The sequence below is a fragment of the Pedobacter sp. NJ-S-72 genome, from assembly GCF_053890575.1.
Map to the genome: position 1 here is coordinate 3,540,081 of NZ_CM132681.1, position 111,175 is coordinate 3,651,255.

The 111,175-nt window shown below is 38.2% G+C and carries 137 protein-coding genes, 2 tRNA genes and 13 pseudogenes (2 of these 152 only partly in view); 84 read left to right on the forward strand and 68 right to left on the reverse strand.

The annotated features are described in order from the left end of the window. From ACWYN3_RS23485 to ACWYN3_RS23570, 18 genes and pseudogenes are all read left to right on the forward strand, one after another. A pseudogene (locus tag ACWYN3_RS23485) lies at positions 1-119 on the forward strand (Gfo/Idh/MocA family protein); it begins 1,344 nt to the left of the window's first position. A 58-nt stretch (positions 120-177) separates the two neighbouring features. After that, positions 178-654, forward strand: a pseudogene (locus ACWYN3_RS23490) (3-keto-disaccharide hydrolase); the annotation flags it as partial. An 83-nt stretch (positions 655-737) separates the two neighbouring features. Then, complete coding sequence (locus tag ACWYN3_RS23495) at positions 738-833, forward strand: family 16 glycoside hydrolase (protein ID WP_456216575.1); 96 nt, start codon at positions 738-740, stop codon at positions 831-833. 80 nt (positions 834-913) lie between these two features. Beyond that, positions 914-2,164, forward strand: coding sequence for a nucleoside permease (locus ACWYN3_RS23500; protein ID WP_456223128.1), 1,251 nt, complete (start codon positions 914-916; stop codon positions 2,162-2,164). 109 nt (positions 2,165-2,273) lie between these two features. Then, the gene (locus ACWYN3_RS23505; protein WP_456216576.1) at positions 2,274-2,912 is read left to right on the forward strand and encodes a TIM barrel protein; all 639 of its coding nucleotides are present in this window, start codon (positions 2,274-2,276) and stop codon (positions 2,910-2,912) included. Beyond that, positions 2,813-3,058, forward strand: coding sequence for a hypothetical protein (locus ACWYN3_RS23510; RefSeq protein WP_456216577.1), 246 nt, complete (start codon positions 2,813-2,815; stop codon positions 3,056-3,058). Before ACWYN3_RS23505 ends, ACWYN3_RS23510 begins: the two co-directional genes overlap by 100 nt. 10 nt (positions 3,059-3,068) lie before the next feature. After that, complete coding sequence (locus ACWYN3_RS23515; RefSeq protein WP_456216578.1) at positions 3,069-3,767, forward strand: sugar phosphate isomerase/epimerase family protein; 699 nt, start codon at positions 3,069-3,071, stop codon at positions 3,765-3,767. Next, complete coding sequence (locus ACWYN3_RS23520; protein WP_456216579.1) at positions 3,755-3,940, forward strand: hypothetical protein; 186 nt, start codon at positions 3,755-3,757, stop codon at positions 3,938-3,940. Before ACWYN3_RS23515 ends, ACWYN3_RS23520 begins: the two co-directional genes overlap by 13 nt. A 262-nt stretch (positions 3,941-4,202) precedes the next feature. Further along, a pseudogene (locus tag ACWYN3_RS23525) lies at positions 4,203-5,200 on the forward strand (aspartate-semialdehyde dehydrogenase). Positions 5,201-5,349: 149 nt separating this feature from the next. Next, positions 5,350-6,330 (forward strand): D-alanyl-D-alanine carboxypeptidase/D-alanyl-D-alanine-endopeptidase, encoded by a 981-nt coding sequence (locus tag ACWYN3_RS23530; RefSeq protein ID WP_456216580.1) that lies wholly within the window; start codon positions 5,350-5,352, stop codon positions 6,328-6,330. Then, entirely contained in the window at positions 6,323-6,757 is a 435-nt protein-coding gene (locus ACWYN3_RS23535) for a D-alanyl-D-alanine carboxypeptidase (RefSeq protein ID WP_456216581.1), read from the forward strand. The genes ACWYN3_RS23530 and ACWYN3_RS23535 overlap by 8 nt, the downstream gene beginning before the upstream one ends. A 160-nt stretch (positions 6,758-6,917) precedes the next feature. Next, on the forward strand, positions 6,918-7,343 hold the full coding sequence (locus ACWYN3_RS23540; RefSeq protein WP_456216582.1) for a glycoside hydrolase family 20 zincin-like fold domain-containing protein: 426 nt from the start codon (positions 6,918-6,920) through the stop codon (positions 7,341-7,343). Continuing rightward, positions 7,336-7,839 carry a family 20 glycosylhydrolase gene (locus ACWYN3_RS23545; RefSeq protein WP_456216583.1) on the forward strand — a complete coding sequence of 168 codons (504 nt, stop codon included), beginning with the start codon at positions 7,336-7,338 and terminating at the stop codon, positions 7,837-7,839. The genes ACWYN3_RS23540 and ACWYN3_RS23545 overlap by 8 nt, the downstream gene beginning before the upstream one ends. Next, a complete protein-coding gene (locus tag ACWYN3_RS23550; RefSeq protein WP_456216584.1) occupies positions 7,826-8,314 on the forward strand; it encodes a family 20 glycosylhydrolase in 489 nt (162 codons plus the stop codon). Before ACWYN3_RS23545 ends, ACWYN3_RS23550 begins: the two co-directional genes overlap by 14 nt. Continuing rightward, on the forward strand, positions 8,265-8,492 hold the full coding sequence (locus ACWYN3_RS23555; RefSeq protein ID WP_456216585.1) for a family 20 glycosylhydrolase: 228 nt from the start codon (positions 8,265-8,267) through the stop codon (positions 8,490-8,492). The genes ACWYN3_RS23550 and ACWYN3_RS23555 overlap by 50 nt, the downstream gene beginning before the upstream one ends. Before the next feature lie 13 nt (positions 8,493-8,505). Beyond that, a complete protein-coding gene (locus ACWYN3_RS23560) occupies positions 8,506-8,778 on the forward strand; it encodes an FN3 associated domain-containing protein (protein WP_456216586.1) in 273 nt (90 codons plus the stop codon). A gap of 48 nt (positions 8,779-8,826) precedes the next feature. Next, positions 8,827-9,636, forward strand: coding sequence for a tRNA pseudouridine synthase A (locus ACWYN3_RS23565; RefSeq protein WP_456216587.1), 810 nt, complete (start codon positions 8,827-8,829; stop codon positions 9,634-9,636). A 185-nt stretch (positions 9,637-9,821) separates the two neighbouring features. Further along, the gene (locus tag ACWYN3_RS23570; protein ID WP_456223129.1) at positions 9,822-10,100 is read left to right on the forward strand and encodes a hotdog domain-containing protein; all 279 of its coding nucleotides are present in this window, start codon (positions 9,822-9,824) and stop codon (positions 10,098-10,100) included. Here ACWYN3_RS23570 and ACWYN3_RS23575 read toward each other — a convergent pair. From ACWYN3_RS23575 to ACWYN3_RS23595, 5 genes are read right to left on the reverse strand one after another with little or no spacing between them, the layout of a single operon-like run. After that, a complete protein-coding gene (locus tag ACWYN3_RS23575; RefSeq protein WP_456216588.1) occupies positions 10,097-10,264 on the reverse strand; it encodes a hypothetical protein in 168 nt (55 codons plus the stop codon). The two genes, ACWYN3_RS23570 and ACWYN3_RS23575, sit on opposite strands and share 4 nt — an antisense overlap. Then, entirely contained in the window at positions 10,239-10,604 is a 366-nt protein-coding gene (locus ACWYN3_RS23580; RefSeq protein ID WP_456216589.1) for a shikimate kinase, read from the reverse strand. Before ACWYN3_RS23580 ends, ACWYN3_RS23575 begins: the two co-directional genes overlap by 26 nt. Further along, complete coding sequence (locus ACWYN3_RS23585; RefSeq protein WP_456216590.1) at positions 10,604-11,662, reverse strand: ABC transporter permease; 1,059 nt, start codon at positions 11,660-11,662, stop codon at positions 10,604-10,606. The genes ACWYN3_RS23580 and ACWYN3_RS23585 overlap by 1 nt, the downstream gene beginning before the upstream one ends. Positions 11,663-11,664: 2 nt before the next feature. Continuing rightward, on the reverse strand, positions 11,665-12,819 hold the full coding sequence (locus tag ACWYN3_RS23590) for a BT_3928 family protein (RefSeq protein WP_456216591.1): 1,155 nt from the start codon (positions 12,817-12,819) through the stop codon (positions 11,665-11,667). A 26-nt stretch (positions 12,820-12,845) separates the two neighbouring features. After that, positions 12,846-13,388 (reverse strand): DUF1599 domain-containing protein, encoded by a 543-nt coding sequence (locus ACWYN3_RS23595; RefSeq protein ID WP_456216592.1) that lies wholly within the window; start codon positions 13,386-13,388, stop codon positions 12,846-12,848. A 122-nt stretch (positions 13,389-13,510) separates the two neighbouring features. Here ACWYN3_RS23595 and ACWYN3_RS23600 point away from each other — a divergent pair, with 122 nt between their 5' ends. The 3 genes from ACWYN3_RS23600 (at position 13,511) to cdaA (ending at position 15,222) form a co-directional block, all read left to right on the forward strand. Then, entirely contained in the window at positions 13,511-13,792 is a 282-nt protein-coding gene (locus ACWYN3_RS23600) for a dihydropteroate synthase (protein ID WP_456216593.1), read from the forward strand. Between the two features lie 38 nt (positions 13,793-13,830). Continuing rightward, on the forward strand, positions 13,831-14,313 hold the full coding sequence (gene folP / locus ACWYN3_RS23605; protein WP_456223130.1) for a dihydropteroate synthase: 483 nt from the start codon (positions 13,831-13,833) through the stop codon (positions 14,311-14,313). 111 nt (positions 14,314-14,424) lie between these two features. Next, complete coding sequence (gene cdaA, locus ACWYN3_RS23610; RefSeq protein WP_456216594.1) at positions 14,425-15,222, forward strand: diadenylate cyclase CdaA; 798 nt, start codon at positions 14,425-14,427, stop codon at positions 15,220-15,222. A gap of 95 nt (positions 15,223-15,317) precedes the next feature. Here the strand turns inward: cdaA and ACWYN3_RS23615 are convergent, their stop codons facing one another. Then, complete coding sequence (locus ACWYN3_RS23615) at positions 15,318-15,728, reverse strand: BrxA/BrxB family bacilliredoxin (RefSeq protein WP_456216595.1); 411 nt, start codon at positions 15,726-15,728, stop codon at positions 15,318-15,320. A 235-nt stretch (positions 15,729-15,963) separates the two neighbouring features. Here ACWYN3_RS23615 and ACWYN3_RS23620 point away from each other — a divergent pair, with 235 nt between their 5' ends. Further along, positions 15,964-16,293: a hypothetical protein gene (locus ACWYN3_RS23620; RefSeq protein WP_456216596.1), complete on the forward strand. Its 330-nt coding sequence runs from the start codon at positions 15,964-15,966 to the stop codon at positions 16,291-16,293. Positions 16,294-16,451: 158 nt separating this feature from the next. Here the strand turns inward: ACWYN3_RS23620 and ACWYN3_RS23625 are convergent, their stop codons facing one another. After that, positions 16,452-16,808: a transcriptional regulator gene (locus ACWYN3_RS23625; RefSeq protein WP_456216597.1), complete on the reverse strand. Its 357-nt coding sequence runs from the start codon at positions 16,806-16,808 to the stop codon at positions 16,452-16,454. A 682-nt stretch (positions 16,809-17,490) separates the two neighbouring features. Here ACWYN3_RS23625 and ahcY point away from each other — a divergent pair. Further along, on the forward strand, positions 17,491-18,807 hold the full coding sequence (gene ahcY / locus ACWYN3_RS23630; protein ID WP_068405975.1) for an adenosylhomocysteinase: 1,317 nt from the start codon (positions 17,491-17,493) through the stop codon (positions 18,805-18,807). Positions 18,808-18,880: 73 nt separating this feature from the next. Here ahcY and ACWYN3_RS23635 read toward each other — a convergent pair whose 3' ends face one another. Continuing rightward, positions 18,881-19,765 (reverse strand): polysaccharide deacetylase family protein, encoded by an 885-nt coding sequence (locus tag ACWYN3_RS23635; protein WP_456216598.1) that lies wholly within the window; start codon positions 19,763-19,765, stop codon positions 18,881-18,883. Between the two features lie 147 nt (positions 19,766-19,912). Between ACWYN3_RS23635 and ACWYN3_RS23640 the strand changes: the two are divergent. The 3 genes and pseudogenes from ACWYN3_RS23640 to ACWYN3_RS23650 all read left to right on the forward strand — a co-directional run bounded on the left by ACWYN3_RS23640 (position 19,913) and on the right by ACWYN3_RS23650 (position 24,173). Beyond that, positions 19,913-20,627, forward strand: a pseudogene (locus ACWYN3_RS23640) (pyridoxine 5'-phosphate synthase). A gap of 78 nt (positions 20,628-20,705) precedes the next feature. Then, positions 20,706-23,606 (forward strand): annotated as a pseudogene (gene gcvP, locus ACWYN3_RS23645) (aminomethyl-transferring glycine dehydrogenase). A gap of 150 nt (positions 23,607-23,756) precedes the next feature. Then, positions 23,757-24,173 carry a response regulator gene (locus ACWYN3_RS23650; RefSeq protein WP_456216599.1) on the forward strand — a complete coding sequence of 139 codons (417 nt, stop codon included), beginning with the start codon at positions 23,757-23,759 and terminating at the stop codon, positions 24,171-24,173. On the opposite strand, the gene ACWYN3_RS23655 is transcribed toward ACWYN3_RS23650, so the two are convergent. From ACWYN3_RS23655 to ACWYN3_RS23665, 3 genes are read right to left on the reverse strand one after another with little or no spacing between them, the layout of a single operon-like run. Further along, positions 24,160-24,288 (reverse strand): hypothetical protein, encoded by a 129-nt coding sequence (locus ACWYN3_RS23655; RefSeq protein ID WP_456216600.1) that lies wholly within the window; start codon positions 24,286-24,288, stop codon positions 24,160-24,162. The two genes, ACWYN3_RS23650 and ACWYN3_RS23655, sit on opposite strands and share 14 nt — an antisense overlap. A gap of 19 nt (positions 24,289-24,307) precedes the next feature. Then, complete coding sequence (locus tag ACWYN3_RS23660; protein WP_456216601.1) at positions 24,308-24,568, reverse strand: hypothetical protein; 261 nt, start codon at positions 24,566-24,568, stop codon at positions 24,308-24,310. Next, a complete protein-coding gene (locus ACWYN3_RS23665; protein ID WP_456223131.1) occupies positions 24,478-24,834 on the reverse strand; it encodes an MBL fold metallo-hydrolase in 357 nt (118 codons plus the stop codon). Before ACWYN3_RS23665 ends, ACWYN3_RS23660 begins: the two co-directional genes overlap by 91 nt. A 252-nt stretch (positions 24,835-25,086) precedes the next feature. On the opposite strand from ACWYN3_RS23665, the gene ACWYN3_RS23670 reads away from it, so the two are divergent. From ACWYN3_RS23670 to ACWYN3_RS23685, 4 genes and pseudogenes are all read left to right on the forward strand, one after another. Beyond that, on the forward strand, positions 25,087-25,872 hold the full coding sequence (locus tag ACWYN3_RS23670) for a single-stranded-DNA-specific exonuclease RecJ (protein WP_456216602.1): 786 nt from the start codon (positions 25,087-25,089) through the stop codon (positions 25,870-25,872). A gap of 8 nt (positions 25,873-25,880) precedes the next feature. Continuing rightward, positions 25,881-26,807 (forward strand): single-stranded-DNA-specific exonuclease RecJ, encoded by a 927-nt coding sequence (locus tag ACWYN3_RS23675; RefSeq protein WP_456216603.1) that lies wholly within the window; start codon positions 25,881-25,883, stop codon positions 26,805-26,807. Further along, positions 26,804-27,541 carry an LPS export ABC transporter ATP-binding protein gene (gene lptB / locus ACWYN3_RS23680; RefSeq protein WP_456216604.1) on the forward strand — a complete coding sequence of 246 codons (738 nt, stop codon included), beginning with the start codon at positions 26,804-26,806 and terminating at the stop codon, positions 27,539-27,541. The genes ACWYN3_RS23675 and lptB overlap by 4 nt, the downstream gene beginning before the upstream one ends. A 9-nt stretch (positions 27,542-27,550) precedes the next feature. Continuing rightward, positions 27,551-29,063, forward strand: a pseudogene (locus ACWYN3_RS23685) (GH3 auxin-responsive promoter family protein). Here the strand turns inward: ACWYN3_RS23685 and ACWYN3_RS23690 are convergent. The 3 genes from ACWYN3_RS23690 to ACWYN3_RS23700 form a co-directional block, all read right to left on the reverse strand. After that, entirely contained in the window at positions 29,060-29,320 is a 261-nt protein-coding gene (locus tag ACWYN3_RS23690) for a glycoside hydrolase family 19 protein (RefSeq protein WP_456216605.1), read from the reverse strand. The pseudogene ACWYN3_RS23685 and the gene ACWYN3_RS23690 sit on opposite strands and share 4 nt — an antisense overlap. Then, positions 29,317-29,685, reverse strand: coding sequence for a chitinase (locus tag ACWYN3_RS23695; protein WP_456216606.1), 369 nt, complete (start codon positions 29,683-29,685; stop codon positions 29,317-29,319). Before ACWYN3_RS23695 ends, ACWYN3_RS23690 begins: the two co-directional genes overlap by 4 nt. A 143-nt stretch (positions 29,686-29,828) precedes the next feature. Next, on the reverse strand, positions 29,829-30,044 hold the full coding sequence (locus ACWYN3_RS23700) for a hypothetical protein (protein ID WP_456216607.1): 216 nt from the start codon (positions 30,042-30,044) through the stop codon (positions 29,829-29,831). A 405-nt stretch (positions 30,045-30,449) separates the two neighbouring features. Between ACWYN3_RS23700 and ACWYN3_RS23705 the strand changes: the two genes are divergently transcribed. Together ACWYN3_RS23705 and ACWYN3_RS23710 are read left to right on the forward strand one after the other, a co-directional pair. Further along, positions 30,450-30,914, forward strand: coding sequence for a GAF domain-containing protein (locus ACWYN3_RS23705; protein ID WP_456216608.1), 465 nt, complete (start codon positions 30,450-30,452; stop codon positions 30,912-30,914). Continuing rightward, on the forward strand, positions 30,856-31,608 hold the full coding sequence (locus ACWYN3_RS23710; RefSeq protein ID WP_456216609.1) for a sensor histidine kinase: 753 nt from the start codon (positions 30,856-30,858) through the stop codon (positions 31,606-31,608). Before ACWYN3_RS23705 ends, ACWYN3_RS23710 begins: the two co-directional genes overlap by 59 nt. Before the next feature lie 4 nt (positions 31,609-31,612). Here ACWYN3_RS23710 and ACWYN3_RS23715 read toward each other — a convergent pair whose 3' ends face one another. From ACWYN3_RS23715 to ACWYN3_RS23730, 4 genes are all read right to left on the reverse strand, one after another. Further along, entirely contained in the window at positions 31,613-31,834 is a 222-nt protein-coding gene (locus ACWYN3_RS23715; RefSeq protein WP_456216610.1) for a phospholipase domain-containing protein, read from the reverse strand. Beyond that, a complete protein-coding gene (locus ACWYN3_RS23720; protein ID WP_456216611.1) occupies positions 31,827-32,876 on the reverse strand; it encodes an alkaline phosphatase family protein in 1,050 nt (349 codons plus the stop codon). Before ACWYN3_RS23720 ends, ACWYN3_RS23715 begins: the two co-directional genes overlap by 8 nt. Next, positions 32,854-34,017, reverse strand: coding sequence for a phospholipase C (locus ACWYN3_RS23725; protein WP_456216612.1), 1,164 nt, complete (start codon positions 34,015-34,017; stop codon positions 32,854-32,856). The genes ACWYN3_RS23720 and ACWYN3_RS23725 overlap by 23 nt, the downstream gene beginning before the upstream one ends. A gap of 152 nt (positions 34,018-34,169) precedes the next feature. Continuing rightward, positions 34,170-34,514, reverse strand: coding sequence for a winged helix-turn-helix transcriptional regulator (locus ACWYN3_RS23730; protein WP_456216613.1), 345 nt, complete (start codon positions 34,512-34,514; stop codon positions 34,170-34,172). 160 nt (positions 34,515-34,674) lie between these two features. Between ACWYN3_RS23730 and ACWYN3_RS23735 the strand changes: the two genes are divergently transcribed. Together ACWYN3_RS23735 and ACWYN3_RS23740 are read left to right on the forward strand one after the other, a co-directional pair. Then, the gene (locus ACWYN3_RS23735) at positions 34,675-34,875 is read left to right on the forward strand and encodes an SDR family NAD(P)-dependent oxidoreductase (protein ID WP_456216614.1); all 201 of its coding nucleotides are present in this window, start codon (positions 34,675-34,677) and stop codon (positions 34,873-34,875) included. Next, on the forward strand, positions 34,863-35,408 hold the full coding sequence (locus ACWYN3_RS23740; RefSeq protein WP_456216615.1) for an SDR family oxidoreductase: 546 nt from the start codon (positions 34,863-34,865) through the stop codon (positions 35,406-35,408). Before ACWYN3_RS23735 ends, ACWYN3_RS23740 begins: the two co-directional genes overlap by 13 nt. 131 nt (positions 35,409-35,539) lie before the next feature. Here ACWYN3_RS23740 and ACWYN3_RS23745 read toward each other — a convergent pair whose 3' ends face one another. Genes ACWYN3_RS23745 through ACWYN3_RS23755 form a run of 3 tightly spaced genes read right to left on the reverse strand, consistent with a single transcriptional unit; the run spans position 35,540 to position 38,642 of the window. Then, positions 35,540-37,201: an FAD-dependent oxidoreductase gene (locus ACWYN3_RS23745; protein WP_456216616.1), complete on the reverse strand. Its 1,662-nt coding sequence runs from the start codon at positions 37,199-37,201 to the stop codon at positions 35,540-35,542. Between the two features lie 44 nt (positions 37,202-37,245). Further along, positions 37,246-38,340, reverse strand: a complete 1,095-nt coding sequence (locus tag ACWYN3_RS23750) for a sensor histidine kinase (RefSeq protein WP_456216617.1) — start codon at positions 38,338-38,340, stop codon at positions 37,246-37,248. Further along, complete coding sequence (locus tag ACWYN3_RS23755) at positions 38,328-38,642, reverse strand: hypothetical protein (protein ID WP_456216618.1); 315 nt, start codon at positions 38,640-38,642, stop codon at positions 38,328-38,330. The genes ACWYN3_RS23750 and ACWYN3_RS23755 overlap by 13 nt, the downstream gene beginning before the upstream one ends. Before the next feature lie 275 nt (positions 38,643-38,917). On the opposite strand from ACWYN3_RS23755, the gene ACWYN3_RS23760 reads away from it, so the two are divergent. The 4 genes from ACWYN3_RS23760 (at position 38,918) to ACWYN3_RS23775 (ending at position 41,936) form a co-directional block, all read left to right on the forward strand. Further along, on the forward strand, positions 38,918-39,472 hold the full coding sequence (locus ACWYN3_RS23760; protein WP_456216619.1) for an HAD-IA family hydrolase: 555 nt from the start codon (positions 38,918-38,920) through the stop codon (positions 39,470-39,472). 1 nt (position 39,473) lies between these two features. Continuing rightward, entirely contained in the window at positions 39,474-40,817 is a 1,344-nt protein-coding gene (locus ACWYN3_RS23765; protein WP_456216620.1) for a DUF5690 family protein, read from the forward strand. After that, on the forward strand, positions 40,814-41,374 hold the full coding sequence (locus ACWYN3_RS23770) for an FAD-dependent oxidoreductase (protein WP_456216621.1): 561 nt from the start codon (positions 40,814-40,816) through the stop codon (positions 41,372-41,374). The genes ACWYN3_RS23765 and ACWYN3_RS23770 overlap by 4 nt, the downstream gene beginning before the upstream one ends. Positions 41,375-41,462: 88 nt before the next feature. Next, complete coding sequence (locus tag ACWYN3_RS23775; RefSeq protein WP_456216622.1) at positions 41,463-41,936, forward strand: FAD-dependent oxidoreductase; 474 nt, start codon at positions 41,463-41,465, stop codon at positions 41,934-41,936. 71 nt (positions 41,937-42,007) lie between these two features. On the opposite strand, the gene ACWYN3_RS23780 is transcribed toward ACWYN3_RS23775, so the two are convergent. The 5 genes from ACWYN3_RS23780 to ACWYN3_RS23800 form a co-directional block, all read right to left on the reverse strand. Beyond that, the gene (locus ACWYN3_RS23780) at positions 42,008-42,457 is read right to left on the reverse strand and encodes a hypothetical protein (RefSeq protein WP_456216623.1); all 450 of its coding nucleotides are present in this window, start codon (positions 42,455-42,457) and stop codon (positions 42,008-42,010) included. Between the two features lie 32 nt (positions 42,458-42,489). Next, positions 42,490-42,813 carry a hypothetical protein gene (locus tag ACWYN3_RS23785; protein WP_456216624.1) on the reverse strand — a complete coding sequence of 108 codons (324 nt, stop codon included), beginning with the start codon at positions 42,811-42,813 and terminating at the stop codon, positions 42,490-42,492. 53 nt (positions 42,814-42,866) lie between these two features. Next, positions 42,867-43,403, reverse strand: a complete 537-nt coding sequence (locus ACWYN3_RS23790) for a GNAT family N-acetyltransferase (RefSeq protein ID WP_456216625.1) — start codon at positions 43,401-43,403, stop codon at positions 42,867-42,869. A gap of 101 nt (positions 43,404-43,504) precedes the next feature. After that, positions 43,505-44,743 carry an MFS transporter gene (locus ACWYN3_RS23795; RefSeq protein WP_456216626.1) on the reverse strand — a complete coding sequence of 413 codons (1,239 nt, stop codon included), beginning with the start codon at positions 44,741-44,743 and terminating at the stop codon, positions 43,505-43,507. A 33-nt stretch (positions 44,744-44,776) separates the two neighbouring features. After that, positions 44,777-45,451 carry a FadR/GntR family transcriptional regulator gene (locus ACWYN3_RS23800; protein WP_456216627.1) on the reverse strand — a complete coding sequence of 225 codons (675 nt, stop codon included), beginning with the start codon at positions 45,449-45,451 and terminating at the stop codon, positions 44,777-44,779. A gap of 204 nt (positions 45,452-45,655) precedes the next feature. Here ACWYN3_RS23800 and ACWYN3_RS23805 point away from each other — a divergent pair, with 204 nt between their 5' ends. Next, positions 45,656-46,372 carry a universal stress protein gene (locus tag ACWYN3_RS23805; protein ID WP_456216628.1) on the forward strand — a complete coding sequence of 239 codons (717 nt, stop codon included), beginning with the start codon at positions 45,656-45,658 and terminating at the stop codon, positions 46,370-46,372. A gap of 600 nt (positions 46,373-46,972) precedes the next feature. Here the strand turns inward: ACWYN3_RS23805 and ACWYN3_RS23810 are convergent. Together ACWYN3_RS23810 and ACWYN3_RS23815 are read right to left on the reverse strand one after the other, a co-directional pair. Next, positions 46,973-47,371 carry a nuclease A inhibitor family protein gene (locus ACWYN3_RS23810; protein WP_456216629.1) on the reverse strand — a complete coding sequence of 133 codons (399 nt, stop codon included), beginning with the start codon at positions 47,369-47,371 and terminating at the stop codon, positions 46,973-46,975. Between the two features lie 160 nt (positions 47,372-47,531). Continuing rightward, positions 47,532-48,426 (reverse strand): annotated as a pseudogene (locus ACWYN3_RS23815) (M57 family metalloprotease). Between the two features lie 362 nt (positions 48,427-48,788). On the opposite strand from ACWYN3_RS23815, the gene ACWYN3_RS23820 reads away from it, so the two are divergent. From ACWYN3_RS23820 to ACWYN3_RS23835, 4 genes are all read left to right on the forward strand, one after another. Continuing rightward, complete coding sequence (locus ACWYN3_RS23820; RefSeq protein WP_456216630.1) at positions 48,789-49,367, forward strand: CAP domain-containing protein; 579 nt, start codon at positions 48,789-48,791, stop codon at positions 49,365-49,367. Between the two features lie 61 nt (positions 49,368-49,428). After that, the gene (locus tag ACWYN3_RS23825; RefSeq protein ID WP_456216631.1) at positions 49,429-49,977 is read left to right on the forward strand and encodes a DUF5996 family protein; all 549 of its coding nucleotides are present in this window, start codon (positions 49,429-49,431) and stop codon (positions 49,975-49,977) included. Continuing rightward, complete coding sequence (locus ACWYN3_RS23830; RefSeq protein WP_456223132.1) at positions 49,902-50,174, forward strand: DUF5996 family protein; 273 nt, start codon at positions 49,902-49,904, stop codon at positions 50,172-50,174. The genes ACWYN3_RS23825 and ACWYN3_RS23830 overlap by 76 nt, the downstream gene beginning before the upstream one ends. Next, entirely contained in the window at positions 50,062-50,361 is a 300-nt protein-coding gene (locus ACWYN3_RS23835; RefSeq protein WP_456216632.1) for a DUF5996 family protein, read from the forward strand. Before ACWYN3_RS23830 ends, ACWYN3_RS23835 begins: the two co-directional genes overlap by 113 nt. Positions 50,362-50,381: 20 nt before the next feature. Here ACWYN3_RS23835 and ACWYN3_RS23840 read toward each other — a convergent pair whose 3' ends face one another. From ACWYN3_RS23840 to ACWYN3_RS23880, 9 genes are all read right to left on the reverse strand, one after another. Then, positions 50,382-51,200 carry a PAS domain S-box protein gene (locus ACWYN3_RS23840; RefSeq protein WP_456216633.1) on the reverse strand — a complete coding sequence of 273 codons (819 nt, stop codon included), beginning with the start codon at positions 51,198-51,200 and terminating at the stop codon, positions 50,382-50,384. Continuing rightward, entirely contained in the window at positions 51,161-51,370 is a 210-nt protein-coding gene (locus ACWYN3_RS23845) for a hypothetical protein (RefSeq protein WP_456216634.1), read from the reverse strand. Before ACWYN3_RS23845 ends, ACWYN3_RS23840 begins: the two co-directional genes overlap by 40 nt. Further along, the gene (locus tag ACWYN3_RS23850; RefSeq protein ID WP_456216635.1) at positions 51,367-51,990 is read right to left on the reverse strand and encodes a PAS domain-containing protein; all 624 of its coding nucleotides are present in this window, start codon (positions 51,988-51,990) and stop codon (positions 51,367-51,369) included. The genes ACWYN3_RS23845 and ACWYN3_RS23850 overlap by 4 nt, the downstream gene beginning before the upstream one ends. Before the next feature lie 21 nt (positions 51,991-52,011). Continuing rightward, a complete protein-coding gene (locus ACWYN3_RS23855; protein ID WP_456223133.1) occupies positions 52,012-52,380 on the reverse strand; it encodes an alpha-2-macroglobulin family protein in 369 nt (122 codons plus the stop codon). Continuing rightward, positions 52,329-53,393, reverse strand: coding sequence for a hypothetical protein (locus tag ACWYN3_RS23860; RefSeq protein ID WP_456216636.1), 1,065 nt, complete (start codon positions 53,391-53,393; stop codon positions 52,329-52,331). The genes ACWYN3_RS23855 and ACWYN3_RS23860 overlap by 52 nt, the downstream gene beginning before the upstream one ends. After that, entirely contained in the window at positions 53,383-55,437 is a 2,055-nt protein-coding gene (locus ACWYN3_RS23865; RefSeq protein WP_456216637.1) for an alpha-2-macroglobulin family protein, read from the reverse strand. The genes ACWYN3_RS23860 and ACWYN3_RS23865 overlap by 11 nt, the downstream gene beginning before the upstream one ends. Next, positions 55,364-56,281: a hypothetical protein gene (locus tag ACWYN3_RS23870; RefSeq protein WP_456216638.1), complete on the reverse strand. Its 918-nt coding sequence runs from the start codon at positions 56,279-56,281 to the stop codon at positions 55,364-55,366. The genes ACWYN3_RS23865 and ACWYN3_RS23870 overlap by 74 nt, the downstream gene beginning before the upstream one ends. 46 nt (positions 56,282-56,327) lie before the next feature. Beyond that, positions 56,328-56,762: an MG2 domain-containing protein gene (locus ACWYN3_RS23875; protein ID WP_456216639.1), complete on the reverse strand. Its 435-nt coding sequence runs from the start codon at positions 56,760-56,762 to the stop codon at positions 56,328-56,330. Positions 56,763-56,872: 110 nt separating this feature from the next. Then, the gene (locus ACWYN3_RS23880) at positions 56,873-58,369 is read right to left on the reverse strand and encodes a hypothetical protein (protein ID WP_456216640.1); all 1,497 of its coding nucleotides are present in this window, start codon (positions 58,367-58,369) and stop codon (positions 56,873-56,875) included. Between the two features lie 337 nt (positions 58,370-58,706). Here ACWYN3_RS23880 and ACWYN3_RS23885 point away from each other — a divergent pair, with 337 nt between their 5' ends. The 10 genes from ACWYN3_RS23885 (at position 58,707) to ACWYN3_RS23930 (ending at position 66,271) form a co-directional block, all read left to right on the forward strand. Further along, positions 58,707-59,282 (forward strand): RNA polymerase sigma factor, encoded by a 576-nt coding sequence (locus ACWYN3_RS23885; RefSeq protein WP_456216641.1) that lies wholly within the window; start codon positions 58,707-58,709, stop codon positions 59,280-59,282. Positions 59,283-59,329: 47 nt separating this feature from the next. Then, complete coding sequence (locus ACWYN3_RS23890) at positions 59,330-59,926, forward strand: FecR family protein (protein WP_456216642.1); 597 nt, start codon at positions 59,330-59,332, stop codon at positions 59,924-59,926. A 61-nt stretch (positions 59,927-59,987) separates the two neighbouring features. Further along, on the forward strand, positions 59,988-60,341 hold the full coding sequence (locus ACWYN3_RS23895) for a DUF4974 domain-containing protein (RefSeq protein ID WP_456216643.1): 354 nt from the start codon (positions 59,988-59,990) through the stop codon (positions 60,339-60,341). 110 nt (positions 60,342-60,451) lie between these two features. Next, complete coding sequence (locus ACWYN3_RS23900; protein ID WP_456216644.1) at positions 60,452-60,892, forward strand: hypothetical protein; 441 nt, start codon at positions 60,452-60,454, stop codon at positions 60,890-60,892. A gap of 74 nt (positions 60,893-60,966) precedes the next feature. Next, positions 60,967-61,482, forward strand: a complete 516-nt coding sequence (locus tag ACWYN3_RS23905) for a TonB-dependent receptor plug domain-containing protein (RefSeq protein WP_456223134.1) — start codon at positions 60,967-60,969, stop codon at positions 61,480-61,482. Further along, positions 61,418-63,103, forward strand: a complete 1,686-nt coding sequence (locus ACWYN3_RS23910) for a TonB-dependent receptor plug domain-containing protein (protein WP_456216645.1) — start codon at positions 61,418-61,420, stop codon at positions 63,101-63,103. The genes ACWYN3_RS23905 and ACWYN3_RS23910 overlap by 65 nt, the downstream gene beginning before the upstream one ends. 5 nt (positions 63,104-63,108) lie before the next feature. Beyond that, positions 63,109-63,897: a DUF4249 domain-containing protein gene (locus ACWYN3_RS23915; RefSeq protein ID WP_456216646.1), complete on the forward strand. Its 789-nt coding sequence runs from the start codon at positions 63,109-63,111 to the stop codon at positions 63,895-63,897. A gap of 125 nt (positions 63,898-64,022) precedes the next feature. Beyond that, positions 64,023-64,622 (forward strand): hypothetical protein, encoded by a 600-nt coding sequence (locus ACWYN3_RS23920; protein ID WP_456216647.1) that lies wholly within the window; start codon positions 64,023-64,025, stop codon positions 64,620-64,622. Between the two features lie 141 nt (positions 64,623-64,763). Then, positions 64,764-64,967, forward strand: a complete 204-nt coding sequence (locus ACWYN3_RS23925) for a hypothetical protein (RefSeq protein WP_456216648.1) — start codon at positions 64,764-64,766, stop codon at positions 64,965-64,967. Between the two features lie 17 nt (positions 64,968-64,984). Beyond that, positions 64,985-66,271 carry an acyl-CoA dehydrogenase family protein gene (locus ACWYN3_RS23930; RefSeq protein WP_456216649.1) on the forward strand — a complete coding sequence of 429 codons (1,287 nt, stop codon included), beginning with the start codon at positions 64,985-64,987 and terminating at the stop codon, positions 66,269-66,271. A 143-nt stretch (positions 66,272-66,414) separates the two neighbouring features. On the opposite strand, the gene ACWYN3_RS23935 is transcribed toward ACWYN3_RS23930, so the two are convergent. The 3 genes from ACWYN3_RS23935 to ACWYN3_RS23945 all read right to left on the reverse strand — a co-directional run bounded on the left by ACWYN3_RS23935 (position 66,415) and on the right by ACWYN3_RS23945 (position 69,549). Next, positions 66,415-68,418 (reverse strand): DUF5686 family protein, encoded by a 2,004-nt coding sequence (locus ACWYN3_RS23935; protein WP_456216650.1) that lies wholly within the window; start codon positions 68,416-68,418, stop codon positions 66,415-66,417. Positions 68,419-68,432: 14 nt separating this feature from the next. Then, a complete protein-coding gene (locus tag ACWYN3_RS23940; RefSeq protein ID WP_456216651.1) occupies positions 68,433-68,891 on the reverse strand; it encodes a carboxypeptidase-like regulatory domain-containing protein in 459 nt (152 codons plus the stop codon). Positions 68,892-68,985: 94 nt separating this feature from the next. Further along, positions 68,986-69,549, reverse strand: coding sequence for a porin family protein (locus tag ACWYN3_RS23945; protein ID WP_456216652.1), 564 nt, complete (start codon positions 69,547-69,549; stop codon positions 68,986-68,988). A gap of 499 nt (positions 69,550-70,048) precedes the next feature. Between ACWYN3_RS23945 and ACWYN3_RS23950 the strand changes: the two genes are divergently transcribed. From ACWYN3_RS23950 to ACWYN3_RS23960, 3 genes are read left to right on the forward strand one after another with little or no spacing between them, the layout of a single operon-like run. Then, the gene (locus ACWYN3_RS23950) at positions 70,049-70,444 is read left to right on the forward strand and encodes a hypothetical protein (protein ID WP_456216653.1); all 396 of its coding nucleotides are present in this window, start codon (positions 70,049-70,051) and stop codon (positions 70,442-70,444) included. Positions 70,445-70,481: 37 nt separating this feature from the next. Further along, a complete protein-coding gene (locus ACWYN3_RS23955) occupies positions 70,482-70,745 on the forward strand; it encodes a hypothetical protein (RefSeq protein ID WP_456216654.1) in 264 nt (87 codons plus the stop codon). Next, entirely contained in the window at positions 70,694-71,305 is a 612-nt protein-coding gene (locus ACWYN3_RS23960) for a hypothetical protein (RefSeq protein ID WP_456216655.1), read from the forward strand. Before ACWYN3_RS23955 ends, ACWYN3_RS23960 begins: the two co-directional genes overlap by 52 nt. A 73-nt stretch (positions 71,306-71,378) precedes the next feature. Here ACWYN3_RS23960 and ACWYN3_RS23965 read toward each other — a convergent pair whose 3' ends face one another. Further along, entirely contained in the window at positions 71,379-71,849 is a 471-nt protein-coding gene (locus tag ACWYN3_RS23965) for a hypothetical protein (protein WP_456216656.1), read from the reverse strand. Between the two features lie 459 nt (positions 71,850-72,308). On the opposite strand from ACWYN3_RS23965, the gene ACWYN3_RS23970 reads away from it, so the two are divergent. The 7 genes from ACWYN3_RS23970 to ACWYN3_RS24000 all read left to right on the forward strand — a co-directional run bounded on the left by ACWYN3_RS23970 (position 72,309) and on the right by ACWYN3_RS24000 (position 75,984). Next, positions 72,309-72,887 carry a Crp/Fnr family transcriptional regulator gene (locus tag ACWYN3_RS23970; protein ID WP_456216657.1) on the forward strand — a complete coding sequence of 193 codons (579 nt, stop codon included), beginning with the start codon at positions 72,309-72,311 and terminating at the stop codon, positions 72,885-72,887. 93 nt (positions 72,888-72,980) lie between these two features. Next, positions 72,981-73,493 (forward strand): YceI family protein, encoded by a 513-nt coding sequence (locus ACWYN3_RS23975; protein WP_456216658.1) that lies wholly within the window; start codon positions 72,981-72,983, stop codon positions 73,491-73,493. Positions 73,494-73,528: 35 nt separating this feature from the next. Next, a complete protein-coding gene (locus ACWYN3_RS23980; RefSeq protein WP_456216659.1) occupies positions 73,529-73,744 on the forward strand; it encodes a tautomerase family protein in 216 nt (71 codons plus the stop codon). A gap of 29 nt (positions 73,745-73,773) precedes the next feature. Further along, entirely contained in the window at positions 73,774-74,073 is a 300-nt protein-coding gene (locus ACWYN3_RS23985) for an SDR family NAD(P)-dependent oxidoreductase (RefSeq protein WP_456216660.1), read from the forward strand. Continuing rightward, complete coding sequence (locus ACWYN3_RS23990) at positions 74,063-74,524, forward strand: SDR family NAD(P)-dependent oxidoreductase (protein WP_456216661.1); 462 nt, start codon at positions 74,063-74,065, stop codon at positions 74,522-74,524. Before ACWYN3_RS23985 ends, ACWYN3_RS23990 begins: the two co-directional genes overlap by 11 nt. Before the next feature lie 8 nt (positions 74,525-74,532). Next, the gene (locus ACWYN3_RS23995) at positions 74,533-74,913 is read left to right on the forward strand and encodes a nuclear transport factor 2 family protein (RefSeq protein ID WP_456216662.1); all 381 of its coding nucleotides are present in this window, start codon (positions 74,533-74,535) and stop codon (positions 74,911-74,913) included. Then, on the forward strand, positions 74,914-75,984 hold the full coding sequence (locus ACWYN3_RS24000; RefSeq protein WP_456216663.1) for an NAD(P)H-dependent flavin oxidoreductase: 1,071 nt from the start codon (positions 74,914-74,916) through the stop codon (positions 75,982-75,984). It abuts the gene before it with no gap. On the opposite strand, the gene ACWYN3_RS24005 is transcribed toward ACWYN3_RS24000, so the two are convergent. The 3 genes from ACWYN3_RS24005 to ACWYN3_RS24015 form a co-directional block, all read right to left on the reverse strand. Continuing rightward, positions 75,981-76,355 (reverse strand): hypothetical protein, encoded by a 375-nt coding sequence (locus ACWYN3_RS24005; protein ID WP_456216664.1) that lies wholly within the window; start codon positions 76,353-76,355, stop codon positions 75,981-75,983. The genes ACWYN3_RS24000 and ACWYN3_RS24005 overlap by 4 nt on opposite strands. Positions 76,356-76,497: 142 nt before the next feature. Beyond that, positions 76,498-76,571: transfer RNA gene (locus ACWYN3_RS24010), tRNA-Asn, on the reverse strand. 124 nt (positions 76,572-76,695) lie between these two features. Next, positions 76,696-76,769 (reverse strand) — tRNA-Asn (locus tag ACWYN3_RS24015). 188 nt (positions 76,770-76,957) lie between these two features. On the opposite strand from ACWYN3_RS24015, the pseudogene ACWYN3_RS24020 reads away from it, so the two are divergent. Beyond that, positions 76,958-77,844: pseudogene (locus ACWYN3_RS24020) on the forward strand (PfkB family carbohydrate kinase). A gap of 66 nt (positions 77,845-77,910) precedes the next feature. On the opposite strand, the gene ACWYN3_RS24025 reads toward ACWYN3_RS24020, so the two are convergent. From ACWYN3_RS24025 to ACWYN3_RS24055, 7 genes are all read right to left on the reverse strand, one after another. Further along, entirely contained in the window at positions 77,911-78,147 is a 237-nt protein-coding gene (locus ACWYN3_RS24025; protein ID WP_456216665.1) for a cytochrome b5 domain-containing protein, read from the reverse strand. Next, positions 78,147-78,380 (reverse strand): lycopene cyclase domain-containing protein, encoded by a 234-nt coding sequence (locus tag ACWYN3_RS24030; RefSeq protein ID WP_456216666.1) that lies wholly within the window; start codon positions 78,378-78,380, stop codon positions 78,147-78,149. The genes ACWYN3_RS24025 and ACWYN3_RS24030 overlap by 1 nt, the downstream gene beginning before the upstream one ends. Next, positions 78,373-78,828 carry a lycopene cyclase domain-containing protein gene (locus ACWYN3_RS24035; protein WP_456216667.1) on the reverse strand — a complete coding sequence of 152 codons (456 nt, stop codon included), beginning with the start codon at positions 78,826-78,828 and terminating at the stop codon, positions 78,373-78,375. Before ACWYN3_RS24035 ends, ACWYN3_RS24030 begins: the two co-directional genes overlap by 8 nt. A gap of 144 nt (positions 78,829-78,972) precedes the next feature. Continuing rightward, complete coding sequence (locus ACWYN3_RS24040; RefSeq protein WP_456216668.1) at positions 78,973-79,539, reverse strand: RNA polymerase sigma factor; 567 nt, start codon at positions 79,537-79,539, stop codon at positions 78,973-78,975. 157 nt (positions 79,540-79,696) lie between these two features. After that, a complete protein-coding gene (locus ACWYN3_RS24045; RefSeq protein WP_456216669.1) occupies positions 79,697-79,963 on the reverse strand; it encodes a hypothetical protein in 267 nt (88 codons plus the stop codon). Further along, entirely contained in the window at positions 79,960-80,439 is a 480-nt protein-coding gene (locus ACWYN3_RS24050; RefSeq protein WP_456223135.1) for an FAD-binding protein, read from the reverse strand. The genes ACWYN3_RS24045 and ACWYN3_RS24050 overlap by 4 nt, the downstream gene beginning before the upstream one ends. Positions 80,440-80,447: 8 nt before the next feature. Beyond that, positions 80,448-80,711, reverse strand: coding sequence for a hypothetical protein (locus ACWYN3_RS24055; RefSeq protein ID WP_456216670.1), 264 nt, complete (start codon positions 80,709-80,711; stop codon positions 80,448-80,450). Positions 80,712-80,867: 156 nt separating this feature from the next. On the opposite strand from ACWYN3_RS24055, the gene ACWYN3_RS24060 reads away from it, so the two are divergent. The 9 genes and pseudogenes from ACWYN3_RS24060 to ACWYN3_RS24100 all read left to right on the forward strand — a co-directional run bounded on the left by ACWYN3_RS24060 (position 80,868) and on the right by ACWYN3_RS24100 (position 88,866). After that, a complete protein-coding gene (locus ACWYN3_RS24060; protein WP_456216671.1) occupies positions 80,868-81,476 on the forward strand; it encodes a TetR/AcrR family transcriptional regulator in 609 nt (202 codons plus the stop codon). A 203-nt stretch (positions 81,477-81,679) separates the two neighbouring features. Next, positions 81,680-81,991 carry a TetR/AcrR family transcriptional regulator gene (locus ACWYN3_RS24065; protein ID WP_456216672.1) on the forward strand — a complete coding sequence of 104 codons (312 nt, stop codon included), beginning with the start codon at positions 81,680-81,682 and terminating at the stop codon, positions 81,989-81,991. Next, positions 81,975-82,292, forward strand: coding sequence for a hypothetical protein (locus ACWYN3_RS24070; RefSeq protein WP_456216673.1), 318 nt, complete (start codon positions 81,975-81,977; stop codon positions 82,290-82,292). Before ACWYN3_RS24065 ends, ACWYN3_RS24070 begins: the two co-directional genes overlap by 17 nt. Positions 82,293-82,322: 30 nt before the next feature. Continuing rightward, the gene (locus ACWYN3_RS24075) at positions 82,323-82,490 is read left to right on the forward strand and encodes a hypothetical protein (RefSeq protein WP_456216674.1); all 168 of its coding nucleotides are present in this window, start codon (positions 82,323-82,325) and stop codon (positions 82,488-82,490) included. 52 nt (positions 82,491-82,542) lie between these two features. After that, complete coding sequence (locus ACWYN3_RS24080) at positions 82,543-83,646, forward strand: TolC family protein (protein ID WP_456223136.1); 1,104 nt, start codon at positions 82,543-82,545, stop codon at positions 83,644-83,646. Further along, on the forward strand, positions 83,643-84,002 hold the full coding sequence (locus tag ACWYN3_RS24085; protein ID WP_456216675.1) for a biotin/lipoyl-binding protein: 360 nt from the start codon (positions 83,643-83,645) through the stop codon (positions 84,000-84,002). Before ACWYN3_RS24080 ends, ACWYN3_RS24085 begins: the two co-directional genes overlap by 4 nt. Next, positions 83,947-84,711, forward strand: a complete 765-nt coding sequence (locus ACWYN3_RS24090) for an efflux RND transporter periplasmic adaptor subunit (RefSeq protein ID WP_456216676.1) — start codon at positions 83,947-83,949, stop codon at positions 84,709-84,711. Before ACWYN3_RS24085 ends, ACWYN3_RS24090 begins: the two co-directional genes overlap by 56 nt. Before the next feature lie 30 nt (positions 84,712-84,741). Then, positions 84,742-87,939: pseudogene (locus tag ACWYN3_RS24095) on the forward strand (efflux RND transporter permease subunit). Positions 87,940-88,020: 81 nt separating this feature from the next. Beyond that, entirely contained in the window at positions 88,021-88,866 is an 846-nt protein-coding gene (locus tag ACWYN3_RS24100) for a hypothetical protein (RefSeq protein ID WP_456216677.1), read from the forward strand. A 16-nt stretch (positions 88,867-88,882) separates the two neighbouring features. Here ACWYN3_RS24100 and lpdA read toward each other — a convergent pair. The 4 genes and pseudogenes from lpdA to ACWYN3_RS24120 all read right to left on the reverse strand — a co-directional run bounded on the left by lpdA (position 88,883) and on the right by ACWYN3_RS24120 (position 92,399). Beyond that, positions 88,883-90,289: pseudogene (gene lpdA / locus ACWYN3_RS24105) on the reverse strand (dihydrolipoyl dehydrogenase). A gap of 183 nt (positions 90,290-90,472) precedes the next feature. After that, entirely contained in the window at positions 90,473-90,946 is a 474-nt protein-coding gene (locus tag ACWYN3_RS24110) for a hypothetical protein (protein WP_456216678.1), read from the reverse strand. Positions 90,947-90,960: 14 nt separating this feature from the next. Beyond that, positions 90,961-92,037, reverse strand: coding sequence for an ArnT family glycosyltransferase (locus ACWYN3_RS24115; RefSeq protein ID WP_456216679.1), 1,077 nt, complete (start codon positions 92,035-92,037; stop codon positions 90,961-90,963). A gap of 14 nt (positions 92,038-92,051) precedes the next feature. Further along, positions 92,052-92,399, reverse strand: coding sequence for a GtrA family protein (locus ACWYN3_RS24120; RefSeq protein ID WP_456216680.1), 348 nt, complete (start codon positions 92,397-92,399; stop codon positions 92,052-92,054). Positions 92,400-92,652: 253 nt separating this feature from the next. Here ACWYN3_RS24120 and ACWYN3_RS24125 point away from each other — a divergent pair. From ACWYN3_RS24125 to ACWYN3_RS24150, 6 genes and pseudogenes are all read left to right on the forward strand, one after another. Next, positions 92,653-94,524: pseudogene (locus tag ACWYN3_RS24125) on the forward strand (CocE/NonD family hydrolase). 31 nt (positions 94,525-94,555) lie between these two features. Next, the gene (locus ACWYN3_RS24130) at positions 94,556-95,545 is read left to right on the forward strand and encodes a hypothetical protein (RefSeq protein WP_456216681.1); all 990 of its coding nucleotides are present in this window, start codon (positions 94,556-94,558) and stop codon (positions 95,543-95,545) included. Then, positions 95,500-95,712, forward strand: a complete 213-nt coding sequence (locus tag ACWYN3_RS24135; RefSeq protein WP_456216682.1) for a M1 family aminopeptidase — start codon at positions 95,500-95,502, stop codon at positions 95,710-95,712. The genes ACWYN3_RS24130 and ACWYN3_RS24135 overlap by 46 nt, the downstream gene beginning before the upstream one ends. A 77-nt stretch (positions 95,713-95,789) precedes the next feature. Further along, entirely contained in the window at positions 95,790-96,212 is a 423-nt protein-coding gene (locus tag ACWYN3_RS24140) for a hypothetical protein (RefSeq protein WP_456216683.1), read from the forward strand. 58 nt (positions 96,213-96,270) lie between these two features. Next, the gene (locus tag ACWYN3_RS24145) at positions 96,271-96,423 is read left to right on the forward strand and encodes a hypothetical protein (RefSeq protein ID WP_456216684.1); all 153 of its coding nucleotides are present in this window, start codon (positions 96,271-96,273) and stop codon (positions 96,421-96,423) included. 14 nt (positions 96,424-96,437) lie between these two features. Beyond that, on the forward strand, positions 96,438-96,998 hold the full coding sequence (locus ACWYN3_RS24150) for a head GIN domain-containing protein (RefSeq protein WP_456216685.1): 561 nt from the start codon (positions 96,438-96,440) through the stop codon (positions 96,996-96,998). Between the two features lie 101 nt (positions 96,999-97,099). On the opposite strand, the gene ACWYN3_RS24155 is transcribed toward ACWYN3_RS24150, so the two are convergent. Together ACWYN3_RS24155 and ACWYN3_RS24160 are read right to left on the reverse strand one after the other, a co-directional pair. Next, the gene (locus ACWYN3_RS24155) at positions 97,100-97,483 is read right to left on the reverse strand and encodes a hypothetical protein (protein ID WP_456216686.1); all 384 of its coding nucleotides are present in this window, start codon (positions 97,481-97,483) and stop codon (positions 97,100-97,102) included. After that, positions 97,473-97,943: an esterase-like activity of phytase family protein gene (locus ACWYN3_RS24160; RefSeq protein WP_456216687.1), complete on the reverse strand. Its 471-nt coding sequence runs from the start codon at positions 97,941-97,943 to the stop codon at positions 97,473-97,475. The genes ACWYN3_RS24155 and ACWYN3_RS24160 overlap by 11 nt, the downstream gene beginning before the upstream one ends. 48 nt (positions 97,944-97,991) lie before the next feature. Between ACWYN3_RS24160 and ACWYN3_RS24165 the strand changes: the two genes are divergently transcribed. Continuing rightward, positions 97,992-98,165, forward strand: coding sequence for a hypothetical protein (locus ACWYN3_RS24165; RefSeq protein ID WP_456216688.1), 174 nt, complete (start codon positions 97,992-97,994; stop codon positions 98,163-98,165). A 130-nt stretch (positions 98,166-98,295) separates the two neighbouring features. On the opposite strand, the gene ACWYN3_RS24170 is transcribed toward ACWYN3_RS24165, so the two are convergent. The 7 genes and pseudogenes from ACWYN3_RS24170 to ACWYN3_RS24200 all read right to left on the reverse strand — a co-directional run bounded on the left by ACWYN3_RS24170 (position 98,296) and on the right by ACWYN3_RS24200 (position 105,686). Next, on the reverse strand, positions 98,296-98,457 hold the full coding sequence (locus ACWYN3_RS24170) for a hypothetical protein (protein WP_456216689.1): 162 nt from the start codon (positions 98,455-98,457) through the stop codon (positions 98,296-98,298). A 29-nt stretch (positions 98,458-98,486) separates the two neighbouring features. Continuing rightward, positions 98,487-99,191: a hypothetical protein gene (locus ACWYN3_RS24175; protein ID WP_456216690.1), complete on the reverse strand. Its 705-nt coding sequence runs from the start codon at positions 99,189-99,191 to the stop codon at positions 98,487-98,489. Positions 99,192-99,320: 129 nt separating this feature from the next. Then, positions 99,321-100,555: pseudogene (gene odhB, locus ACWYN3_RS24180) on the reverse strand (2-oxoglutarate dehydrogenase complex dihydrolipoyllysine-residue succinyltransferase). A 20-nt stretch (positions 100,556-100,575) separates the two neighbouring features. Beyond that, positions 100,576-103,379, reverse strand: a pseudogene (locus tag ACWYN3_RS24185) (2-oxoglutarate dehydrogenase E1 component). A 54-nt stretch (positions 103,380-103,433) separates the two neighbouring features. After that, positions 103,434-104,321 (reverse strand): MerR family transcriptional regulator, encoded by an 888-nt coding sequence (locus ACWYN3_RS24190; protein ID WP_456216691.1) that lies wholly within the window; start codon positions 104,319-104,321, stop codon positions 103,434-103,436. Positions 104,322-104,476: 155 nt separating this feature from the next. Further along, on the reverse strand, positions 104,477-104,830 hold the full coding sequence (locus tag ACWYN3_RS24195) for an FAD-binding domain-containing protein (RefSeq protein WP_456216692.1): 354 nt from the start codon (positions 104,828-104,830) through the stop codon (positions 104,477-104,479). A 202-nt stretch (positions 104,831-105,032) separates the two neighbouring features. Continuing rightward, the gene (locus ACWYN3_RS24200) at positions 105,033-105,686 is read right to left on the reverse strand and encodes a deoxyribodipyrimidine photo-lyase (RefSeq protein WP_456216693.1); all 654 of its coding nucleotides are present in this window, start codon (positions 105,684-105,686) and stop codon (positions 105,033-105,035) included. 164 nt (positions 105,687-105,850) lie between these two features. Here ACWYN3_RS24200 and ACWYN3_RS24205 point away from each other — a divergent pair, with 164 nt between their 5' ends. The 4 genes from ACWYN3_RS24205 to ACWYN3_RS24220 all read left to right on the forward strand — a co-directional run bounded on the left by ACWYN3_RS24205 (position 105,851) and on the right by ACWYN3_RS24220 (position 108,064). Continuing rightward, entirely contained in the window at positions 105,851-106,558 is a 708-nt protein-coding gene (locus tag ACWYN3_RS24205) for a TIGR01777 family oxidoreductase (protein WP_456216694.1), read from the forward strand. Positions 106,559-106,656: 98 nt separating this feature from the next. Continuing rightward, positions 106,657-106,758: a DUF1731 domain-containing protein gene (locus ACWYN3_RS24210; protein ID WP_456223137.1), complete on the forward strand. Its 102-nt coding sequence runs from the start codon at positions 106,657-106,659 to the stop codon at positions 106,756-106,758. Further along, complete coding sequence (locus ACWYN3_RS24215) at positions 106,755-107,564, forward strand: deoxyribodipyrimidine photo-lyase (protein ID WP_456216695.1); 810 nt, start codon at positions 106,755-106,757, stop codon at positions 107,562-107,564. The genes ACWYN3_RS24210 and ACWYN3_RS24215 overlap by 4 nt, the downstream gene beginning before the upstream one ends. Beyond that, positions 107,525-108,064 (forward strand): FAD-binding domain-containing protein, encoded by a 540-nt coding sequence (locus tag ACWYN3_RS24220; protein WP_456216696.1) that lies wholly within the window; start codon positions 107,525-107,527, stop codon positions 108,062-108,064. Before ACWYN3_RS24215 ends, ACWYN3_RS24220 begins: the two co-directional genes overlap by 40 nt. Here the strand turns inward: ACWYN3_RS24220 and ACWYN3_RS24225 are convergent. From ACWYN3_RS24225 to ACWYN3_RS24240, 4 genes are all read right to left on the reverse strand, one after another. Then, positions 108,061-108,543, reverse strand: coding sequence for an FKBP-type peptidyl-prolyl cis-trans isomerase (locus ACWYN3_RS24225; RefSeq protein ID WP_456216697.1), 483 nt, complete (start codon positions 108,541-108,543; stop codon positions 108,061-108,063). The genes ACWYN3_RS24220 and ACWYN3_RS24225 overlap by 4 nt on opposite strands. Next, positions 108,540-108,959 carry a hypothetical protein gene (locus tag ACWYN3_RS24230; RefSeq protein ID WP_456216698.1) on the reverse strand — a complete coding sequence of 140 codons (420 nt, stop codon included), beginning with the start codon at positions 108,957-108,959 and terminating at the stop codon, positions 108,540-108,542. Before ACWYN3_RS24230 ends, ACWYN3_RS24225 begins: the two co-directional genes overlap by 4 nt. Positions 108,960-108,962: 3 nt before the next feature. Continuing rightward, positions 108,963-109,529 carry an FKBP-type peptidyl-prolyl cis-trans isomerase gene (locus ACWYN3_RS24235; protein WP_456216699.1) on the reverse strand — a complete coding sequence of 189 codons (567 nt, stop codon included), beginning with the start codon at positions 109,527-109,529 and terminating at the stop codon, positions 108,963-108,965. A gap of 156 nt (positions 109,530-109,685) precedes the next feature. Continuing rightward, positions 109,686-111,175, reverse strand: partial view of an acyl-CoA dehydrogenase family protein gene (locus ACWYN3_RS24240; RefSeq protein WP_456216700.1) — the 3' portion only. Its footprint extends 301 nt past the window's final position; the window shows 1,490 of its 1,791 coding nt (coding positions 302-1,791); its start codon lies beyond the right edge, outside the window — the gene reads right to left on this strand; its stop codon occupies positions 109,686-109,688.

Below are 111,175 nucleotides of genomic sequence, written 5' to 3' on the forward strand. Positions count from 1 at the left end.
ATCCTGGCAGAAACATAAAACTGCTGTGGGATAATGACAATATGAAAGTAACCAATTTTGATGATGTGAACCAGTATGTCAAACGCGAATACCGTAAAGGCTGGACACTTGGTGCCTAATTTTATTAAAAAAACAATTATGAAGACTTACGCTATTTCTGCGATACTGGTATTTACAATGATTGGCTTCAATTCAAAAGCTCAGAATCAAAAAAAAGGATTTACTTCTTTATTTGATGGAAAAACGACTAAAGGATGGCATAGCTATGGAAAGACTTCTGTAGGAAAAGGCTGGAAAATTGAAAATGGTACAATACACCTTGATCCTAAGTCAAAACAAAAAGATGATGGTGACCTGGTTACTGATAAAGAATATGCAAATTTCCATTTGAAAATTGACTGGAAAGTAGCCCCTAAATCTAACAGTGGTATTTTATTCCATATCAATGAGAATCCTGAGAAATATCATCAGACTTATAGTACCGGCCCTGAAATGCAGGTAATTGATAATGATGGACATCCCGATGGAAAGATTATCAAACACCGTGCAGGTGATTTATATGATTTAGTAAAAAGCAGTTCAGAGCCTGTAAAACCGGTTGGTCAATGGAATACCGCCGAAATTATCAGTAATAAAGGTAAATTAGAATTTATATTAAATGGTGTAAAAACAGTTTCTACAACGCAGTTTGATGAGAACTGGAAAGCATTGATTGCAGGCAGCAAATTTGCTGCTAAATGGGATGGTTTGGAACTTTTACATCAGGCAAAATTGCATTGCAGGATCACGGTGATGAAGTCTGGTTCCGTAATATTATGATCAAAGAACTTTAGAAGCCACAATATCTGTTTAATTTAAATTCATAAAATATAAACAGATTCTTATAAATTTAAAAAAACCTTTAAACTATATGATGAATATAAATACCCGTATTAAATTATCAGCAATGATGTTCCTTGAGTTCTTTATCTGGGGTTCATGGTTTGTTACGCTGGGTACTTTCTTAGAAAAAAACCTGCATGCTACAGGTGCGGATTCAGCTGCTGTGTTTTCTACACAGTCATGGGGAGCTATTATTGCTCCTTTTATTATTGGATTGATTGCTGACAGATTCTTTAATGCGGAGAAAATTCTCGGCGTACTGCATATTATCGGAGCAGTACTCATGTATCAAATGTATACGGCTACGGATGTAAATGTATTCTATCCTTATGTATTAGGGTATATGATCTTATTTATGCCTACCCTGGCTTTAGTGAACTCTGTATCTTTTAATCAGATGAAAGATGCTGAGAAAGAATTCTCAAATATCAGATTCTGGGGTACTATAGGCTGGATCGTTGCCGGACTATGTATCAGTTACCTTTTCCTTTGGGATTCAAAAGCTGGTATGGATTCAGGATTATTGAAAAACACTTTCCTGATGGCTGGTGTAGCTTCACTGATCTTAGGTTTATTTAGCTTCGCATTGCCAAAAACTCCGCCAAAAGTGGCTAAAGGAGAAAAAGTAACCATTTCCGATATCCTTGGTTTGGACGCATTGAAATTACTTAAAGACAGAAACTTCGCGATATTCTTTATCTCAGCAATTTTAATCTGTATCCCTCTGGCATTTTATTATCAGAACGCAAACCTTTTCTTATCTAATATTGGTGTAGAAGGGCCTACAGGAAAGATGGCTATCGGACAGGTATCTGAAGCGCTGTTTTTATTAATGATACCAGTATTTTTCAAAAGATTTGGATTTTCAAAAACGACAATCCTTGTGGGGATGATCGCATGGGCAATCAGGTATGCTTTATTTGCTTATGGTAACGCTGGCGAATTGAGCTTTATGTTGCTTATTGGCATCGCTTTACATGGTGTATGTTACGATTTCTTTTTTGTATCAGGACAAATTTATACCAATTCAAGAGCTGGGGAAAAATATAAAAGTGCAGCTCAGGGCTTAATTACTTTGGCTACCTATGGTGTAGGTATGCTGATCGGGTTTAAAGTAGCCGGTATGATTACTGATAGCTATAAATTAGCAGACGGTGCTGTAGACTGGAAAATGGTCTGGATCATCCCTGCTGGAATTGCGCTGGTGGTATTCTTGCTTTTCACTCTTTTCTTTAATGAGAAGCGCAAAAGAGTTATTGATACTCAATTTAATGAAGTTTAATCATGGGAACTGAACAGAGCCGCAGAAACGCTTTAAAAACAATTATAACAGGTTCAGCAATTCTGGGCCTCTCATCTCATCTGCTATCCCTCATATGCATGCATCAGAAATGGAATCACACAATGCTCCGTTAAAAGGTAATGTGAACCATTCGGTTTGCCGCTGGTGTTTTGGTGACATCCCTCTGGATGAACTTTGTACCGCAGTAAAAGGAATGGGTTTGAAAGCCATAGACCTGGTAGGGCCTGCTGACTGGCCAATCCTAAAAAAACATGGCTTGTATTCTTCCATGTGTAATGGTGCAGAAATCAACCTGACTGATGGCTGGAATGATCCAGCTTTTCATCCAATACTTATAGAAAATTATAAAAAAATGATTCCCCTGGTAGCTGAGGCCGGGTATAAAAACCTGATCTGTTTTAGCGGAAGCCGCAGAGGAAAAGATGATGAAACAGGATGGAATAATTGTGTTGAGGGATTAAAGCAGGTTCTGCCTCTTGCCGAAAAACACAATGTAGTCCTGGTTATGGAATTACTAAATAGTAAAGTTGACCATAAAGATTACCAGTGTGATCATACTGCATGGGGTGCGAACTGGCTAAAAGACTGGGCTCCGAAAACTTTAAATTATTATACGACATCTATCATATGCAAATTGACGAAGGTGACGTTATTCATAACATCCGGACTTATCATCCATATATTGCACATTACCACACTGCTGGTGTACCGGGCAGAAATGAAATAGATGATACGCAGGAACTTTTTTATCCTGCAATCATCAAGGCTATCCTGGCAACAGGTTTTAAAGGATATATCGCACAGGAATTTATTCCTAAACAGAAAGATAAACTTCAGTCATTAAGAAACGCGATTAAAATTTGTGACTTATAAAGATATAATTATGAACTCAAGAAGAAATTTCATTAAACAAGCGGGGTTAGCTGCGGCTGGTGCCGTGGTATTACCCTCATTAAGTTTTGCCGCTGCTCCAACTAAAGTCGTTGGTTTACAACTATATTCATTAAGAGCACAATTACCTACTGATGTAGCTGGTACAATTGCAAAAGTTGCAAAAGCTGGTTATAAAGAAGTGGAAACTTATGGTTATTCAGTAAAAGATAAGTTCTGGGGCTTAGACCCTAAAGCCTTTAAAACTTTACTATCAAATAATGGCCTTACTGCTCCAAGCGGACATTATGGAATGGATAAGTTTATTGGAACTGGTAATCCAGAGGAACTTAAAAGCTATATTGAAGCTGCAAATATAATTGGAAGCAGTTATATCGTAGTCCCTTATTTAGGGGACAACCTGCGCAAGACAGAAGATGACTGGAAAAAGGTTGCAGGAAGATTAAATGAAGCTTCAGCACTTTGTAAAGCCAGCGGATTGAAACTTGCTTATCATAACCATAATTTTGAATTTGTAAAATATGGTGAAACTACTGGTTATGATATTATGCTTAAAGAAACAGACCCTGCAGCAGTTCAGTTTGAAATGGACTTATACTGGGTAGTAAGATCTGGTAATGATCCGGTAAAACTATTTACTGATCACCCGGGACGTTTCCCGATGTGGCATGTGAAAGATTGGATAAAGTAGATAACACGATTAACACGGAAGTGGGAACAGGAAAGATCGACTTTAAAGCTATCTATAAACACGCCAAACAGGCAGGATTGAAACACCTGATTGTAGAGCAGGAAAATTTCGCTATCGATCCTTATGTAAGTATTAAAGAAAGCGCAAACTATATTAAAAAAGCACTCTTATAAAAAGAAAATTTTGAAAGGCGGGCTTAAATAAGCCCGCCTTTTTTTATGGAACAAAATTCTTAAAACAGAGTAAAATACTTAGAAAAGAGACATTTCCGAGAACTATTTAAACAGATTCTAAGGAAAAAGCGATTTTTTTCCCATATTTGGAATATGATATATTATCATTAATAAACATTAAATGAAACCATCATAAGCTGACGGCCTCCGGACTAAGAATAGCTTATGATAGCTTCACAACCACTAAAAACAAGATCAAATCATGAAAATTGCAGTTGTAGGTGCTACTGGTTTAGTAGGCACTGTTATGTTATGTTAAGTACTAGAAGAGCGTAATTTCCCGTTAACCGAACTAATTCCGGTTGCATCTGAAAAGAGTGTTGGTAAAGAAATCACTTTTAAGGGTAAGAAGTTCAAGGTCGTTAGCATGGAAACAGCAATTGCAATGAAACCAGATGTGGCTTTATTTTCTGCCGGTGGCAGTACTTCTTTAAAATATGCCCCTCTGTTTGCAGAAGCAGGAACAACAGTAATCGATAATTCATCTGCATGGCGCATGGATCCATCAAAAAAACTGATTGTACCGGAAGTTAACGCTTATGAATTATCAATTGATGATAAAATCATTGCTAACCCTAACTGTTCGACAATACAAATGGTAGTGGCTTTAAAACCATTACATGATAAATACAAAATTAAACGTGTAGTCGTTTCTACTTATCAGTCGGTTACTGGTACTGGTGTGAAAGCTGTAGAACAAATGATGAATGAGCGTAAAGGTATTCTGGATGGCCCGATGGCTTATCCTCACCAGATCGAGACTTGAACGTTATTCCTCAGATTGATGTATTCGAAGAAAACGGATATACCAAAGAAGAAATGAAAATGATTAAAGAAACCCGTAAAATTATGGGCGACGAAAACATTCGCGTTACTGCTACAACGGTAAGAATCCCGGTAATGGGTGGTCACTCAGAATCGGTGAACATTGAGTTTGAGAATGACTTTGATCTGGCTGATGTAAGATCAGTATTGGAAAAGACAGAAGGTATTATTGTAGTGGACGATATTGCAAATCTTAAATATCCAATGCCAAAAGATGCACATGAAAAAGATGAGGTTTTTGTTGGCCGTATCAGAAGAGACGAGTCAATGCCAAATACTTTAAATCTGTGGATCGTTGCAGATAACCTGCGTAAAGGTGCTGCGACAAATGCAGTTCAGATCGCTGAGTTTTTATTGAGAAAAGAACTGATCTAATCTGATTCTTTAAAAGGGCCTGTAAAATCTGAACAGGTTCTATAATACAGGATGTGGTGTAAATCTGGCAAAATGCCGGAATAACACCACATTTTTTTATTATTAATCTTTTGCTTTCCCGTTATTTGTATTTGAATTATCCGAGATAGATGTTAAAAAAATCAATTGTATTCCTGTTTGTGCTTTCGCACGGTTTTTCTTTTGCACAGAGTCCTGTTCAGAAACTAACACAATCCTTCAATACCTTATTAGAAGACAGGCAGACAAAATATGCTGTCACTTCGATTTGTGTTTTAGATGCTAAGACGGGGAAACAACTCTATGCTAAGAATGAGAATATCGGCCTTGCCACAGCTTCGACCTTAAAAACAATTACGGCAGCAACGGCATTTTATATATTAGGAAAGGACTTCCAGTATCAGACTACTGTCGGTTATAGTGGAAGTATCAGTGCTGATGGCACATTAAAAGGAGATCTGATCATTGTTGGTGGCGGCGACCCCACATTGGGTTCGTGGCGTTATGCACATAGTAAAGAAAGTTTTGTCTTAAATCAATGGGGTTGCCGCAATCAAAGCTGCGGGCATCAAAAAAAAATTGAAGGTAAGGTGATTGGTGACGATCGTCTGTGGGGCACTCAGACTACACCTGACGGATGGTTATGGCAGGATCTGGGCAATTATTATGGCGCGGGTTCATCAGCGCTGAGCTGGAGGGAAAATCAGTTTGATATTAAATTGCGTCCCGGCAATACAGTATCAGTAATTAAAACTGTACCAGATATGCCTTATCTGACCATTATGAATGAATTAAAACCAGGTAATGCTGGTAGTGGAGATCATGCTTACGCTTATCTTCCTCCTTTTTCAAATACGGCTTACTTAAGAGGTACATGGGCAACAGACATACAAAAACAAGGCATTTCAGCAGCCTTGCCTGATCCTGCTTATGAGGCCGCATTCAGGTTACAGGATACTTTAGCCAAAGCAGGTATTAAGGTTAGTGAAGCTCCGGTAACCACACGTCAGCTGGCTGCAGGTCAATTACCTTTTACCACCAGAAGTAAATCAAAAAAAACTCAGTACTGTCACCTCCCCTGCGCTACCCGAAATCGTTTACTGGTTGAATAAAAAGAGCCTGAATTTATATGCGGAACACCTGTTAAGGACTATAGCCTGGAAATCGGGCGCAGCCCCAACAGCAAGCAATGGTGCCGCAGCAGAAATTAGATACTGGGCAGCTAAAGGGTTTGACAAAAATGCGTTGAACATCATTGACGGAAGCGGACTTTCGCCAGCTACAAGAGTGACCACATCAGCCATGGCAAATATCCTTTTTCAGGTACAGCAAGAAGATTGGTTCCCTGATTTCTATAAATCTTTGCCTGAAAACAACGGAATGAAATTAAAAAGCGGGACAATCAACGACGTATCTGCTTTTGCAGGCTATTATACCGCAGAAAATGGCAATAAATATGTGATTGTGATCAATATTAACAATTATTCAGGATCTGGGATCAATAGCAAACTATTCAAAGTACTGGATGCACTCAAATAGTAATAAATTCTCCACAGAAAGTCCGTCCGTATTTATCCACAAATTACTAAATTGCAACCTTTTACCAACTGCACAAGCACAAGCCCCTCTTCATTTTATGAATAAATTCTTACCTTTTATATGCTGCCTTCTTCTTTACACAAGCACATATAGTCAACAAATGGGATCCACAATTTCTAATTCTTCTGAACCAGATAGTAGTGCCGATTTTACCAGCAGGCCACCCATATTTTCAATTATTCCTGAGCCTGTATCTCTGTTAAAAACCAATGGTTATTTTACTTTACCAGAGAAGGTTGTTGTTTTGGCTACCCCGGAGATGAAACTTGTTGTGGATTATCTGAAGGAAAAACTATCTGTACCAACCGGCAAGTTTGTAGCTGAGTTTACACATACACAAGCAGCAGGAACGATCAGATTAGTGCTGAACCCTAAACCAGATGTAACTTTAGGCAATGAAGGTTATCAGCTTTCGGTTACACCTGCATTGATTGTAATTAAGGCTAATCAGACTGGGACTTTTCTATGGTGTTCAAAGTCTATTGCAACTTTTCCCAAAGGAAATAGAATCGAAAGAATTGGTTGAAGGAATAAAATGGAGAATCCCATGTGTAGAGGTCACTGATTATCCACGCGTCGCCTGGAGAGGACTCATGTTTGATGTAGCCAGACATTTTTTCACTAAACAAGAAGTAAAGCAATATATAGATGCCATGGTGCGCTATAAGTTTAACCTGCTACATCTTCACCTGACTGATGATGAAGGTTGGAGACTGGAAATTAAGGGTTTACCAAGATTAACAGAAGCAGGTGCATGGAATGTTAAAAAAGTAGGTGAATTTGGCAATTTCAGCACTCCCGGAGTTGACGAGCCCCGTACTTATGGAGGTTTCTATACGCAGGACGATGTCAGAGAACTTGTTAAATATGCTAAAGACAGATTTGTAGATATTTTACCAGAGATTGATGTTCCGGGACATAGTCTTGCAGCTATTGTTTCCTATCCTGAGCTATCTTGCTTGCACACCAGGTGCAGAAACCTATCGTGTACGCTCTGGAGAACGAATTATGGACTGGTCTAAAGGAGCTCCTCCAATTGCATTAGTAGATAATACTTTATGTCCGGCCAATGAAAAAGTTTATACTTTCCTGGATTCTGTAATTACCCAGGTAGCTGCATTGTTCCCTTTTGAATATATCCACATGGGTGGTGATGAAGCCCCAATTAACTATTGGCAGAAAAGTGATGCGATTAAGGCATTAATGCTAAAAGAAGGCCTGAAAGATATGCACCAGGTGCAAGGATATTTTGAGAAGAGAGTTCAAAAAATTGTAGAGTCAAAAGGCAAGAAATTTATGGGCTGGGATGAAATTATGCATGGTGATATGCCTGCGAGTGCCGCAGTGATGAGCTGGAGAAGTGCGAACTTCGGTATAGAGGCTTCCCGCGCGAAACATGAAGTGGTCATGAGCCCGCAGGGTACTAATTATCTCGATCTGATGCAGGGTGACCCTACTTCTGAAATCCAGGGTATATTCTTCTGTCCGTTTAGGTAAAGCCTATGAATTTGATCCCATTCCGGCAGGTGCTGATCCTAAATATATTAAAGGTGGACAGGCAAATTTATGGTCGGAACAAGTTTACAATATTCGTCAGGCCGAATATATGACCTGGCCAAGAGGTTATGCAATTGCAGAATCGGTATGGTCTCCTAAAAAAAAAAAACTGGACTAATTTTACCAGTAAAATGGAACAGCATTTCCATAGAATGGACATCGCTGAAACAAAATATTCACCAGCTGTTTATGATCCTGTTGTCAAAGCAAGCAGATCTGCTGATAAGCAGGTTATGGTTGAATTGACCACGGAGCTAGACGGACTGGATATTTATTACAGCTTCGATAACTCTACTCCGGATAGGTTTTACCCTAAATATACAGAGAAACTGGTCATCCCGAAAGATGCTAGTCAAATGCGTGTGATTACCTATAGAGGTAAACAGGCCATCGGCAGATATTAACAATATCTGTTGATGATTTAAATAAACGAGCAGGAAAAAGATAAGCGGTTGAGATATTTCGTACACATCGGTTACAATGGTTTACAATATAACGGCTGGCAAAAGCAGGCTAATGTATTGAATATTCAGGGCGTCATAGAAAACGCCCTGAGCCAGATTTTCAAAACACAGATCTTCATTAATGGTTGTGGAAGAACGGATGCGCAGGTTCATGCCAGCCAGTTTTTCTTTCATATGGATATTGAGCAGGAATGGGATTTCGATTTGATCTTCAGGTTGAATAAACTGCTTCCTTTGAATATTGCTATCTACGATATCATTCCGATGGAAGGATTACCTCACGCCCGGTTTGACGCTGTGCAACGTGCTTATGATTACTTCCTCCACACTTATAAAGACCCCTTTTTAAATGGCCTGAGTTCTTATTACTTATTGCAGGACCTGCAATGGGATAAAATGAAAGCAGCCGTTGCTTTACTCCCCCAATACAAAGAGAACCGCGCATTTTGCACCAGTCCGGATAAATATGAACATACGTTGTGTTATGTACGTTCTGCCAGTTTAATGATCGATGATAAGGAAGAAAAGATGAGATTTCAGATCTCCTCTAACCGGTTTTTAGGAAAGATGATCCGCATAATTATGGGGCAACTCCTAAAAATAGGTAAAGGCGTACTCAGTGTAGATGAATTTGAAAGTCACCTGATCAGTAAAGAAACCCCGGCGTTGATTACTCCTGCCCATCCGCAGGGGTTATATCTTTCTAAAGTAACTTATCCTTATTTGAACCTGCCTCCAAGAGTAGATTTCTCTGCTGTTCTTCAAAAACATGCTGATACCAACTGGAATACCCTCTGATATTATTGACGCTAAGGTGAGATTCGGGCGTTAAGAAACCCTTATTTTTGTAGAAAATCAATTATTATGAATTTCCACACCAGAAAATGGATCAAACCCGAAGATTTAAATCCTAACGGAAGCTTATTTGGAGGTAGTTATTAAGATGGATAGATGAAGAAGCAGCAATCTATGCTATTGTTCAGCTGGGCAACCCAAGGGTAGTTACCAAATATATATCAGAGATTAACTTTGTGAGTTCTGCAAAACAGGGTGATATCATTGAAATGGGTATTACTGCGATTGCATTTGGGAATACATCGTTAACCATGCGTTGTGAAGTACGTAACAAGATCACCCGTAAAAGCATTTTAACAATCGATAAAATGGTCTTTGTCAATGTTGACGAATATGGTAATCCTGTCGCACATGGCAAAAAAGAGATCAAATTTATAGAAGAACAGTTTGCTGCTGAAGATAACTAGTTCCGGGCCAGAATTTCTACACGGATATCATCTGCAGTAAGGCTTATTCCACTCATCATCAATGTAGCTTTCTTATAGAATTTTTCACGCTCTGCCAACTTGTTCTCAATAAATTCAATGACGCCCTCTGCTGTCAGGTCACGCAGCAACGGACGCTTGGCCATTCCACTTTTCCAGACGTTTGGCCAAAGCCTGTGCTGGCATTTCTATATAGATGGTTGTACCATTTTCATTCATCCAGTCCATATTATCAAAAAAACATGGCGTACCCCCACCTGTTGCAATCACACAGTTTTTAGGATATTCAAAACTTTTAAGTGTATCACTTTCCAGTTTCCGGAATGCATCTTCTCCATGAACCGAAAAATAATCTCCTACTGTACTGCCAGTATTCTTTTCAATCTGGTGATCAAGATCAATCAGATCATACCCAAGCTTAGTGGCTAACTTTCTTCCCAGTGTGCTTTTGCCGCACCCCATAAAACCAATCAGAAATATCTTCATTAATTATTCAATTTTACCCTTGGATCAACAAGGGCATATAATACGTCTACAAAAATATTAATAACAACGAATACCAGTGCAATAAAAAGAATCGACCCCATGACTACCGGGAAATCAGACATTTCCAAAGCTCGTACCGTTGCTCTGCCTAAACCATTATAACCAAAAATATATTCTACAAAAAAAGAACCGGCAAGCAGGGATGCAAACCATCCGGAGATTGCTGTAATAACTGGATTTAAAGCATTCTTTAAAGCGTGTTTATAAATTATAGCCCTGCGCCCTAACCCTTTTGCACGTGCTGTACGGATATAATCCTGTGCAAGTATATCAAGCATTGCTGTTCTGGTAAGCTGGACAATTATTGCCAGTGGCCGCAGACCAAGGGTAAGTACAGGTAATACCAGGTTTTTCAATGTCATCACCTCTCCTTTAAAAGGATCATAACTATATAAACTCCCTGACATGTTTAAACCTGTATATGGCCCCAGTACAAAACCGAAAAACCAGGCGATAATAATACCAGCAAAAAATGATGGTGCCGAAAGTCCCATAATCGCAAAGGCATTTATCGAATGATCTATCCAGGTGTTTTTATATACTGCCGATAATACACCCAGAAAGACACCCAGTAGTGTTGCGAATAACATCGCAGTAGCAGCCAGTACAATGGTATTAGGGACAGTTTCTGATAAGATCGTTGATACTTCCCGCTTAGTTTGGTAAGATCGTCGCAGGTATGGCCATTTTAATGCGATTACGTCTGATCCGTAACTGATCAAACTTATATAATGATATTTTTCCTGAGTCTGTTTGTTGTTTTCGTGAAAACCTATTGGAGACAGGTCATTGATAAATAACACAAACTGCATGGGTCTGGAACGGTCTAAACCAAATTCTTTGCGTACCGCCTCTAAAGACTGTACATCTGCACGCTGCCCGAGGGTCATCCTTGCGGGGTCTCCCGGAAGGATATTGAACAGAACGAATACAACAACTACCACACCCACCATTACAGCGAGCCCATAGAAGAATTTCCTGAGCGCGTAAAACCACATTCTTATTTATTGAAATAAGCAGCTTTTAATTTTTCTAATGAAGGCAGAGACTGGTAACTCCATTTGTTAATTACAACACCATTTTTCAATAATACGATACCAGGATTAGCTCTGACCATACTTTTTAATGGCACAGCATCAGCATAAAATACCTCAGCAAATAACTTATGATCTTTACTGAATACAGCAGCATCCTGAGCAGAATTAGAAGTTAGCAGAACAGTACGGATATTGAATTGTTCTGTCAGATCTAATGTCATTGCATTCAGTTTTCCGATTGCATCTTCATCAGTATGTTTCAGATTATAGGCAACTATAAGAATATTATAATATGGGTTTTCAATCAGTTCTTTGGTATAATCAGTTCCTGAGGCATCGCTAATAACCAGATCTTTGATTTTAGCTTCATAACCTTTCTTAATCAGTTTCTGAACCGGCTGACCTACAATTTCCCAGTTATTATCTTTCCAGATTTCTGTTTTCAGATAATCTTTATCACTCATTTCTTTAGTTTCACCTGTTGCTTTATTTTTCAGCTTATACATAATCAGATATAAATCCGGCTCTGCACCGGCAGGGATTTTCATCGCCTCTGGCAAACTTGCTCCTTTTTTATAAGGTAAAAAGTCGAGTATAGGAAGGTAGGTATAAGTATAAATACTGAAGATCACAGAAAGAGCAACTACGGCAATCAGACCGATCTTTTGCTTCCCTGGATTTACAGTAAGCGGTAGAATTTTATTGCGGTTAATGAACAGATATACGATCAGTACCAGTAAGATCAGATCCTTGGAGAAAGACTGCCATGGGGTTAATGGAATAGCATCCCCAAAACAACCACAAGAAGTAACTACTTTAAAAGCAGCAGATACAAAGGTGAGAAATGTAAAAAATATAATGATCCCAAGTAAACCGGTCGTTACCTTTTTACTCCAGAATCCGAATAATAATAACGCGCCAAATACAATTTCAAGTACACAAAGAAAAATAGCTATCCCGGTTGCAAAGGGACTTAGAAAAGGAATATGAAATACATCGAAATATTCCTCCAGTTTATATCCGAATCCTAATGGATCATTGGCCTTAATCAGACCTGAGAAAATAAAAAGTATACCTACAAATATTCTTGAAAAAAAATTCAGCGCGGCTTTGTTCATCTTTTTACAGCTATTTTTTATTGATATTATTTGACATCCATTCTGATCAGTGCAAAAACTGCATAGTTCAGCATATCCTGATAGTTTGCAACAACACCTTCTGATGCTACTGTCTCTCCAAGATTATCTTCAATTTGTTTCACCCTGAACACTTTCATCAGGATAAGGTCGGTCAGTGAACTCACTCTCATATCTCTCCATGCTTCACCGTAATCGTGATTTTTAGCCAGCATCAGGTCTTTTGTTTCTTTCACTTTCTGATCAAACAGGGTTTCCACTGTTTTCAGCTCCAGTTCGTTCGGATCATTCTCTGTCATTTCACTTTGCATCATCGCAATTACACAGTAATTGATGATACCAATATATTCAGGAATAATGCCCTCTCCTACTTTGGAAACTTTCTTTTCTTCCAGTGTACGGATACGCTGCGCTTTGATGAATAACTGATCGGTGATAGAGGACAAACGCAGAATGCGCCAGGCTGTCCCATAGTCTTTGGTTTTCTTTAAAAAAAGCGATTTGCAAACCGCAATTACTGAGTCGAATTCTTCTGAGGTATTTGTTGCCAAAACAATTAATTATTTAGAGTCTGATAAATTTTAAACGGCTCTTAGAAATCATTTAAATTTATCTGGTAAATTTAAACAGCTTCTTAGTTTAAAGCTATTTTAATACTGTATTTTTGTACAGAATGATGGCTAAAGATACGTTTTTAAACCGAAAAATAACACTTAACCTAAAAGGTGAACTCCTGGATTTAAGCCGCCCATGTGTGATGGGTATACTGAATTTAACCCCCGATTCTTTTTATAGCAACAGCAGAATGGGTTCTATAGATGCAGCATTGGAAAGAGCAGAAACCTGCTTAAATGAAGGTGCTGCTTTTATAGATATAGGCGCTTACTCTTCCCGTCCCGGAGCAGATGAAGTCACTACAGATGAAGAGTTGAAAAGGATCATCCCCCTGCAATAGAGGCCATCAGTAAAAGATTTCCGGAAGCAAAATTATCCATTGATACTTTCAGGGCTAAAGTTGCACTGGAAAGTATTGAAGCGGGGGCGCATCTGATCAACGATATTTCGGGTGGAAATCTCGATGAACAAATGTTTGAAACCGTTGCGGCTTTAAATGTTCCTTATATACTGATGCACATGCAGGGTACACCTCAAACTATGCAGCAAAAACCTGTGTACAAAAACATAGGACTTGAAGTGGTGGATTATCTGGCAGAAAAAATAAGTATTTTAAAAAACCTGGGTGTTAAAGATATTATTCTGGACCCTGGTTTTGGCTTTGCCAAAAATACGACACACAATTATCAGTTGTTTAATCAGCTGGAAAATCTGGACGTATTTGGCCTGCCTGTATTAGTTGGTATTTCGAGAAAATCTATGATTTATAAATTATTGGGCACTACAGCCGAAGAGGCCTTGAATGGGACTACAGTATTGAATACAATCGCTTTGCTTTGCAGAAAGGTGCATCAATTTTAAGGGTACATGATGTGCGTGCTGCAGTTGAATGTATTGCAATTGTCGAAAAAATGCAACGATCCTAAAATCTAATTTCAAACAGATTCTTAATATTTTCCTAACTTGGCAACAATGAAAGGCTTTGACTTTGATTTTCTTACGATAACAGTTACGGATGTAGTGGACATTTTGTTCGTTGCCTTCCTGATTTACTATACTTATAACCTGATTAAAAATACGCTGGCAGTTAATTTACTGCTGGGTATGTTTATTATATTGATCCTGTGGTTCGTAGTAGATGCTTTAAATATGCGTCTTTTATCTACCATCATCAATAAATTTATGAGTGTAGGGATTATCGCATTGATTGTGATTTTCCAGCCTGAAATCAGGCGATTCCTGCTGCTTATTGGAAAGAATACATTTTTACAGAAAAACAAGGCATGGTGGGGATACTTATTTGGCAGCAGAGATATCGAACGTGATAACCTGGTACGGATACGGATCAAACCTATTATTGATGCCTGCAAAAGCATGAAAAAGTCCAGAACAGGTGCCCTGATTGTTTTCGTTAAATTTTACGACGACCAGTTATTTGCCAATAGCTGTGAGCTTATTGATTCTAAAATCTCCAAACGTTTATTAGAAAGTATATTTCAAAAATACAGCCCGCTGCATGACGGAGCAGTTGTGATAGCTGAGAATAAGATTAAAAGTGCGAGCTGCATCTTACCCCTGACCGATAACGACAAATTACCTCCGCAGTTTGGTTTGCGTCACCGTGCGGGAATTGGTGTATCAGAAACAACTGATGCAGTTGCGGTAATTGTGTCAGAAGAAACCGGCGAAATTGCTTATGCTAAACAAGGCCGGGTAAGAATGAATGTTTCTTTTGGAGAATTAGAGAAATTGCTCAATAAGGATTTTTAATTTATTACTTTTCAAAAATACAGGGCAATAAAAAATCCGGTACAAAGACCGGATTCCTTACCGGTATTCACCGGATATATCTTTTAAGATATCAATTAGCAGTACTCATTGAAAGCACCCATCAGGTTATCAGCAATCATTTGAGCTGCACGACCTTCAATTTGATGACGTTCGATCATATGAACCAATTTTCCATTTTTAAATAATGCCATTGCTGGTGAAGATGGAGGGAAAGGCATCATGTAGCTTCTTGCTCTGTCTACAGCTTCTTTTTCCATTCCTGCAAAAACAGTAATCATTTTATCAGGATGTTTTTCATTCGCAGCAGCTAATCTTGCTGCTGGTCTTGCATTTGAAGCTGCACAACCGCAAACAGAATTCACGACTACAAAAACAGTTCCTTCCGAAGAAATAGCATTGTCTACATCTTCTGCAGTTTTCATTTCTTCAAAACCTACTTTAGTAAGTTCTGCACGCATTGGTTCAACTAAATATTCTGGATACATATATAAAAAGCTTAATATTATTCAATTTGATAAACAAAGATACAGTGCTGTTACATAGCATCAAGGAATACTATGATGAGGGTGGATAGTTTTTTACCTTGAAATTACTTTGAATCCATCTATGGCGTAAGCCGAACTAATAAATAAAAATTATTCACAGATAGGGGTACGAACAGATAATGGCGTTTAAACACTTATTACTAAATATTAGTGTCATTCATTTAAAAAACGCCAGATGAAAACAACTTTAACTTCATTAACAAACCGTTCTAAATCTTTAATTGCTCTTTGTGCAGGCCTTATCGTGCTTTTTGGCTCTTGCAAAAAAGACAGGAATAACAACCCCGCCCCAGCTACAAAAGAGGTAAACATTGAATACAGAGTAACCCTTGCAAATCCGACTGTTAAATCTACGGTGAACATTCTTTACACACCTGCGGATAAAGCCTGGACGATTATCCCGGAAATTAATCCTGCTTTCTCAAAAAAATTCACCAAAACTGTTAAAAAGGGTGATGCCATAAAGTTTGAAGGTTTCATCACCGATGGTGGAAATGTAAATTAGAGCTGTTAATTGATGGTAAAACAGTCTATTCTGAGACTTGCTACAACAGATCCTTTCTGAAGGATGAACCTAAAGATATATATACATTTCAATAAACATATTTTTTACCATAAGTCCTTCACTACTGAAGGACTTATTTTTCGACCCTTAATCTATAATTACTTAGTAGCTTTTAAAAGCTCAACTTTTTCCTTTTCACTTTGCAATAAACGTTCATATAGGTTTTTGTTCTCAGCTTGTAAAGCTTCCAGCTTTTCAAGAGTCTCAACCCATTTTTCAATAGGGTTAATTGCACAATCGGTATAGGTTGTAACAGTATTCTGAGCATGTTCTCCTAACGCTCCACTTGAACCTTCATAATTATTCTGAATATTACAGATCGCCGTTTCCTCATCAAAATTTCTGATAGCCTCTTCTGGAACTTTTAAAATCTTTGCTATTTCAGCTAAAACATCATCCTCAATTTTCTCCTTCGATTCTAAAACAGAGATCCTTTTTTGACTGATTCCATTCACCACCTAACTCATACGCGAGGACTTCTTGTTTCAGGCCGAGCATTTCTCGAAAGCGCTTAACATTTCGGCCTTCATGAACCTTTTTTGGACGTTTTTCAGTAATACTCATATTGATTAAGTTTAGAATTCAAAGGTAATACAATCCTTCAGCAGATTGGTTAAATAAAGAAACGAATTCTATTCTTAATAACATATACGAATTCAGGGTTCGTCTAAATTATTCAGTATGGTATAATAAAGATAAGCGGTTCACCAGACCCAAACGAGCCGGGCTGTGGTCTGTCAGGCATCTATGTTGGGAAGGGGTTGGTAAGGCCAATGGCCTTACCAACCCCTTCCCAACATAGATGCCTGACAGAACCTGTCCTCTTTCTCTTCCTATCTAAACATAAAGGACATTTTTTAAACATATGTTCACATATCTGTTATATCAATCTATAGGAATAAACCGTTTAATAACTAAATAAGACTTACAACCATACAAACCAGAGTATCATATCATTTGAAAATCAGGAATGTGGAGATCTTTGTATAAACATCCAAACCACATGATCCCCTTTTGAATTTGGCCAAACTATTGTGTAATTTTGTAAAAGAAAAACAGACACATTAAATAAATACAATCGGGCTGTTTTTCTAAACTTAACAATTAACTATAAATCAGTTACTTAATAAAATAAATATGTCATCAGTAGAGACTACTTATGTTCCTTTTAAAGTAAAGGACATTTCACTGGCAGAATGGGGCCGTAAAGAAATTGGATTAGCAGAAGCAGAAATGCCAGGCTTAATGTCTTTACGTGCTGAATTTGGTCCGTCAAAACCATTAAAAGGTGCACGTATCGCAGGATGTTTGCACATGACTATCCAGACTGCAGTTTTAATTGAAACTTTAGTTGAACTTGGAGCAGAAGTGACCTGGTCATCATGCAATATCTTCTCTACACAAGATCACGCTGCTGCTGCTATTGCTGCTGCAGGAATCCAGGTTTATGCTTGGAAAGGCTTAAACGAAGCAGATTTTGACTGGTGTATTGAGCAAACTTTACACTTTGGTCCGGAACAACAACCATTGAATATGATCTTAGACGATGGTGGTGATTTAACCAACATGGTTTTCGATAAATTCCCTGAGCTGATTGCTGCAATCAAAGGATTATCAGAAGAAACTACTACTGGTGTTCACCGTTTATACGAACGTATGAAAAACGGAACTTTGCATTTACCAGCTATCAACGTAAATGACTCAGTAACTAAATCTAAATTTGACAACAAATACGGTTGCCGTGAGTCATTAGTAGATGCGATCCGTCGTGCTACTGATGTGATGCTTGCAGGTAAAGTAGCTGTAGTTGCCGGTTACGGTGATGTAGGTAAAGGTTCTGCTGAATCTTTAAGCTCACAAGGTGTACGTGTTATCGTTTCAGAAATTGATCCTATCTGTGCATTACAAGCTGCAATGGAAGGTTATGAAGTGAAGAAATTCGCTACAGCAGTTAAAGAAGCTGATATCGTTGTAACTACTACTGGTAACTGTAACATCGTTCGTCCTGAGCATTTCAGAGTAATGAAAGATAAAGTTATCGTTTGTAACATTGGTCACTTTGACAATGAAATCGATGTTGCCTGGTTAAACTCTAACTATGGTGATACTAAAATCGAAATCAAACCTCAGGTTGATAAATATACTATCGACGGTAAAGATGTTATTTTATTAGCTGAAGGCCGTTTAGTTAACTTAGGATGTGCTACCGGCCACCCAAGTTTTGTAATGTCTGCTTCATTCACTAACCAGACTTTAGCTCAGTTAGAGCTTTGGACTAACCCAGGTAAATATGAGAACAAAGTTTATGTTCTTCCTAAATCACTGGATGAGAAAGTAGCGCGTTTACACTTAGCTAAAATCGGTGTTGAATTAGACGTATTAGATCAACAACAAGCTGATTATATCGGTGTACCAGTTGAAGGTCCTTTCAAACCGGAAGCTTACAGATACTAGTAGTTTTTTAAAACCTGTTAAAGGGTTTCAAATATGTGAAAGGGATGCACCGAAAAGGTTAGCATCCCTTTTTCTATGATTTATCATTTCCAAATTCATCTTCTAAACTTTCTGTCAGGTCATACATCAGCCATTGCTTGCTTGTCACATCAACGGCTTTACTTTTTAACAGTTTGATAAAATCAGCCACCCCTACCGGTTCGTTTCCGTTTCCATGAATCAATACGATACTACCGGATGCTGCTTTTTGCCCTTTAGCCAGCCATGCGTCACTACCTATCGGGATAATCCCATAAGCTAATACTTTATCTACTACCCGCTGATCAGAAACCAGTCCCGGAAACCTGAAAAACACAGAAGGGATCAAACCGTGCTGTAACATGGCCAGTTCAGTACCCAATATTTCAAAATTCATATCTGTGCCGGGTTCCAGTAAAAAATTAGTTCTTAAGGGAGCTTTAGGGCTTACATGATGATTAAAAGAATGATTTATACAGGTGATTTCAATTTCTTTTTTCGCAACGAGCTCTTTAAGCCAATTCAAATCATCAGTATGTGTTAACATCCACCTTCCGGTAATAGAAAGTGCTACAGGCACTGGTTGTTCAACCTTCGCGAACTCTTTAATGAGTGAGGTGAAAATTATCCTGTCAAGCGGTTTATGCGAAGGACAAAGATCGATGGTCAGTGTTATTCCCTTGTCTTTGGGGAAACCATGCGTTACACCTGCATCCTGTAAAGCCAGAGCTTGTTTCGCAGCAGCCGAACATGCTTTGAAATAGGCCGTCTGCTGAAAATATACTTTTGCAGTTTCCCAGTTCATTGATTTGAAAACAACGGATGAAGCGGACAGTAATTGTGTAGACAGCGTTTGAGGATTTACAGTCAGATAAACCAACTGTCCATCTTTCTCCATTTTACGAATCACTAAAAGCTCGTCGCTCTTTAGTTTAGCCACCCCGGTATAAACCGTATAATTTTTAATGACCTGCTGGCGAAACCGTCATTTGACCCAAAAAATAAAAAACAACAAATAATTACACAGATCGTTAACCTGTTTACAATAATATTATACCTGTTCATGTTTTATGGATTATCTTTGTACATGGCAAAACTATCAGTAAATATCAATAAAATAGCCACGTTACGCAACAGTCGCGGGGGAAACAATCCAGATCTGGTTAAGGTAGCACTTGACTGTGAACGTTTTGGTGCGGAAGGAATCACTGTACATCCAAGACCTGATGAACGACATATCCGTTATCAGGATGTATTCGATCTTAAAACAGCCATTTCAACAGAATTCAATATAGAAGGTAACTGCAAAGAACAAAAATTCATTGACCTTGTACTGGCCAACAAACCTGCACAGGTAACACTGGTACCGGATACTGAAGGACAGATCACTTCCAATCATGGATGGGATACTATAAAACATCAGGCTTATCTTAAAGAAATGGTACAGCTGTTTCAAAAAGAAGGTATCAGAGTTTTCTATTTTCACAGATCCGGTAAGAGAAATTATCGAAGCTGCAAAAACTACAGGGACTGATCGTATAGAACTTTATACAGAGTTTTATGCAGCAAATTATTCCAAAGATCCGGTTAAAGCAATAACGCCTTATACACAAGCAGCACATACAGCTAATAAACTAGGGTTAGGGATCAATGCTGGCCACGATCTTGATCTGCATAACCTGAAATATTTTGCTGATAACATCCCTAATTTACTGGAAGTTTCGATCGGTCATGCCTTAATTAGCGATGCTTTGTATTTAGGTCTTGAGAACACGATTCAGCTATATCTGAAACAATTGTAGAATATATTTAGATCGGCCTATTCCATTGGAATGGAACTGAAATTTTAATACCTTTGCGCAAATTTATTGTTAACCGTCATGAGTTTAAACATCCATTACAAAGAAGACTTTAAAAACCGTCATATCGCTCCAAATGCGGAGGATACTGAGGCTATGTTAAGCACCCTTGGTCTGAGTTCTATTGCAGAATTGATTGAACAAACTGTTCCTCAAAAAATCAGGTTAAAACAACCCCTTAATTTACCAGTTGCTAAGTCTGAGAAAGAATATTTGGAAAGCCTTAGACAAACGGCTTCACTGAATAAGGTTTTCAAATCTTATATCGGACAAGGATACTATGACACCACTACCCCAGGAGTAATTCTGAGAAATGTGATGGAAAATCCAGGATGGTATACTCAATACACTCCATACCAGGCTGAAATTGCACAAGGCCGTTTACAGGCTTTACTGAACTTTCAGACTATGGTCATCGACCTTACAGGTATGGAAATTGCAAATGCCTCTCTTTTAGATGAAGGTACTGCAGCTGCTGAAGCGATGTTTATGCAATTCAGTTTGCGTAAAAATCAGCAGGCAAGAAAATTCTTTGTTTCGGAATTATTATTTGCACAAACAATAGATATTCTAAAAACACGTGCAAATCCATTCGGAATTGAACTGGTAATCGGTGATCACCAGACATTTGAAGCAACTGAAGATTTCTTCGGTGCTATCGTTCAGTATCCGGCAGGAAATGGTGAAGTATTCAACTATGCTTCATTTGCTGAAAATGCACATGCTAAAAACGTTAAATTAACTGTTGTAGCTGATATCTTGAGTTTAACCTTATTAACGCCTCCAGGAGAATGGGGAGCTGATATCGTTGTAGGTACTACACAACGTTTTGGTGTACCAATGGGCTTTGGTGGCCCACATGCTGCATTTTTCGCAACTAAAGATGAATATAAACGTTCTATCCCAGGCAGAATTATCGGTGTAACAATTGACGCACATAACAACTATGCTTTACGTATGGCGCTGCAAACAAGAGAGCAGCACATCCGCAGAGACAAAGCGACATCAAATATCTGTACTGCGCAAGCTTTACTGGCTATCATGGCTGGTTTCTATGCCGTATATCATGGCCCGAAAGGTCTTAAATTAATTGCTGAAAGAACTCACGGCTTAGCTGTGGCACTTTCTTTCACAATCAATTGAGCAAATCGGTTACAAACAATTAAACAAGGTTTATTTTGATACGATCCGCGTTGATTTAGGTGAATTAAAAGATTCTATTCACAAAGAATGTATCGATAACGAAATCAACCTGAACTATAACGGTACAGTAGCAACGATTGCATTAGATGAAACGACTTCTATTGCAGACATCAAATTACTGAACAAGATATTTTCTAAAGTAAAAGCGATCTCTGCAGACAGCGTTGAATTAGCTAACGAAAAAAAAAACATTGAGACTGTAATTCCTGCTGCACAACAACGTACATCAGCTTACTTAACTCACCCGGTATTCAATTCGCACCATTCAGAACATGAAATGCTGCGTTATATCAAATCTCTGGAGGCAAAAGATCTTTCTCTTTGTCATTCGATGATTGCTTTAGGTTCATGTACCATGAAATTAAATGCAACGACAGAAATGATCCCTGTGACCTGGCCGGAATTTGGCAGAGTTCACCCATTTGCTCCGGCAGATCAGGTAGCTGGTTATTATACTGTATTTAATGAGATTGACCGCTGGTTAAGCGAAATCACTGGTTTTGCAGCAATGAGCTTACAGCCAAATGCTGGTGCTCAGGGTGAATATGCTGGTTTAATGGTCATCAGAGCTTATCACCAGGATCGTGGTGATGATCAGCGTAACATCGCTTTAATCCCTTCTTCTGCACATGGTACTAATCCTGCATCAGCAGCAATGGCTGGTATGAAGATTGTGATTGTTAAATGTGATGCAAACGGTAATATCGATGTAGCTGATTTAAAAGCAAAAGCTGAAGAGCATAAAGCTAACCTTTCATGTTTCATGGTTACTTACCCATCTACACATGGTGTATTTGAAGAAAGTATCATTGAAATCTGTGAAATTATCCACGCTAATGGCGGACAGGTTTATATGGATGGTGCAAACATGAATGCTCAGGTTGGATTAACCAGCCCTGCAAACATTGGCGCTGACGTATGTCACCTGAACTGAACTTACATAAAACATTCTGTATTCCTCACGGTGGTGGTGGTCCTGGTATGGGCCCGATCGGCGTAGCTGCTCACCTGGTTAAATATCTACCAGGACACGCGGTTGTTAATATCAACAATGAGAAATCGATTCACGCTGTATCTTCTGCACCATGGGGTTCTGCATCTATTCTGATTATCTCTCATGCATATATTGCAATGATGGGTGGCGAAGGATTGAAAAATGCAACTGAATATGCAATCTTAAACGCTAACTATATGAAAGCGCGTTTAGAGAAACATTATCCTGTACTTTATTCTGGAAGTAAAGGACGTTGTGCACACGAAATGATCCTGGATTGCCGTGAATTCAAAAACTTCGGTATTGAAGTAGTTGATATCGCGAAAAGATTAATGGATTATGGTTTCCATGCACCGACAGTATCTTTCCCGGTTGCTGGTACTTTAATGGTTGAACCTACAGAAAGTGAGCCTAAACATGAGCTTGACCGCTTCTGTGACGCATTGATGATCGCAATCAGAAATGAGATTACTCAGGTTGAAAAAGGCACACTGGATAAAATTGATAATCCACTAAAAAATGCCCCGCATACGGCTGCTACTGTTACTGGTGACGAGTGGTCGCATAGCTACAGCAGACAAACTGCTGCATTCCCATTACCATATGTTGCAGAACATAAATTCTGGCCTTCAGTAGCAAGAGTTAACGATTCATTTGGCGACAGGTCATTAGTTTGTGCTTGTCCTCCGATCGAAAGTTATATGGAAGAAGAAGTGTCTTTATAAAACCAATCTGATTCCTTTATTATAAAAGGAGGGTCATTTTAAAAGATGACCCTCTTCTTATTAAATATATAAATGGTCAAAGAATTAATTACGCTTCTATTTTATATCTTTATATTAATCCCTGTGATCTTTTTATAACATTTTAAGCTGATGAACACTAAAATTAACCTGCTGGTAATTGACGATGATGATATCAATATCTTCATTATTAAGAAAATCGTCGTAGAGAAAACAGGCTACGAAGCTAAAATGGTTGCAAAGACAAATGGGCTGATGGCTATCGATTATCTGAAGGAATTGATGGAAGGTGACCAGATATTACCTCATTTAATCCTGATTGATATTAATATGCCTGTGCTGAATGGCTGGGAGTTTCTTGATGCCTACGAAAAACTAGGTATCCAAACGGATATAGACATGTATATGCTGTCTTCTTCTGTTTATGAGAATGATATTGAAAAAGCCAAAACCTATAAAACAGTAAAAGGGTTTATTTCTAAACCCCTCTCTATTGAACGTTTGGTCGAACTCTTTGAAGGCAAAAGTTTAGACTCTATACAACCTTAAACTGACCTTCCTCACCGAGTTCAATAAAGCCTGTTGCTTTACTTTTACCATGATAAAAAAGACAATTCCAATGTTCTTTAACAGCCTGCTGTCCAAATTCTTCTCTTAATTCCATTGATTTGCGACCGTCATAATCATATTTCGCAATAAACTTTTTTTTTAAGCAATTCTTCTGGCTCTGGCAAAACATCACCACCAAAAAACACCATATCTTCTCCATCATCTAATAACCATGCCTGGTGAAAAGGAGTATGTCCGCCAGTTAGTATATGTCTGATTCCAGGCATAAAATCTCCTGTTTCATCTACAAAAAGCAAAGTCGCGTTACGCTGCAGAAAATCAAAGATTTCAGTTCTGTAAGAAGATGATGTATTTGTAAAAGCGCCCTCCCCCACTCACCACGCTGAATTACATACGTAGCATTGGGAAAACTAAGCTCCATTCCATTATTTTCTTTATGAACCATACCACCAGCATGATCAAAATGCAGATGTGACATCAATACATAATCAACATCATCAGGATCAAATCCAGCCTTTCTGATATTTTCATGTAAAATCAACTGTCCTTCACTATTACTGTAACCCAGCCCAGTGTCCAGTACGAGTAATTTATCTCCTAGTTTAACAAGGAAAGGGTTAACACATGTATAAATAGAGATCCGGGTCTGTCTTTAGGGCTATCTGTCTGAGGATTAAAAGGGATAAACTTTTTATCGGCTGCTACAGAATAGGAACCTTCATATAAAGTAAAAACTTGCAATGGCGTAGGTATTAGTCAAAAGAATAATTAATGATATATTTACAATCAATTGCAAAGATATGGAACCTGCATGAAATACCTTCATGCTAACGTCATTACCGCTTTTAAACGGGTCCTTGCAGCTAAGACAAAACAAAAACTAAAAAGCTAAATGAAGAAAAGATGGGTGCAAGCCGTAAAAGGTAAAGTAGAAACAACAGATTCGCTTGCACAGCAATTAAATATAGATACAAGCTTAGCCGAAATATTAGTACAAAGAGGCATTACATCTTTTCAGGATTCTAAAGACTTCTTCCGTCCGCAGCTTACACAATTATATGATCCTTTTTTAATGAAGGATATGGACAAAGCTGTAACCAGAATTGATCTTGCGCTGGCGGCTGGCGAAAATATAATGATCTACGGTGATTACGATGTCGATGGGACTACCTCAGTAGCTCTTGCATACAGCTTTTTCAGTCAGTTTACCCAAAATATAGAATACTATATACCTGACAGACATAAAGAAGGATATGGAATATCCACAGCAGGAATTGATCACGCAAAAGCTCAGGGTATCACCCTGATTATTGCTTTAGACTGTGGTATTAAATCAAATGATAAAATTGATTATGCCAATACGCTTAACATAGATTTTATCATTTGTGATCACCATTTTACGGGTGATGAACTTCCCGCAGCAGTTGCCATACTCGATCCGAAACGCCTGGACTGTCCTTATCCGTTTAAAGAACTTGCGGGTTGCGGAATAGGCTTTAAACTCGCACAGGCTTATTGCCAGACACATCAGCTTCCGGTAGAAAATTACGAACGATACCTGGATTTAGTGATGGTTTCCATTGCAGCAGATATTGTTCCTATAGTAGATGAAAATCGTACCCTGGCGTATTTTGGACTGACTGATCAGTTAAAAACACAAATCCATGTACAGGGCTGAAAGCTTTAATGGATAGCTGTGGTAAAAACAAAGATTTCACGATTACTGATGTCGTATTTACCCTGGCTCCCCGCATTAATGCTGCCGGACGTATGGATCACGGTAATCAGGCAGTTAAAATGCTGTTATGCACAGCAGATACACTGGCAGCAGAACAAAGTCTTTTCATTAACTTACAAAATACAGATCGTAAAACATCAGACCAGAACATTACTGCAGAGGCCCTTGCCCTGATTGATGAATCTGAGATCCTGATGAATAAAAAAACCACAGTAGTTTATAATGACCACTGGAATAAAGGAGTAATCGGGATTGTTGCTTCCCGTTTAACAGAAAAATATTACAGGCCAACTGTTGTATTAACGCTTTCTAATGGGATGCTGACAGGATCGGCACGCTCAGTAGCAGGTTACGATCTTTATGAAGCCTTATTAAGCTGTGCAGATTTACTGGAACAGTTTGGCGGGCATAAGTTTGCCGCGGGTATGACTATTAAACCTGAAAACATTGAAGCTTTCTCTGACCGGTTTGAAACTGTAGTTGCTGCTACGATAACAGAAAATTTACTTTGTCCTGAAATTCTGATTGATAATGAAATTTTATTGACACAGATAGATGGCAAATTTCAGCGTATCCTTGCTCAAATGGCACCTTTCGGGCCGATGAACCCTGCACCAGTATTTGTTAGCCATGATGTATATTACGTGGGAAGACCCTATATTGTAGGTACAAAACATTTAAAGTTGAGTATTAAACAACAAAATTCCCCTATTTTTGAAACCATTGGATTCGGACTTGCGGAATTTGAACAACTATTACAACCTGATCAACCCTTTTCTATTTGCTATACAATAGAAGAAAATGTATGGAAGGAGCAAAAGCGTTTACAATTAAATATTAAAGGAATAGAGATTAATAACCAATCATATAAATGATATTAAGAGCTGATAATCTTATAAAAGTACAAACAGCGGACTGGACTGTCGTAAATGATGTTTCGTTTAGTGTGAGCCAGGGTGAAATCGTAGGACTGCTAGGCCCTAACGGAGCGGGAAAGACTACTTCCTTTTATATGATTGTGGGACTGATCAAGCCCAATGAAGGTAATATTTACCTCGGTGATGAAGACATTACCAAGGATGCAATGTACCGCAGAGCACAAAAAGGGATTGGTTATTTAGCACAGGAAGCTTCTGTATTCAGAAAACTCTCGGTTGAAGATAACATTCTGTCCATCCTGGAGATGACAACCATGACCAGGGTAGAACGGGAAGAAAAACTGGAAGAATTAATTGATGAATTCAGTTTGCACAAAGTGAGAAGAAACCGGGGTGATCTTTTATCAGGAGGAGAACGCCGGAGAACTGAAATTGCCAGAGCACTGGCAGCAAGTCCTAATTTCATTCTCCTGGATGAACCTTTTGCAGGAGTAGACCCTATTGCAGTAGAAGAAATCCAGACTATCGTCGCAAAACTTAGTAAGCAAAATATCGGTATCCTGATCACCGACCACAATGTTCAGGAAACACTTTCCATTACTGACAGGGCCTATTTATTATTTGAAGGTAAAATACTGGAGTCTGGTACTCCCGAAGTTCTTGCCGCCAATGAGATGGTAAGAAAAGTCTACTTAGGTTCCAATTTCGTACTTCGCAGTAAAAACTTATAAGCTGATAACATGGCAATTGTAAATTCTATTTTTACCTGGTATATGAAAAAGCGTGTCCACCAGATAGAGCTTTTCATGAAATATCCCATAGATGTCCAGGAGGAATGGTTTCATAACCTGATTTCGTGTGCTGAAAACACAGAATGGGGAAAAAAATACGATTATAAGTCTATTGAAACCCCAGAACAGTTTAAACTACGTGTTCCACTACAAAACTACGATTCCTTAAAACCTTATATCGAGCGGATGCTTAAAGGTGAGCAAAATATTCTCTGGCCATCAGAGATTAAATGGTTGCCAAATCATCCGGAACAACCAGTGACAGAAGCAAGTTTATACCTGTTTCTCCTGAAGCCCTGGAAGAATGTCATTTCAAAGGGGGGAAAGATATGATTTCTATCTTCTGTAACAATAAACCGACCAACCAGATCCTAACTGGAAAAGCACTGGTATTGGGAGGCAGCCATCAGATCAATCAGTTAAATGAAGACTCTTTTTATGGAGATCTTTCTGCGGTATTGATCAAGAATCTTCCAATGTGGGCAGAATATTACCGTACGCCGGATATTTCGATAGCCCTGATGGATGATTACGAACAAAAAATGGATCGAATGGCAGAAGCCACCATTAAAGAGAACGTAACTAATATCTCGGGCGTACCAACCTGGACTATTGTCCTGGCTAAAAAAGTACTTGAAATTACGGGTAAGAAAAACCTGCTGGAAGTATGGCCTAACCTGGAACTTTATTTCCACGGCGCAGTTAATTTCAGTCCTTACAGGGAGCAGTTTAAAGAATTGATCCCAAGAGAAGATATGTATTATCTGGAAACATATAATGCTTCTGAAGGCTTCTTTGGCATACAGGATCAGGTAAATTCTGAAGAAATGCTGTTAATGCTTGACTATGGCATTTATTATGAGTTCTTACCTTTAGAACAGCTTTGTGATGATAATCCGGTTACCCTTAACCTTGGAGAGGTAGAACTGCATAAAAACTATGCAATTATTATTTCTACCAATGCTGGTTTATGGCGTTATGTAATTGGTGATACGGTTCAATTTACCTCTCTATCTCCTTTCAGAATCAAAATTACCGGCCGGACCAAACATTTCATCAATGCTTTCGGAGAAGAAGTAATTATAGATAATGCTGAACAGGCAATTAGTAAAGCTTGTAAGGAAACAGGAGCAGCTTTTAAGGATTATACCGCCTGTCCTATTTATTTCAAAGGAAATGATGCCGGCGGACATGAATGGATCATAGAATTTGATCAGCAGCCTGATAACTTCGAAAATTCGTAGACGTTTTAGATCAGACCCTTAGAGAAATCAATTCTGATTATGATGCTAAACGATTTAACGATATGGCACTTTGCAGACCAAAAGTTCACAATGCACCAAAAGATACTTTTTATAACTGGCTGAAATCAAAAGGTAAATTAGGCGGACAGCATAAAGTACCCAGACTGGCTAATGAAAGAAAGTATGTAGATGAAATTTTACCGATGCTAAACGTTTAAGGAAACGGCTGCATTGAACCACAAGAACATTTTCTACTATCCGTTATCCCAAATACACGCAAATAGTTCTGGTAATAATCAGTCCTGTTTTTCATTGCAGCTACTGCTTCACCACGGTTACACTCAATTGCCCCGTTTATAATATTGGTCACCATACCAAATCCAGCTGTCCATCCTTTCACCTGATCGGCAGCTGAGGGGTTCCACTTTCCGATAATAACATCATGTGCAGAGGGTTTAATCCACTGTGGGGTCATCCAGAAATAAATAGCAGTTCAAAAAAAGAAATCACGGGATCTTTAAGCAAAAGATCCGGGTCACTTAGTAATCTGTTTTTGTCTCCGAAGATGCATTCAGAAGCAAAGCCATAATTACCATTATAGCTTAATTGAAGTGGTCCCCGGCCATAATATTTCTTCCCCGCGACTGCTGGATAAACAACATTAGTTGCCAGATATGCATTCGTAGTATCCAATTCCCGTTTTAACATTAACCCGTCGTTGAAATGGCCATCCTGTCCATTCCTTGTCTCATGAGCAGCCTGCGCAAAAAAAGCGGCCAGCTCTCTCTGGTTAATCTTTCGGTCTGGGTTATTACAAAACAAACTGTAATCAATTGTCATACTGGTATATTCCTTTTGTTTCGCCCAGACTTCATTCCAGTCTTTGTCCTGACGAACAACAGTCTTCTTCCCTGTACGTTTATCAAATCTGGTAATCTTATAAATAAAAGGCCCCCTTTTTTCTATCTGAATATTTACCTGTGCTAAATTCTGAACAGCTTTTTTAATAAAGAAGCATAAGTATAAAACTTATTCCTCAAAGGAAAGATCTTATTGAAAGCCGACGGAGTAAGCAAGGAAGAAAATGATACAGGAGCATCTTTATAAATAGATTTGTTTAAATAAGATGCACTTGCCGGAAGTACAGTACATAAACAGATCAATACAACAGTAATAAGTTTAACGCCTTTTTGTCTCATAATTTTCTTTCGGTTTTACACCTGAGAAAATAGAAACTTAATAAATCCCAAGCAAAGTCTAATTATACTCATAATTTATAAAAATGAATAATATTCATACATAAACATACACGGAGCGGTCATTATCGGTGACGCATTGTCCTGGCCACTTACAGGATTGTCTAATTGACAAAAGGTTTTAATATTATAGTTAATCAGCATCATTTTATTAAAAGAACAATTTATACAACAATCAAACCAGTTTTTTGTTTAATTCATAATATTATTCTCAAAACGATTTCCTAAACCATGCTGGAAAAGGGGCTAAAATGGGGTTCTATTACAAAAGAAAACAGATTCTGAAAAAAATCAATGACAAATATTAAAACGCCAGATAGTCTAATTCCCGATAACGATGAGATAAGGTTGAAAAAACTTTATCAATATGAAATTCTAGGTACCCATTCTGAAACGGATTTTGATACGATCGCCTTAATGGCGGCCGAAATCTTTGGCACAAAGAAAGCTTTTGTCACATTCGTCGATAAAGGACACGTTTTTGTCAAAGCGAGTAGCAGCCGGATCGAAGTAGATCATATTTCCAGAGCCTATGGTCTTTGTTCTCTTAGCATTATGGAGGATGATTTAACGATATTCCACGATACCCACCAGTTTCCTGAACTCATGAAAAACCCTTATATCGCCAGATCAGGGGGTGTTAGATTTTATGCTGCCGCACAGATCAGAACTGCCGATGGATTTGCATTAGGAACAGTTTGTGTCCTGGATGCTGAACCCCGGACAACTGTTACAGAACACCAGTCAGTCAAGAATGCTTCAGCTACTTTCGAGAATGGTCATGGAAAAACTGGAAACACGCATGGTCAATAGAAAAATTGTGAGAGCTTATGACGATCGTTTACATCGCCTGGCCCATGATATGAAAAATCCCATTACATCGATTTCTTTATATGCCCAATTATTGGGTAGCAGGGAAATGAGCAGTGAAAAGGTATTTAATATGGCTGCCAAGATTGAGAACTCTTCTAAGGGGATAGAGAAGAAATTAAACAACCTGCTTACAGATGCCAGAAGTGAAAATTCTATTATAGAGTTAATTCATGAACCGGTAATCATTACAGATTTACTTTTGCAGATGCAGCAATCATTTGAACTTTCATTAGCTGCAAAAAATCAAACTTTAATCATCAACAATGACCTTTCTGTTTTAATTTATGCAGATAAAGAGCGTATCCTTGACGTTTTGGACAACCTGCTGAGCAATGCAATGAAATACTCTTACGAAGGTGCGGTCATTACTATTAACACTTCTTTAGAGGACGATGAACTGGTTATCGAATTTAAAGATGAAGGATTAGGTCTGAGCGAAGACGATAAAAAAAAGCTGTTTATGAAATTCGCAAAACTAAGTGCTATTCCTACCGCACATGAAAAATCTTATGGCTTAGGACTTTTTATTGTAAAAATGCTTGTGGAAAGCCATAAAGGGAAAGTATGGGCAGAAAGTGAAGGTAAAAACTTTGGAAGTTCATTTTTCATCTCGCTGCCCACATTTAAGCAATAGAATATTAAAGGATGCCTCCCATATATGGATCAGAAATTGACTCCTCACCAGTTTCTACATGCCCGGCATATTGCCTGCTATATGTCTCATCCCCTGCCTGGATGGTAAAATCATACCATCCTGAATATTTCGAGAGATTTAAAACCACAGACTCTTTTTTTTGTGGTTTTAACTGAATTTGCTGTGGACGATCAGAAGATGTAGTGTATACTCCTTGTTTAATCAACACAACCAGGCTTTGTACCTTTATTTTCAAGCAAAACTTCAATATTTCCGCTCAGCTTTTCTTTTAATAATCCTGATTTCTCATAAGTACAGGACACCACTAGTTCCGGATCATTTTTACTGCCTTTAAACTGTCTGAAAAATCCGTTTGGCCCTCTGACCAGCAAGTCATAGTTTTCAGTCTTAAATTTATTCAATTCCAGTTCATGACTCACCTGGGTTCCGGCGTTTACCGCATAATCCCAGTTTTTACCTGCTACTGCTGCATATGGAATTAAAGAAGTTACATTAAAAGCCGCCCCTACTGGTTCCAGTAACTGTCCAAAGCCAGTTTTCCCAGATTCAAACTTTAATTCTACAGCCGTTTTTTTTTTCTCATTCAGCTTCGCCTCTGCAAATAACTGGTAGGGTAAAGCACAAGCCTTTCTTGTTCCTTTTTCCTGTACTGGCATAGCCACAGGCGATGCAGCTGCAAAAGGAGCATTACTATTGATTACAGCTATTTCGCCTGCAGTCAGTGTCAGTGCATCAGGAGTAACTTGTGCTGGTTTATTTTTAGCATTTTGAATACTGGTAACGACTTCATCTTTTTGAAGAGATTTAGGGTTGACCAGCTTTTCTCCGTTATAAGGCCTGAACGCAGAAGTCAAATCACCGCAAACGGCTCTTCTCCAATCGCTGATCTGATGACTTTTGATTTTCCTGCCTGTTTTTTTACTTAAAAACTTCTCTAAGAACTGCTGTGAGGAAGTATGATCGAATACCTGTGAATTCACATACCCGCCTTTGCTCCACGGAGAAGCAATTAGCATAGGTACACGATAACCTAAACCTAAAGGGCTCCCTTTTTTAGATTCCCATTCCACGTCAATGTTCATCTTTGATGAAACTTTACCTGTATCCGAATCATTAGGATTGGGTGCAACAAATGGTGGAATATGATCAAAATAGCCATCATTTTCATCATAGGTCAAAACGAAAATTGTCTTTTTCCAGACCTCCGGATTCTTAGTCAGGATATCAATCAATTGCTTCTGAGACATACCATGTGCCATATAACGGAGAACTCGTATGATCGGAAAAGCGCTGAGGGGCAACCAGCCACGAAACAGTTGGCAATTTACCCTGATCAACATCTGCTCTGAACTGGTGGAAGATATCATTTTTCGGAATCTCTACTGTTTCTTTAACTCCCAGATCATTCATATAAGTAAAAGGCTCCAGTTCCAGATAGTCGCCTGGCATATTGATATTTGTCGCAAAAGCTTTATCAATCAGGTTTTTCTCTTTCTGACTTAGTTTATTATATTTTTCCGTTACCTGTCCGGCAGTTAATATTTCTTTTTTATTGGTTTGATCACCATGTTTGCGGAAATAAGCGGAGAGTTTTACATTATAGCGTTTTACATACTCCAACGCGTTATCGCCATAATTATCAACCCAGTCACCAACCCTTTTATCCTGTAAATTCACTGTCCAAAGCTCATTCTGATAAACCTTCCACGATACATCATGGTCTTCAAGCAATTCTGGAAATGTGTCCCAGTCTACGAAGGTATTCGAGTGAGATTCTGCCTGCGAATTATCCACAGCAGCTATAGCCTTTCCATTTTGTTCCGGACGGATTGTTCCTGTCCAGAAAAACAGCCTGTTTGGTGTAGTACCAGTTAATGAAGAACAGAAACTATGATCACATATCGTAAAAGCATCAGCCAGGGCATAATAGAAAGGGATATCAGTACGCTCATAATGACCCAATGTCATTAATGTCTTTACCGGGACCCATTTATCGTATTTCCCCTTGTTACGTGCAGCTACCTGATCATTCCAGGAATGAGGTAATCCACCCTGCCAGGTTATTTTGGTCTTATTAATATCAATATGGAATGGGGCAAAAGTATTTCCGGAAGCATCTTGTTGCAGCCATACCTTATTCTTGTTAGGCAGAATTGCTGCGCGGGGATCATTAAATCCACGTACACCACTCAGTTTACCGAACATATGATCAAAAGAACGGTTTCCTGCATGCATCAGGAATACCACATGCTCTGCATCATAAAAAGTAGTTCCCGGATCTGCTTCAATCGCCATTGCCTTTTGTATAGACATCGGGATTACATTAGCCAAACCGGCAGCACCAGAAAACATTGCTGCTTTCTTCAAAAAGTCTCTTCTGGAATTCATTGTTGTTAATCAAATTAGGTGTATCACTATTAATCGGAACGCATTGGGCTATTAATTATTAATAATAACAGAAATATCTATAATTAATGCGCTGTAACAAAGATATTGCCCGCATAATTCTTAATTGTAAAGCCTTTGTTAAGCAATAAGAATCAATTGGTTCCTGTCATAAAATGATTCCCCCAGATTTCCAGTGCTTTAAAGATGCCAGTCAATTCTGTACCCAGTTCTGTAAATGAATATTCAACTTTTGGTGGAACTTCTGGATACACCTTTCTGTTCACAATTCCATCCTCCTCCAACTCATTTAATTGTTGCGAAAGCATTTTTTGTGTCATCTCCGGAATACTCCTGTTGATCTCACTATACCTTTTTGCGCCACCACGCAACTGATTGAGTATTTTCATTTTCCACTTACCGCTGATCACGCTAAGGGCCGCTTCCATCGCACAAGTATACTCCTGCTGTCTTTTATTTGTCATTATTAATGAGGGCATTTAAGGTTTAAATTCAATGGGTCCATAACCTACTATTAGGTGCGTGCCGTACTAAATGGTGCGTTCTTGACACGCTGATTTAAAATGAGTCCATTTGATGAATAAATATAAGAAACACAGGAGCGAAAGCCGCTTCATCAATTTAAAATAATATATAGTCATGAACAAATTAGCAGGAAAAACAGCTGTGATAACTGGTGGAAATAGTGGAATTGGTTTAGCTACAGCAAAAGAATTTATTGCACTGGGTGCAAAAGTAATCATCACTGGCAGAAACCAGAAATCGATAGATGAAGCAGTTGCTTTACTCGGAGAAAATGCTTCCGGAATAGTTTCTGATTCGGAGATATGCAACAGGTAAACAATCTTGGCAGCCAGATCAAAGCCATTTCAGAAAAGATTGATATCATCTTTATCAATGCTGGTATCGCTCAGTTCTCTCCTGCAGATCAGGTGACTGAAGGCTTTTTTGATCAGATCATGGATGTGAATTTCAAAGGTGCTTATTTTAGTTTACAGCAGTTATTACCCTTAACAAACGACGGAGGGTCTGTGATCTTCAACACGTCTGTAAATGCTTATATAGGAATGTATGGCGCAAGTGTTTATGCGGCAAGTAAAGCAGCATTAATCTCTTTGGCTAAAAACCTATCATTGGAATTGACACCACGAAAAATAAGAGTGAATTCTATTAGTCCTGGCCCTGTAGGAACACCTATGCATAGTACTGCTAAACTGGGTATTACTAGTGAACAACTGGATGAAATTGGTGGTGGATTAGTTAAACAGATTCCACTAGGCAGATTTGGATTACCCGAAGAAATTGCAAAAGTCGCAGCTTTCCTTAGCATCAGACGATTCATCGTTTATGCTTGGTGCAGATTTAATCGTTGACGGCGGGTTTATCCTGTAATCATAAGATTACAGCATTAACTGAAGAAGCTGCGAAAGCAGTTTCTTCAGTTTTTCAAAATAAAAGATCCTGTACCATAAACACGATACAGGATTTTTTTATTGAATAGATTTTAAACCTCTGCCAGGTACTTATGTACAAAGCTGATGGCCATTGAGCCCTCGCCTACCGCTGAGGCAACCCTGTTCATTGCGCCTGAACGAACATCGCCCGCGGCAAAAATACCAGCGCAACTGGTTTCCAGTAAAAACGGATCCCTTTTCAGCTTCCAGGTTTTATTGAAATTCTCATAATTTCTCAATTCACGGCCCGTCTCAATAAACCCCTTTTCGTCTTTTAGAATATCCAGTTTCAACCAGTCTGTATACGGTTTTGCTCCTATAAATATGTAAAGTGCAGAAGCATCTACTTCTTTGGTTTCTTTTGTTTTAACGTTGATCAGGACTAGTTTTTCCAGACAGCCATCTCCTTTTGCCTCTATCACCTCTGTATTTCCTAAAACATGAATATTTGGTGTATGCCCAATCTGATCAATCAGATAAGATGACATGGTCGATGTTAAATCATCCTTACGGATAACGATACTTACATTACACGCAAATTTAGACAAGTACATTGCTGCCTGACCAGCAGAGTTACCTCCGCCAATAATATAAACACTTTTGTCCCTGCAGGCGGCGGCTTCTGTGGTTGCTGCACCATAATAAATTCCCGCACCTGTTAGAACAGAAACCCCTTTAACTTCCAGCTTCCGGTAATCCACACCTGTGGTAATGATTACCGAACGGCTAATAATCTCAGGCCCATCTTCCAGTATGATAGTTTTATACCCATCTTTCTGTTTAATATCACTTACCGATTGCGGTGATAAAAATCCGGCACCTAAACGTACAGCCTGGCTAATAGCCCTCCTGGTCAGATCAGCACCACTCAAGCCGGAAGGAAAGCCCAAATAATTCTCTATTCTGGAACTTGTTCCGGCTTGTCCTCCGGGAGCTTTACGCTCAATCATCAAGGTTTTTAAACCTTCAGAAGCACCGTAAACTGCTGCTGCTAATCCTGCCGGGCCAGCTCCAATAATCACCACATCATACATATCATGGATGACTTCCGGATTCTTGCCTATTTTTGCAGCAATCTCTTTAATAGAAGGTTTCGTTAAAAACGTTCCATCATCCATTAATACCATTGGTAAGTCGTCATTGGTCAGTTTATTGATCGTCAACAAATTAGCTGCATCAGGATTTGTCTGTACATCCATCCAGCGATATGGGATCAGGTTACTCGCTAAATAATCTTTGACAACATGTGATAAAGGAGAAAACTGGAAACCTACAACCCTGATTCCTTTGAACTCAGGAATGTAATCTCCCTGCCAGTCATCCAGCAGGTCATTGATCACAGGATACAACTTATCCTCTGGCGGATCCCAGGGTTTAATCAGGTAATAATCAAGTTTAACATCATTAATAGCCTTAATTGCAGCCTCAGTATCAGAATAAGCAGTTAATAAGACACGTTTAGCATCCGGATAAATCAACATTGCTTTTTCCAGAAACGCTACACCTTCCATCTCAGGCATCCGCTGATCACATAAAAACAAAGCCACTACATCAGCACTGTTTTTAAGTTCCGTCAGCATCTCTAATGCCTCCTTTGCCGAGGTTGTACTTAATATTTTATATTCTTTACTGTATTTTATTTTCAGGTCGCGGCTTATAGAACGCAAAACCTGCGGGTCATCATCTATAGAGAAAATTATGGGTAGGTTCATCTTTTATAAAATTTAAAATTCGTTAAACGGCAGACTAACCACCGTTAATTCTCCAACGGAAAACATACCGTAAATTCCGTTCGGCCTGGTACAGACTTAACCTTAACATTTCCATTATGCTGATGAATGATTCTTTGAACCACCTCCAGCCCCATCCCAGTCCCTTTACCCATTGGTTTAGTAGTGAAAAAGGGATCGAATATACTAGAAAGTACTCCTGCCGGAATGCCGGGGCCGTCATCAATAATTGAAACATTTACAAATTCTCTGTCCTTTTCTGTTTTCAAGGTCAAAGTGCCTTTAAGATTAGACTCCATTGCATCGATAGCATTATCAATCAGGTTAGTCCAAACCTGGTTAAGTTCACCTATCATACCTTTAATTTGTGGAAGCGTTTCATCATAATCTTCCACCACTGTAATATTTCCCTTCTTGATTTTATGACCTAACATGGTCAGTGTATTACGGATACCGATATGAATATCTGCATATTCTTTATCCATCCCTCTGTCCATATGGGTGAATGTTTTCACAGAACTAACCAGGTCGGCAATCCTTTTAGAAGACTCCTGGATATCTTCTACCATCCGCTCTGTGACCAACAGGTTACTGATCCAGTTAAAAACTGGTGATAAATGTTCAGCAACCGGTGCTGCACAGGCCTCTAAATCAGTAACGCTGAAATTAAAGTCAACAAAACTCTCAGCAATCGCATAGCTGTTCTCTACATTTTTAGTTTCAAACCAGTCTGCGATCTCATCTTCAAGCGCCATCCGCTGTTTCAAAGATAAAAGCGGATGTTCCTTTACACCTATGATCCCAAATAGTACCTCATTTAATTTGTCTATCTGGTCTTCGGCAATGGTAATAGCTGCTACTTTCTTAAAAACTTCAGGCCCTAGCCTTAAATGCTCCTTCAGCGAAATGGAGTCACGTACAATTGCTGACGCAGGATTATTCAGCTCGTGGGCTAATCCCGCACTCAGTTTACCTAATGCCATCATTTTTTCATTCTGCTGTTGCATCGCTGTAAATTCTCTCACCCGGTTAGTCATCACATGTACCAGTGATTGTGTGAGCTCAAAATGATGTCTGATCATTTCCTCCATTCTTTCCGTCCGGAAACTCAATAAACGCACCTGACCAATTGCCTGTGATATCCTCCAGAGACCTTCCCTCTTGAATAAGGCAGATAACCCGAAATATCTCCTTTTGTGAACATCACGAATTCACGTTTTGAACCATTCTGGAACATATGAAGACTCATTTTACCTTCTAGTAAGATATGAGGTCCCTGGATAGGATCACCAGGTTCAGCCAGATAATCGCCATCATTAAGCTGATGGTTTTCACTATTATCTATGAACCATTGTAACTGATCATCAGGAACATTTTTAAAAATATCGAGAGACTTAAGCCATGAAAGAGTTACAATATCCATGGTATAAAATTAACTAAATTTAGCTTTAGATTGTGTGCGCCAATATAAATTTATGAATCAATTGTTTACCAAAGCTTAACACTGAGGTTATTTGATATTAATAAACAAAGTTTAGTATTGCTAAACAAAAGATAAGCAGATATGAGTCTTATAAAACTAGCAATATTTGATATAGCCGGCACTACCATTAAAGATAACCATGAGGTCAGTAAACACTTCAGGCAGCTTTAGAAAAACATGGTTATTCAGTTGAATTAGCACAGATTAATCCATTAATGGGTTATGAAAAAAATCTTGCTATTAAATTGCTTCTGCAAATTCATGGAGTAGAACCAGATGCCATCAAACCACAGCTTGTTAGTGATATTCATACTGAGTTTGTACAGCAGATGCTTAAATTTCACTCCTTTGGGCCCGATATTGAGCCATTGCCCAATGTAGAAGAGACACTTAAAGCCTTACGTAAACAGGGTGTTAAAGTTGGTATCAATACAGGTTTCTCAAAAGACATTGCCGATGCGATCATTAACCGCCTGCAATGGAAAGAAAAAGGAATTATCGATTACCTGATCGGATCGGACGAAGTTGAACTGGGCCGTCCTCATCCTTTTATGATTCAGCATCAAATGCACGAAGCCGGGATTGCGGATCCTTTGCAGGTAATTAAAGTAGGAGATACGGAAGTTGATATTCACGAAGGACAAAATGCAGGTTGCAGATATGTAGTCGGCATTACTACAGGAATTTTCACCCGCGAAAAACTCCAAACGTACAACCCAACTCATTTGATCGACAATATCGCAGAAGTGCTAACCATTATAAACGGATAATATGAAACTGATGGACAGCCTGCGTGCTAAAGTTGCCACGTTACCCTATTTCGTAATCTCAATACTCGCAGCATTAGCTGCTTTTGGAACTTATACTGCAATGTATTCGTTTCGTAAAGCATTTGCAGCCGGTACTTTTATAGATCATCAATATTTTCATGTTGACTATAAAGTGTGGCTTGTAATTGCTCAGGTTCTGGGTTATATGTTAAGTAAATTTTACGGTATTCGTTTTATTTCGGAAATCAAAGGCAATAACCGTGGCAAAAGCATTCTTATTCTGGTCGGTATCTCGTGGCTGGCATTACTCGGTTTTGCACTAGTCCCTGCCCCCTGGAATATTGCATTCCTGTTTATCAATGGTTTTCCACTAGGTATGATCTGGGGATTGGTATTCGGCTATTTAGAAGGCAGGAAGTCTACAGAATTTATGGCAGCGGTGATGTCTATCAGCTTAATTTTTGCTTCTGGTTTTGTAAAAACTGTTGGCCGTACCTTATTGACTGTATTTCATGTCAATGAATATCACATGCCTTTTTTAACAGGGGCAATATTTGTAATTCCTCTTCTGCTGTTCGTATTTTGTCTTGAACTCATGCCTCCCCCTACCGCGGAAGATAAAAAGCTAAGAGTAGAACGTACACCGATGAACGCTCAGGAAAGAAAGAATTTCTTAATCCGCTTTTTACCGGGTATCATTCTGACACTGATTATATATGTTCTGTTAACGATTATGCGGGATGTCAGAGATAACTTTGAAGTAGAAATCTGGGCAGATCTTGGTGTAAAAAGCAACAGTATTTATACCCATATTGATTTATTCATTTCCGTTATTGTCTTAGTAGCGATGAGCCTGCTTATCCTCGTTAAGAAAAACATTAAAGCATTCAGTAGTATTATTCACCTGTTTATTATCGGGGGATGTTTATTGGTTGGTATGTCTACTTATCTTTTTGATCATAAGATGATAAGTCCTATCGCCTGGATGACAACAGCAGGATTAGGCCTTTATCTCGCCTATATACCTTACAATGCTATATTTTTCGAAAGGATGATCGCTTCTTTCAACTATCGCAGTAATGCTGGTTTCATTATGTATGTTGCTGATGCTGCTGGTTATTTAGCGAGTGTTAGCATTTTGTTAGTGAAAGAATTCGGCAGACCCAACATTAGCTGGGGTAACTTTTTTAAAGAAGGCGTAATGTTAGTCGCTATAGTGGGTGGAATTAGTGCTGTGCTGTCACTCGTTTATTTTCTACAAACCGCCCAGAAAAACCGCAAGAAAGAAAAAAAAGCTGCAGAACAGAGACAAGATGAGCAGCAATTTAATATCATATCGTTATGAGTAAAGCAATAGTAATCGGCGCAGGCATTGTAGGTTTAGCTACCGCCCGTGCATTAGCAATAAGAGGTTATCAGGTAACAATTATTGAAAGAAATGAGCGCGCCGTGGGTGCATCTATACGTAATTTCGGCATGGTATGGCCAATTGGACAGGCTACAGGCCCTATGTTCGAGAGAGCTATGTTGTCACGTAGTATTTGGGAAGAGATCTGTACAGAGGCTAAAATCTGGTATGATGAGGTCGGGTCTTTGCATATCGCCTACCATGATGACGAATTACAAGTAATGAATGAATATGCAGACATTAACCGTCAGCATCGCAATTGCAGCTTGTTAACACCTGAACAAGCTTTAGAAAAATCTCCAGCCATCAATGTTAAGGGGTTGAAAGGAGCTTTATGGAGTGGTGAGGAAATGATCATAGAATCAAGAGTTGCCGTTGCACAAGTAGCTGCTTACCTGGCTGAAAAGTATGGCGTAATTTTCCACTGGAATACAGCGATCAGCCGGATAGAACACCCTAAAGTGAGCTCAGGAAATCAAAGCTGGGGGAGCTGACGAAATCTTCGTTTGCAGCGGAGCGGACTTTGAGACACTTTATCCTGAATTATTTGCTGCTACGGCTATCACCAAATGTAAGTTACAGATGATGCGTCTGGTTACACAGCCTGATGAATGGCGTATCGGACCATCTTTATGTGGTGGTCTATCCATGATCCATTATCCAGGTTTCCAGGCCGCAGCTTCTTTACCCGCTTTAAGAAAAAGATACGAGGAGCAATATGCTACCCATTTAAACTGGGGTATCCATGTAATGGTTTCACAAAATGGAAGCGGTGAACTTACTATTGGAGATTCACATGAATATGGTTTAGTTCATGATCCTTTCGACAAAGAATTTATCAATAGCATGATTATAGATTACCTGCATACTTTTGCCGATTTTAAGGATTGGAAAATGATGCAGTCATGGCATGGGATTTATCCTAAGATGACTAATGGAGCTACAGAATTCATTACAGAAGTAGCATCAGGAGTAACTATAATCAACGGTTTGGGTGGTAATGGAATGACTTTATCCTTTGGATTATGTGAGCAGTATATTGCTTCAAGAGCTTAATAATTTCATACTTATTGAGATAGTTTACAATAGAAAAGGGCAGTTTATGACTGCCCTTTCTTATGTTTTTTCTAGCGTGGTTGTCTCATATCAACAATCCGGTCATCGTCATTATATCTCAGAAAGGTTACGCCATTTTTGTTTTTCCTAAAGGTATAATTAGCTGTAATCCATTTATAGATAGATGCTATATCCTGAGGACTATCAGGAGCAATAGGTTCATTCAGATCTTCATTGCTTCTGTAATGAACCTGATATAAAAAGTCTTTGACTGCAAAAATGATAGTCTGTTTATCTGGAGACAACAACAAAAATTGTCCCTGAATCCTTTCATCAGGATGCTGTCTTTTAAGCAGATAAACTTTAGAAGTCACATTCGTTATAAAAAAATCATTATTTACAAGGTATCCGGTTGCACCAACTTTAGTATTTATTCCAGTAGTGTACTTTTGATCGTCTTTACCATTCGATGGACGATATAAACTGACCGCCTCTAGTTTGCCATTGTTTGTCGCAATCAAAAATGGACGGGGAGCTAAACCTGAACTATCAGTTAACTGAACCAGTAAACATGTTTTTTTTGTTTGTTGGTAAATTGTACAGCTTCAGATTTAAATTTGTATAATCCCTCACCAGTATCGGTTATCTTATTCTGGATATGGACAATGCTATCTCTGAATTTCACTACAAGAACAGGTTCCTGTCCAGGCTCGCTGATTTTAACAACGGAAATGGAATCTGAAGCATCTTTAGGGAAGTCATTAAAGACTTCGTTTTTAGTTAAAACTCTCGGAACATAGTTTTTATTTTTTTTATCCTGCTGACTACATCCCGCAGAAAGAATAATTAAAGCAGCGACAACTAAAGATAGTTTCATAATTTACTGGTAAGGTTTTTTTTGCAAAGATGAGATTAATCCTTTAATACTAATTAAATTTCACATCTCATATGTGTATAAAGATTTGTAAACCCGGCTTTTTCATAGGCTTTGACTGCAATCAAATTATCCGAATAGACTTCCAGCCTCAATTCTGTAACGCCCTGTGCTCTAGACCATGTGGTCAAGTCATCGAGAATGGCCTTATTAACACCTTTCCCACGACAGGCAGGTACAACATACATGAAACCTAAATAGGCGTGCCGTTCATATTTAATATAAGGTTTTGCGTTTTCGATCCGTGAATATCCACATCCTATAACTTCATTCCCTGATAAAGCAACCAGCAGTTCAATATGGTCTGCTGTGATCATTTCATTGATATTGTAGTAATGTACACCTGAATCTTTTAGTGTGGGATTAAAAGGACGCTCAGCTTCCACTACACCTTGTTCAAATTTCAACAATATATCCAGGTCACCAGGCGTCGCTCTTCTAATTGTAATTTGATTCATAGCTGATAATGTTCTAATACCCAAAACTAACAAATCAATTATTAAACGGTTTTGATTTATTGAATTTGAAGGCAAAGCAAACTGAATGAATTGCTATTCAGAATGATGCCACAACAAGCGAAATCAGGATTCAGTCAAAAGAGAAAAATATAGCGAGCCATAAAAGCTATATTTTTCTAACCAACACTTTTTTTTTTCTTCTTCTCTATATTAGGCAGGAACCCCGTAATCACCCCAATCAATGGTAAGAAAGCACAAACCTTAAATACATATTCTATACTGGTATGATCCGCCAGTTTACCTAAAACAGCAGATCCTACCCCACCCATACCAAAAGCAAAACCAAAGAACAATCCTGCGATCATTCCGACCTTTCCGGGAATAAGCTCTGTGGCATAAACCAATATTGCAGAGAAAGCTGAAGAGATAATTACCCCGATTACTACGGCAAGTACACCTGTTAAAAATAATCCCGTATAAGGAAGTAACAGCGTAAATGGAGCAACTCCTAAAATAGAAATCCAGATAATATATTTTCTGCCGAAACGGTCACCTAATGGCCCACCGATCATTGTTCCCGCGGCAACCGCAGCTAAGAATGCAAATAAGTAAAGTTGCGACTGCTGAACAGAAATATGAAACTTATCAATCAGATAAAAAGTAAAATAACTCGTCATACTTGCCATATAGAAGTATTTGGAGAAAATCAGTACCAGCAAGATGACAATAGAACCAATTACTCTCCCTTTTGATAAGGTATGTTTTACTTCATCCAAACTCTGAACCTTCCCTTTAGTTCTAAGATCTAAATGATCTTTATACCATTTCCCGATCTGGATTAAAATCAGAATACCTACTACAGCTGCAATTCCAAACCAGATGATATAAAACTGCCCATAAGGAATAACGATTAGCGCTGCCAGTAAAGGCCCTATTGCGCTTCCTGCATTTCCACCGAGCTGAAATATAGATTGCGCTAATCCCTTTTTCCCACCAGAAGCCAGGTGAGCAACTCTCGAGGCCTCAGGGTGAAATATCGAAGAACCTATTCCAATAAAACCGACTGAAACCAGGATTGCAGCAAAACTGGCTGCCATAGAAACAAAGATCAACCCGATTAATGTGAATCCCATGCCAATAGCAAGAGAGTAAGGTTTTGGTTTTTTATCAGAAAAATGCCCTACAAAAGGTTGTAAAAGCGAAGCTGTCAACTGATAAGTCAATGTGATCAAACCAATCTGAGAAAATGAAAGATTAAACTCAGCTTTGAAAAGCGGATAAACAGAAGGAATTACCGCTTGAAGCATATCGTTTAATAAATGCGTAAAGCTGATTGTAAAGAGGATTGGATAAATTGTTTTTTGAATGATATCCTTTCTTGTAGCGGGATCGAGTGTTGCTGTATTGGTTTCCATAAATTATATAATTGTCATCTATAGATGAAACTGTTATTGAGAAATATGTCCTATGATTTTTGCCGAATTATTCCATGCCTTTTTTGCATCTCCGGCTTCAATACTTTTAACAAGCTGTTTATGCTGATGACTGGTTTCCTTAAATGCTTTAGTGTCTTTATAAACTTCCAGGAACCAGTTTCTTAAATGAATGGCTACTGACTTATACAAATCAATCAGAATTTCATTACCTGAGGCTTCTGCAATGGAAATATGGAATTGAATATCTGCATCTATACATTCTTCCAGCAAATCATTTTTCGCCGCTTTATCACGTTTTTTAAGCCAGTCATATATTTTTACTAAATCTGCTTTAGTTCTGTTTAATGCTGCCTTTTCTGCAATTTTCATTTCCAGTAATTGCCGTACTTCATCCAGATCTTTCCAATCCGCGCGTTTCAAACGCTGAGATAATGGTTCTTTAATGCCCGTTGCATTCTCTACAAAAGTGCCAATACCCTGCTGAACTCTCAATAACCCACAGTTTGTTAAGATTTTGATTGCTTCTCTTATTGTAGAACGGCCAACGCCAAAAAACAACATCAATTCTGGTTCTATAGGAAGTTTTTCGTCTACTCTATAAGTGCCAAAGGCGATTTGCTGCTGTAGTTTTTCAGCGACTTCGTCGGCTAAAGATTTTCGGGAAATTAAATTGCTGTTATTCATCATATCATCTGATGATTCAAATGTATATAATTATTCTTAATATCAGAAAAGTATAAGAGTCCTTTTTGAAACGTTATTCCTAACTCAATTAATCTGCAATTAAACTGGCCGTCCTACACTGGAATTAGTTTTATTATTGTAAAATTAATTCCCTTTCTCTTTAATTATAAAAGCATCTGATTAAATTGGTTCAAACACAATCAACTTATGATGACTATAATTGCTGCAACTGATTTTTCTATCCTTGCTGAGAATGCAGTGGAATATGCGGCTGCAATTGCAAAACATAAAAATGCACGGCTTATCTTATTTAACTCCTTTGTCATTCCGTTTCATGCCGCTAATACACTTTTACCAGCATCAAGTATTCAAGCGTTAATGATTGATAATGAGATCCGTTTATTAGAACGGGCTTTTTCTCTTTCTTATGATTACGAAATTGAAGTGGGACATGAATCTGCCTTTTCTTTTATTGAAGATGAATTGAAAGAGCTGATTAAAAAATACAACGCTGAACTTGTTGTTTTAGGAATGCAAAAAAAAAAAACGCTGGAACAGGATCTTTGGGGAAATACAACTTCCTTTGCGATCAGAAACTTAAAGATCCCAGTACTTGCAGTACCGCAAAACGCCAGGTTTGAGGGTACAAAAAAAGTGCTTTTTGCCTGTGATGTATTACGTGGATTATCTAAAAAAGCGTTGTCCCGTGTCAAAGAGGTAGCTATAGATCTGAAGGCACAGGTAGAAGTTTTTAATGTCGATCAAAAACTAGAAATATTAAGATCCGAGGCTGAACACTCATCAGTTGTAAATGTACTGGACGATGGGTTAGATGGAGTTACATATTATTATAAAAATGTGAAATCAATTATGGTAATCAGGGAAATAGAAAAAGAAATTATAGAGTTTCAAGCCGATCTGTGATTATGGTTCCAAAAAAATACGGTTTCTGGGCCAATATTATTCACCGGAGCAAGACGCGTGTAATGGCATCAGGATTGAATATCCCCCTTCTTTCAATTCCTTTATAAAATCAGCCACTTATTCAATCGGTTTTTCATCCATCAATACTATTAAAACAATCAATTATACCAATCGAATGGCAGTACCGATATTTGGGTATGAAAAAAGTACGATTAGTTTTACTGCTTTTTGGTTTATTCCTTTGCGCCTGCCAGAGCCAGGAAAAACAAAAAACACCCTTACCAAAAACAGATCACAAGACAGCTAAACAGCTCAGCAATAAAAAACAACAAGCTGACTCTATACATAGAAACCATCAGGTTGATTATCTTAATGAAATCCCATAACATCTAAGAGTCTGTTTAAATTTAGATGATAAGATTGTTTATAGCTTATTTTTAAGCGAAACAAGTCCTATTCATTTCTGGTAGCCTTCCTACCAGAAATGAATAGGACGAAGTTGCAGCTAAAAAGAAGCATAAACAAATTATCAGATGAATTTTAAACAGGCTCTAAAAGATTATTTAAAAAATCAATAACCTTTTAGATGTTATATATTTCCTAGGTCTCAATAGCATAAGTAGACAGAGAAATACAACTGCCATCTGGCTGATAGGCTGTAATGATGATAGGAACATTTACTCCTCCTTCTATCCTGCTCACCTGTATATCAGAAAAATTCTCCTTCAAATAGGTATGAAGCGCTGTAAATTTATTTGCATTATCCACCATAAAGTGGTCTCCGGGATCAGCTCTTTTCACCAGATAGTCAAAGAAAACATCCTGATCGATTGTTTTCAATGTACCAGGATTTTCACTATTTAACTCGATGAGTTTAGCATTCAACTGATCTTTTGGAAGCGGCCCCAGGTTTTCAATAACCACAGGCGCTTCAGATTCGCTAAAATAAAGCAAGTCTTTTGTTTTTTCTGATAATCCAGATAAGATTTGATTTTCCATTTTTGGTGAGATTATATTCTAAAATAACGTATTAGTATCAATTAAAATATACTTTGATAAAAAGTAATACTAATTTCATCTCCTATTAACAGCGTACAAAAAAGCCGCCCCCAGATAAATCAGGGAGCGGCTTTTCCGGGCCAACTAATGTTTAATTTAATTATTTTACAGGATAAAGTGCTTTGATAGCAATAATATCATTTGCCGTGAATGGACGGCTTGAAGAACCTGCACAAGCCAGCATCCATGAATCAGGGTCAGCACCTGCTGGTGTACCTGGAATAAGAACGGCGCCATCAGTGCCCTTTCCTTCATTCCATACATCTCCATTGTCATATGCATCCTGATCACAGCTGTAATTTCTGTTTGCATAATCTGTATGTCTGAAACCAATAGCATGACCGATTTCATGAGCAATTACAGTAGCAAGCAATTCATTCTGCGTATAATCTTTATTATAATAAGTATTGCTCAATTTAATCGGTGAAGCAGGTTTTCCCTTTAGGGAACCCAGCCGATTGTCCAAGTACAGTGTACACTTTACCTCCCTGAGTTATAGTACCTAAATTTGCACCGTTGATTAGAATATCAGTTGCAACAGTAGATGCTGAATCCAAAAGATTAAAAGTAAGTTTAAGCCCCAGATCATTATAGCGTTTAACAGCAGCTTTTGTTGCATCAGTAAATACCTTCTGAGATGCACCAGCATCCACTCTCACCGTAATAACCTTAGGCAAACCAGTAACAATATTCGTAGAGCGATATTGTTCCGTTTTCGGGCCATTCTTTGACAAATCAGCTACATATTTCTGCTGTGCAGCAAGATCTTCCAGAGTTAAGAAGATATCTCCTTCAACTAAATAGCCACCATCCTTTTTAATAGCTCCTACAGGAGAAAGACCTGCGTTGGCTATCGAAGCTTGTTCTTCTTTAGTTAAATTTGAATTTTGTTCCGTAGATGGAACATCTGAGTTATTGTTTTTTTTACAGCTAATAATAAATACTGCAATCCCTAATATCAGGATTATAAGACTTAAATAAGATTTAGTTTTCATAGGTTGGTTTTAGTAGTTAATTGGCCTCATTGCTTCAAATCGGTTAGATTTAATTTTGTTGGTAATAAATTCTTCTGCTTAGGTTTAACAGAAGTTGAGAAGCGTTAAATACTTGATATCAACAAGAACAAAAGTAAAAAATAACCACATATATGTGTTATATCCTTTAGTATTATTTTACGTGAACTATTATAATAGACTACCTAAACTGTATTTTAAGAGGGATTAAATTTCAATAACTTACACTAACGTTAAACTAAAGTGATTTAGCTAACTACAAATCAGCTGCTTTTCGACTAACATTTTTATTTTTGGTCGCTGACCAGACATAATACAGCTGTTAACATGACGTTAATCCAGGTATGAATTACAGTACCACACCAAAATGGAAAAACAGTTTTTTGATGATTTTAATCAGCTGTGCAATTTCTATATCTTGTACAAAATCCAAAGATACTCCTACTCCTGCTAATAGCTCTGTTTTACCTGTATCAATTCCTGAAAAGAAGAATACGGAGACCAATCTGAATAATGATCTCTTCCTGAAATTAGTCAATGATGTCAGGATAAAAGGGTGTGATTGCAAAGAACAAGGAGGTGGAATTACCAGAATGCCGCCTGTTCCTGTACTTGCATGGAACAATAACCTGGCAATAATCGCAAAAGTTCATTCAGATGATATGGAAAAAGATAAATATTTTGACCATACAGATATGAACGGTAAGAACCCCGGAGATAGAATGACTGCTGCCGGATACCTTTGGTCTGCTTATGCCGAAAATATTGCAATGGGTCAGCGAACAGAAATTGAAGCCTTCAATTCATGGATAAATAGTGATCATGGACATTGTCAGAATATCATGAGTCCTAACATCAGAGAAATGGGAGTTGCACGTTCTACAGGCAATTACTGGACTCAGTTATTCGGGACAAGGAGATAGCCACTTATTAACACAAATTAAATTCCGTCCGTATATTTATTAAATCTAATCTGCAAATTATATGGTTAACACTAATTGGCCGGAACTGAAATTCGGGAACCTGAAAGACACAATAGCAACTGTGCAATTATGGACGCAGATAGTTGGCAAAATCAGGTTAGTTAAAACTCCATGGCTGAACCATTCATGGCATGTAACCTTATATGTATCTGCAATGGGGTTAACCACAGGAAGTATTCCCTATAAAAATGGTCTTTTCCAGATAGATTTTGATTTCACCTCCCATCGGCTAATTATTACGTCCAGTGCAAATGGACAGCAGCAATTGAATCTGTCCCCCCGTACTGTGGCAAGTTTTTATCAGGAACTTTTCGAGAAGCTTCAATTATTGGAAATTAATGCAGAAATATATGCAAAACCAAATGAAATAGAAGTTGCCATTCCATTTAAAGAAGATCATGTCCATTGTCAGTATGATGAAAAGCAAATATTTGCTTTCTGGCAGGCATTGGTTAGAATGGAGTCTGTTTTTTCATCAGATTCAGGGCGAAATTCAGCGGAAAATGCAGTCCGGTTCATTTCTTCTGGGGAGGCTTCGATCTGGCTGTAACACGGTTTTCGGGCAGAATGGCACCGAAGCATGCCGGCGGGATGCCTAATATGCCATTGGACGTAATGCAAGAGGCCTACTCACATGAAGTTAGTAGTTGCGGTTTTTGGCCAGGCAGCGATAGTTTTCCTCATCCGATTTTTTTTTTATGCCTACTGCTATCCAACGCCAGAAACTTTCAAAGATCAACCTGTTAAACCTGAAAAGGCATTCTTTAATAAAGATCTAGGAGAGTTTATTCTTCATTATGATGATGTTAGAAATGCTCCTGATCCGGAAAAATTTCTGATGGAGTTTTTACAGTCCACTTATGAAGCTGCTGCAATAACCGGAAACTGGGACAGAACAGCTCTTGAATGTGATTTTTCCGATCTGGAACCGTAATTACCCACATGTCTTTTTGTTTACTGCTCCTCTTTTCCCATCAGCTCATTTACCTTCGCTGATGTCTGGTGAATAATCTCATCCATTTCTTTTATGCAACTGTTTATTTTCGCATAATATTCTTCCTTCTCTTCAATATCCGAGGTACTTTTAGCCAAAGCTGACAACCCCAATATAGAAGCTACCGGCTTTCTGATCTCATGCGAATTAATCCAGGCAATCTCCTTTAAAGCCTGATTTTGTTCATTAATCTGTTCCTCACGTTTTTTCCGTTCAGTAATTTCAGTTACAATATCTATATACCCGGAATGCTGGTCTTCCGAATCAAAGATTGAAGTACTATTAACTTCCACCCAATACGGATTACCGCTTTTAGAATAATTTATTATTTCAATATTAAAGAAGTCATTCACTTTGAGCGATGCAGAAATAAAATCTTTGGTAGCCGGGCTTGTTTCTGGTCCATGTAATATTTCACGCGGCAATTTCCCTTTCAACTCCTCCAGTGTGTAACCTGACAACTTTTCAAATGAATGGTTAACCCAGCTTATTTTTCCATCTGTATCTTTGATCACGACTCCACTTTTAACTTTGCTCACGACCTCTGCCAACTGCCTGTTTTGTTCGTCTTTCTGTCTGAGTTCATCAATGTCTTTAACTGCACCAATGATACGTTTAGGTGTACCATCATCGTCAGTAAGCAAATAAGCCTGGTCAAAGACATATTTATACGTTCCATCAGCGCAAAGAACTCTGTAAGTAGCGTCCCAACGCTTTTTAGCTTGCTTAACAAATGAATTTATACTGGCCGATACCCTTTTGCTATCGGATGGGTGCATTTTGCCGATCCACCATTCTGGTACAAAAAATATGATTGATTATTATCATATCCGAATAACTGCTGTAAACCTGAATTCCAGGTTACCCGGTCCGTAGCTAACTCCCAATCCCATATAGCATCATGCGTTGCCTTGTTAACCAGCTCATATCTTTCCAAAGCATTATTCAACAATAGTTCCCGGTTATATAGCTTTCATTAATATCTTTCAATACACCGCTTATTTTATATGGTTTTCCGTCCTGATAAACGACAATCCCTGCATGACGTACATAGTGCCACTCGTTATCTATTTTTAAACGATGTGTATAATCCATTTCACCTGCTGCGACAGTCTTATCATGCTGTTCAAGGAATCCGGCCAGATCATCCGGATGGATCTGTTCCAGAAAAAATGATGCCGGTGTAATAGCTGCATTTGGCTCTAAACCAAACAATGCATATAAATTATCAGACCACATGACTTCATCCGTCTGAAGAAAATATTCCCAACCAGCAACCCTGGCCATCTTTTGCGCGTAATACCATTGCTGCTGCTGTTTCCTGCTATTCTCTAAATCACGCTGCAAATAATTTAACTCCCGCTTTTTGCCTGCGTTATAGAGATTAACCAGGTAATGCAGTAATAATGCACTGAATGCAATAAACATAAACCCCTTCAAACTATTAATCAGAGCACGATCTTTAACAGGCATTCCGTCTATCAAAAAGGCAATTACCTGATCGCTTAAAACAACCCAGATGCAGCCTATAATAATGTACAATAGTACGATGTGATTCTTATTTTTCAATTAACCGGAATTAGGGGTGAATTAAGGTTTAACTTTTACCCTGATTCCTTCAGAGTGGGTGGTGAATTCAGGAGCGTACATACATTGCAAAGAAGTTATTCCATTAGAGAAATCACCTGCATGAGTTACTCTTAATGCATATTCAAATACATAAACCCCTTTACGCAAATAGCTGATAAAGAAATTTGTTGAAGCATCTTTAGTGCTTTCATAATAACCCAGTCCATCTTGATATTTGTACTGAGAAATTACATTTATGGGTTCAAAACCTGCTGATCTCATATCCTTTAAATGTACATATTCCATATCTCTGTCTGCATAAATTTCTATCCTGACTTTTAATAAATCGCCTGGCTTAAGAACATTAGCTGGATTAAGCGGGGTAAGTATGTCTCCCTTAGCAGTCTGTTTCTGTCTGTAAAAAACTGCTTCTTAATTTTAACTCCTGTTTGCGAAGGGGTAATTTTATCAAGCTGTTCAAAATACTGCCAGTATACCCCACCCCAGGCAATTGTTCTATTATTATTTTTAACTTGAATAGTACCCATCTCTGGTTTGACATTCGCCCCGGCTATACTTACTTTCTGGTAACCTGTACCAGCTTCTTTTCCGGTATCGGTCATGCCAATTTCACTAAATGTTTTATTGCCGATCAGGATCCCTGGTTCAGCTGATTCTTCAAGTAAATTATAGCCTTTCCTCAAAAGCGCATAACATGCGGCTGCAGTAGCTTTGGTTGTTTTCCAATCGTTAGTCTGTTTGTTTTTCAGCAGCCAGATCTTCATTTCTTCTACTGATTTCGCATCCCCAGCAACTTCATCAAAAGCTTCTATTAAAAGTGCCTGTGTCTCTATTGGGTTCTGATACCACCACCAGCCATTGCGATTGTTAACCCAGTACATCCCCATTTCGTCATTTTGCTGCGCCCTTTCTTTTAATAGGTTCATGATTTTCAAAGCTTCGGCCTTATTTCCGTTTCTGCTTAAAACCAATGCCGCCTGACCTTGTTGATAAGGCTCCATAGTTTTCCAGTTATCAGCTACTTTTTTCAAATAATAAGCAACGGCCTTGTTAAAACCTGGATCATTGTTTTTCTGAACTGTATAACTGCGTCCGTATAAATAATGCAATGGCAGATAAGCGACACCTTTACCAGCTTTCTCTCTTTTAAAATCTGCTATTAATTGATTATCCAGATAGATGATCGCTTTATTTAATGTTGAATTAAATGCAGGATATGCTTTTTCATCGATAAGTTTCAAATGTTTAAGCTGCCCCATTCCCAATACAATGTGCTGGGTAATATATCTGTCGTCACTCATTCCGGTGAACCAGGCAAAAGATCCGTTTGGTTTCTGCATTTTTTCCAGCTTTTCGAAATTACTTTTCAGCTCATAAGTCATCCTGGTTCAGGTCAAAAAAAACAGCAAGTCTTTTTTTCTGTTCAGTTTCTGAGGCTGCCGCTCTTACCCAGGGGGTTTCTTCTAATAAGACCGACTTCAGTTCCGGGTTCTTTTCTAAGTTTGACAGTAACGCTTCTCCGTTATTATTTTGCTGCCACTGATTAAATACTCGTTTTATTTTCGGAGAACTATTAATGATTCCAGTTGCAAAACTATTCGCATAAAAACGACTAAAAGTTTGTTCCGCACATTCATAAGGGTATTCCATTAAATAAGGCAGAGACTGTATGGCATACCAGATAGGATTAGCTGTAAATTCCAGTGTTAAGCTCTGATTCTTTAATGTTTTTGATGACCCTGATTGTAATAATTTATCCAATGTAAAGGTCTTTGTGGTATTTCCACGGACATTCAATGGCATAGTTTCCGTAACCAGCATTGCATTGGGTAAAACCGGAATAGTCATTTCTTCCCCGTCACTGTATTTCCCTGATTGAGCAAGAACTTTATAAGTGATTGCACCGATTCCCGATGGAATAATTAACGGCCATTTTAACACTTCATTCCCTTTATCTGCAACTTTAAATTCCTGTAGTGATTTTCCTTCCGGTGAAAAAATCCGGATAATTTTCCCTGTTAGAGCATCTCTTAGTTCTAAAGATGCATTTCCGTTAAGCACTTTCCCTGAAAGGTTATTCAACTTGGCACTGAGCAAAATGGTATCCCCTTCGCGGAAGAAACGTGGTGCATTTGCTGAAATAGCTAATTGCTTCTGAGTAATCAGCTCGCGTTCAATAGTCCCTGTTTTCAGATCCTTAGTATGAGCAAAGCCCATCATTTTATAACGCGTTAAAGATTGAGGAATGGTAAACTCAATATTGATTTCACCAGCTTCATTGGTTTCCAATTGCGGATAGAAGAAAGCTGTTTCATTAAAATTTGTTCTTGGGATAACTTTCAGGGCTTCTCCTGTTTCATTATAGAGATCATCTTTCGGGGCATCAGTTTTACTATTCGTCGTCACAACAATATCCGCCGATTCTGCATAACCGGTTTTAACCTGAATACCAGCAGCCTGACCGTTTAGTCCCAAACCCGAACTTCCTCTAAGTACTACTCTCGTGCTAGCACTCATAGCCCTTTTCTGCATAGGTGACGGCATTAGAACAAGTTCACTCAATCTATTTCCATCCTCTTCCAGCACAATGTCAAACCTTTTAGCCTGGGTTATAGTAACCATTAAAAATTTATAACCTATAGCCCCCACTCTTAGCTGATCACCTGATTTCGCTTTGATGGTATAAATACCGTCAGCATCGGCAGTAACCTTGATCCTACCTAACATGACCACCGCTCCCGGTATGACATAACCTTCACTGTTAGTGATCACGCCATATTTATCAGTACCATTTTGCAGTTTCGCCAATTTTTTAACAGCTATTACAGAACTACCTCTTCTCTCGTTTACAGCCAGTTTCTGCAAATATTGCTGAAATGCATTCCGATAACCCATCTGAATATCAAATCCAACCGCATTCAATGTTTCATAGTTACGCTCAGCATTTTGAAAATAGTCCGCATAATTTCTTAAAAACCAAAGCTCATTTCCACTATGTATATTATTCAAATCAAATCTCCAGTTGTAAGTGCTGTAATCATAAGAAGGTGAAACTACATCTTCCCATTCCAGTTTTTTCAAATGGTCCAATGACGCATCATACAGTGTAGCTACCATTTCGGCCATCTGCTTTTCACCTTTTTTACTAGTGATCTTTAGTTTCCAGCTTTCCTTTTCTCCGGGTTGTAATTTATTACGAAAGGTTAAGAAATTAACATCCAGTTCTTTGGAGAGATCAACAATTTTCACAGGCCGCATATAGTTATAAATCATGCCGTTCTGTATCATAGTAAACTGAACTGCAAATTCATCCTCATAGCCTTGCTTTACCGGAATTTTAAGGATGGTCTGTTTAGGGGATACTTTGATCCATACTTTCTCTGCGATTCTGCCCTTTATAATAGATCTCGTAATATGCTTTCGCATCTGGAAGCGCCCCCGCGATTCTGAATACAGCACTTTCTGATGGTTTAACCGTTGCTTTTTCAGTGATTAACCATTCATTCATACTTTGTATAACAACAGGGCCGGTCGTATAAATCCGAACTATTCTGGTTGTAGAAACTGTATCGTTAAGCTCGTTTTTTGCCGTAAGTTTAACCTTATAATAACCAGGAGACAGGCTTTTCTCATTTAAAACCAATGCTCCTTTCCCATGACTCACTGTGACATCCTGATTGAGTTTGTTTTGAAGTGAAATCCAGTTCGCCGGATCATGATCACCTTTGTATCCTTCAAAAGGAAATTCTTTAAGAAATTTATCTTTGCTTAAACTATAGTTTTCAGCTATAGCCGAAAACGTATTTATATTAATCAGTCGTCCGGGAGACTGAAGTAAAGTCCATTCGGCCTTCAATTTGGCTGCGATGGTTTCTCCATTCAGATTTTGTACCGTAAAGGGTATACTGTCAGTTTTTGATTCCAAAAATAACCGTTCAGGAATACTGGTGTTTAAAACCATATCCACTTTACCGACAGTTATACTTTTAGTAGCTGACCTGGTTTCTCCGTTAAGATCTGTAATATCGGCAGTAACATTAAAAATATAATTTTCATTTACACTGCGGTCTGCATTAGTAAAGAAGGTTATGTTAAAACTCCCGCCTTCTTTGGTTTCGGTGGTACCGATAGCGATTTGCTTTGTTGATTCGCGTTGAAAAGAACGACGGTAATTAAAATTTTGAACTGTACTCCGGTAAACCTTATAGCTTACCTTAGCTCCTGTAACTGAATAGCCAGAGAAAGACAATGCCTTTCCCTGTACTTTCACACTATCATTTAATTTATATTTTTGGTTTAAAGGATCAAAAACGACTTCAAACGTGGGTCTTTTGTATTCTTCTACCTGAATACCAATACTGCCATATTTTGGTAGTCAACAACATACTCCCGTTTAATTTACCTGTTGGGATGGTAAAGGAACCTTGAAAAGTCCCGTAATCATTGGTTTTCACCGTAACCTTTCCTATCTCGTTATCATTAACATCTTCAAAAGTTACTTCCAGACTTTGGGCAGGAAGGATAGTGTTTTTGTCATTCCTGTTTTCCATCAGAAGCCCTTTATAGAACACAGTCTGCCCCGGACGGTAAATCGCTCGGTCGGTGAATAGAATTACTTTCTTACTTTTCTTCTCGTCCCGATAATTCCTGTAATTATTAAGCGGTGTATATAGGGTATCAACTCCGTTTACAAACATCGCACGACCTCCATTTACCCGTTCCTGATAGCTCATAGATACATAACCTGCCACATCAGTTTTAAATAAAGGGGTCTGGTAATTAATAGTTATATTATCCTTTAAACCCGTTAAAGTTTCCTGAACAACTACCCCGCTTAAGGGACTACCAGAAAGACTGTTAGCTATAATGTATTCATTTTTATCATTGATAAAAATCTTTGCGTTACAGCCATAGAAGTAACGCTGAAATTACTATGTTGAACTATACGATCTGCCTTGCCGGTATCAATTGTATTTTGCACAATGACAATATAATTACCATAAGGAAGTGCATCCATCTTTCCAATTAATGTGTGTTGCTGGTAATCAACTGATTTTGGTAAAACTTCATTCCAGCTTTTTATGGGTTTATGTGTTTTCAGGAAGTCTTTGTATTTTTCATCCTCATTGAAGTTATATTCATTAAAAGTAACTGGTACTTTATAAAGTTGCAATTGTATAGTATCAATATTTTTATAGGTAAAGTAAAGCTGAGATGGCTGGCCTGGATGACTGAATTCTTTTAATTGAATATGGAGTGATTTACTATTGATCTCTTTAATCAGATTTGCTGCATTTTTTGCCCCATTGCTTTTCGGGAAGGCCCGGATAGCTTTATCAGCAAGTTCCACCGATTTAACCAGGTCTGGCTTATTACCATTTTGGTCTTTCTTATAATATAGTGCCTGCTCATATAATATGTCAGCATATATCTCTGTATGAATTGCTTGTGCCGCTAATAAATCAATGGCCTTAAGATAGTATTCTTCCTTATTCAGGTTTGTACTCTTCTCATAGACAAACTTTAATCTTTTCAGATCGGCATCTGCCAATGCAGCATCATTATGGTGTCCGGAATGATACTTAAGGAGATTCTGAAAGATATTTATCTGTTCTGCAATTAAAATAGTGCTGTCACTTACATTGATTTTTAAAGCTGAAAACATTTTATGGTCAGCAAATAACTGTGGGTTATTCAGATCAAAGCCATCATCTGTAGTTTTAGCCAGATCAATCTGAGAATTAGTTAAAATTTTCAGTGCACGGTGTGCTAATAAATCGTAAAGAGAAGGTCTTAAATACCTTGTAGATGTATCACCAAGAAGAACATTATTTAAATCCCCAATCTTTGTGTCCTGTAATAACTTCTTCTCAGAAAGTGATGAAATAAGGGTTTTTACAATTTCATCGGTTATCTTCCCGATAGACCATGTATTGATATCGTTCCCTATATTGGTCTGTACTTTGGTACGCTGATATATTTTATATCTGTTTTGCTGATAAAACTCCCAGTAGGTTTCTGCCAGTAAAGATTGCAGTACACTTTTTTCTGGTTGTTTAGCTGCATGTATGTCATCTCTTAAATCTACCAGGATTTTCGTGAAGGCATCTTCTTCCAAATAGCTTTGAAACATCGTCCGGTACATTGCTGATTTAATGAGCAATATGGTATTGCCTTCCTTTCTGGCTTGTTTATTCAAACTGTTTATAAGTGCCAGAGCCTCTTTAGGCTTTTGTTTATTGGCCAGAGAATCGACTTTAAGGAAGTCGTTGTTTTTGAGATGTTGCTGAGAGAAGGTTTTTGCCGCAAATAATAAAAGGCAGGTAAGACATAGTACAAGGCGTAAAGCGATTTTCATATGCAGCGATTTTAAGAGAAGATGGATTTATATGCACAAAATCCATAACCTATGGTAAGCTACTGCAAATGTCTAAATATTACGGCATAATTAATTTGATTTATTAAGCTGAGATAAAAATTAATACAGAATGCATTCCCTTCAGCCTTGCATCTTTTAATCTTGTTTAGAGCCAAAGATATGGAACTCCTCTTTAGATGGAATAATCAATTACCTAACAGAACCAATAACCGTAATGGCCCGGTCAATTTATTAAATGACCAGTAGTTTCAAAAATTAATATTTATCATTGTCCCCTATATTCATGGACAGATCTCAATTAGACAAGCTAGAGCACATGGACTTGCTGATCAAACTCAGGGAGGGTGATGAACCTGCTTTTATACAAATCTATAACCAGTATAGAAGCAAGATATATACTTATGCTTATCAATTATGCAAATCATCCGACATTGCGGAAGAGATTGTTCAGGAAGTATTTATCAAAATATGGCAAAAAAGAGATCAGCTTAATCTTGAGTTATCATTTAGTGCCTATATTAAAAAGATTACCTTAAATCATGTCCTGAACTACCTTAAAAAGGCAGCCCGCGAAAGAGCTTTACAAGAACAAATTTTTCATACGATAGAAATCAGTTCCAATCGTACAGAGGATCATATGATGGAGAAAGAGCTTCGTAAGATCTATGATGAAGCTATAGACCGTTTACCGCAGCAAAAAAAAATCATTTACAAGTTAAGCCGGGTAGAAGAGCTAAGCCATGATGAAATTGCGCAAAAACTAAACATTTCAAAAAACACGGTAAAAAATCATATAGTTGAAGCCAGCCGGTCTATTCGTGATTATGTAGGCAAAAATGGTAGTATCATCTGTTTTATCATTGCTTCTTCAAATTATTTTAACTCCAACTAGTCCTTATGGCTCCGACAGTTGTATAGTATTTAGAAAAAGGGCAGAATATGGCCTCATTTTTAAATGCTATGGACAAAAAAGAGGAACTAAAGCTACTATATCATCTGTATTTAACGAATCAGTGCTCTTCTTCAACGAACTTGAACGTTTTTTTTTTTTTAATCGAAGAGAATCAGGACGATGAAGAACTAACGGGTTTAATGTCTGCAACCTGGGATCAGACAGAAATGATATCAGAAACCGGGTTAATCCCTCCTTTCCTTCCTAAAGAAATTACACATGTGAGGCCAATGCTGACTCGCAGGATTAGTTATGGCTTCAGGGCTTTTACCGCAGCTGCAGCTATCCTGCTTGTTTTGGGCGGCGCTTACTTATATCGCGCTGAAGTATCTCAAATTTTAAATCCCGTGCATCAGTTAGAGGCCTTCAGTAAAAACGCTGAGCGTAAACAATTAATATTGGCGGATGGTACCAAAGTCTGGCTTAGCCCGAATAGTAAACTGACGTATCCTGCCCAGTTCAATGACGACAAAAGGATAGTCAGCCTGGATGGTGAAGCCTTCTTTGAAGTTACACATGATGCTGATCATCCATTTATCATTCAAAGCGGGCAGATAAGCACATGTATTAGGAACAAGTTTTAATGTTAGTGCTTACAAAGACCAGCAGAATATCAATGTAACGCTGGTTACTGGAAAAGTCGCTGTGGCTTTAAAAAATGTAAATAATACAAAGCCGGTTATTATTACCTCCAATCAAAGAATTACTGTTGACAAGTCTTCAGAAAAAATCATTAAAACTAATTTCCCCGATGCAGGAGATTTCCTGAACAGGCGTTTAGGTCTCTTTGACTATAAGGGAAGTATTTTCAAAGCTGTAATTACAGATCTGGAATTGCAGTATCATTTACAGATTGGCCTGAGCCCCGATCTTGATCACAATAAATTTTATGGCCAGCTTGATATGACTATGTCCATAGAACAATGCCTGGATAAATTAAGTACAGTAATGGAAGTAAACTGGAAGAAAGAAGGAGGGCGATATGTTATTGTAAGATAAATGTCCGGTATCTAAGCCTAGAAAACCGGACATCGTACAAATCAATTAAAAAATGCCCAAGCCTTGAGAACTATATAGGGCAGATTAAATCAATATTTAAATATAAAGTTATGAAAAAATACGAACCGTTAAGGTTCCTGGCATTTATTGCCATATTGTTACTGCTTCTGGTGTTTCTACAGGTAAGATCCTATGCACAAAGTCCATTAGGAAAAAAGTTAAGCATCAGTCTGAAAAATGAACCGTTAAAATCAGCATTAGATAAAATCAGCCTGGCAGGCGGAATTAAATTCACGTATAATGAACAGGTTGCAAATAGTAAATTAAAAATAACTGTTCTTGCCCAGGATAAAAGCCTGAATGATGTATTAACTAAAGTTTTCTCTGGTCAGCCCTTTAAATTCACGGAGCTGGGTCAGGAAGTTTACATCAAATTTGACGCTGCTAAAGAAAAAAAGGTTCTGGCCGACCCGGCGGCAAATCCGGCAGAAGGTCAGGGACGGCATACTATAAGTGGTACGATTTCTTCCTCTAAAACCGGAGAAACCTAAATCGCAGCTACAATTAGAGAGTTTCCGGCACAAAACAAGCTACTTCAAGTAATGAATACGGTTTTTATTCATTGATGCTCCCAAAAGGACAATACACTTTAGAAGTGAGCGCAATAGGATCCCGCACCTATCAGAAAGCTGTTGAACTGAATAAAAATTTGACACTGAATATTCCGTTGGATGATAGTGCTAATGAATTGGAAACGGTAAATATCACCTCTTCTACAGCAAAAAGAGTCATTGATAATCCCCAAATGGGGATGGAAAGGCTAACTGTCTCAGAGACTAAAACTATTCCTGTGATATTAGGCGAAAGGGATATTATCAAAACTTTACAGCTTTTGCCTGGTGTAAAATCTTCTTCAGAAGGAACCAGTGGTTTCTTTGTAAGAGGTGGCAGTGCAGATCAAAATATGATTTTATTGGATGAGGCGCCTGTTTATAATGCAACACACCTGCTTGGCTTCTTTTCTACATTTAATTCCGATGCAATTAAGAATGTAACACTCTATAAGAGTGGAATGAATGCCTGCGCAATACGGAGGCAGATTATCTTCTGTGATGGATGTGAAGATGAACGATGGAAATAATCAAAAACTTGGTGTAAGCGGAGGCATTGGAATGATTGCTGCAAGGCTTAACGTAGAAGGTCCTATACAAAAAGGGAAATCATCCTTTTTAATCTCTGCGCGCAGAACCTATTTGGATCCATTTCTTAAGCTTTCATCAGATACATCAGTTAAAAAGATTAAACTCTATTTTTATGATATCAATGCAAAGGCAAACTACATACTGGGAGATAAGGACAGGCTATTTATTTCAGGTTATTTAGGCCGGGATGTATTGCGTTCAGACAAGTTAACCGGGCTGGATTGGGGGAATGTCACCTCTACCCTACGCTGGAACCATGTTTTCAATAGTAAGCTTTTCTCTAATACTTCTTTGATTTTCAGTAATTACGATTACACAATTCAAAGCACAGAAGAGCAGAACTCTTTATCTCTGTTTTCGCAAATCAGGGACTGGAATTTCAAAGAAGACATACAATGGTTTGCTAACGAAAAAAACACGGTAAGTTTTGGATTAAATGCAATTTATCATACAATCAAACCAGGCGAAGTCCGGGCTGATGGAAATACTGGATTTATTCCACAGGATTTGCAAAACAGATATTCACTGGAAAATTCGGCTTATGTGAGTAATACCTGGAAAGCTAATGACGTATTTAGCCTGACTTACGGATTGCGTCTTTCTGCTTTTTCCATTTTAGGAAAAGGTGATTACTATGAAGTAAACGGCGCCGGGCAGGTAACCGGAACTACAAGTTATAAAAAGGGTGAAATTGTAAAAACTTATGTGAATCTGGAACCCCGGATTGCCGCTGCAGTTCAATTAAATGAATCTGCATCTATTAAAGCTTCTTATGTACGCAATGCACAAAATCTCCATTTAATTTCGAACTCCAACTCTATTTCGCCAACAGACAGGTGGCTTTCCAGTACTAATATTATCAAACCTGAAATCAGTGATCAGGTCTCTTTAGGCTATTATAAAAATCTTGGAGATAATGCTTATGAATTTACTTCGGAAGTGTATTATAAAGATCTTAAAAATCAGATCGACTATCGCGATGGTGCAGATATCTATACCAACCAACCTATAGAAACTCAATTACTTTATGGTAAAGGAAGAGCTTATGGTATAGAAATGCTGATTAAGAAGAAAACAGGAAAACTGACCGGATGGATTGGTTATACACTCTCTAAATCAGAAAGACAAGTGGATGGTATTAATAATAATAATTGGTATAATACCCGTCAGGATAGAACACATGATATTTCTATTGTTGGGATGTATGCACTGAATGAAAAATGGTCATTATCTGCAAACTGGGTCTTCTCAACAGGAAGTGCAGTAACTTTTCCTAATGCAAAATACAGATTACTGGGAGAGAGTTATTTTTATTTTTCTGATCGGAATGCAAACAGAATGCCGTCTTACCACAGACTGGATATTGGTGCAACACGTAAGTTAAAGCAAACAAAAACATACTCTTCTGAGCTTAGTCTGAGTTTATACAATGCATACGGAAGATCAAATGCCTACGGGATCGAGTTTAGAGATAACGCATATGATGCTAACCGGACTGAGGCTGTACAAACAAGTTTATTCCGGTTTATTCCTTCAATTTCTTACGATTTTAAATTTTAATATAGATGAAATCATATCTTTTGATAGTACTTTCAGTACTCCTTGTATCCTGCGAAAAAGTGATACAATTAAAACCTGCCAATACGGAGGACAAATATGTAATTGAAGGTACAATCACCAATGAACCAGGAAATTGTACTGTTCTAATCAGCAAAACCAAAAACTTTGATGATGACAATACTTTTAGCGGGGTAAGTGGAGCTATAGTCAAAGTTGAGAACAATGGCACAGTGGTAACGCTTCCGGAAACCAGTGCAGGCGTTTATAAAACAAACGCTATTAATGGAGCCCCTGGTCAGACCTACCGCCTAACCGCTACGGTTAGCGGAGAGACATTTACAGCTGCCAGTACAATGCAGGAACCTGTACCTTTTTTAGATTTTTATCTTAAACCAAAAGATTTTGATAGCCTGAGAACAGTTGCTTATGTAAAATATAAGGATTCTGCCGATGTTAAAAATTACTACTGGTTTGAATTGTTCGTAAATGATAAAAAACAGTCCAATTATAGTGTGACAAATGATGACTTCACTACCGGACAGGTAATAAATTCAGGGGTTCTATTTCAGAACACAACCAAAAACAGAGAAAAAGATATCAAAAGAGGTGATAAATTAGGTGTAGAGATGCATAGTATTGATGCCTCAGTTTATCTTTACCTTTTCAGCTTATCCAGTGCAAAGGGCAATGGAAATAATGCCGCACCTGCTAATCCAATCAGCAATATAAAAGGTGGTGCGCTGGGTTATTTTAGTGCGCATACCACACAAAAGAAAAGCCTGATCATTCCTTAGGAAATAGCTTGTTTAAAGCCCATTAGATTCTCTTTTACTAAGTGATCATTTAATGTGGTATCCTTATTGATAGATAATCTGACCGGGCTTATCCCTGATCAGATTATCTAAAAAAAGGTAAAGAAATGAAACAGTTTTCCGCAATTATTTTTTCCTCAATCCTGTTACTTGCTTGTAACGGACAACATAAAGACAGCCAGAAAGCCACAGGTTTAAAGGATACAAATTCTCAGGATTCCCTTCAAAAACCCTCTCCTGTCACAAAAAACACTGATAAAGCAGATCTTCCGGAAATTTCCAAAGCAAAAAACTGGCTGGTTGCTGCCATAGAAAACTCTCTTAACAAGGCAAATGGTAACATGGAAAACACCGATGAGGAAGCCGAAAGGAATGTAAAAAGTATTTATACAGAACAGTACAATGCGTATAAAGATGATGCAATAAATGTAGATTTAGATAATGGCCCAACCACCGATGAGTTTTTCATGAAATGGAAGGATAAGTATAATCCAAAGTTAGCAGGAATTGGAACTGGTCTATTTATTCCAGAACAAGATTATGGACTCATCAAAATATCACATTGCGAATTGAAAAATAAAACCACTGATGGATTTATTTTCAATGTCGTCATAGAAGATACGGAGTCTAAAACTAAGCATAACAGGGATATTAAGGTCATTCGTTCTGCCGGTACATACCTTATCGATGATATAATGGAGTATTAATTTACACTCCGGAAAAGAGTAAAAGGCAATCAATTATAAAAGGAAAATCTGTTTAGAACTATTCTAAATTAGTTTGGTATATTTGTGGAAATCTTCAAAAAATAACTTTCCGAAAATATTATAGTAAATTACCCCATAATAATGATAGAACTAAAAACAGAATTTTCAGAATACATCAAGAATTTCGAAGAGAAATTAAAACTTTTGTTCCGGGGAAAAGACAATACTGATCAGTTTGACTTAGCAGCTAAAATGCCTCCTTCAATAATGAAAGAAATTCTTGCTGAGCAGAGCCACTGGCTGCAGCAATTCCTGAAGAATACGGGGGAAATGGAAGCATTGTAAAAGAATGTCTGAGCGTATTGGCTGCAGCTTCTTATGAATCTTTACCTCTTTCACTGACCTTCGGAATTAACATAGCCCTTTTCCTGGAACCACTTTCTAAATATGCAGATGAATCTGTTAAGAAGGAGGTTTTTGACCGTTTTCTTTATCACCAGAATATGGGTGGCCTGATGATCACTGAACCGGACTACGGAAGTGATGCACTAAACATGAAAACGAGCAATAAGGAACTCGCAAACGGATACAATATCAAAGGGACAAAACATTGGCAGGGGCTTACCGGTCTGGCTGACTACTGGCTGATCGCCTCCAGAGCAGAACTCGCTGACGGTGGATTAAGCAGGGATATTGATATTTTTTTTTTATGTGATAATACACAAAAAAAAAAACAGCACATCAATGTGGAAGAATACTTCGATACGATGGGGCTTCATATGATCCCTTACGGACGTAATATCTTAAACATTGAAGTCCCTAAAACGTTTAAATTAACCCCTGAATCTACCGGAATTAAAATGATGCTTGATATTTTACACCGAAGCAGAATGCAGTTCCCTGGTATGGGCATGGGCTTTATCAAGCGTATGCTGGACGAAGCTATTCTACAATGTAAAAACAGAGTCGTTGGAACGTCAAATCTTTTGTCAATGGATCAGATCCAATTCCAAATCTCTAAAATTCAGTCAGCTTATACGATCTGTTCAGCTATGTGTGTCAGAAGCAGTCAGATTAGCGGAATCGAATATAATTTAGCGTCAGAAGGCCTAGAAGCAAATAGCATGAAAGCAGTAGTTACTGATCTTATGCAAGAGGCTGCACAGATTTTAACACAGGTTTCTGGTGCTAAAGGATACAAGACATCCCATATTGGTGGTCGTGGCATTATGGACAGCAGACCTTTCCAGATCTTTGAAGGTTCTAATGAAATGCTCTATGCACAGATTTCAGAAATCATTGTACGCCAGATGAAAAAGCAGAAAGAATCAAACTTATTTGATTTTCTGTCTACACTAAAACAAACTGCAGAAGCTTGTCTTTATTTTAAAAATGAATTGAGTTTCACATTAAACAACGCTCTTTCACAACGCAAATTATTTGACCTTGGCAAGGTGATAGGCAGAATTGTTTCTTTAGGCTATGTGCTGGATCTGGAAATTAAAGGTTTCAGAAAAGATCTGATTGACAACTGTATTGTAAACGTAAAACAGGAGGTACGTACATTAATATGTGCTTTTAATTTTGACAATAGTTCACAGGTAATAGAAGATTACACATCAGAAAGTTCCTGGTTCAATTTCGCTTAATCAAATAAGCGATCATATCATGAATCACAAAAATAGCCGGCATGTTTGCATACCGGCTATTTTTATAATTCGGAAGAGCTGATATTCCTAAAAATCGACCTTAATCTTAGCTCTTATCCCCCATTTAGAGATATGAGGATTATCTAAAAGTAAGTAAACCTTCTCACCAGGTCGACCCTTAATATTTTAAAGATATTGGACAGTCCAACACTTCCTTCTATGTAAGGAGCAGATCCTAATCCAGATGACATAATACGTCCATGTTTGTCTTGTGGGAATTGATATAAACCTGAATTCTTAGTTGGATCGTTCTTATCAGACAGTGAGCCACTTAATACTTTCATCGTAATAATTTCTCTTAACTGGAGTCTTTTTACCAAAGGGATCTTATTCAGGATAAACCCATTAAAATTATGTTCAAGATTAATACTGGCGTACCTGTCACTCAAAAATTCCATGAAATTCATCAGGTTATAGGATGGCAGTTCATAGGCATAACTTTGATTCGCCCTGTGTATGGTCAGCAAAGGAAAGGGAACCTTTCCAAATACTTTTCCTGCTTCCAGAATAATATCTGAATAACCAAATTGCGAGAAATAGGCTCTTTTAAAGACATTGAATGTCAGGTTCTGATAATTATAATCGCCATTCAAGAACCCTTTGAACCCTTTGACCCCCACTGATCCACGTAATGTAAAGATCGGGTATTCATTTCTGATTGGTCTTCTGAAACGTTTCCCCTGGTAGAACTGTTCATGTGGGGCCCATCTTATCTCTGCTGTGAATTCAGAGTTAGTAATATCCTGAACATCGGCAGGGCCAGAACTGTTTAATGCGGTAAAACGAAGTCCTCCGGCTGGATCCAGGATCTGGTTTTTATAAGCAACTTTAAACGAGAAATGTTCTTTTGTCTCATGAAGATATTCGAGAAGCCACTTTCTGTTGTACAACCATTTATCATTAATACCTCTCTTGAATGATAACAAGAAGTTATCATCTTCAAGAAAATTAAGGTCCTGCCCCGGTATCTGTGTTTCATAGCTATGTCTAAACGTTAATGATTTCACAGGAAATTCATAAATTGAACCTGGTGAGAGCGATAGCACGGTACCTAAAGAATACTTCCATTTATGATCTCGTGTACCATAGGCGATATGTCCATCAAAAAAAATCCGTTTGCTGAAGAGATCGGTTGTACGCCCGCCGACCTTAAGTCTGAGTCCTTCTACCGGATTAAAACTGTAAAACGAGTTAAAAGGGCCGACTTCTACTTTCCCCTGTCCAATATAGCCGGAGAGAAGAAATGACGCAACGCCCATAGCACGCTTAAATGGCTTTGAGTTCTTAAGACTATCTATGTTTTTATAGGCCATCTCCTCAATTGGAGTAAGTTTTTCAGGCCTTAATTCTTCCATAGGTGTAAGCCCCACTGAAGTATTAACCAGTTGTTTAAGCTTTAATCCTTGATTTAAAGCAGTTGCACTGCTTACAAAATCTTTAATAAACAAGGTTCTTTCGCCATAAATACTTGCCCCTTCCTTAAAAAGGCCAAGATCCATTGCCATCACACTCTTTCCTAAATAATAATGTCCGGTTTTATCCTGATGATAGTTTAGGGATATATGCATATCCTTTACCCAGTTAATATTTATTTTGGAGTTGACAGAAAGCGTTGCCTTTTGTACAGCATACTTGCCGTCCAGAGAAATATATAAATACCCAAGAAAAAGCACGTCTTCTTTATTGCGGGGTGCAATCATCAGCTTAATTTGCATTGGGGAAACATCTTTTAAAGTATCAATGATAAAATACTTATAAAACTGTGGTGCCAGATCCGAAATCGGACTCATAAAACTCTGGTTTCCCAGACCTATATCATTTTGATAAATATCAACACGCTGATAGATTTTATCTAAATACTCATTGATTCCATCCTCATCGATAAATTGATCAATCCTTGACTGGTTTTCTGCCAGAACGGAGGATTCTTGTTTAAATGGATTCTGATAAACCAGGTTATGGCTAAGCTTTTCCTTCATAAAGATAGGTGTCAGCAATCTGCCGGGCTTGGTTAGAGAGTCTGAATTATCCTTTAAAAATGACAACTTTCTAAGCAGTTTGGATGTCTTTGCCTTCTCAGTAGCCATATTTAAAGAAAAATTCAGTTTTTTTCATATTCCTGATAGGAAAGATAATTCTGAAGATTTGCAGCATTGGACTTCTTATGTTCGATAACCCTCCTGATCAATTCTACCGCAGGATTATCCTTGTTTTTATATCTTGGTTTATGAGCTACTGAGATACTCACCTCCGAAAGATCCTGAGAATTTGGTTCTAATTGAATATCCATCTGGTGGATCTCACCAAAGGGTATTTCTAATCGTAACTTGTGATACCCAATACTATGGAAAATAATATGTTTCACCTTATTCTTTGAAAGGAGGCTATACATCCCTTTAGTATCACTTGCTGTTTTAATACTGGTATGCTCAAAACCAATAGTAACCCCGTGAACTGGCTGTCCCGTGGATTTGTCTGTGATCAGGCCTTTTACTTGTATTATCTGGGCTTCTGCCCTAAAGAAGAAAAAAAGAAAAATTATTGAAATGGAAAACTTCATAAAGCCTATAGGCTGTCATTGAATGGGATAAAGAATAATTCTTACAAACTGCCCATTACCCAAATCACGGGCAGTTTGTATCATTACTAAACCACTAAAATGGTATGGCGTAACCAATTGTTGCCATGAAACCACGATTCTTAGCTTTTTCAGGACCTTTGTTTACATCTGTTAAGCCCAGTGAATATCTGCCGTCAATCAGGAAGCTTCCTTTACCAAATGGGATAGCCACGCCACCACCCATTTGCAGACCAAAATTGAATCTTTCAACTTTAGCTCCGTAGAAGGATTCCATCTTTTTCATACCGCCTATTGCCATACCAATTGATGGACCTGCATTAATGTATACAGGACCAAAAGAATATTTCACCAGTACAGGAAGCTCAAGGTAATTCAGGTTATACTTATTTTTATCATTTTTAATCTTCGTACCCGCACCTACATAGTTCAGTTCTGGCTGAATTGATAATGCTGATCCTTTCACTTTAAAATTAACACCCAATCCTGCTGTAAAACCAGTTTTTGATTGTTCTGCATCCGTATTACTTATCGCTTGCTTAGAGAAATTTAAACCAGCTTTCGGAATTAACTGAACATTCTGTGCTTTTACAAAATGTACAGAGGCCAACAGGCCTGCTACTAATAATAATTTTTTCATACTCAAATAATTAATTTCTAACGTTCTTTATTATGCAAGGTTACGCCGTCCGGAAGATCTTTTGAGGCACAAAGTAACTGAGGCGGAAATTTCCAATACTGAAACGACATTTCTATGTGTCCAACAGAATTTCAGATGACCTGCTTCCAATCAGGCAGATTTATTTAAAGCCAGATTTCTGAAACTAAAAAAAGCTCTCCTTAATAATAAATACATTCTCTTATAATAGTTCATTTGTGATTATTTGACAGATAAACGCAGGTTTTATCAAGACCCCTATTCCCGGGAATAAATAATTACACATTAAGTATATATTTTTCTTACAAGCTCCCAAACCGGCCTCTTTTGTTAATCAGCTTGTATGAGCACTGCCCAGCCCATTCGTTTTTTCTACACTGGGAAAAAAAAAAAAACAAAATGACGTAGGGGTAAAATTAACATGGGACGTACTATGAGTATACAGGCAAGATAAACCTTTAACTCATTCTAAAAACGCTTCTTGGTAACTCTTATTACAGGTCACGAAAAAAAGGCAGTTATCTTTTATTTACTGCTTCTGTTTTTATTTTCAGCAAGTGCTTATGCACACAAAAAAAAAACAACCAATTATAACTTACTGAGAAATGGCAATATCATCGGAAAGATGATATTCTGTCAAAAGAATGACGGCGATTATTCCAGTGGTGATTTTGAAGACATTGCTAATATCGGCCTTGCCAGATTTCTTACTTCTGCAAAACAGCAGATTCACTCCCTGAACCTTGGCGGGGTTATTTCTCAAGCTCCTTATCAGCTCTCCTTAACCCCTGCAATAAATACGCATGGTACTTTTAGTGGCCAGATTGTAAATGAGGTTTCTCTCAATTTAGCAGGTGGTTATATGCTGGTGTGTTGATGGTGTAGAAATAGGCGGTCTCTTCAATATCAATAAAATGAATGTTAAAGGCTTTCAATTGGCAGGATTGTTTAATATATCCGGAGGTTCTGTAAGTGGTGCCCAGCTATCAGGCATTTATAACGATGGCTGGGGCAACGTGGACGGCATCCAGCTTACTGGAATTAAAAATAATATTAAAGGCAGCAGAACAGGTATCCAGTTAGCAGACCTATTTAACAACGTTGAAAAGAATTCTTCTGGTTTCCAATGGCCGGACTTTTCAATAGTGTACATGGGAAGGTTAGTGGTATTCAGATAGCCGGACTTTTCAATCAGGCCGATCAATCCAGTGGTTTACAGATAGGACTGATCAATATGGCTGGCTCCTCTATCGGTTATAGTCTTGGTTTATTAAACTTTATAAGTAATGGTTATAATAAAGTTAGTTTAGGTTATAATGAAACAATCGATCTGAATATTGCATTGAAAACCGGGACTAAAAAAACTTTATATACGCTCTGGCTTAGAGGGATGAATGCGAAAAAAGACAACAAATTATATGCTTTTGGTTTAGGTCTGGTGACAGCAATAGATATTACAAAATGGCTGACTTTAAATCCGGAATTGAGCTGCAGATATATCTACCAGGGAGACTGGAAAGATCGAAACTTGCTGAATAGCTTTGATCTGGGCTTTAATTTTAAGATTGGCAGTGGCTTTCGTATTACTACAGGGCCATCTGCCAATATATTTTATTCTAATCAGGATGCGCAGCTGGAAAACTATGCTTATGTACAGAACCGGACTGACAGGTTTAATCTGAACAATAGTAAACTACGCGTATGGATCGGCTGGAGTGCAGCAATAACCATTTTTTAGAATTTAATTAACAGTTTTTCAGCCATTAATTTATCGTTCTTATAATATTCAAAAAACCAATCTCCGTTCTTTTTTAAAACGATACCATTAGAAGTTCCATTATCAGCAATAAAATAATCCTGTACAGAAGTCTGGACAGCGTTAAAACTTTTTTTGGTGTAGTATCTATCAATTGATATCCACTAGCAGTTGGCTGAGCATACAAGGTTCCTTCAGGCTGTATTGCTGTTGCTACTGCTACAACTTTTGCAGCGGGCTGGCTTACAGGAGCAGTAACTGCTGCACTTACAGGTACAGTTGCCGTCGCACTAACCGGTACAACGGCAGCCGGGGTCGCAACTGGAATTGCAGCTACTTGCTGATCTGGCACATTCGTTGTCCCATTATAAGCATATGGAACATCGTTTAATGATGTAAATGCATCTCTTAAAGCCAGGTTATAAGACGTTTTAAATTCTTTTTCTCTGCTTTTGCCTTCCTTGCTTTTAAAAATTATATTTCCCTTGCAATCTTTCAGCAGAAGCGTAAGATTGGTCGTAAACATTCCGTTTTTTTCCAGTATTTCAACATGCAGCGCACTGCATTTATTGTTAGCAATATCAGTAGGTAATTCAGAATTATCAAAAAGCGCGTAAAACCTTTATCCTGCAAAAGAAATTTAGTCAGTGTATTTAATCTATACTGATCATTTTCTTTAAGGAAACTGAACTTTTCAGGCACCAACACGTATTTGTAATTATTAATCGTATTCTGAGCATACCCAGAAAAAGTGATAATTAAAAGGAATAATAAAATGTATCTTTTCATATTAACATTGATTTTATAAAAAATTCAGGGCGCAATAAAAGCCCGGTTAAAAGATCCTAAGATATGAATATAGTTTTTATTGTTTCAAGCTTACGAGAGCCCAAATTCAATTTTAAATCATTTTATGATTTCAAGAATGAAATTATGGAATCAGGTGATGATATTGCAGTGGTCAATAAAAAATCAAATCAGAACAATGGAAGCGAAAGAAATATTAAAACAGCATATCGCCAAAACCGCCAGACTGACCGATGAACAGTTTGAGTACTTTTTTTCACATTTCAAACCTCAGTCCTATAAAAAAGGCCAGGTGGTAATCAGTGCCGGAGAGAAAGTAGATCATGAATATTTTGTCATTTCCGGCTGTTTAAAAGCCTTTTTCATCAATGACGAGATCAAAATGTACATCCTGCAGTTTGCTATGCCTACCTGGTGGACTTCTGATTATGGTGCTTTATACAATCAGACAAAGGCAACCATCAGCGTAGATTGTATAACCGATGCAGAAATACTCTGTCTTTCTAATGATGACCGCGAAAAAATATGTACTGAACTGCATCAGGCAGAACATTTTTTCAGGTGGCGAACCAACAAAGGATACCTGGCTTCACAAAAAAGATTGTTATCATTTATGAATAATGACACCAGAGTACGTTATGAAGAATTGCTATCGTTATATCCACAGCTTTATAATCTGGTTCCTAAACACCTCATCGCTGCTTATCTTGGTGTATCAAGAGAAACACTCAGCAGGCTCTACAATACCCATAAGTAACCTTCGCACGAATGTGATGTACATCACCTAAGCAACTGAGATTTCCAACGTCCTTTGTCGTATCAAATCATTAACGATTGATCACATAAAGAAATGGAAACTAAAAAATTCAAAGTTGTAAATGTGCAAAGCAACATTGGCTGGACTGGCAAAAAGGTAACTGGTGCACATAATGGCACCATCTCTATTACAAACGGATTTCTTATTCTGAATGATAACAAGCTCAGCAGTGGTAACTTTGTTATTGACACTACCTCTATAAAAATACTGGATATTACTGACCCGGCTACAAATGCTCAATTTGCTGGTCATCTGTTCTCCGAAGATTTTTTCTCAGCAGAAAGTTTTCCTGAAGCTACGTTTACGATTACTGATTCCAGCTACGTCAGCTCACTGGATTATCTGATTTCAGGAAATCTAACTATTAAAGGGATTACACATCCCGTGAAATTTCCTGCTAATGTCCTTATAACAGATGATGCTATCAGTGCCACGGGTAAAATTCTTGTAGATCGTACCAAATATGATATGAAGTTCCGTTCCGGCAACTTTTTCACACCAATCTGGGTGATACACTCATCTATAACGAATTTGAACTGGATGTAAAATTAACTGCATTAGCCACGATTTAACTTAAAGCCATGCCATACGTAAAAATAGAAGTAACCCGTGAAGGTGTTACCCGCGAACAAAAGCAATCCTTGATTGCAGGGGTCACTAAAGTGATCACTGAAGTACTGGATAAAGACCCCAAATTAACTCATGTGGTCATACAGGAAATTGAACTTGATAACTGGGGTTATGCAGGTGAACAAGTATCCATCCTCCGCGAAAGAGGAATAACAGCTAAAAATTAATTTTTAATAACATTTCTCAAAATAATAAAATGAAAATACAAACTGCAATCGTAACAGGTGCATCAACAGGTATTGGTAAAGCCATCGCAGGTTTATTTCTGCAAAAAGCATATAATGTAGTCATTAACTCTGCTAACGAAACTAATTTAAAGTCAACGTTTAACGAATTAGGCAATCACGAAAGGTTAGCCATGATTACCGGCGACATCAGTAAACCGGCCACCGGACAACTACTTGTTGACACAGCCTTAACCCGCTTTGGCACCGTTAACGTACTGGTAAATAATGCCGGAATATTCGAACCCAAACCTTTTTTTTTTGGATGTTGATGAGGCACATCTCGACCACTTTTTAGACATCAATTTGAAAGGTACCTATTTTACCAGCCAGTCGGCGATTAAACAAATGCTAAAACAAGGGGAAGGTTCTATCATCAATATTGGCACAGTACTGGTTGACCACGCCATTGGCGGGTTTCCTGCTACTGCACCCATTTCAAGCAAAGGTGGTATCCATGCGTTAACCAGACAACTGGCTACAGAATTTGGACTCAATAATATTCGCGTTAACGCTATAGCACCCGGAATTATAAGAAGTCCTCTTCAGGATAAAACTGGTGTGAGCAATGCCGATAGCCTTGCAGGTCTTCACTTACTTAACCGTATTGGCGAAACCAGTGATGTTGCCAGACTGGCTCTTTATCTTGCAGAAAGCAATTTTATAACTGGCGAGATCATTAACTTAGATGGAGGCCATGTTGCAGGCCATCATATCGGATAACAATCAAAATGATGAACAATTACACTGATAACTCAACGGCTGTAGCAGCCGTATTATCTAATTACTTTAAAGGTATTTTTAACGGTGACACAGCACTCCTCAGAAGTATTTTTCATCCGCAGGCATTGATAGCCGGCGATGTTAAAGGCCTTCCTTATTTTAAAAACCTGGATCAATATCTTGATGGCGTGGAAAACCGCAAAAGCCCTTTTGAACTGAATGAGGCATTCCGTATGGAAATATTAGCTATAGAAATCATCAACACTACTGCTATTGCCAAAGTACATGTACCTCTATTCGATTTTAATTATTATGACTTACTTTCCCTGAATAAAATTAATGGGGAATGGATTATAGTTAATAAATTACTAACGCATGTAAATATTTAAATGATGTGGTACCAAACTAAAATCAGTGACCTTTTTGGCATCAAATACCCTATCCTCTCAGGGCCAATGGGTGGAGGTTTTTCAACTCCTGAACTTTTAGCTGCTGTATCAAATGCAGGTGGATTAGGAAGTTTTGGTGCCTATACTCTTGACCCCGTACAGATACTTGAAACTAATAAACTCATCAGAGCGAAAACAGATAAGCCTTATAATATTAACCTATGGGTATCAGATGTCGATGAATCTTTAATTGATTACCCCGCTGAAAGCGTTGAAAAAATAAAACAGTTATTCAAGCCTTATTTTGATGAACTCAGCATTCCACTACCTAATCTGGATATAAATATTCCATCCAGATTTCTGAATCAGATAGAAACAATCTTCGAAATCAAACCAGTGGTGTTTAGTTTTATATTCGGTATTCCGCCAAAAGAGATACTTGACAAATGCCGCAGGCTTGGTATTAAAACGGTTGGGGCGGCGACTACAATTGATGAAGCTTTAACTTTGGAAGAAGCAAAGGTTGACGCCATAGTTGCTGCTGGATTTGAAGCCGGAGGGCACAGGCCTTCATTTCTCCTTCCGGCACAGGATTCATTGACAGGAACTTTTGCCTTGATCCAGCAACTGAAAGCCAAAGTAAAAACTCCTGTCATCGCCGCTGGAGGTATTGCTGATGCTAAGGGTATCGCTGCAGCATTAACTTTAGGTGCAGATGCTGTTCAGCTGGGAACAGCATTCTTAGTTACAGATGAATCAAATGCGACACCTGTGCATAAGGCAAAACTATTTTCTGAGGAATCCAAAAATACCGTACTTTCCAAATCTCTAACCGGCAGATTGGGCAGGCTGATCCAAAATCGTATTTCAGAAGAAATTAAATGTGAAACCGAGGTACTTCCATTCCCCTTACAAACCCGTTTAATAGGACCATTAAGAGCAGCGGCACTAGCTCAGGGAAAAACAGATCTCATTAATTTCTGGTCAGGACAAAACACAGTCAATTTAAAACATACCAAAGCAACCGAGCTGATGCAGGCCCTGATCCATGAGACACAGCTTTATCTTTAGTTGTCAGTTTCCTCAGCTGTGGAAACTGGAGCATCTCCAGTTGCTGACTCCCGTCGGGCGGTCCGAAATTTTGTGCGGATAGACCATCCACTGAATATATAGATCAGGCTAATTACCAGGTATATCCAAAGCGGGATATTTTTCCCGGCTATGATCAGATAGAAATAAGGTAAGCTGTAACCTAAAGCTGCAAATAGTAAAGGCACCAGAATGGAACTCTTTTCCCTTAGTTTTTTAACGGCCCAGCCCAGAAAGATGAGAAACAAGATCTTACTTAACAAGTATAAGGCACCAAATAACCAGGGATTGACCTGGTGTAAATTTGCCTGGTAAAAAAGGTAGTCTTTTATGACGTTAAAATAGTGTTGCATAATATAATGGTCTCGCTTTTTATATTAGTCGGAACTTCATGTCAATCCTTACAAAAGAATACACAAAGATGAGAGGAGAAAAATAGTATAGTAAGCAACAAAGAAGCCTTCCAGTTTTCACTGAAAGGCTTCTCGCAATTTGCTCCCTCTGCTGGGCTCGAACCAGCGACCCTCTGATTAACAGTCAGATGCTCTAACCAGCTGAGCTAAGAAGGAGTGCTGGTTTAAAAAAAAAATAACGCCTTTTTTTAAAAGGTAAAGCGCAATATAAAAGGCAATGCCCTCTACTTTAACAAAAAAAAAAAACCGTTCAACGTGATGTTGAACGGTTTTTAATCTGCTCCCTCTGCTGGGCTCGAACCAGCGACCCTCTGATTAACAGTCAGATGCTCTAACCAGCTGAGCTAAGAAGGAGTACTCTGGTTATTCCGAAAACGTCTTTCTGCTTTGATAAAGAACATAAAGCTTCGTTCGTTTTGGGAATGCAATATTAGGGCTTTTAAATTATTTATGCAATATTTGTAGACAATATTTTTCAAAAAAAATTAAAATAAAACATATGAGCCTGATAATCATAGGATAGGTCTGTAGCATTCGATGCCATTGAAACTCCCTTCGGAAAGACTGATAAAAAATAGTGGGTGGAGCTGCAACTTACGCAAGTTTAGCTGCATCTTACTTCTACAATAAGGTGAAAATAGTCGGAGTTGTAGGTGATGACTTCCATAAAGAGGACATTGACACCTTTACAAAACATGGTATTGACACCGAAGGCCTGCAAATCAAAGCAGGTGAAAAATCATTCTTCTGGTCTGGAAAATATCACAATGATATGAATAGCAGAGATACTTTGATTACTGAATTGAATGTATTAGGAGATTTCGATCCGATTATCCCTGAGAGCTACCAGGACTGCGAATATCTGATGTTAGGTAATCTTGCCCCACAAGTACAGCAAACAGTGATCAAACGTCTTAAAAACAGGCCTAAGCTAATCGTTTTAGACACCATGAACTTCTGGATGGACATCGCACTGGCTGATTTACTGGAAACTCTTAAAATGATCGATGTGTTAACTATCAACGATGAAGAAGCCCGTCAGCTTTCAGGCGAATACTCATTGGTTAAAGCAGCGAAAAAAATTCTTGCAATGGGTCCTAAATATCTGATCATTAAAAAGGGTGAACATGGCGCATTACTTTTCCATGAGGATAAAGTATTCTCTACCCCAGCTCTTCCTTTAGCAGATGTTTTTGATCCAACAGGCGCTGGAGATACTTTTGCAGGTGGCTTTATTGGTTATTTATCGAAAGTTGGAACGATCAATTTCGAATCGATGAAAAATGCAATTGTCTATGGATCTGCTTTAGCATCTTTCTGTGTAGAAAAATTCGGTACAGAAAAAATCGTCAACCTTACTGAAAAAGAGGTTGCTGACCGTATACAGGAATTTGTGAACCTAAGCGCTTTCTCACTTACAGAAGCATAGTTACGGATACCCCATTGGGTTGACATAAAAATAAAAAGCATCAGCCGAAAGACTGATGCTTTTTATTTAGCTTTTTAATTTACCAATAGCTGTAAACTTTTCAAATACAGTCTCCGAATGGGGCGCATCTGCCAGTTCATCGGTTAGATCCTGTCCTGCCCAATGTTCATAATGTTTTCCATTTTTCCATAACCGGCTCTCTCCGACATCATAGATCAGCCCAAGATAGGCAACCCATATTTCTGGCTTATCCTGCCCGTTTCTCAGCGCAAGTTGCTGTTTAGTGAATTCCGGCAACTCCATTAACGACGTGATCTTAGTTTAAAGAATTCAAAAAGATAAACACTTAGCAATAGCATCCCCATGAAATAAAAAGGAGTTTCAAAAGGGATATTAAACTGGTTAAAATTCAATGTTTCGGCAGTATTATACTGAATAACAGGAAGATTAGCTAAAACACCATACACGATATAAAATGGAATCAAAGTAACCAGAAATGCCCGGTAAAACCGGTACATAAACCTGATCTTATTCACATATTCTATGTAAAGGATAAACACAAATAATATCGAAAACGTAAATAAAGTATATAATTTCTGATGACCGAATAAAGCATTGCGATACGATACTTACACCAAGCATAATATTGCTAAACGCCAGACTGTACTTATCATGGCTATTATCAGGAAATCTATAATTAAGGAAAAGATAAATAGCGAGCCCGCATAAGGGTAAAATAAACGACAGCAGCAATTCTTCAATTGGCAACTGCCAAAGAGTCATCCCACTCAGGTATGGTGGATTAAATACGATAACCTTCAGCTGTGTCAGAAATTCTGTAGGTATCGAAAAGGCAAAAACGCTGATTAAAACACCAAGGATTATGAATTTACTATTGTCAGTAAAATTCAATTGCCTGATAGAAAATAGTACAACCGGCAATAACAAAAGAGCCAGGTTGACGAATAAATAAGTATAGTTCATTTAGCAGGATAAGTCTGAAGATCAAAAATATACTTTTGATCCCATTAAACCACTTCTTTTTATTCTTCAATAAACATTCAGGTCCATAAAAAAAGCCGGCTATTTTTCCAAACATCCGACTTTAGTTAAAAGAGAAACAATTGATTACACGATCTCTGTTCCCAAAATTTCTTTAGAATACGTTTTAAGATATTTTTTCAATATCTGACGGGCTACATGGATCCTGGTTTTCACCGTTCCGATCGGAATTTCAAGCATGTCTGCAATCTCATGATATTTATAACCTTCAAAATATTTGATGAAAGGCACATAATATTCTGGTTGTAAAGTAGCTAAAGCCTTATTGATATCCCCAATAATAAACTTACTGTCTATCGTATTTTTTGTAGCACTGTAATGCAGATTGGCAGATGAAATATCCTCAGATTTTGTAATTAAAGCGTTTGTTTTAACCAAACGTCTGTAATTATTAATAAAGGTGTTTTTCATAATGGTGAATAACCATCCTTTCAGATTTGTGCCTTCTTTAAATTTGCTGTAATAAGTAACCGCTTTCAGCATGGTGTCCTGAACTAAGTCGTTTGCGTCTTCAATATCTTTAGTAAAATTTAAAGCGAATGACTGCAAGGAAACCGAGTGGTTGTGAAGCTGAAGGTTGAATTCATTTTTTTTGTCATAGTGTTTAAGTTTTAAGGTTAAAAAAGCAAGCAAACAAGACCTTTTAAAAGTGGCGTTATCAAGTTTGTTTAATCTTGTATATTAACACTTATACAACATATGTACCAAAAAAACAATTCATGGTTAAACACATAGATTTATCTATTTAACCATGAGAAAACTAGCTATACTAATGAAAATCACACAATTGTTACAGAATATTCACTTCCCGTTCCAATTTAATATCAAATTTAGAGAACACAGTGTCTATAATTTTTTCTGAAAAACTATACACTTCTTTACCACTTGCACCCCCATGATTAACCAATACCAATGCCTGATTTTTCCATGTCCCGGTATGTCCCTCAGTTATTCCTTTAAAGCCACACTGTTCAATCAGCCAGCCGGCCGCCAGTTTAACCTTTCCTTCACCAGCAGGATAACTGATCACAGCAGGAAAAGCATGTTTCAGTTTCAAAATTCAGAGCGTCCAATAATTGGATTCTTAAAGAAGCTTCCGGCATTACCTATAGTCGAAGGATCCGGCAGTTTACTTACTCTGATTTCTGCAACAATTTTTGAAATATCTGTGATAGTAGGGTGAGTTATCCTTCTTTCAGCAAGCAAAGATTGGATAGCACCGTACTGAGAATTGATTCTGATACGGGTAAATAACCTAAAATTAACACTTGTAATAATATATTGTCCTTTTAATTCATTTTTAAAAACACTGTCCCGGTAAGCAAACTGACAGTCTGAATAATCGAAATGTTTAAACTCACCAGTAGCCAGTTCAAATGCCTCACAGGAGTCAAAAACATCTTTCAATTCAACGCCATATGCACCGATATTTTGTATAGGAGATGCACCCACAGTTCCAGGAATAAGGCTCAGGTTTTCCATTCCCGCAAAACCATTTTCAACACAATAGTTAACCAGATCATTCCAAACTATCCCTGCCCCTACGGTAACAAAACCTGACTGTCTGAAACTTCAGCAGTTATACCTGGAATACTAATCTTAAGTACCAGCCCCTGGTAATCTTCCGTAAAAAGCACGTTGCTCCCACCTCCAAGTATCAGCAGTTTGTTTTCTTTGAACACCGAATGGCTCCTTAATTCTACTAAATCATCTTCAGTGAAAATTTCAGTAAAAAAACGGGATTTGACATCAATACCAAAAGTATTGTAAGGTTTAAGGGATATATTTTCTTGTAATACAAGCATAAGAATTAATGGAATTATTTAGCACAAATGTAATTGTTACCCTGTGTAATAAACATGTTAATTATAATATTTAATAAATTTGCATAATTTACATCCGATTCTAACCTTATTCAAGCTGACACCCTAATAGAAAAAAAAAAGCATTGCTCATTCACAATGGAAAATCAAGATAGAAAAAGACTTTTAATTATAGACGCAGCGCTTAAGAGGTTCGCACACTACGGACTGGCAAAGACTACTATGACTGAAATTGCAAAAGATATTGCTTTTTCAAAAGCCCTGCTTTATTATTATTTCCCCGATAAACTGAGCCTCTATGTAAGTGTAATTGAACATATGATGCATACCATCAGCAGAGATCTTATAAAATCTGTTGAGAAAACTTCTACAGCTACCGAAGGAATTCTGATGTTATTGCAAAAAAGACAAGCTTTTACTCAGAAATACTATAATCTTCTTGAATACACACAAATGATTGGCCCGGAACTACCGGAGGCCCTTTATGAAAAATTTCAACGCGCCAGAGCATTCGAACTGAAAATTATTACTGGTCTGCTGACTAAAGGAGATTCATCAGGCGAGTTTGCGATCAGAGACATCCCCTTCACTACCGAAATATTCGTTGAGGCCGTTTCAGGTATACATTTCAACATCCTTAACCGCGCTAAAAACATCTTCCCAGGCAAGGAACAGTTTAAATTAATCTTCCTGAAAGAAAAACGCTTCGCCGAAATCTTTTTAGCTGGCTTAAAGCCAATAGACTAAGTCATAGAATTACCATTTATTTTACAAATATCCTGATAAGTCCTGTTATAACTTTGTAATCTGCTATAAATTTCAATATTACAGTCATAATAATGTCATTTATACTTTAGAAAGACTTGTTTTACCGCAAAAATTTCTCTAATAGAAATGCTTGCCATACTTTTGACTTTACAAATAATAAAGTCAGAAGGTAAAAAAGTAAAATGGCAGAAACTGATAAAAAAAGGGAGCTAATTATAGAGGGTGCAATAAAGCGTTTTATACATTTCGGCATCAATAAAACTACAATGAATGAAATTGCAGAAGATCTATCTGTCTCTAAGCCTTCATTATATTATTATTTTCCAGATAAAACCAGTTTAATTCTCGGGGTAGTAGAACGGATTTTCAAAGATTATTTCGATGTCTTATATGCTGATTTGAAACAAGCCACTAATATTGAAACAACGTTATTAAACATTGTTGAAATCAAACATCGCTTCTTTTCTGCGATACTATATGCTACATTTATCTAATGGAAATCCCGATTCTTCTTTAAACTCAGTAGAATTAAAATCATATTTAGAAAAAATGCTCGAAAAAAATGTCCAGTTTCACGAAAAAATATTCGAAATGGCTGTGGCAAGTAAAGAAATCGCTCCGCAAGAAGATATATCTAAACTTGCTGAACTGTATTTATCCTGTCAGTCTGGTTTAACTTCATTGTGTATCATGCATGGAAACAAAGAACTTTTCCCTGGCAAAAAAGAATTAAAATTAATGAAGGAGAAACAAATAAGTCTTTCCAAAATATTCATTAAAGGACTAAAAAATTAAAATCAGCCCTATTACAAGAAAACTACGATCATGATTAAAAGAGTAAAATCAATTCCCATCTTAATGCTATGCCTGCTGTTCGCAAACCTGGTGAATGCGCAAGAGCAGCTTACGCTGAAAGATGCACTCAATTTTGCCATACAAAATAACGTTAATGCACGTAAAGCAAAACTGATATATAGACGGCGGAAAATATAAAACAGAAGAAATAAGAGCAAGAGCTCTTCCACAAATCACTGGAAATGGTAGTCTGACTTATAACCCTATTATTGGTCAGCTTGTAGTTGGGAACCAATCATTTCAAATGGGTAGAACCTGGAATGTGAATGGTGGTGTCCAGTTAAGCCAGCAGTTATTTAATCAACAGGTTTTCACAGGCCTGCAAGCCGCAAAAAAAAGTGAAAAATATTATAGCCTGACCGCTGATTACACTGAAGAACAGGTAATTGAAATGGTCGCTAACAATTATTACCAGGTTTTGGTTAGCAGACAGCAATTAAACGTAATTGATACCAACATCAAAAACGTTAAAGTTGTAGAAAAAATCATTTCTAATCAATATAAGAATGGTCTGGCTAAAAAAATTGATGTAGACAGAATCAAAGTAAACCTGACTAACCTGCAAACTCAGCGTGATCAGACGATTAATGCAGTTGTACAGTTAGAGAATCAGTTAAAATATTCAATGGGTATGCCGGTTGCAACAGCGATTACATTACCACCGGATGAATTCAGTAAAGTGGAGACTCTACCTGCAATGGCAGATAGTATCAACGTGGAAACAAGAACGGAAATCAGATTACTGACCATTCAGAATGAATTACTGGGCTTACAGCGCAAAGCTTACGTTTCAGAATATTATCCGCAACTTTCTTTAACAGGCAATATTTCCAGAACCGGTATGAGTGATAAATTTGATTTGCTTTCCCGCCATGGACTGACTACTTATTATAACTCTTCTGCAATCGGATTAACGCTGAGCGTACCGATATTTAATGGCTTTGCAACCCGTTCAAGAATACGTCAGGCAGATGTGGATATCAAGAAAAACAATGAAGATATCAGACAAACTAAAAACACGTTAAACCTGGCTTATGAAAATGCTAAAATTCAATTAAAAGATAATATCAATACGATCAAAGCACAACGTCAGAATGTGTTGCTGGCACAAGAAATCTATAACAGTACACAGAACAATTACAATAACGGACTTGCTGCGCTAACAGATCTTCTCGATACTGAAAATGCATTAACATCAGCACAAAACAGCTATACCCAGGCATTACTGAACTACAAAATTGCCGAAATACAACTAATCAAATCAAACGGAAATATAAAATCACTATTAAAATGAAAAGAGGAATTATAACAGTCATTCTAATTATAGTTGTTATCGGAGCTATCGCTTTGGTATTGAAAGGCAATAAGAAGAAAAATGACGCGCAAACGGCTTTGGTAGCTCAGGGAAGTGGTGCTATCAGTGTACGCGTGGCTCCAGTGAAAAAAGTAGCCGTTGATTTGGATTTTAGTGCAAATGGTAATTTTATACCTAAAAAAGAATTAAACTTCCTATCCGAAAATGCAGGTCGTATTACCAAAATCTATGTAGAAGAAGGTGACCGTGTACACAAAGGACAGGTTTTAGCCCATATCGATGCTGAAATTATTAATACAGACAGACAAAGAAACTGCACAGGCAGGATTAGATAATGCAATCAGAGACGAAGCAAGATATGCGAGTTCTTTTCAAACAGGCGGAGTTACACAACAACAGCTTGATCAGGCTAAACTAGCTACAAGAAATGCAAGACTGAGACTACAAAGTTCTGCAAGAAGAGTAAGTGATGCCAATATCAAATCTCCGATTGATGGTATAGTGAATAAAAAATATATTGAAACCGGTGCTTTTGTTACTGCACAGGGTACGCAATTGTTTGAACTGGTTGATGTTTCAAAATTGAAACTGAAAGTTAATGTAAACGAAGGTCAGGTAGCAAACCTGAAAGTTGGTGAAACAGTACAGATTAAATCAAATGTATTCCCTTCGGATAATTTCTCAGGAAAAATCACTTTTATCGCTCCTAAAGCTGATGAAACTTTGAATTTCCCAATTGAAATTGAAGTAGACAACAATCACAAGAATACAATCAAAGCAGGTATGTACGGAACTGCAATCTTTAAATTCCCTGCTCAGGCAGCTACGATCACTATTCCCCGTGGTTCATTTGTGGGTAGTGTAAGCAGTAACGAAGTTTTTGTGCTTGGCGAAGGAAACACAGCAAAGCAGCGTAAAGTAGTTGCAGGTAGAATCATCGGTGATCAGGTAGAAATTCTTGATGGTTTGAAAGAAGGTGAGACGGTGATCATCAGCGGTCAAATCAACTTGATTGACGGCAGTCCGGTTGCAATTATAAAATAATATCAGATCAGCATATAAATCTATATATAGATGAAATTAACAGAAATATCAATAAAAAGGCCTTCGCTTGTCATCGTGGTATTCAGCGTACTGACATTGCTGGGTTTATTGAGCTACTTCTCTTTAAGTTATGAGTTGCTGCCCAAATTCTCTCAGAATGTCGTCTCTATTTCCACGGTATATCCGGGTGCTTCACCAAGTGAGGTAGAAAATACCGTTACCAAGAAAATTGAGGACGCGGTATCCTCCATGGGAGAATATTAAGAAACTGAATGCGGTTTCTTACGAAAGTTTATCCGTTGTGACCATCACCCTGAATGATAAGGCTAACGTCGATTTATCATTAAATGAAGCACAGCGTAAAGTAAATTCAATTCTTAAGGATTTACCAACAGACGTAAAACCACCTTCATTAAATAAGTTCTCTTTAGATGACTTACCAGTGATTACAATGTCAGCATCTGCTAAAATGGATGATGCATCGTTTTATGATCTGATTGACAAACGTATTGCCCCAATTATATCAAGGGTTAATGGTGTGGCACAGGTTAACCTTGTTGGTGGACAAGAACGTGAAATTGAGGTTGGTCTGGATGCAGACAAGATTCAAGGTTACGGCTTATCTGTTTTACAGGTTCAACAATCAATTTTAACATCAAATCTTGACTTCCCTACTGGTAGTGTAAAAACACATGATCAGGATATCTTAATCCGTTTATCTGGTAAATATAAAAACGTAGATGAACTGCTGCGTAAATTAGTTGTAGGTACAGGAAAAGACGGCGCTCAGATTCGTTTGCAGGATATCGCAGATGTAAGGGATGCACAAAAAGAGGTAGAAAAACTAGCGCGTATTGACCGTAAAGGAGCTATTGCGATACAGATCATCAAACAATCTGATGCGAATGCGGTAGAGGTAAGTAAAAGTGTTCACAAGGTTATTGAAACACTTCAAAAAGACTATGCGAAAAATGAGCTGAAAATAATCATCGCAAATGACAGTTCTATTTTCACCTTAGAATCTGCTGATGCGGTAATCCATGATTTATTGCTTGCAATTGTTCTGGTAGCTTTTGTGATGCTTTTCTTCTTACATAGTATTAGAAATGCACTGATCGTAATGGTTTCTATTCCTGCTTCACTGATTGCAACATTTATTGGGATCAGCGTATTGGGGTATACCTTAAACCTGATGTCATTACTAGGACTATCCCTGGTTGTTGGTATTCTGGTCGATGATGCAATTGTGGTATTGGAAAATATTTACCGTCACATGGAAATGGGTAAAAACAAAGTTCGTGCAGCATACGATGCAACCAGCGAAATTGGTTTTACAGTAGTATCCATTACCCTGGTAATTGTCGTGGTATTCTTCCCGATTGCTGTAAGTACAGGTTTGGTATCAAACATTCTTCGTCAATTCTGTGTCGTAGTAATTATTGCTACTTTACTTTCCTTACTAACCTCTTTCTCTATTGTCCCTCTTTTATCATCCCGTTTTGGTAAGTTAGAAAAGATAGAAGGCAAAAACATTTTCGGTCGTTTCATCTTATGGTTCGAAAGTCAGTTACGTAAATTCACTATCTGGATTACAAGTATTTTAACCTGGTCTTTAGCCAATAAAGGAAAAACAGTACTGATTGTATTGGTGATGTTCTTTGGTTCATGCGGACTAATTCCGGCAGGCTATATCGGAACTGAATTTTTCCCTAAAAGTGATAAAGGAGAATTCCTTGTACAGATAGAACTTCCTAAAGATGCATCTATCTATAGAGCAAACAAATCTGGTGACCCAAAAAGCAGAAGCCTTTTTGGTTAAAAAACCAGAAATTCTGCAATTGATTACCACTGTAGGACAATCAAGTGGTGACTTTGGAGGAACACAAGCTACAGCTTATAAATCTGAGATCAATGTAAAACTGGTTGAGCGAAGTAAACGTGAAGACGTATCCAGTATTTATGCGACCAAGGTAAGTCGTGAACTAGCCAAAATATTGGTTGGCGCAAAAGTAAAAACTGTTCCGATCAGTATTTTAGGTATCGCAGAAAATGCACCTATTGAACTGGTAGTAATGGGTTCAGATTTAGACAGTGCGATGAAATATGCCGAAGGCGCTAAAGCTGTTCTGGCTAAGATCAAAGGATCTGCAGAGCTTAAGTTATCAGTTGAGAATGGTAGCCGGAGATTAACGTACAGGTAGACCGCGATAAGATGGCTGCACTTGGTCTTACCCTGCAAACAGTGGGTGCAACTATGCAGACGCATTTAGCGGAAATACAGATGGTAAATTCCGTAGAGGAGAATATGAATATGACATCAACATCCGTTACCAGACATTTAACCGTAAAAACATTGACGATGTAAAAAATCTGATCTTTGTGAATACTGCAGGTAAACAGATTAAGTTATCTCAGTTTGCAGCGATCACCAATGGTTCCGGCCCAAGTCAGCTGGAAAGAAGAGACAAGAGTACTTCTGTTTCAGTAAGAGCACAGTCCATCGGACGTCCGACAGGTACTATCGTCGCTGAATTCCAGCAACAATTGTTAGACCTGGAGAAATCAGGTAAACTTAAAAAACCTGTAGGAGTAAGTTACGTATGGGCCGGTGATGCCGAAAATCAAGGAGATGGTTTCGGAACTTTAGGAATAGCCTTATTGGCTTCAATCATTCTTGTTTACCTGATTATGGTAGCCCTTTATGATAGTTTTGTTTATCCTTTTGTAGTCATGTTCTCGATACCTTTATCGGTTATCGGAGCGCTGCTTGCACTAGCATTAACTAATAATGCATTAAATATATTTACGATTTTAGGTTTGATCATGCTGATCGGACTGGTAGCTAAAAATGCGATCATCCTGGTCGATTTCACCAACCAAATGAAAGCTGAAGGCAAAACAACACATGAAGCACTTGTTTTGGCCAACCATGCTCGTTTACGTCCCATTCTGATGACTACTATTGCGATGGTAATCGGTATGATGCCGATTGCGCTTGCAGGTGGTGCAGGTGCAGAATGGAAAAACGGTCTGGCCTGGGTAATTATAGGAGGGCTTTTAAGTTCGTTATTCCTGACACTTATTGTAGTGCCGGTAATGTACCAGATCTTTGATGGTATCCTTGAGCGTCTTGGATTCAATAAAAAAGGAGTCACTATTGAAGAATTAATGGTAGAACCTTATGATCATAAAGAAGTTCATGAATACGATTTAGATCATCAGCATTAAGATGATTTAATATAAATTCAGAAAAGGAACCCATTGTGGTTCTTTTTTTTTTGTGTTATAACATTTTATAAATCAAAGCATATGACGATCATCAAATATACAGTACCCTTTATCCTGCTTTTAACCTGTTCTTTCATAGTTAGCGCGCAGCAGCACCCGCCCGTGTTTGAAGGTATGACCACAGACAGTACTAAAACCATGCTTGGAGATCTTGAATTGAATCTGGTTAAATACAGTTATAACACCCCCAGCATTAATTTTCTAGCCATTCATGATAACGAAGATACCGGTGTAAAAGCTGCCTTCGACTACATTGCTATGAATGGCGGAAGTATATTAGATTGTCAGTATGGAGGAGCAAGGAATTTTAAATTTATAGAAGACGATATAACCTATCAGACCGACCCTAACAGTATTTATACAGATGAGGGCATTCCAATCGGACTAGAGAAATACGGAGCATCTAATCAAGCCGTAATCACTGAAATGAAAAACACAGGCAAGACTATTATGAAAACTTATAACTATGATAAACAGGGCTATATATTTACCCTTCATAATAATGCCGACGGCGGATTCGGCATTCAGAGCTACTTGCCGGAAAATGAATTGGGCAGCACTGCCGATTCAGTTCATGTAAACTACGAGATGGACGAAGATGACATGATCTTAGTTACAGAGCTTTCAGTATTCAATCTGCTGAAAAAAGAAAATGTAAATGTAGTCCTGCAATCTCAGGAAGCAGTAGATGATGGTTCACTTTCCATCTATGCCATGCAGAATCATATTCCTTATATCAACGTAGAAGTACAACACGGTCACATGGATGAAAACCTCAGGCTAATTCAACTAGGCGTAAAAGCAATGGCAGAAGCCCATCCAAAATCGGGCATAAAAAAACCCGCAGCAAGTACCGCGGGTTTTTAATGATTTATAAACAATTCTAGATATGAATCGCTCTGTTTGCAGTCGCAGCCATAGCTGCTTCTTTAATAGCTTCAGTATAAGTTGGGTGTGCATGGCAAATTCTTGCGATATCTTCTGCAAGCACGGAATTCCATGGCTACAACAGCTTCAGCAATCATATCAGCAGCACGCGGACCGATCATATGAACACCTAATATCTCATCGGTAGCCTCATCAGCCAGTACTTTTACAAATCCATCTGTATCCATACTTGCTTTAGCACGTCCGCTAGCTTTGAACGGGAAAGATCCTGCTTTATATTTCACACCTTTTTCTTTCAGTTGCTCTTCAGTATAACCTACCGATGCAACCTCTGGCCATGTGTAAACAACACCCGGAATCAGATTATAGTTAATATGTGGTTTCTGACCTGCAATAGTCTCTGCTACAAAAACACCTTCGTCTTCCGCCTTGTGCGCAAGCATAGCACCAGTAATTACATCACCAATTGCATATACACCTTGTACAGCAGTTTCTAAGTGTGCATTTACAGGTATTTTGTTACCGCGTTCTTCAGTTTTGATCCCAATGTTTTCTAAACCTAATCCTGCAGTATAAGCCGTACGGCCAACAGCAACGATATACAGTAATCAGCTTCTAAATTCACCTCTTCGCCTTTAGCGTTCAATGCTGAAACAGTTACTTTTTTTCCTTTTGCAGTTGCACCAGTTACTTTATGTCCCATAAAGAACTCCATTCCCAGTGACTTCTTCAATACACGCTGTAACTCTTTACCTAAACCAGCATCCATTGTCGCAATGATTGAAGGCAGGTATTCTACTACAGAAACCTTAGTTCCTAAACGTGCATAAACAGAACCTAACTCCAATCCAATTACACCACCACCGATAACGATCATAGTTTTTGGAACTTCTTTGATATTCAATGCTTCTGTCGAAGTAATGATTCTTTTCTTATCAATTGGTAAAAATGGTAAAGCAGTAGGTTTGGATCCCGATGCAATCACTACATTTTTAGCTGTGATCGTTTCAGATGTTCCGTCAGTTTTAGTAATCTTGATTGTATTTTTATCTACAAAAGATCCTAATCCTTCAAAACTGTCAATTTTATTCTTTTTAAACAGGTAAGTAATACCCGCTGTATTTTGCGCAACCACATCGTCTTTACGTGCGATCATTTGTGACATATTTACACTCAGATCCTTCAGGTCAATCCCGTGGGTAGTGAAAGTATGTGCAGCATTATGATAATGCTCTGAAGAGTCTAACAATGCTTTAGATGGAATACAACCTACATTTAAGCAAGTCCCACCAAAAGTTTTATATTTTTCTATAACTGCTGTTTTTAACCCTAATTGTGCACATCTTATTGCGCTAACATAACCACCAGGACCAGAACCAATAATAACGACGTCGTATTGCATAATGATAAAATTTTGTTGTACAAAGTTAATAATCCCCAATAGAAATAAGGCATCAAGAAGGGTGTTTCTTGTTAATCTTTCAATTAATCAATACTACTTCGGTAGTTGACAATACTCCTTTACGTGTAGTATGATTCAAAAACTTCCCATTTACCTTTGTAATACGGTAACCTTCAAACGTTTTTAAACGCCCCGTACCTTCAACCCCTGGCTGATATACTGATTAATAACCTCAGTATCCGCGTAAAGTAAATAGGGTTTTGGAGGCAATAAAGACTTATCGCCATCTGTTAAAAAGTAAAGTGGTGCATTTAGATAGAAATCCATTCCAAAAGCAAAGCCGATACGACTTCGCACCACAGGCAAGTCCTTTTCATTATGTTCATTAATCCAAAATGCAGCTTCACTATCACCCTGATACTTTACTAACCGTGGGTAATAAGCCAGGTTAAAATACAGATTTACAAAAAAGGCGATGGTACAAACCTGGAAGAACACTTTATAGCGGCCGTTAACAGGTGCAAAACTTACAATGATAAATAAAACAACTGCTCCTGATAACAATAATGCAGAAAATACAGTGATGTTATCCGGCTGAAAAAAATAATGCAGTACAATAATCAGGAACATCATAATCCCCCCCACGATGAGCTGCATGATCCTGATTGCTTTTACCGAACGTTCCAGTTCAGGTTACATACATATTGGGCACAAATAATCGTAAAAAAGGGAAATAGTATAGTAACATAAAAGGGAAGCTGGAACTTTGATAAAGAAAAGATCAGCAACGTTAGTAAAGAGCCCGATATACAATACCACTCTGCCTGCAATGGCTTTTTGAAGTTCTTGCGAAAAAACTGAAATACCGCAGTATAAAAAAGCAGGCTCCAGGGTAAAAAAGCCCATAAAATGGTATGCAAAAAGAAAGTAGGATCACCACTGGACTTCTTGATCGGGCCATTGTTAAAGAATCTTCCAAACTGACTGTCCCAAAAGAAAAACCTGATCCCTGACACACCCTGACGGCCAAAAATAACTTTATCCGGATGGATATCAAACTGATTGTACAGCGTATAAAGTTCAGGGAGCATAAAAACAAAAATCAGTGCCAAAGCAATCAGCCATCTGATATTAAATACCATTGTCCAGTTTTTGCTGATTAGCAAATGTCCGCCAATCGCCCCTCCAATAGGAATTAATGCAAAAATACCCTTAGTCATTACCGCACAAGCGGCAAATACAGAAGCAATTACTAAATGCAGAAACCATTTCTTCCCTAAAGATTTATAAAAATGATAGACACTTGCAATTATCAAACCCGTCAAAAAAGGCTCTGCGCGAATATCCATTGTACAAATCAGAATGTGCTGTGCCGTTAATAAAAACAAAGCCGCCCATAACCCGACCTGTTTAGAATAGAGTTCTTTGGCAAATTTATACGTATAAATAGCTGCTAAAAGCACAAAAAGTATTCCTGGCAATTTATATGCCCAGGTATTGATTCCAAATACCTTAAAGAAAACAGCAGTTATCCAAAAGGGGAAATGCGGCTTATCCAGCCAGTCCTTTCCTTCAACCAGTAAGTCGCTGAAATTATTATGCTGAGCCATCCCTTTAGCAATGGTGGCGTATAAAGCACCATCAGGCCCAATAACTGTAACAAATAACCCAGTGAAATTTAAGAACACAGCGAACCCGATAAAAAGGTAAAGCCATTTTGTAGTCTGATCTGCCAGTATTTTTTGCATAGCCAGGGTTTAGATTAATTTTTCTTTGTCAGGAGATTTAAAAACAAAGAAATAGTTTGCGCTGAAATTCCAAAAAAAAAAACAATAAATATAGCTGCTGCCTTACTGATGTAAAAATTAACAAGCAGCATATTATTTAATAGAAAAATGATAGCTGAATTTAAAAGCAGGCCGATTAATGAAACCGTAAAAAAAGCGGTAAACTGTAATCCTGATTTTGATTTATTATCCTTGAATGTCCAGTTACGGTTGATCAGATAATTACAGATCACAGCCACTGTAAATCCTATCCCATTTGCCAGAAACTTATTAAAATTCAGTTCATCCTTAAAAAACCAGGTCAGCGAAAAATCTATAACCAACCCGCATACCCCTGTGATTCCAAATTTAATAAATGCCAGAAGTTTTGGCGTTAGTAAAGAAGAAAAATAAGCTATACTGAATTTTTTTTTGCGGCATGATTGGTCATTAGGAGAACCAAAGGTACAATCATTTTAGAATTGAGGGTCAAAATGAGTAACATTTTAGATTATATAGCCCTCTGTCTTATAAAAAAGAACTGATATCCCTTATATTTAGACCATCTAAACTTTTCATATGAACCCTTCTAATAAAATGTTCTGGGTGGCACTCTGCCTCCTCTTAACAAGCTATTCATCAATAGCACAGGTAACGGATTCGGCCTATATCCGTGAGAACTACACCAAAATTGAAAAACAAATACCAATGCGGGACGGAGTTAAGCTGTTTACTGCGATTTATATTCCGAAGAATAAAGATCAAAAATATCCTTTCCTGATTAACCGTACCCCATATACGAGCTCGCCATATGGAGAGAACAAATTCAAAACCAGTTTAGGCCCCGATGCTTTGTTCATCAAAGAAGGCTTTTTTTTTTGTTTATCAGGATGTTCGCGGCAGATGGATGAGTGAAGGTGAATTTTTCGATGTACGTCCTCATATTGCCAATAAAAAGAGTAAAAAAGATATAGATGAAAGCTCTGATACTTATGATACCATTGACTGGCTGATTAAGAATATCCCCAATAACAATGGCAAAGCAGGAATATATGGGATTTCTTATCCGGGATTTTATTCAACAGCATCTTTACCAGGTGCCCACCCGGGCCTGAAAGCAGTGTCTCCACAGGCTCCCGTAACAGACTGGTTTCGCGGAGATGACTTTCACCATAACGGTGCATTTATGCTGGCAGATGCTTTTAACTTCTACTCTGTATTTGGCGTTCCAAGACCACACCCAATAACTCCGGACAAAGGCCCTAAAAGCTTTCAGTTCCCTATCAAAGATAACTATCGCTTTTTCTTAAGTGTTGGTGCACTAAAAAATGTTAAGCTGAAATATTTTGGTGACACGATTAAATTCTGGAATGATATGATGGCCCATGGCACTTATGATTCTTTCTGGAAAGCGATGGATATCCGTCAGCATCTTACTTACAGCTATAAAACCAGCAGTTCTGGTTGTTGGCGGTTTCTTCGATGCCGAAGATGCTTATGGAGCTTTACATACCTACAAAGCCATTGAGGAACAAAATCCAAAAGCTAAAAACAACTTAGTGATGGGGCCATGGTTCCATGGAGGCTGGGTAAGAGGAACAGGAAGTAGTTTTGGCGATATACAATTTGGGCAGCCAACAAGTAACTGGTATCAGCAAAATGTAGAATTCCCATTCTTTATGCAATACCTGAAGGATAAAAAAGATGCAGATTTAGCAGAAGCAACTATTTTTCTGACCGGCAGCAACGAGTGGAAAAAATTCAGCAGCTGGCCGCCAAAAGATACAGAAGAACAAACCCTGTATTTTCAGGAAGATGGTAAACTGAGCTTTAAAGCACCGGAAACAGAAACTGGTTTTGATGAATATGTGAGTGATCCGAATAACCCGGTTCCTTATCAGCAAGGTATACAGGAAAAGAGAACAAGAGAATATATGATCGATCGACGATCAGCGTTTTGCTGCACGCAGACCAGACGTTAAAGTTTATCAAACAGACATTCTTACCGAAGACATTACTTTAACAGGTCCGCTGCTGGCTAAACTTTCAGTATCCACTACCGGGACTGATGCCGATTATATTGTTAAATTAATCGATGCCTATCCTGAAGATGAGGCTCAGCCTGCTGTTAACCCAAATGGTATTATCATGGGTGGTTATGAGATGCTTGTTCGCGGTGAAGTGATGCGCGGTAAATTCCGCAATAGCTTTGAAAAACCAGAAGCTTTTGTTCCGGGCCAGGTGACCAAAGTAAATTACAGTCTTCCAGATGTAGGACATACCTTTAAAAAAGGACATAGAATAATGATCCAGGTACAAAACTCATGGTTTCCGTTAGTGGACAGAAACCCTCAGAAGTTCCTGGATATTTATCATGCAGAAGATAAAGATTTCCAGAAAGCAACCCACCGTATTTACCATGACAAAGCCAATACGTCCTCATTAACAGTGACCGTATTAAAACCATAATTAAAGCATCAACCCGACATACAATAAATAGATGAAAAGATTATTTTTAAGTACGCTTATTGTACTGAGCGCCTTAATCAAGGCAGATGCACAACTTCTGAAAGGGAAGCACAATTTCTCCCGTGCAGATACTTTAAGAGGTATGCTGACACCATTACGAACCTGCTACGATATCAACTACTACCATCTGGATGTAAAAGTTGATATCGATAACAAATCAATCAGTGGAAGTAACGAATTCAATTTTACGGCTACAACCGATTTCAAACAACTCCAATTTGATCTGTTCAGTAACCTTAAAGTTGAAAAGGTAACCTATAAAAATCAGGAATTACCTTTCAAAAGAGAATTCAATGCTGTATTCGTGACCTTCCCTTCCACGATCAGAAAAGGAGCAAAAGATAAATTCGAGGTCTTTTATTCAGGAAATCCAGTCATTGCAAAAAACCCACCGTGGGATGGTGGGTTTTTTTTCAGTAAAGATAAGGCCGGAGCCCCCTGGGTTTCTGTGGCCTGTCAGGGTTTTGGTGCAAGTTCATGGTGGCCAACCAAAGAGCACCAAAGTGATGAAGTGGATAGTGTGCTGATCAGTATCAGCGTCCCTAAAGATTTACAGGAAATATCAAATGGCCGTTTACGTAGCATAACAGATCAGCCGGACGGTTATAAACAATACAACTGGTTTGTGAGTAACCCAATCAACAACTATAACATTACCTTTTACATTGGAAAATACGCCCACTGGACGGATCTCTACAAAGGAGAAGACGGAGATCTTACCTTAGATTACTGGTCATTAAAAGCAGACAGTGCAGTAGCAAGAAAACATTGGGATGCAGATGTAAAGCCAATGCTCAAAAGCTTTGAACATTGGTTTGGCCCCTATCCCTTCTATAAAGACGGATATAAACTTGTACAGGCACCACACCTGGGAATGGAACATCAAAGTGCAGTTGCTTACGGGACCAATTTAAAATGGGATACCTTGGTAATGACCTTTCAGGTTCAGGCTGGGGATTAAAATTCGATTTTATTACAGTGCATGAAAGCGGCCACGAATGGTTTGGTAATAATATAACCTCGAAGGATATCGCCGATATGTGGATCCATGAGAGTTTCACTAATTATTCAGAATCGCTGTTGGTTGAGTCACTGTACGGAAAAAAAAAGCATCCACCGATTACGTAGTCGGCATCAGACATAAAATTCAGAACGATGTTCCAATAATAGGTACCTATAACGTAAACAGTGAAGGTTCCGGAGATATGTATTACAAAGGGGCCAATATGCTGCATACCATTCGTCAGCTGATACAGGACGACGAAAAATTCCGTCAGATTTTAAGGGGCCTGAATAAAACATTCTATCACCAAACCGTAACTACTGAACAAGTTGAAAATTATATCATTAAAAAAAGCGGTCTGAAATTAGCTAAAGTATTTGATCAGTATTTAAGAACAACAAAAGTACCTGTACTGAGCTATGAAATTAAAGACAGTAAACTAATATACCGTTGGACAGACGTTGTTGAAGGATTCAGCATGCCCGTAAAAGTATCATTAAGCCAGGATATTTTTAGCTTTATCTATCCGACAACAAAGCCACAAACGATAGCGATCAAAGACATCAGCGAAGCCAATTTCAAAGCAGACCCTAATTTCTATATCTTATTAAAAAAGAGTAAATAATTTCCGATTTTTATGCAACTAATTAATATTCTTAGTGTCCTATAAAAAACTAACAGCAATGAAGAAATTAAATAGCTTACTTCTACTGGCTTTTCTGGCATTTGGTTATAACGCTAATGCCATCGGCCCTATAAAAAAATTAACAGATCTTTTACTGAAGAAGAAAGACCAGTCGGAAGTTTCAAGGGCGTTGCCACTGGTGGTCCTCTGACCGTAAAAATCACAATGGGTAACAAAGAATCCCTGCGTCTGGAAGGTGATCAGGAAGCTATCTCAAATCTGACTACAGAGATCAATGCCGGAGTCCTTACAATCAAACCAAAAACCAAGTGGAACGACTGGTCAAGAAGATATAACCGGGCACAGGTAACTGTGTACATTACGGCTAAAAAAATCAATTCCTTAACCATGAGCGGATCCGGCAATATAGAAGTTGAGAATACGATTAACTCGCCAGAGTTAGTTGCTACCCTTAGCGGTTCAGGAGGCATTACAGCTACTGCCAATGTAAAAACATTTACAGGCACAATCAGCGGCTCAGGATCTATCAAACTAAGTGGCAAGGCCGATGACTCAAACCTTACCCTAAGTGGCTCAGGAGGCTTTAAGGGAAAGGATTTTGCAGTCAATGACTTATCCGCACAAATCAGTGGTTCGGCCAACGTTTACATCACCGCAAATAAAACTATCGAGGCAGTAATCAGCGGTTCGGGGAATATCCGTTATTCAGGCAACGCCACAGTCAAAAAAACAGTCATAGGATCAGGTAGCATAAGAAGAGATTAAGCAACAAAGATTTAATATAAAAACAAAAAAGCGGCCCGGTATCCAACAAAGATACCGGGCCGCTTTACGAGGGATTTACCCCTCTAAAGAATAAAAACAACCTACAAAGGCAGGTTAAAAACATGAACCGATTGATCCTTAAACTTTTGATAAGAAGGCTGATCAGATTTTGCCTTGTCCGAAACCACTACAATCTGCGTATCACTAATAAAGGAAACCCCTTCAACATTACCATACAACACATTGTTTCCTGAGCCAACTACCCCACTACTATTCCCTGTAGGAAAAGAGTAAGTCTTGCCACCAGTAAGAGCCCATTCCGTGCCACTAAGCGTTCCTATCCACAATTTAGAATCCTCCTGTGAAGTAATAGCTACTTTATTTCCAGAAATAGTCAGATCAGAATAATCCGAGAAACTTGCTGATGAAGGAAGAACGATCTCACTGACTTTCTGCCACTGGCTACTCGTCTTTTTAAGTACCACAATCTTGCCGGGGGCTTTCTATTAATGCAAGCATATATTCTACCCCACCGCGTGACACCCATGCAATTCCTTCAAATCCTTTGTTACTATTAGCTTCTGTAAAAGAATAATCTGCCCATAGACTACTTTGATATTCCATTGATGAATTATATTCACGAATACGAGGCTGATACTTGCTGCCATTCTGAACAGTTTCCTCCACAACAAAAAAGCCCGGCGAACTTTTCGGTGCATAGGTAATCCCTTCAAATTGCGAATCTCCGGATCCCGAGCCTAGCAGGCTATTTTCGTCACTATTCTCAGGCAGATTTTTCTTGATCTTAGCGATCTCGTACAGATTATCAGAAACCACGTAAAAATAGCCATTCAGGTACTGAACCCCACTCGCTTCAAACTTATCACTTTTATCATAGCCCTTAATCAGCTTATAGATTTTCGCTTCCGCAACCGGTGCACCCAACACAGTAACCCCGCTGGCACTTACCGCACCATTAACCCCAGAAGCTGATTGAGAAGAATTGAATTGAGCTGTCCCGAAGAAGAACCCTCAGGAACAAGACTGTCACTGGCCTTATTACAGGCTGTAAAAAGAGACACCGCTAACAAAGCAGTGCACACAGGTAATTTAATGTTTTTCATCATAGTAGATATAATTATAGATATTCTGCAATATCAACTATAACTATCATTACCACAATACGTTCACATTATTTTTCCGTTAAAAAATTATCCAGTGGATACCCCCGGGAGGATGGCATAAAAAAAACGCTAATGTAAATTACACAGCGTTTTTTTTTTTATTTTGTTATAGTCTAGAATTGATACCCTATGGCCAGGAAATTCTGTACATAGTTAATCTTCTGACTTGCCTTATCCAGATCGTCTCTGCCCGTTGTATGAACAGTTTTCAAATTAGTAGTTCCAACTTTCGTCGTATTCTGGAAATACAACCCTCTCGTTACATAAAACTTCAAACCAATTTTCGCAGAAAAACCATAACCAGCTACATTCCAGTGATTATTTCTACCCTACCCTGTTCGAATAAACGAACATCAGACCTTGGCACCATGATACCACCACCAATACCAGTTTCCAGTGTTAAAGAAGTCTGTCTTGAAGGCGCAACCCAGATATCATCATAACGTTCAATCTCGATATTTGCATAGTTGAACCCATCCGTATGCTCATAAGTAAGCATTTTATCGTTTACAGTGATCATTTGACCATTGTAAGTTCCCGCCATTGCACCAGTTGGAACACCAGGCTCAGAAATATTTTCACCGATAAAACCAGTAATAGCAACCTGCTGAGGAATATCCATTACATATTTCATATGATCCCAACCTATCGAGATACTATAATTATCCTTAATGAAATATCCTACACGAAGATTATACTGAGGTTCAGAAACCTTTGCCGGATTTAAATAATTCCATTTTAGTGGAGACTGTCTATCATGGGCAACTACATCTTTCAAAGTAAAATCGTAGTTCGGCCCTGTAAAATTAATATCACTCTTCCCATACCACGAGTGATTATAACCCCAATGCACAAAGAAATCCCCTTTTCTGGAGAAATTTCTCTTGATTTCATTAGAGAATATACTCTTTCCAATCTTAACCGGAATATCGGTTGTATTTGTAGTTTCTTGTGCCTTGATCTTTTTACCAAGAACCAGGAACAACAGTAATAAGTAGCTTTTTTTCACACCGTAAAAGTACTCAAATCCTGTCAAAAACTAATTACGTCCAAATATATGACATGAACAAGACGCAATAAAAACAAGAAAACCTGCTGTAACAAAACAGCAGGTTCTTAATATATTATTATTTATCTATTATACTCCTAACAATAAACGAGCAGGATCTTCTAATAATTGTTTTACTCTTACTAAGAATCCAACAGACTCTCTGCCATCTATGATTCTATGATCATATGATAAGGCAAGGTACATCATCGGACGAACAACAACTTCACCTTTTTCTGCAATAGGGCGCTCAATGATATTGTGCATTCCTAAAATAGCAGACTGAGGAGCATTGATGATTGGAGTAGACATCATTGAACCAAATACACCACCATTAGTGATTGTAAACGTTCCACCAGTCATTTCTTCCAAAGTTAATTTGCTGTCACGAGCTTTAGTAGCCAGTTCAATTACAGATTTTTCAATCTGCGCAAGCGTCATGCTTTCTGCATTCCTGATGATTGGAACTACCAATCCTTTAGGAGCAGAAACTGCGATAGAGATATCTACGAAGTCATTATAAACAACCGATTCACCATCAATACGTGCATTCACAGCAGGGAAATCTTTCATTGCTTCACAAACAGCTTTTGTAAAGAAACTCATGAAACCTAAACCAACACCATATTTCTCTTTGAACTGATCTTTGTATTTCCCACGTAAGTCCATGATCGGTTTCATGTTTACTTCGTTAAAAGTAGTTAACATGGCCGTCTCATTTTTCACTGCAACCAACCGTTTTGCAACAGTTTTGCGCAATGGCGACATTTTCTCTTTACGTTCATTTCATTTCTAGATCCCGCAACCGGAGCAGCTACTGCTGCCGCTTTTTCAGGAGCTTTAGCCGCTGGTGCAGCTGATTTCTCCGCCTTAAGCGCATCTTCTTTAGTAATTCGGCCATCAACACCAGAGCCTTTAACAGCACCCGCGTCAACACCTTTTTCTGCAAGAATCTTGCCAGCTGCTGGTGAAGGAGTACCAGTTGCATAACTCTCACCATTTCTTTCCGCTACCGGAGCAGCAGCTTGTGCGTTATTAACAACTGCTTTTTCTTCTGCAGCTGGTGCCGCCGCTTTCGCCGGAGCAGCTCCACTAGTTTCGATAGAACAAACTACAGCACCTATTGCTAGCGTATCGCCTTCGGCTGCCACTATTTTCAAAGTTCCGGCTTGCTCAGCAGTTAGTTCAAAAGTTGCTTTATCAGACTCTAATTCGGCGATTACTTCATCCATTTCTACGGCATCACCATCATTCTTCACCCAACGGGATAAAACAACTTCGGTAATTGATTCGCCTACTGGCGGAACTTTTATTTCTAGACTCATAATTGATGTATTATATTTTTCTAATCTACGTTATATGCTTTACTTACTGATTTCTTAGCAATCTTATGATCCACCTCAGTTACCGGGGCAGCAAAAGATTTTGCCAGAATACTTGCCTGCTCATCCGCATGCTGTTTCGCAAATCCTGTTGCAGTACTACTGCTTTCTTTTCTTGATATCACTTCAATATCGCTGAATGCTGTCTTTCTTGTTTTACGCAACAAATAAGGCCATGCACCCATGTTTTCAGGTTCTTCCTGAACCCAGATAGCTTCTTTCGCATTTTTATAGCCTTTATAAACATCTTCCATTTGTTTTAATGGCGTAGGATATAACTGCTCAACACGAACAATCGCAACGTTTTTGATTTCCTCTCTCTGTTGTTTCTCTAATAACTCGTAATAGATTTTACCACTACAGAACAATACTCTGTCCACCTCGTTAGGCTTCACACATTTCATCATCATTGATTACTTCCTGGAATTTACCTTCAGTAAACTCTTCCAGTTTAGATACACATGCCGGGTGACGCAATAAGCTTTTAGGTGTGAAAACGATTAATGGTTTTCTGAAATCACGCTTAAACTGACGACGGATCGCATGGAAGAAGTTAGCTGGAGTGGTACAGTTTGTTACCTGCATGTTATAATCAGCACATAGTTCCATAAAACGCTCAATTCTTGCAGAAGAGTGTTCAGGCCCTTGTCCTTCATAACCATGAGGTAATAACATGACTAAACCATTTTCACGCTGCCATTTAGTTTCCGCACTTGCGATATACTGATCTACAACAATTTGCGCTCCATTAAAGAAGTCACCAAATTGAGCTTCCCAGATTGTTAAAGCATTAGGGTTCGCCATTGCATAACCATACTCAAATCCTAAAACACCATATTCTGATAAATGTGAATTGTATATATCAAATGGGGCTTGCTGATCAGAAAGGTTACTTAATGGGATATATTCTTCTTCAGAATCTTCTAAAAAGTTAAAACAGCATGACGTGTGTGAGAATGTACCACGTTCAACATCCTGTCCACTTAAACGAACTCTTTTCCCTTCTGTAAGCAAAGTAGCGTAAGCAAGCTGCTCACCCATTGCCCAGTCAAAAATATGAGTCGAAGTAGCCATTTTATTGCGCTCAGCAAATAGTTTTTCAATTTTCTTGAAGAACTTCTTATCCTTAGGCAAAGTGCTGATTCTTTTTGCAATTTCTAATAAAGTAGTCTTTTTAACAGACGTATCCGGAGAAGAAACGAAGTCTTCTGCACTGGCAATTCTCATATCTGACCATGCACCAGCAAATTTCACCGCTTTATAAGTTGAGGTGATCTCTTTAGCTTCGTTTAATCTCTCCTGTAAAATACCACGGAATTCAACTTCCATTTCCTTTGCCAGGCTTGCTTCCAGTTTACCTTCACCAATCAGTTGTTTGATATAGATATCTCTTGGATTAGCATGCATGGCTCAATACTTTTGTACAATAAAGGTTGAGTGAACTTAGGTTCATCTGCCTCATTATGTCCAAACCTGCGGTAACACAGAATATCGATGAACACGTCATTTTTATATCGCTGACGGTATTCCATAGCCAGGTTTATCGCATAAACCAAAGCTTCCACATCATCTCCATTTACATGGAATACAGGTGAAAGCGTAACTTTGGCAATATCAGTACAATAAGTACTGGTACGTCCGTCTTTATAATTTGTAGTAAAACCAATCTGGTTATTAATCACCAGGTGGATTGTACCACCGGTTTATATATCCGTCCAGACCAGCCATCTGAATAACTTCATAAACGATACCCTGTCCGGCAACCGAAGCATCACCATGAATCAGGATAGGTGCAATACGCGAATTATCGCCTTCGTACTTGAAATCAATTTTAGAACGTGTCATTCCTTCAACCACACCATTTACTGTCTCCAGGTGAGATGGGTTAGGACATAAACTCAAGTGAACATTTTCCATCATTTGTAGTCACGTCAGTAGAATAACCAAGGTGATACTTCACATCACCTCCAAACGGAGATTCAGCGCTGTAACCTTTACCTTCAAATTCAGCAAAAATATCCTTGTAAGTTTTTTGCATGATATTGGCAAGAACGTTTAAGCGTCCTCTGTGAGCCATACCGATTACAAATTCTTCAATACCCATTGATGAACCTTTTTCAATAACTGAATCCAGTGCCGGGATCAAAGCTTCTGCTCCTTCTAACGAAAATCTCTTCTGACCAAGAAATTTAGTGCCTAAAAAGTTTTCAAAGCTTACTGCCTCATTCAACTTCTTAAGAATTCTTCTTTTCTCTTCGATTGAAAAATTTGGCGTGTTCTGCACACTTTCCATTTTGTTTTCAATCCAGCCTAATACTTCAGGAGTACGGACAAATTTATATTCCGCACCAATAGACCTGCAATAAGTCTTTTTCAGGAAGGTTACGATATCACTAAGCTTAGCAGCACCAATTCCCAATTCTACACTAGAGTTGAAAACAGTATCCAGATCAGTCTGGTTTAAACCGAAATTCTCTATGTCCAGAGTAGGTAAATGATGACGTCTTTCTCTAACTGGATTTGTTTGGGTAAACAAATGACCTCGCTGGCGATAACCATTGATCAGATTTAAGACATTTACTTCTTTTAAAAAATGTTCGGGAGTTGCTTCGCTGGCTACGCCTGCATCAGCTCCTCTTCCAAAATCAAACCCTTCAAAAAACTTTTGCCAGCCGAATTCAACCGCATTAGGATCTTCTTTATAAGCTTGATAAATAGAATCGATGTATTCGGCATTTGCGCCGTTGAGATAAGATAAATTATCCATTATTTAAGAATTGGTGTAAGTATGGCAAAATTAGGATTTTACCTTTAAAAACAGCTATAAATCATCAAGAAATTCTACGATTTCACAAACCTTTTTCAGTGGTGTCAGCCGATCGTCAAGAAGTATATCAAATTCCGAGATAAACTGCCCGCCCGCAACCAGCAGGGGGACATCCATATGGTCCAGTACTTTAGTCAATATTTTATTGACATCTTTCCCCAGGTTTAAGGACGTAAGCACGATGAAAGCATAGTCAGGCTTATAATGTAAAATAACTTTTTTCAGATCACTATAGGGAATTTCCTGCCCAAGATACAGGGTATCCATGCCGCAGCGTTTGAGTAAATAACGTGCAAAAAGCAAACCGGTCTCATGCATTTCGGCCTCCGGGAGGAACAATAAAAACCTTTTAGGATCTTCTTTCTCCGGTTTTTTAACCCGGTCAATCTCCACAATCATCCTGTCCCTGATCAGGTTTGAAGCGAAATGTTCCTGAGAAGGATCAATTGCACCTGTCTGCCACAACATTCCAACTTTCTTCATAAAGGGGAAAAGAACAAGATCCATGGTGTTGACGAGCCCTAACTCTTTAATACAACCAGATAAAATCTCTGCAAACGCAATCTCATCATATTTCAAGGTCAAGGTAGCATCAGAAAGACGCAATACTTGTACAGTATCATTATTGAAATCCGATTGCAACTGCAAAACAAGATCATTAACCTGTGTTATGCTCATCTTAGCAATCCGGCTGATTTTGTATCCTTTTTCATTCAGGGTTACAATATTCAGCAGCTGCTTCAAATCATCCTCCTCATAATACCTGATATTGGTAGGAGTTCTTTTTGGAGGCACAAGATTATATCTTGCCTCCCATGCCCGGATTGTATGTGCTTTAATGCCTATTAGGCCTTCTATGTCACTGATGGAGAATCTTTTCACGTAAAGTGAGAACAATTGTTAAACAAAAAAAGTTTTAAATATTTTTTTTTTCTGTTTAAGTGGAAAAAAAAAAAAAACCAGCCGGATCAATGAACATCAACCCCGGTTTTATCCAGGATTCGCAACTTCTATATCCAGCATTTTGATCTGTTTATCTAAATCGAATGCGTTTTTCGAACGTGGGTCTTTTCCCCCTCCGGCAACATAGGCCCAGTTGCCCAATTATTACTTGCCGGTGAATAGTCGATTAATTTTTTTTCAAAATATTCCGCACCATCTACCCAGTTTAATTTTAAGATATAAATCAGGTAAGTAGCAACCAGTAAACGTCCGGTATGTGTAATAAAACCAGACTGATTAAGATCTTTCATATACTGATCAACAATAGGATTACCCGTATGCCCATCTTTCCACTGTTGCAGATTCCGCAGATATTCTTCAGTTTGAGGAAATTCAGTAACTTCTGCTACGATGTCTCTGAAGTAATTAACACTATGCTTCTTGAACATAAATCGAAAGAAGTCTCTCCAGAGCAAACCTAATATCAATTGCGTAAAGTGGTTGTTAGACCCAAATTTCTGTTCTGCTTCTTTTATAGCCCAGTATACTTTTCTTGGAGATAACGCCCCTACTGCCAGCCAGGGAGAAAGTTTAGATGAAAAACTATGCTGAGCAGCATGCGCTTTACTACTGCGAATATAAATATCTGAGTCAGCTGCAAATAAATAATTCCTGCAAATGTTTTATACCTTCCTCTTCACCTCCTCTTGGAACAGAAGAGAATGCGCCAGAAAATTCGGGTAATTCGCCCCAGGCTTCCACTTCAACAAAATTAATAAGTTCAGGAGAAGGGAAACAATCTTTCACTATGGCATCTCGTTCTGTCTTTTTCTTAAACTGGGAAAAAATATCAGGAATATCCTTAATTGGAAACGGTAAATCTTCTTTATTGTAAAGCGTATGACCAATGAAGTGTTTCAGGTTGATCCTCAATTTCCATAACAGATCTTCTACATTCGAAGAGACAGTAGTTTCTTCCGTCGCTACTTCTCTGTGATGATAAACTTCAGCTAGCTCATATTGTTCTGCAAGCGCAGGAATATGAGCTTCAGGAGTACCGGAAATAATCAAAAGATTACCTCCCATTTTCTTTAATGATTCACGAAGGGCGATTACACTCTCCGCTAAAAACTGAAACCTGTTATTTCTTTCCTGAGCTTCATCAGTAGTATTTTCAAAATGACGCGGATCAAAGAAATAAACAGGCAGGATACTATCGGACTTACTGATTGCTTCTACTAACATTTCATTGTCATGTAACCGCAAATCATTTCTAAACCAGACGAGTATTTTCCTAGATTCCATTTATTTAGACTAAAGTTTTGTTGTAATCACCAAAAATATACCATTTTTATCCTAACATCTAATACACAAAGTAATATTTACATAAGCGCAACAAAAGTTTAGCATAAAATTGCTTTTAAACAGCTTATTCAGAAACAAAAATGCCCTAAAATAGTTAATCTAAAATGAACCAGCATATTTTACTCACAGGTGCAACCGGCATGCTCGGCAAAGATTTAATTGAAACACTTTTAAAACGAGGTCATACAATTTCTGTGTTATCCAGAAAGCTTCAGCAAATCGACCAGGTAAAAGTTTTTTTATGGGATGTTTATAAACAGGAGATTGACATGAATTGTCTTGAAGGTGCAGATACGATTATACATCTTGCTGGCGAAAATATATCCAAAGAGAAATGGACTGATCAACGCAAAAAGGAGATTATTGACAGCCGGGTCTTATCCACACAGCTTTTATATAAAGCCATAGCTGAAACCAAAAATCAGGTCAAAAACTTTATCTCTGCTGCCGCAGTTGGTTATTACGGCACTCGTGGTGATGAAATATTAACAGAAGAGAGTAGTCCCGGCCATAATTTCCTGGCACAATGTTGTATTCAATGGGAAAAAGCTATAGACCAGGGGCAGCAACTGGATTTAAGAATAGTAAAAATCAGAACTGGTGTCGTACTGGCAAAAAATGAAGGAGCCCTTGAAGCCATGGCTAAACCAATCAAATTCTTTGCTGGTGCTCCTTTAGGCAATGGAAAACAATGGATACCCTGGATTCATTATCAGGACATGACACAGATTTATCTTCATGCGCTCGACAATGAAACATTAACTGGTGCATATAATGCCAGTGCACCTTTCCTGTTACAAATAAAGAGATAACCAAAGCTATCGCGAAACAGTTACACCGTCCGGCATGGCCATTCCATATACCAGCAAAAATGTTGCAACTGATTTTAGGAGAAATGAGTTCTCTGGCTATGAATAGTACAAACACTTCCGCTCAAAAGATATTATCCAGCGGATTTAAATTCAAATATCCTCATCTTGAACAGGCTTTAGCTGATATTTACGGTCAATGAAAACAGAGGTAGTAAATATTTGCTGGTTAAGAAGAGACTTAAGGTTACAGGATCAGGCTGCATTATATTACGCATTAAAAAACAAAAACCCGGTTTTACTGCTTTTTATATTCGACAAAAATATCCTGGAAGATTTAAATAACCCTCAGGATGCGAGAATAACTTTCATCTACCGCAGGTTAAAAGAACTGGAAAAAGAGTTACAGCAAAAGGGATCTTCTCTACTGATCAAATATGGAACACCGGAACGGGTATGGCCAGAACTCATCAAAGACTATAAGATCAATTCAGTTTCAGTTTACACCAACCATGATTATGAGCCCTATGCAATGGACCGCGATGATGCGCTGGCAGAATATCTCCGCTCTGAGGGCATCTCATTCCACACTTACAAAGACCAGGTAATTTTTGAAAAAAAAGAGGTTCTCAAACCAGATGGAAAGCCTTATACTGTTTTCACCCCCTATTTCCGCCAATGGAAAATGAAACTGAATGATTTTTATATTAAGTCTTATCCATCAGAAAAACACCATCAAAACTTCTTTCAAACTCAACCACTAGCCTTTCCTTCTTTAGCTAACCTGGGGTTCGAAGAATCAGCCATGCAATTTCCTACAGCTAATTTTGAAGACAAATTAGCTGCTTATGAAGAAAGAAGAGATTTTCCTGCGGATGATGCAACAACGCATCTTGGCGTTCACTTAAGATTCGGGACAGTCAGTATCAGAGCAGCAGTTCATTCAGCATTACAAGCTGGCGCAGAAAAATGGCTATCAGAGCTGGCCTGGAGAGATTTTTTTATATGATGATGATTTTATATCATTTCCCTCATATCACTACGCGCTCATTTAAGCCCGCATACGATCAGATCAAATGGCTGAACAGAGAAGAAGATTTTGAGGCGTGGAAAAATGGTCAGACGGGCTATCCTATAATTGACGCAGGAATGAACCAGCTGAATCAAACAGGTTATATGCACAACCGCGTAAGGATGATCGTGGGAAGTTTCCTGACTAAACACCTGCTGATTGACTGGCGTTGGGGAGAAGCCTATTTCGCCGAAAAACTATTAGATTATGAACTGGCCAGTAATGTAGGCGGATGGCAATGGGCTTGCGGCTGCGGAAATGACGCAGCACCCTATTTCAGGGTATTCAATCCAGAATTGCAGGCAAAGAAATTTGATCCGGAAAACAAGTATATCTATAAATGGGCACCCGAATATAAACAAGAAAAGCATATTCAACCTATAGTTGAACATGCTTTTGCAAGAGAACGAATTCTCAAAGTTTTAAAGAAGCACTAGTTTTTTACATCAACAATTTCGATATCAAAATCTAAACAAGAGTTGATTGGAATTGTAGTACCGGGAGGTGTTCCGGCATAACCAAGATCTGAAGGCATAATTATACGTATTTTCCCTCCTTTGGTTACTTTACCCGGAAGGGTAAGCACCCAGCCTTTAACAAGGTTCTTTAATTGAGTTACAAAAGTACCTGCAGTATTAGTATCAAAAACAGTTCCATCTAACAATCTTCCTGTATAGTTTACTGTGATATTTGAGTTGGCATTAATAGCATCTGTTCCCGTTCCTGCTGTAGAAACAGCATATCTAACCCGGTTTGGATCTTTAGTCATCTGAAGACTATTGGCTGCTATAAATTTATTGATCAGACGTTCATCTGTCTGCCATTGATGCGCTTCAGCAAACATATTAAGATCAACAGCTATAATTTCATTTGATTCCACATTAAGATTAGAATTACCGTTTTTCCCGAAAATCATACTGATGGGATGATAATTTTTGCAGTACCACCTCTTTTAAGCATAGACATTACCAACCGCACTGGTGTAACTGTATAACCAGCACCACCTAAGGAGAAACGATCAGTATAGCCCAATAAAGTAGCAGGAACATTATAATCTCCACTCTTTGCGATAGAAGAATTTGTCGCATGTTTAAAATCAAAAGAGTAGAAGACAGAATCACTGCTAACCAGGTCAGCACCTGTTCCAGGATTAGTAATCTGATAATAAAATCCAGAAGGATCTTTAATTGCAGTAATATTATTTTTAGTAATATAATCCTGGATATTACGCTCGTCTACAACCTGTATAGATTCATAATCCTTTTTACATGAACTAAAAAGGACAGCCAAGCCAATGAAGGCAAGAGTAAATTGTGATAATTTTTTAAGCATTGTTTAGTTTGATTGACCGGTTGTGTTTGTTGGAACGAGTTTTCTTATTTTAATTAATCTAATCTTGAAATCTAATATTGTATTTGCAGGAAGAAAAACAGGAATGTTGTTTGGCCCTGGCATTGCACTGACCACTCTATTCTGGTAAGCCAGTGTTGAAGGTACAATCAACCTGATCGTTCCTCCCGGTCTGATATACTTCAGACCTTCCTGCCAGGCAATTATTGCCGTATTATAAATGAACCCAGGTGTCTGACTATCTATCACAACCTGAGTTGAATCGTACACAACTTTGTCGTCAGGTGGAATTCTTTTACCAACATAGCGCATTACTATCGTGTCGGTAACATCATATTTAATCTCATCAGAACCATCCCCCTGCTTGATCACCTGGTAGTATAATCCACTCGGCAATGGGGTTGCAACAATATTACTATCTTTTATAAATTTCTTAATCAAATCATCATCAATTGCAGCTTGTGCAGCCCGGTCATAGGCAGGCTCTGTTTTACAGGCCGCGAAAGAACAAGCTGCTGCAATAAACAACAATATGATTTTGCTTTTTAACATATTGCACAAAAAAGTAGTTTTATTAGGGAGGGATGGAACAATATTTAACCAATTTTAACAAATACAACAATGAAAAGGCCGGATCATGAGGTATGATCCGGCCTTTTTTCATTAAGTATCCTTCTGTTTAAACCTGGATTCAAGCAGAAATCAAGATTAAAAACAATATTTATTTTCAGCAATCAGTTGCTGAGCAACCTTCTGACGGACATCTTTCACATTAAATGCTTCCATTTTAGTAAATCTTTTCAATCCTACCAGCATCATACGTTGTTCATCTCCTTCAGCAAAAGCCCAAAGCGCCTCTTTACCTGCTTTTTGCAATGCATCAACCGCCTCTACGAAATAGATACGCATCATATTTAATTGTCCTTCGCAAGCTTCAGCACCTCTTAAACTAACCAGCTTCTCTGTTCTTAACATCACAGATTCAGCTACATACACGTAACTCGCCATGTCTGCGATATTCATCAGGATTTCCTGCTCTTTAGAAAGGCTTAACATTAACTTTTGAACCGCCCCACCAGCTACCATTAAAGTCGCTTTTTTCAGGTTCTTAATGATTTTCTTTTCTGCAGCGAAAAGTGTGTCATCTTCCTCTCCAAAATCAGGAATAGACATTAATTCGGCAGCGACAGCAGTAGCTGGAGTCATTAAGTCTAATTCGCCTTTCATAGCTCTTTTCAACATCATATCAACAGTTAATAACCTGTTGATTTCATTCGTTCCTTCAAAAATCCTGTTGATCCTTGCATCACGATATGCCCTGTCCATCGGTGCATCGGCAGAGAAGCCCATTCCACCATAGATCTGAACACCTTCATCCACAACATAGTCTAATGCCTCAGAACCCCATACTTTTAGTATTGCACATTCTACAGCAAACTGCTCCGTAGATTTTAATTTCGCTTTACTTTTATCCATTCCACCTGCAACCAATGCTTCATAAGCATCGTCAATATTCTGACCTGCACGGTAATTAGCTGATTCTACTGCATAAACCTTAGTAGCCATTTCAGCTAGTTTATAACGGATTGCACCATATTTTGAAATTGGACGTTCAAACTGAATACGTTCATTTGAATAATTGATCGCAGTACTGATTACAGCTTTTGAAGCTCCAACCGCTGCTGCTGCCAATTTAATCCTTCCGATATTTAAAATATTCACTGCGATTTTAAAACCATTTTCACGTTCAGACAGCATATTTTCTACCGGAACTTCACAGTCGTTGAAAAACACCTGGCGGGTTGACGATCCTTTGATCCCCATTTTATGCTCTTCAGGGTTCATAGTCACCCCTCCAAAATCACGCTCTACAATAAATGCGGTCAGATTCTTATCGTCATCAATTTTCGCGAATACAATAAAAATATCTGCAAAACCACCATTGGTGATCCACATTTTTTGTCCGTTAATCACATAATGTTTACCATCTGCAGATAACCTGGCTTTAGTTTTACCAGAGTTAGCATCAGATCCGGAATTAGGTTCTGTTAAGCAATAAGCTGCTTTCCATTCCCCCGATCCCAGTTTTGGAATATATTTCGATTTCTGCTCTTCATTTCCATAATACAGGATAGGTAAAGTACCAATACCCGTATGTGCAGAAATTGCAACTGCAAACGAATGACCAGCACCAATTA

What these genes read in the sequence shown, in the direction of transcription:
- ACWYN3_RS24035 (WP_456216667.1), bottom strand. Translation starts at nt 78,828, where the DNA reads ATGAACTATACTTATTTATTCGTCAACCTGGCTCTTTTGTTATTGCCG.
- ACWYN3_RS24110 (WP_456216678.1), bottom strand. Translation starts at nt 90,946, where the DNA reads ATGCAGCTCATCGTGGGGGGGATTATGATGTTCCTGATTATTGTACTG.
- ACWYN3_RS23540 (WP_456216582.1), top strand. Translation starts at nt 6,918, where the DNA reads ATGGGATCCACAATTTCTAATTCTTCTGAACCAGATAGTAGTGCCGAT.
- ACWYN3_RS23720 (WP_456216611.1), bottom strand. Translation starts at nt 32,876, where the DNA reads ATGTCTCAGAAGCAATTGATTGATATCCTGACTAAGAATCCGGAGGTC.
- ACWYN3_RS23770 (WP_456216621.1), top strand. Translation starts at nt 40,814, where the DNA reads ATGAGTAAAGCAATAGTAATCGGCGCAGGCATTGTAGGTTTAGCTACC.
- ACWYN3_RS24070 (WP_456216673.1), top strand. Translation starts at nt 81,975, where the DNA reads ATGCTACATTTATCTAATGGAAATCCCGATTCTTCTTTAAACTCAGTA.
- ACWYN3_RS23755 (WP_456216618.1), bottom strand. Translation starts at nt 38,642, where the DNA reads ATGGATATTGTAACTCTTTCATGGCTTAAGTCTCTCGATATTTTTAAA.
- ACWYN3_RS23860 (WP_456216636.1), bottom strand. Translation starts at nt 53,393, where the DNA reads ATGACTTATGAGCTGAAAAGTAATTTCGAAAAGCTGGAAAAAATGCAG.
- ACWYN3_RS24135 (WP_456216682.1), top strand. Translation starts at nt 95,500, where the DNA reads ATGGGATACCTTGGTAATGACCTTTCAGGTTCAGGCTGGGGATTAAAA.
- ACWYN3_RS24100 (WP_456216677.1), top strand. Translation starts at nt 88,021, where the DNA reads ATGACGATCATCAAATATACAGTACCCTTTATCCTGCTTTTAACCTGT.
- ACWYN3_RS23810 (WP_456216629.1), bottom strand. Translation starts at nt 47,371, where the DNA reads ATGGAAAATCAAATCTTATCTGGATTATCAGAAAAAACAAAAGACTTG.
- ACWYN3_RS23800 (WP_456216627.1), bottom strand. Translation starts at nt 45,451, where the DNA reads ATGATGAATAACAGCAATTTAATTTCCCGAAAATCTTTAGCCGACGAA.
- ACWYN3_RS24150 (WP_456216685.1), top strand. Translation starts at nt 96,438, where the DNA reads ATGGGTAACAAAGAATCCCTGCGTCTGGAAGGTGATCAGGAAGCTATC.
- ACWYN3_RS23745 (WP_456216616.1), bottom strand. Translation starts at nt 37,201, where the DNA reads ATGAACCTACCCATAATTTTCTCTATAGATGATGACCCGCAGGTTTTG.
- ACWYN3_RS23835 (WP_456216632.1), top strand. Translation starts at nt 50,062, where the DNA reads ATGAAGTTAGTAGTTGCGGTTTTTGGCCAGGCAGCGATAGTTTTCCTC.
- ACWYN3_RS23740 (WP_456216615.1), top strand. Translation starts at nt 34,863, where the DNA reads ATGCAACAGGTAAACAATCTTGGCAGCCAGATCAAAGCCATTTCAGAA.
- ACWYN3_RS23655 (WP_456216600.1), bottom strand. Translation starts at nt 24,288, where the DNA reads ATGGAATTAAGAGAAGAATTTGGACAGCAGGCTGTTAAAGAACATTGG.
- ACWYN3_RS23510 (WP_456216577.1), top strand. Translation starts at nt 2,813, where the DNA reads ATGCAAATTGACGAAGGTGACGTTATTCATAACATCCGGACTTATCAT.
- ACWYN3_RS24145 (WP_456216684.1), top strand. Translation starts at nt 96,271, where the DNA reads ATGAAGAAATTAAATAGCTTACTTCTACTGGCTTTTCTGGCATTTGGT.
- ACWYN3_RS23675 (WP_456216603.1), top strand. Translation starts at nt 25,881, where the DNA reads ATGGATAGCTGTGGTAAAAACAAAGATTTCACGATTACTGATGTCGTA.
- ACWYN3_RS24235 (WP_456216699.1), bottom strand. Translation starts at nt 109,529, where the DNA reads ATGTTAAAAAGCAAAATCATATTGTTGTTTATTGCAGCAGCTTGTTCT.
- ACWYN3_RS24060 (WP_456216671.1), top strand. Translation starts at nt 80,868, where the DNA reads ATGGAAAATCAAGATAGAAAAAGACTTTTAATTATAGACGCAGCGCTT.
- ACWYN3_RS23670 (WP_456216602.1), top strand. Translation starts at nt 25,087, where the DNA reads ATGAAGAAAAGATGGGTGCAAGCCGTAAAAGGTAAAGTAGAAACAACA.
- ACWYN3_RS23960 (WP_456216655.1), top strand. Translation starts at nt 70,694, where the DNA reads ATGGCCGGACTTTTCAATAGTGTACATGGGAAGGTTAGTGGTATTCAG.
- ACWYN3_RS23650 (WP_456216599.1), top strand. Translation starts at nt 23,757, where the DNA reads ATGAACACTAAAATTAACCTGCTGGTAATTGACGATGATGATATCAAT.
- ACWYN3_RS24130 (WP_456216681.1), top strand. Translation starts at nt 94,556, where the DNA reads ATGAAAAGATTATTTTTAAGTACGCTTATTGTACTGAGCGCCTTAATC.
- ACWYN3_RS24220 (WP_456216696.1), top strand. Translation starts at nt 107,525, where the DNA reads ATGGCTATCAGAGCTGGCCTGGAGAGATTTTTTTATATGATGATGATT.
- ACWYN3_RS23865 (WP_456216637.1), bottom strand. Translation starts at nt 55,437, where the DNA reads ATGCGAAAGCATATTACGAGATCTATTATAAAGGGCAGAATCGCAGAG.
- ACWYN3_RS23585 (WP_456216590.1), bottom strand. Translation starts at nt 11,662, where the DNA reads ATGTGGTTTTACGCGCTCAGGAAATTCTTCTATGGGCTCGCTGTAATG.
- ACWYN3_RS23995 (WP_456216662.1), top strand. Translation starts at nt 74,533, where the DNA reads ATGATGAACAATTACACTGATAACTCAACGGCTGTAGCAGCCGTATTA.
- ACWYN3_RS23945 (WP_456216652.1), bottom strand. Translation starts at nt 69,549, where the DNA reads ATGAAAAAATTATTATTAGTAGCAGGCCTGTTGGCCTCTGTACATTTT.
- ACWYN3_RS23775 (WP_456216622.1), top strand. Translation starts at nt 41,463, where the DNA reads ATGATGCGTCTGGTTACACAGCCTGATGAATGGCGTATCGGACCATCT.
- ACWYN3_RS24065 (WP_456216672.1), top strand. Translation starts at nt 81,680, where the DNA reads ATGGCAGAAACTGATAAAAAAAGGGAGCTAATTATAGAGGGTGCAATA.
- ACWYN3_RS23515 (WP_456216578.1), top strand. Translation starts at nt 3,069, where the DNA reads ATGAACTCAAGAAGAAATTTCATTAAACAAGCGGGGTTAGCTGCGGCT.
- ACWYN3_RS23620 (WP_456216596.1), top strand. Translation starts at nt 15,964, where the DNA reads ATGAAAACAACTTTAACTTCATTAACAAACCGTTCTAAATCTTTAATT.
- ACWYN3_RS23885 (WP_456216641.1), top strand. Translation starts at nt 58,707, where the DNA reads ATGGACTTGCTGATCAAACTCAGGGAGGGTGATGAACCTGCTTTTATA.
- ACWYN3_RS23935 (WP_456216650.1), bottom strand. Translation starts at nt 68,418, where the DNA reads ATGGCTACTGAGAAGGCAAAGACATCCAAACTGCTTAGAAAGTTGTCA.
- ACWYN3_RS24215 (WP_456216695.1), top strand. Translation starts at nt 106,755, where the DNA reads ATGAAAACAGAGGTAGTAAATATTTGCTGGTTAAGAAGAGACTTAAGG.
- ACWYN3_RS23505 (WP_456216576.1), top strand. Translation starts at nt 2,274, where the DNA reads ATGGAATCACACAATGCTCCGTTAAAAGGTAATGTGAACCATTCGGTT.
- ACWYN3_RS23940 (WP_456216651.1), bottom strand. Translation starts at nt 68,891, where the DNA reads ATGAAGTTTTCCATTTCAATAATTTTTCTTTTTTTCTTCTTTAGGGCA.
- ACWYN3_RS23575 (WP_456216588.1), bottom strand. Translation starts at nt 10,264, where the DNA reads ATGGCCAAGCGTCCGTTGCTGCGTGACCTGACAGCAGAGGGCGTCATT.
- ACWYN3_RS24200 (WP_456216693.1), bottom strand. Translation starts at nt 105,686, where the DNA reads ATGGAATCTAGGAAAATACTCGTCTGGTTTAGAAATGATTTGCGGTTA.
- ACWYN3_RS23690 (WP_456216605.1), bottom strand. Translation starts at nt 29,320, where the DNA reads ATGACCCCACAGTGGATTAAACCCTCTGCACATGATGTTATTATCGGA.
- ACWYN3_RS23880 (WP_456216640.1), bottom strand. Translation starts at nt 58,369, where the DNA reads ATGAAAATCGCTTTACGCCTTGTACTATGTCTTACCTGCCTTTTATTA.
- ACWYN3_RS23965 (WP_456216656.1), bottom strand. Translation starts at nt 71,849, where the DNA reads ATGTTTACGACCAATCTTACGCTTCTGCTGAAAGATTGCAAGGGAAAT.
- ACWYN3_RS23820 (WP_456216630.1), top strand. Translation starts at nt 48,789, where the DNA reads ATGAATTACAGTACCACACCAAAATGGAAAAACAGTTTTTTGATGATT.
- ACWYN3_RS24115 (WP_456216679.1), bottom strand. Translation starts at nt 92,037, where the DNA reads ATGCAAAAAATACTGGCAGATCAGACTACAAAATGGCTTTACCTTTTT.
- ACWYN3_RS23805 (WP_456216628.1), top strand. Translation starts at nt 45,656, where the DNA reads ATGATGACTATAATTGCTGCAACTGATTTTTCTATCCTTGCTGAGAAT.
- ACWYN3_RS23925 (WP_456216648.1), top strand. Translation starts at nt 64,764, where the DNA reads ATGATAGAACTAAAAACAGAATTTTCAGAATACATCAAGAATTTCGAA.
- ACWYN3_RS23730 (WP_456216613.1), bottom strand. Translation starts at nt 34,514, where the DNA reads ATGCCCTCATTAATAATGACAAATAAAAGACAGCAGGAGTATACTTGT.
- ACWYN3_RS23695 (WP_456216606.1), bottom strand. Translation starts at nt 29,685, where the DNA reads ATGACAATTGATTACAGTTTGTTTTGTAATAACCCAGACCGAAAGATT.
- ACWYN3_RS23600 (WP_456216593.1), top strand. Translation starts at nt 13,511, where the DNA reads ATGATGGCTAAAGATACGTTTTTAAACCGAAAAATAACACTTAACCTA.
- ahcY (WP_068405975.1), top strand. Translation starts at nt 17,491, where the DNA reads ATGTCATCAGTAGAGACTACTTATGTTCCTTTTAAAGTAAAGGACATT.
- ACWYN3_RS23825 (WP_456216631.1), top strand. Translation starts at nt 49,429, where the DNA reads ATGGTTAACACTAATTGGCCGGAACTGAAATTCGGGAACCTGAAAGAC.
- ACWYN3_RS23710 (WP_456216609.1), top strand. Translation starts at nt 30,856, where the DNA reads ATGCTTCAGCTACTTTCGAGAATGGTCATGGAAAAACTGGAAACACGC.
- ACWYN3_RS23530 (WP_456216580.1), top strand. Translation starts at nt 5,350, where the DNA reads ATGTTAAAAAAATCAATTGTATTCCTGTTTGTGCTTTCGCACGGTTTT.
- ACWYN3_RS23915 (WP_456216646.1), top strand. Translation starts at nt 63,109, where the DNA reads ATGAAATCATATCTTTTGATAGTACTTTCAGTACTCCTTGTATCCTGC.
- ACWYN3_RS23905 (WP_456223134.1), top strand. Translation starts at nt 60,967, where the DNA reads ATGCTCCCAAAAGGACAATACACTTTAGAAGTGAGCGCAATAGGATCC.
- ACWYN3_RS24025 (WP_456216665.1), bottom strand. Translation starts at nt 78,147, where the DNA reads ATGGAGTTGCCGGAATTCACTAAACAGCAACTTGCGCTGAGAAACGGG.
- ACWYN3_RS24055 (WP_456216670.1), bottom strand. Translation starts at nt 80,711, where the DNA reads ATGCTTGTATTACAAGAAAATATATCCCTTAAACCTTACAATACTTTT.
- ACWYN3_RS23970 (WP_456216657.1), top strand. Translation starts at nt 72,309, where the DNA reads ATGGAAGCGAAAGAAATATTAAAACAGCATATCGCCAAAACCGCCAGA.
- ACWYN3_RS24230 (WP_456216698.1), bottom strand. Translation starts at nt 108,959, where the DNA reads ATGCTTAAAAAATTATCACAATTTACTCTTGCCTTCATTGGCTTGGCT.
- ACWYN3_RS23735 (WP_456216614.1), top strand. Translation starts at nt 34,675, where the DNA reads ATGAACAAATTAGCAGGAAAAACAGCTGTGATAACTGGTGGAAATAGT.
- cdaA (WP_456216594.1), top strand. Translation starts at nt 14,425, where the DNA reads ATGAAAGGCTTTGACTTTGATTTTCTTACGATAACAGTTACGGATGTA.
- ACWYN3_RS23785 (WP_456216624.1), bottom strand. Translation starts at nt 42,813, where the DNA reads ATGAAACTATCTTTAGTTGTCGCTGCTTTAATTATTCTTTCTGCGGGA.
- ACWYN3_RS23765 (WP_456216620.1), top strand. Translation starts at nt 39,474, where the DNA reads ATGAAACTGATGGACAGCCTGCGTGCTAAAGTTGCCACGTTACCCTAT.
- ACWYN3_RS23560 (WP_456216586.1), top strand. Translation starts at nt 8,506, where the DNA reads ATGGAACAGCATTTCCATAGAATGGACATCGCTGAAACAAAATATTCA.
- ACWYN3_RS23900 (WP_456216644.1), top strand. Translation starts at nt 60,452, where the DNA reads ATGAAAAAATACGAACCGTTAAGGTTCCTGGCATTTATTGCCATATTG.
- ACWYN3_RS24005 (WP_456216664.1), bottom strand. Translation starts at nt 76,355, where the DNA reads ATGCAACACTATTTTAACGTCATAAAAGACTACCTTTTTTACCAGGCA.
- ACWYN3_RS23920 (WP_456216647.1), top strand. Translation starts at nt 64,023, where the DNA reads ATGAAACAGTTTTCCGCAATTATTTTTTCCTCAATCCTGTTACTTGCT.
- ACWYN3_RS23495 (WP_456216575.1), top strand. Translation starts at nt 738, where the DNA reads ATGGGATGGTTTGGAACTTTTACATCAGGCAAAATTGCATTGCAGGAT.
- ACWYN3_RS23615 (WP_456216595.1), bottom strand. Translation starts at nt 15,728, where the DNA reads ATGTATCCAGAATATTTAGTTGAACCAATGCGTGCAGAACTTACTAAA.
- ACWYN3_RS24085 (WP_456216675.1), top strand. Translation starts at nt 83,643, where the DNA reads ATGAAAAGAGGAATTATAACAGTCATTCTAATTATAGTTGTTATCGGA.
- ACWYN3_RS23550 (WP_456216584.1), top strand. Translation starts at nt 7,826, where the DNA reads ATGGACTGGTCTAAAGGAGCTCCTCCAATTGCATTAGTAGATAATACT.
- ACWYN3_RS24090 (WP_456216676.1), top strand. Translation starts at nt 83,947, where the DNA reads ATGCTGAAATTATTAATACAGACAGACAAAGAAACTGCACAGGCAGGA.
- ACWYN3_RS24205 (WP_456216694.1), top strand. Translation starts at nt 105,851, where the DNA reads ATGAACCAGCATATTTTACTCACAGGTGCAACCGGCATGCTCGGCAAA.
- ACWYN3_RS24075 (WP_456216674.1), top strand. Translation starts at nt 82,323, where the DNA reads ATGATTAAAAGAGTAAAATCAATTCCCATCTTAATGCTATGCCTGCTG.
- ACWYN3_RS23795 (WP_456216626.1), bottom strand. Translation starts at nt 44,743, where the DNA reads ATGGAAACCAATACAGCAACACTCGATCCCGCTACAAGAAAGGATATC.
- ACWYN3_RS23725 (WP_456216612.1), bottom strand. Translation starts at nt 34,017, where the DNA reads ATGAATTCCAGAAGAGACTTTTTGAAGAAAGCAGCAATGTTTTCTGGT.
- ACWYN3_RS23890 (WP_456216642.1), top strand. Translation starts at nt 59,330, where the DNA reads ATGGCCTCATTTTTAAATGCTATGGACAAAAAAGAGGAACTAAAGCTA.
- ACWYN3_RS23500 (WP_456223128.1), top strand. Translation starts at nt 914, where the DNA reads ATGAATATAAATACCCGTATTAAATTATCAGCAATGATGTTCCTTGAG.
- lptB (WP_456216604.1), top strand. Translation starts at nt 26,804, where the DNA reads ATGATATTAAGAGCTGATAATCTTATAAAAGTACAAACAGCGGACTGG.
- ACWYN3_RS24210 (WP_456223137.1), top strand. Translation starts at nt 106,657, where the DNA reads ATGAATAGTACAAACACTTCCGCTCAAAAGATATTATCCAGCGGATTT.
- ACWYN3_RS23700 (WP_456216607.1), bottom strand. Translation starts at nt 30,044, where the DNA reads ATGAGACAAAAAGGCGTTAAACTTATTACTGTTGTATTGATCTGTTTA.
- ACWYN3_RS23910 (WP_456216645.1), top strand. Translation starts at nt 61,418, where the DNA reads ATGCCTGCGCAATACGGAGGCAGATTATCTTCTGTGATGGATGTGAAG.
- ACWYN3_RS23580 (WP_456216589.1), bottom strand. Translation starts at nt 10,604, where the DNA reads ATGAAGATATTTCTGATTGGTTTTATGGGGTGCGGCAAAAGCACACTG.
- ACWYN3_RS23955 (WP_456216654.1), top strand. Translation starts at nt 70,482, where the DNA reads ATGAATGTTAAAGGCTTTCAATTGGCAGGATTGTTTAATATATCCGGA.
- ACWYN3_RS23980 (WP_456216659.1), top strand. Translation starts at nt 73,529, where the DNA reads ATGCCATACGTAAAAATAGAAGTAACCCGTGAAGGTGTTACCCGCGAA.
- ACWYN3_RS23975 (WP_456216658.1), top strand. Translation starts at nt 72,981, where the DNA reads ATGGAAACTAAAAAATTCAAAGTTGTAAATGTGCAAAGCAACATTGGC.
- ACWYN3_RS23985 (WP_456216660.1), top strand. Translation starts at nt 73,774, where the DNA reads ATGAAAATACAAACTGCAATCGTAACAGGTGCATCAACAGGTATTGGT.
- ACWYN3_RS24195 (WP_456216692.1), bottom strand. Translation starts at nt 104,830, where the DNA reads ATGTTCAAGAAGCATAGTGTTAATTACTTCAGAGACATCGTAGCAGAA.
- ACWYN3_RS23840 (WP_456216633.1), bottom strand. Translation starts at nt 51,200, where the DNA reads ATGCACCCATCCGATAGCAAAAGGGTATCGGCCAGTATAAATTCATTT.
- ACWYN3_RS24000 (WP_456216663.1), top strand. Translation starts at nt 74,914, where the DNA reads ATGATGTGGTACCAAACTAAAATCAGTGACCTTTTTGGCATCAAATAC.
- ACWYN3_RS23760 (WP_456216619.1), top strand. Translation starts at nt 38,918, where the DNA reads ATGGGTTATGAAAAAAATCTTGCTATTAAATTGCTTCTGCAAATTCAT.
- ACWYN3_RS24140 (WP_456216683.1), top strand. Translation starts at nt 95,790, where the DNA reads ATGTATTACAAAGGGGCCAATATGCTGCATACCATTCGTCAGCTGATA.
- ACWYN3_RS24225 (WP_456216697.1), bottom strand. Translation starts at nt 108,543, where the DNA reads ATGATTTTCGGGAAAAACGGTAATTCTAATCTTAATGTGGAATCAAAT.
- ACWYN3_RS23590 (WP_456216591.1), bottom strand. Translation starts at nt 12,819, where the DNA reads ATGAACAAAGCCGCGCTGAATTTTTTTTCAAGAATATTTGTAGGTATA.